General features: G+C 60.8%; 113 protein-coding genes, 1 tRNA gene and 4 pseudogenes (2 of these 118 cut by a window edge). 49 read left to right on the plus strand and 69 right to left on the minus strand.

Translation table 11 applies throughout. The features are described from left to right. The 4 genes from O3W47_RS13535 to O3W47_RS13550 all read left to right on the plus strand — a co-directional run. A protein-coding gene (locus O3W47_RS13535; protein WP_003520534.1) for a transglutaminase family protein crosses the window boundary here: on the plus strand, window positions 1-216 show its 3' portion. Its footprint begins 606 nt before the window's first position; only the last 216 of its 822 coding nucleotides appear in the window; the start codon falls outside the window, past its left edge; its stop codon occupies window positions 214-216. 4 nt (window positions 217-220) lie between these two features. Then, window positions 221-817, plus strand: a complete 597-nt coding sequence (locus tag O3W47_RS13540) for a class I SAM-dependent methyltransferase (RefSeq protein WP_262533647.1) — start codon at window positions 221-223, stop codon at window positions 815-817. Between the two features lie 117 nt (window positions 818-934). Beyond that, entirely contained in the window at window positions 935-1,399 is a 465-nt protein-coding gene (locus O3W47_RS13545; RefSeq protein WP_269313952.1) for a GNAT family N-acetyltransferase, read from the plus strand. 50 nt (window positions 1,400-1,449) lie between these two features. Further along, the gene (locus O3W47_RS13550; protein ID WP_080816042.1) at window positions 1,450-1,860 is read left to right on the plus strand and encodes a VOC family protein; all 411 of its coding nucleotides are present in this window, start codon (window positions 1,450-1,452) and stop codon (window positions 1,858-1,860) included. A gap of 201 nt (window positions 1,861-2,061) precedes the next feature. Here the strand turns inward: O3W47_RS13550 and araD1 are convergent, their stop codons facing one another. The 4 genes from araD1 to chvE all read right to left on the minus strand — a co-directional run bounded on the left by araD1 (window position 2,062) and on the right by chvE (window position 7,063). Then, window positions 2,062-3,057 carry a 2-keto-3-deoxy-L-arabinonate dehydratase AraD1 gene (gene araD1, locus O3W47_RS13555; RefSeq protein WP_162724066.1) on the minus strand — a complete coding sequence of 332 codons (996 nt, stop codon included), beginning with the start codon at window positions 3,055-3,057 and terminating at the stop codon, window positions 2,062-2,064. A gap of 119 nt (window positions 3,058-3,176) precedes the next feature. Beyond that, on the minus strand, window positions 3,177-4,373 hold the full coding sequence (gene gguB / locus O3W47_RS13560; protein ID WP_020810904.1) for a sugar ABC transporter permease GguB: 1,197 nt from the start codon (window positions 4,371-4,373) through the stop codon (window positions 3,177-3,179). Next, window positions 4,370-5,908 (minus strand): sugar ABC transporter ATP-binding protein GguA, encoded by a 1,539-nt coding sequence (gene gguA / locus O3W47_RS13565; RefSeq protein ID WP_269313953.1) that lies wholly within the window; start codon window positions 5,906-5,908, stop codon window positions 4,370-4,372. Before gguA ends, gguB begins: the two co-directional genes overlap by 4 nt. 90 nt (window positions 5,909-5,998) lie before the next feature. After that, entirely contained in the window at window positions 5,999-7,063 is a 1,065-nt protein-coding gene (gene chvE, locus O3W47_RS13570; RefSeq protein ID WP_003520542.1) for a sugar ABC transporter substrate-binding protein ChvE, read from the minus strand. A 255-nt stretch (window positions 7,064-7,318) separates the two neighbouring features. On the opposite strand from chvE, the gene O3W47_RS13575 reads away from it, so the two are divergent. Together O3W47_RS13575 and O3W47_RS13580 are read left to right on the plus strand one after the other, a co-directional pair. Further along, window positions 7,319-8,323 carry a LysR family transcriptional regulator gene (locus O3W47_RS13575; RefSeq protein ID WP_269313954.1) on the plus strand — a complete coding sequence of 335 codons (1,005 nt, stop codon included), beginning with the start codon at window positions 7,319-7,321 and terminating at the stop codon, window positions 8,321-8,323. Between the two features lie 71 nt (window positions 8,324-8,394). Beyond that, window positions 8,395-8,877: a hypothetical protein gene (locus O3W47_RS13580; RefSeq protein WP_137003906.1), complete on the plus strand. Its 483-nt coding sequence runs from the start codon at window positions 8,395-8,397 to the stop codon at window positions 8,875-8,877. A gap of 55 nt (window positions 8,878-8,932) precedes the next feature. Here O3W47_RS13580 and O3W47_RS13585 read toward each other — a convergent pair whose 3' ends face one another. Next, entirely contained in the window at window positions 8,933-9,196 is a 264-nt protein-coding gene (locus O3W47_RS13585) for a hypothetical protein (protein ID WP_174025379.1), read from the minus strand. Between the two features lie 258 nt (window positions 9,197-9,454). Continuing rightward, on the minus strand, window positions 9,455-9,961 hold the full coding sequence (locus tag O3W47_RS13590) for a MarR family winged helix-turn-helix transcriptional regulator (RefSeq protein WP_003520548.1): 507 nt from the start codon (window positions 9,959-9,961) through the stop codon (window positions 9,455-9,457). Between the two features lie 520 nt (window positions 9,962-10,481). On the opposite strand from O3W47_RS13590, the gene O3W47_RS13595 reads away from it, so the two are divergent. Beyond that, window positions 10,482-10,558, plus strand: a tRNA-Arg gene (locus O3W47_RS13595). Window positions 10,559-10,581: 23 nt separating this feature from the next. Here the strand turns inward: O3W47_RS13595 and O3W47_RS13600 are convergent. From O3W47_RS13600 to uppW, 10 genes are all read right to left on the minus strand, one after another. Beyond that, window positions 10,582-11,151 carry a hypothetical protein gene (locus O3W47_RS13600; protein WP_269314887.1) on the minus strand — a complete coding sequence of 190 codons (570 nt, stop codon included), beginning with the start codon at window positions 11,149-11,151 and terminating at the stop codon, window positions 10,582-10,584. Window positions 11,152-11,158: 7 nt separating this feature from the next. Then, window positions 11,159-13,105: a methyl-accepting chemotaxis protein gene (locus O3W47_RS13605; RefSeq protein ID WP_269313955.1), complete on the minus strand. Its 1,947-nt coding sequence runs from the start codon at window positions 13,103-13,105 to the stop codon at window positions 11,159-11,161. A 384-nt stretch (window positions 13,106-13,489) separates the two neighbouring features. After that, a complete protein-coding gene (locus O3W47_RS13610; protein ID WP_269313956.1) occupies window positions 13,490-14,692 on the minus strand; it encodes an MFS transporter in 1,203 nt (400 codons plus the stop codon). A 1-nt stretch (window position 14,693) separates the two neighbouring features. Beyond that, window positions 14,694-15,266, minus strand: coding sequence for an NADPH-dependent FMN reductase (locus tag O3W47_RS13615; RefSeq protein WP_137452777.1), 573 nt, complete (start codon window positions 15,264-15,266; stop codon window positions 14,694-14,696). A gap of 130 nt (window positions 15,267-15,396) precedes the next feature. After that, entirely contained in the window at window positions 15,397-16,308 is a 912-nt protein-coding gene (locus tag O3W47_RS13620) for a homocysteine S-methyltransferase family protein (protein WP_269313957.1), read from the minus strand. A gap of 19 nt (window positions 16,309-16,327) precedes the next feature. Further along, window positions 16,328-17,017: an ABC transporter permease gene (locus O3W47_RS13625; protein WP_269313958.1), complete on the minus strand. Its 690-nt coding sequence runs from the start codon at window positions 17,015-17,017 to the stop codon at window positions 16,328-16,330. A 12-nt stretch (window positions 17,018-17,029) separates the two neighbouring features. Further along, entirely contained in the window at window positions 17,030-17,752 is a 723-nt protein-coding gene (locus O3W47_RS13630; protein WP_035262440.1) for an ABC transporter permease, read from the minus strand. A 22-nt stretch (window positions 17,753-17,774) separates the two neighbouring features. Then, window positions 17,775-18,545 carry a transporter substrate-binding domain-containing protein gene (locus tag O3W47_RS13635; protein WP_080815993.1) on the minus strand — a complete coding sequence of 257 codons (771 nt, stop codon included), beginning with the start codon at window positions 18,543-18,545 and terminating at the stop codon, window positions 17,775-17,777. A 40-nt stretch (window positions 18,546-18,585) separates the two neighbouring features. After that, window positions 18,586-19,365: an ABC transporter ATP-binding protein gene (locus O3W47_RS13640; protein ID WP_137003913.1), complete on the minus strand. Its 780-nt coding sequence runs from the start codon at window positions 19,363-19,365 to the stop codon at window positions 18,586-18,588. A 174-nt stretch (window positions 19,366-19,539) separates the two neighbouring features. After that, on the minus strand, window positions 19,540-20,910 hold the full coding sequence (gene uppW / locus O3W47_RS13645) for a Wzy-type polysaccharide biosynthesis protein UppW (RefSeq protein ID WP_080815989.1): 1,371 nt from the start codon (window positions 20,908-20,910) through the stop codon (window positions 19,540-19,542). Window positions 20,911-21,454: 544 nt separating this feature from the next. Between uppW and O3W47_RS13650 the strand changes: the two genes are divergently transcribed. Continuing rightward, complete coding sequence (locus tag O3W47_RS13650; RefSeq protein ID WP_269314840.1) at window positions 21,455-22,525, plus strand: GNAT family N-acetyltransferase; 1,071 nt, start codon at window positions 21,455-21,457, stop codon at window positions 22,523-22,525. A 41-nt stretch (window positions 22,526-22,566) separates the two neighbouring features. Here the strand turns inward: O3W47_RS13650 and uppG are convergent, their stop codons facing one another. Continuing rightward, window positions 22,567-23,646 (minus strand): polysaccharide biosynthesis glycosyltransferase UppG, encoded by a 1,080-nt coding sequence (gene uppG / locus O3W47_RS13655; RefSeq protein ID WP_269314841.1) that lies wholly within the window; start codon window positions 23,644-23,646, stop codon window positions 22,567-22,569. 2 nt (window positions 23,647-23,648) lie between these two features. Next, window positions 23,649-24,719 (minus strand): polysaccharide biosynthesis UDP-hexose transferase UppI, encoded by a 1,071-nt coding sequence (uppI, locus tag O3W47_RS13660; RefSeq protein WP_269313959.1) that lies wholly within the window; start codon window positions 24,717-24,719, stop codon window positions 23,649-23,651. A 177-nt stretch (window positions 24,720-24,896) separates the two neighbouring features. On the opposite strand from uppI, the gene uppH reads away from it, so the two are divergent. Both uppH and uppJ read left to right on the plus strand, forming a co-directional pair. Beyond that, window positions 24,897-25,808 (plus strand): polysaccharide biosynthesis endo-1,4-beta-xylanase UppH, encoded by a 912-nt coding sequence (gene uppH / locus O3W47_RS13665; protein WP_233283546.1) that lies wholly within the window; start codon window positions 24,897-24,899, stop codon window positions 25,806-25,808. An 8-nt stretch (window positions 25,809-25,816) separates the two neighbouring features. Beyond that, window positions 25,817-26,761 carry a polysaccharide biosynthesis UDP-hexose transferase UppJ gene (uppJ, locus tag O3W47_RS13670; RefSeq protein ID WP_269313960.1) on the plus strand — a complete coding sequence of 315 codons (945 nt, stop codon included), beginning with the start codon at window positions 25,817-25,819 and terminating at the stop codon, window positions 26,759-26,761. A 17-nt stretch (window positions 26,762-26,778) separates the two neighbouring features. Here uppJ and O3W47_RS13675 read toward each other — a convergent pair whose 3' ends face one another. Together O3W47_RS13675 and uppL are read right to left on the minus strand one after the other, a co-directional pair. Next, on the minus strand, window positions 26,779-27,027 hold the full coding sequence (locus O3W47_RS13675; protein WP_161987844.1) for a hypothetical protein: 249 nt from the start codon (window positions 27,025-27,027) through the stop codon (window positions 26,779-26,781). 190 nt (window positions 27,028-27,217) lie between these two features. Next, complete coding sequence (uppL, locus tag O3W47_RS13680; RefSeq protein WP_125145532.1) at window positions 27,218-28,018, minus strand: polysaccharide biosynthesis UDP-hexose transferase UppL; 801 nt, start codon at window positions 28,016-28,018, stop codon at window positions 27,218-27,220. A 245-nt stretch (window positions 28,019-28,263) separates the two neighbouring features. On the opposite strand from uppL, the gene O3W47_RS13685 reads away from it, so the two are divergent. Next, entirely contained in the window at window positions 28,264-28,473 is a 210-nt protein-coding gene (locus O3W47_RS13685) for a hypothetical protein (protein ID WP_003509414.1), read from the plus strand. A gap of 22 nt (window positions 28,474-28,495) precedes the next feature. Here O3W47_RS13685 and uppM read toward each other — a convergent pair whose 3' ends face one another. After that, window positions 28,496-30,118, minus strand: coding sequence for a polysaccharide biosynthesis protein UppM (gene uppM / locus O3W47_RS13690; RefSeq protein WP_269313961.1), 1,623 nt, complete (start codon window positions 30,116-30,118; stop codon window positions 28,496-28,498). A gap of 257 nt (window positions 30,119-30,375) precedes the next feature. Between uppM and uppO the strand changes: the two genes are divergently transcribed. From uppO to O3W47_RS13710, 4 genes are all read left to right on the plus strand, one after another. After that, the gene (gene uppO / locus O3W47_RS13695; RefSeq protein WP_196380281.1) at window positions 30,376-31,791 is read left to right on the plus strand and encodes a polysaccharide biosynthesis phosphomannomutase UppO; all 1,416 of its coding nucleotides are present in this window, start codon (window positions 30,376-30,378) and stop codon (window positions 31,789-31,791) included. Between the two features lie 38 nt (window positions 31,792-31,829). Continuing rightward, window positions 31,830-32,126, plus strand: coding sequence for a nucleotidyltransferase family protein (locus tag O3W47_RS13700; protein ID WP_003520575.1), 297 nt, complete (start codon window positions 31,830-31,832; stop codon window positions 32,124-32,126). 274 nt (window positions 32,127-32,400) lie between these two features. After that, complete coding sequence (locus tag O3W47_RS13705; protein WP_035220023.1) at window positions 32,401-32,802, plus strand: group II truncated hemoglobin; 402 nt, start codon at window positions 32,401-32,403, stop codon at window positions 32,800-32,802. Then, entirely contained in the window at window positions 32,799-33,194 is a 396-nt protein-coding gene (locus O3W47_RS13710; RefSeq protein WP_269313962.1) for a DUF423 domain-containing protein, read from the plus strand. Before O3W47_RS13705 ends, O3W47_RS13710 begins: the two co-directional genes overlap by 4 nt. A 9-nt stretch (window positions 33,195-33,203) precedes the next feature. On the opposite strand, the gene O3W47_RS13715 is transcribed toward O3W47_RS13710, so the two are convergent. The 3 genes and pseudogenes from O3W47_RS13715 to rutR all read right to left on the minus strand — a co-directional run bounded on the left by O3W47_RS13715 (window position 33,204) and on the right by rutR (window position 34,691). Further along, window positions 33,204-33,491 carry a hypothetical protein gene (locus O3W47_RS13715; RefSeq protein ID WP_137004377.1) on the minus strand — a complete coding sequence of 96 codons (288 nt, stop codon included), beginning with the start codon at window positions 33,489-33,491 and terminating at the stop codon, window positions 33,204-33,206. Further along, window positions 33,472-33,795: pseudogene (locus O3W47_RS13720) on the minus strand (DUF2325 domain-containing protein); the annotation flags it as partial. The pseudogene O3W47_RS13720 and the gene O3W47_RS13715, both read right to left, overlap by 20 nt. A 254-nt stretch (window positions 33,796-34,049) precedes the next feature. Continuing rightward, window positions 34,050-34,691 carry an HTH-type transcriptional regulator RutR gene (gene rutR, locus O3W47_RS13725; protein ID WP_003520582.1) on the minus strand — a complete coding sequence of 214 codons (642 nt, stop codon included), beginning with the start codon at window positions 34,689-34,691 and terminating at the stop codon, window positions 34,050-34,052. Window positions 34,692-34,951: 260 nt separating this feature from the next. Between rutR and O3W47_RS13730 the strand changes: the two genes are divergently transcribed. The 10 genes from O3W47_RS13730 to O3W47_RS13775 all read left to right on the plus strand — a co-directional run bounded on the left by O3W47_RS13730 (window position 34,952) and on the right by O3W47_RS13775 (window position 47,921). Continuing rightward, window positions 34,952-36,199 (plus strand): Zn-dependent hydrolase, encoded by a 1,248-nt coding sequence (locus O3W47_RS13730; protein ID WP_269313963.1) that lies wholly within the window; start codon window positions 34,952-34,954, stop codon window positions 36,197-36,199. Then, window positions 36,196-37,653 carry a dihydropyrimidinase gene (gene hydA / locus O3W47_RS13735; RefSeq protein WP_269313964.1) on the plus strand — a complete coding sequence of 486 codons (1,458 nt, stop codon included), beginning with the start codon at window positions 36,196-36,198 and terminating at the stop codon, window positions 37,651-37,653. The genes O3W47_RS13730 and hydA overlap by 4 nt, the downstream gene beginning before the upstream one ends. Continuing rightward, complete coding sequence (locus tag O3W47_RS13740; protein ID WP_269313965.1) at window positions 37,650-38,093, plus strand: NUDIX hydrolase; 444 nt, start codon at window positions 37,650-37,652, stop codon at window positions 38,091-38,093. Before hydA ends, O3W47_RS13740 begins: the two co-directional genes overlap by 4 nt. Continuing rightward, complete coding sequence (locus O3W47_RS13745; RefSeq protein WP_269313966.1) at window positions 38,090-38,884, plus strand: ABC transporter ATP-binding protein; 795 nt, start codon at window positions 38,090-38,092, stop codon at window positions 38,882-38,884. Before O3W47_RS13740 ends, O3W47_RS13745 begins: the two co-directional genes overlap by 4 nt. Before the next feature lie 234 nt (window positions 38,885-39,118). Continuing rightward, window positions 39,119-39,994: an ABC transporter permease gene (locus tag O3W47_RS13750; protein ID WP_269313967.1), complete on the plus strand. Its 876-nt coding sequence runs from the start codon at window positions 39,119-39,121 to the stop codon at window positions 39,992-39,994. Then, on the plus strand, window positions 39,991-40,863 hold the full coding sequence (locus O3W47_RS13755) for an ABC transporter permease (protein ID WP_137003920.1): 873 nt from the start codon (window positions 39,991-39,993) through the stop codon (window positions 40,861-40,863). Before O3W47_RS13750 ends, O3W47_RS13755 begins: the two co-directional genes overlap by 4 nt. A 20-nt stretch (window positions 40,864-40,883) precedes the next feature. Further along, window positions 40,884-41,876, plus strand: a complete 993-nt coding sequence (locus O3W47_RS13760; protein ID WP_020813653.1) for an ABC transporter substrate-binding protein — start codon at window positions 40,884-40,886, stop codon at window positions 41,874-41,876. Window positions 41,877-42,237: 361 nt separating this feature from the next. Then, entirely contained in the window at window positions 42,238-43,431 is a 1,194-nt protein-coding gene (locus O3W47_RS13765) for an efflux RND transporter periplasmic adaptor subunit (RefSeq protein WP_003520590.1), read from the plus strand. A 13-nt stretch (window positions 43,432-43,444) separates the two neighbouring features. After that, complete coding sequence (locus O3W47_RS13770) at window positions 43,445-46,765, plus strand: efflux RND transporter permease subunit (RefSeq protein WP_080815973.1); 3,321 nt, start codon at window positions 43,445-43,447, stop codon at window positions 46,763-46,765. 466 nt (window positions 46,766-47,231) lie between these two features. Next, the gene (locus O3W47_RS13775; RefSeq protein ID WP_078051694.1) at window positions 47,232-47,921 is read left to right on the plus strand and encodes a Crp/Fnr family transcriptional regulator; all 690 of its coding nucleotides are present in this window, start codon (window positions 47,232-47,234) and stop codon (window positions 47,919-47,921) included. Window positions 47,922-47,993: 72 nt separating this feature from the next. On the opposite strand, the gene aidB is transcribed toward O3W47_RS13775, so the two are convergent. The 5 genes from aidB to O3W47_RS13800 form a co-directional block, all read right to left on the minus strand. After that, window positions 47,994-48,818, minus strand: a complete 825-nt coding sequence (gene aidB, locus O3W47_RS13780) for an AidB family quorum-quenching N-acyl homoserine lactonase (RefSeq protein WP_269313968.1) — start codon at window positions 48,816-48,818, stop codon at window positions 47,994-47,996. Between the two features lie 3 nt (window positions 48,819-48,821). Continuing rightward, complete coding sequence (ureG, locus tag O3W47_RS13785) at window positions 48,822-49,433, minus strand: urease accessory protein UreG (RefSeq protein WP_269314842.1); 612 nt, start codon at window positions 49,431-49,433, stop codon at window positions 48,822-48,824. Window positions 49,434-49,694: 261 nt separating this feature from the next. Beyond that, on the minus strand, window positions 49,695-50,366 hold the full coding sequence (locus tag O3W47_RS13790) for an urease accessory protein UreF (RefSeq protein ID WP_170985833.1): 672 nt from the start codon (window positions 50,364-50,366) through the stop codon (window positions 49,695-49,697). Between the two features lie 3 nt (window positions 50,367-50,369). Then, the gene (gene ureE, locus O3W47_RS13795) at window positions 50,370-50,855 is read right to left on the minus strand and encodes an urease accessory protein UreE (RefSeq protein ID WP_003520598.1); all 486 of its coding nucleotides are present in this window, start codon (window positions 50,853-50,855) and stop codon (window positions 50,370-50,372) included. A 354-nt stretch (window positions 50,856-51,209) separates the two neighbouring features. After that, a complete protein-coding gene (locus O3W47_RS13800; protein WP_003520599.1) occupies window positions 51,210-51,746 on the minus strand; it encodes a peroxiredoxin in 537 nt (178 codons plus the stop codon). A gap of 223 nt (window positions 51,747-51,969) precedes the next feature. Here O3W47_RS13800 and O3W47_RS13805 point away from each other — a divergent pair, with 223 nt between their 5' ends. Then, on the plus strand, window positions 51,970-52,473 hold the full coding sequence (locus O3W47_RS13805; protein WP_137003925.1) for a hypothetical protein: 504 nt from the start codon (window positions 51,970-51,972) through the stop codon (window positions 52,471-52,473). Then, window positions 52,470-52,796: a hypothetical protein gene (locus tag O3W47_RS13810; protein WP_137003926.1), complete on the plus strand. Its 327-nt coding sequence runs from the start codon at window positions 52,470-52,472 to the stop codon at window positions 52,794-52,796. The genes O3W47_RS13805 and O3W47_RS13810 overlap by 4 nt, the downstream gene beginning before the upstream one ends. 18 nt (window positions 52,797-52,814) lie before the next feature. On the opposite strand, the gene ureC is transcribed toward O3W47_RS13810, so the two are convergent. The 15 genes from ureC to O3W47_RS13885 all read right to left on the minus strand — a co-directional run bounded on the left by ureC (window position 52,815) and on the right by O3W47_RS13885 (window position 65,997). Then, window positions 52,815-54,524 carry an urease subunit alpha gene (ureC, locus tag O3W47_RS13815; RefSeq protein ID WP_137452762.1) on the minus strand — a complete coding sequence of 570 codons (1,710 nt, stop codon included), beginning with the start codon at window positions 54,522-54,524 and terminating at the stop codon, window positions 52,815-52,817. Window positions 54,525-54,571: 47 nt separating this feature from the next. Next, window positions 54,572-55,354: a hypothetical protein gene (locus O3W47_RS13820; RefSeq protein ID WP_127757941.1), complete on the minus strand. Its 783-nt coding sequence runs from the start codon at window positions 55,352-55,354 to the stop codon at window positions 54,572-54,574. A 15-nt stretch (window positions 55,355-55,369) separates the two neighbouring features. Continuing rightward, window positions 55,370-55,792 (minus strand): lysozyme inhibitor LprI family protein, encoded by a 423-nt coding sequence (locus O3W47_RS13825; protein ID WP_269313969.1) that lies wholly within the window; start codon window positions 55,790-55,792, stop codon window positions 55,370-55,372. Between the two features lie 3 nt (window positions 55,793-55,795). After that, window positions 55,796-56,152, minus strand: a complete 357-nt coding sequence (locus O3W47_RS13830) for a GFA family protein (protein WP_269313970.1) — start codon at window positions 56,150-56,152, stop codon at window positions 55,796-55,798. Window position 56,153: 1 nt separating this feature from the next. Continuing rightward, window positions 56,154-56,459, minus strand: a complete 306-nt coding sequence (locus tag O3W47_RS13835; protein WP_003520607.1) for an urease subunit beta — start codon at window positions 56,457-56,459, stop codon at window positions 56,154-56,156. Window positions 56,460-56,477: 18 nt separating this feature from the next. Next, window positions 56,478-56,735 (minus strand): DUF1272 domain-containing protein, encoded by a 258-nt coding sequence (locus tag O3W47_RS13840; protein WP_142779660.1) that lies wholly within the window; start codon window positions 56,733-56,735, stop codon window positions 56,478-56,480. Between the two features lie 10 nt (window positions 56,736-56,745). Continuing rightward, complete coding sequence (locus tag O3W47_RS13845; protein WP_035219978.1) at window positions 56,746-57,048, minus strand: urease subunit gamma; 303 nt, start codon at window positions 57,046-57,048, stop codon at window positions 56,746-56,748. A gap of 105 nt (window positions 57,049-57,153) precedes the next feature. Next, on the minus strand, window positions 57,154-58,005 hold the full coding sequence (locus O3W47_RS13850) for an urease accessory protein UreD (protein ID WP_269313971.1): 852 nt from the start codon (window positions 58,003-58,005) through the stop codon (window positions 57,154-57,156). Next, window positions 57,912-59,165: an alpha/beta hydrolase family esterase gene (locus tag O3W47_RS13855; protein ID WP_269313972.1), complete on the minus strand. Its 1,254-nt coding sequence runs from the start codon at window positions 59,163-59,165 to the stop codon at window positions 57,912-57,914. The genes O3W47_RS13850 and O3W47_RS13855 overlap by 94 nt, the downstream gene beginning before the upstream one ends. Window positions 59,166-59,420: 255 nt before the next feature. Beyond that, window positions 59,421-60,116: an urea ABC transporter ATP-binding subunit UrtE gene (urtE, locus tag O3W47_RS13860; RefSeq protein ID WP_269313973.1), complete on the minus strand. Its 696-nt coding sequence runs from the start codon at window positions 60,114-60,116 to the stop codon at window positions 59,421-59,423. Window positions 60,117-60,324: 208 nt separating this feature from the next. Then, window positions 60,325-61,086, minus strand: coding sequence for an urea ABC transporter ATP-binding protein UrtD (urtD, locus tag O3W47_RS13865; protein ID WP_269313974.1), 762 nt, complete (start codon window positions 61,084-61,086; stop codon window positions 60,325-60,327). 7 nt (window positions 61,087-61,093) lie between these two features. Next, window positions 61,094-62,269: an urea ABC transporter permease subunit UrtC gene (urtC, locus tag O3W47_RS13870; protein WP_080850987.1), complete on the minus strand. Its 1,176-nt coding sequence runs from the start codon at window positions 62,267-62,269 to the stop codon at window positions 61,094-61,096. Continuing rightward, on the minus strand, window positions 62,266-63,879 hold the full coding sequence (gene urtB, locus O3W47_RS13875; RefSeq protein WP_269313975.1) for an urea ABC transporter permease subunit UrtB: 1,614 nt from the start codon (window positions 63,877-63,879) through the stop codon (window positions 62,266-62,268). Before urtB ends, urtC begins: the two co-directional genes overlap by 4 nt. A gap of 278 nt (window positions 63,880-64,157) precedes the next feature. After that, window positions 64,158-65,447 carry an urea ABC transporter substrate-binding protein gene (gene urtA / locus O3W47_RS13880; RefSeq protein WP_035219970.1) on the minus strand — a complete coding sequence of 430 codons (1,290 nt, stop codon included), beginning with the start codon at window positions 65,445-65,447 and terminating at the stop codon, window positions 64,158-64,160. A gap of 343 nt (window positions 65,448-65,790) precedes the next feature. Further along, entirely contained in the window at window positions 65,791-65,997 is a 207-nt protein-coding gene (locus O3W47_RS13885) for a DUF2735 domain-containing protein (protein ID WP_269313976.1), read from the minus strand. Between the two features lie 481 nt (window positions 65,998-66,478). Between O3W47_RS13885 and O3W47_RS13890 the strand changes: the two genes are divergently transcribed. The 5 genes from O3W47_RS13890 to O3W47_RS13910 all read left to right on the plus strand — a co-directional run bounded on the left by O3W47_RS13890 (window position 66,479) and on the right by O3W47_RS13910 (window position 73,612). Then, complete coding sequence (locus O3W47_RS13890; protein WP_035260390.1) at window positions 66,479-67,513, plus strand: glutamine synthetase beta-grasp domain-containing protein; 1,035 nt, start codon at window positions 66,479-66,481, stop codon at window positions 67,511-67,513. Between the two features lie 223 nt (window positions 67,514-67,736). Further along, window positions 67,737-68,507 carry an SDR family oxidoreductase gene (locus O3W47_RS13895; protein ID WP_127757948.1) on the plus strand — a complete coding sequence of 257 codons (771 nt, stop codon included), beginning with the start codon at window positions 67,737-67,739 and terminating at the stop codon, window positions 68,505-68,507. 31 nt (window positions 68,508-68,538) lie between these two features. Next, window positions 68,539-71,934, plus strand: a complete 3,396-nt coding sequence (locus O3W47_RS13900) for a hybrid sensor histidine kinase/response regulator (protein ID WP_269313977.1) — start codon at window positions 68,539-68,541, stop codon at window positions 71,932-71,934. Continuing rightward, window positions 71,931-72,860 carry a response regulator gene (locus tag O3W47_RS13905; protein ID WP_035260385.1) on the plus strand — a complete coding sequence of 310 codons (930 nt, stop codon included), beginning with the start codon at window positions 71,931-71,933 and terminating at the stop codon, window positions 72,858-72,860. The genes O3W47_RS13900 and O3W47_RS13905 overlap by 4 nt, the downstream gene beginning before the upstream one ends. A 227-nt stretch (window positions 72,861-73,087) precedes the next feature. After that, on the plus strand, window positions 73,088-73,612 hold the full coding sequence (locus tag O3W47_RS13910) for an AAA family ATPase (RefSeq protein WP_137452752.1): 525 nt from the start codon (window positions 73,088-73,090) through the stop codon (window positions 73,610-73,612). Between the two features lie 24 nt (window positions 73,613-73,636). On the opposite strand, the gene O3W47_RS13915 is transcribed toward O3W47_RS13910, so the two are convergent. From O3W47_RS13915 to O3W47_RS13945, 7 genes are all read right to left on the minus strand, one after another. Next, window positions 73,637-74,353 carry a polysaccharide deacetylase family protein gene (locus O3W47_RS13915; protein ID WP_127757952.1) on the minus strand — a complete coding sequence of 239 codons (717 nt, stop codon included), beginning with the start codon at window positions 74,351-74,353 and terminating at the stop codon, window positions 73,637-73,639. A 125-nt stretch (window positions 74,354-74,478) separates the two neighbouring features. Beyond that, the gene (locus tag O3W47_RS13920) at window positions 74,479-75,597 is read right to left on the minus strand and encodes a branched-chain amino acid ABC transporter substrate-binding protein (protein WP_004430064.1); all 1,119 of its coding nucleotides are present in this window, start codon (window positions 75,595-75,597) and stop codon (window positions 74,479-74,481) included. 119 nt (window positions 75,598-75,716) lie between these two features. Next, window positions 75,717-76,070: a DUF6867 family protein gene (locus O3W47_RS13925; protein ID WP_003522917.1), complete on the minus strand. Its 354-nt coding sequence runs from the start codon at window positions 76,068-76,070 to the stop codon at window positions 75,717-75,719. 182 nt (window positions 76,071-76,252) lie between these two features. Then, window positions 76,253-76,981 (minus strand): ABC transporter ATP-binding protein, encoded by a 729-nt coding sequence (locus O3W47_RS13930; RefSeq protein ID WP_003522918.1) that lies wholly within the window; start codon window positions 76,979-76,981, stop codon window positions 76,253-76,255. After that, complete coding sequence (locus O3W47_RS13935) at window positions 76,981-77,859, minus strand: ABC transporter ATP-binding protein (RefSeq protein ID WP_003522919.1); 879 nt, start codon at window positions 77,857-77,859, stop codon at window positions 76,981-76,983. The genes O3W47_RS13930 and O3W47_RS13935 overlap by 1 nt, the downstream gene beginning before the upstream one ends. Beyond that, window positions 77,859-79,211 (minus strand): high-affinity branched-chain amino acid ABC transporter permease LivM, encoded by a 1,353-nt coding sequence (gene livM, locus O3W47_RS13940; RefSeq protein WP_371733942.1) that lies wholly within the window; start codon window positions 79,209-79,211, stop codon window positions 77,859-77,861. Before livM ends, O3W47_RS13935 begins: the two co-directional genes overlap by 1 nt. A 49-nt stretch (window positions 79,212-79,260) precedes the next feature. Further along, window positions 79,261-80,163 carry a branched-chain amino acid ABC transporter permease gene (locus tag O3W47_RS13945; protein ID WP_004430050.1) on the minus strand — a complete coding sequence of 301 codons (903 nt, stop codon included), beginning with the start codon at window positions 80,161-80,163 and terminating at the stop codon, window positions 79,261-79,263. A gap of 334 nt (window positions 80,164-80,497) precedes the next feature. Between O3W47_RS13945 and cysQ the strand changes: the two genes are divergently transcribed. The 4 genes from cysQ to O3W47_RS13965 all read left to right on the plus strand — a co-directional run bounded on the left by cysQ (window position 80,498) and on the right by O3W47_RS13965 (window position 83,669). Then, on the plus strand, window positions 80,498-81,286 hold the full coding sequence (gene cysQ / locus O3W47_RS13950; RefSeq protein WP_174025058.1) for a 3'(2'),5'-bisphosphate nucleotidase CysQ: 789 nt from the start codon (window positions 80,498-80,500) through the stop codon (window positions 81,284-81,286). A 369-nt stretch (window positions 81,287-81,655) separates the two neighbouring features. Then, window positions 81,656-82,696: a DUF2793 domain-containing protein gene (locus tag O3W47_RS13955; RefSeq protein WP_269313978.1), complete on the plus strand. Its 1,041-nt coding sequence runs from the start codon at window positions 81,656-81,658 to the stop codon at window positions 82,694-82,696. A 191-nt stretch (window positions 82,697-82,887) separates the two neighbouring features. Continuing rightward, window positions 82,888-83,163: a CtrA inhibitor SciP gene (gene sciP / locus O3W47_RS13960; protein WP_003491799.1), complete on the plus strand. Its 276-nt coding sequence runs from the start codon at window positions 82,888-82,890 to the stop codon at window positions 83,161-83,163. A gap of 224 nt (window positions 83,164-83,387) precedes the next feature. Further along, the gene (locus tag O3W47_RS13965; RefSeq protein WP_269313979.1) at window positions 83,388-83,669 is read left to right on the plus strand and encodes a GNAT family N-acetyltransferase; all 282 of its coding nucleotides are present in this window, start codon (window positions 83,388-83,390) and stop codon (window positions 83,667-83,669) included. A gap of 254 nt (window positions 83,670-83,923) precedes the next feature. On the opposite strand, the gene O3W47_RS13970 is transcribed toward O3W47_RS13965, so the two are convergent. Both O3W47_RS13970 and O3W47_RS13975 read right to left on the minus strand, forming a co-directional pair. Then, window positions 83,924-84,127 (minus strand): DUF1059 domain-containing protein, encoded by a 204-nt coding sequence (locus O3W47_RS13970; RefSeq protein ID WP_269313980.1) that lies wholly within the window; start codon window positions 84,125-84,127, stop codon window positions 83,924-83,926. Between the two features lie 287 nt (window positions 84,128-84,414). Then, complete coding sequence (locus O3W47_RS13975; RefSeq protein WP_003491821.1) at window positions 84,415-84,765, minus strand: flagellar export protein FliJ; 351 nt, start codon at window positions 84,763-84,765, stop codon at window positions 84,415-84,417. Between the two features lie 480 nt (window positions 84,766-85,245). Here O3W47_RS13975 and ctrA point away from each other — a divergent pair, with 480 nt between their 5' ends. Then, entirely contained in the window at window positions 85,246-85,950 is a 705-nt protein-coding gene (gene ctrA, locus O3W47_RS13980; protein WP_003522926.1) for a response regulator transcription factor CtrA, read from the plus strand. Between the two features lie 142 nt (window positions 85,951-86,092). Continuing rightward, a complete protein-coding gene (locus O3W47_RS13985) occupies window positions 86,093-86,608 on the plus strand; it encodes a GNAT family N-acetyltransferase (RefSeq protein ID WP_269313981.1) in 516 nt (171 codons plus the stop codon). Between the two features lie 51 nt (window positions 86,609-86,659). On the opposite strand, the gene O3W47_RS13990 is transcribed toward O3W47_RS13985, so the two are convergent. The 3 genes from O3W47_RS13990 to chpT form a co-directional block, all read right to left on the minus strand. Then, window positions 86,660-87,706, minus strand: coding sequence for an alpha/beta hydrolase family protein (locus O3W47_RS13990; RefSeq protein ID WP_269313982.1), 1,047 nt, complete (start codon window positions 87,704-87,706; stop codon window positions 86,660-86,662). A gap of 150 nt (window positions 87,707-87,856) precedes the next feature. Further along, complete coding sequence (locus tag O3W47_RS13995) at window positions 87,857-88,384, minus strand: GNAT family N-acetyltransferase (protein WP_080815931.1); 528 nt, start codon at window positions 88,382-88,384, stop codon at window positions 87,857-87,859. Window positions 88,385-88,469: 85 nt separating this feature from the next. Further along, complete coding sequence (chpT, locus tag O3W47_RS14000) at window positions 88,470-89,117, minus strand: histidine phosphotransferase ChpT (RefSeq protein ID WP_003522930.1); 648 nt, start codon at window positions 89,115-89,117, stop codon at window positions 88,470-88,472. 251 nt (window positions 89,118-89,368) lie between these two features. On the opposite strand from chpT, the gene O3W47_RS14005 reads away from it, so the two are divergent. Continuing rightward, window positions 89,369-89,965 (plus strand): DUF1134 domain-containing protein, encoded by a 597-nt coding sequence (locus O3W47_RS14005; protein ID WP_003522931.1) that lies wholly within the window; start codon window positions 89,369-89,371, stop codon window positions 89,963-89,965. 143 nt (window positions 89,966-90,108) lie between these two features. Then, entirely contained in the window at window positions 90,109-91,338 is a 1,230-nt protein-coding gene (locus tag O3W47_RS14010; protein ID WP_269313983.1) for a hypothetical protein, read from the plus strand. Window positions 91,339-91,559: 221 nt separating this feature from the next. Here the strand turns inward: O3W47_RS14010 and O3W47_RS14015 are convergent, their stop codons facing one another. Together O3W47_RS14015 and O3W47_RS14020 are read right to left on the minus strand one after the other, a co-directional pair. After that, window positions 91,560-92,414 (minus strand): TrmH family RNA methyltransferase, encoded by an 855-nt coding sequence (locus O3W47_RS14015; RefSeq protein ID WP_269313984.1) that lies wholly within the window; start codon window positions 92,412-92,414, stop codon window positions 91,560-91,562. Then, window positions 92,404-92,796 (minus strand): hypothetical protein, encoded by a 393-nt coding sequence (locus O3W47_RS14020; protein WP_137003945.1) that lies wholly within the window; start codon window positions 92,794-92,796, stop codon window positions 92,404-92,406. Before O3W47_RS14020 ends, O3W47_RS14015 begins: the two co-directional genes overlap by 11 nt. Window positions 92,797-92,834: 38 nt before the next feature. On the opposite strand from O3W47_RS14020, the gene O3W47_RS14025 reads away from it, so the two are divergent. From O3W47_RS14025 to rpoH, 3 genes and pseudogenes are all read left to right on the plus strand, one after another. Continuing rightward, a complete protein-coding gene (locus tag O3W47_RS14025) occupies window positions 92,835-93,857 on the plus strand; it encodes an RluA family pseudouridine synthase (RefSeq protein ID WP_065655536.1) in 1,023 nt (340 codons plus the stop codon). A 274-nt stretch (window positions 93,858-94,131) separates the two neighbouring features. Beyond that, window positions 94,132-94,955 (plus strand): annotated as a pseudogene (locus tag O3W47_RS14030) (class I SAM-dependent methyltransferase). 166 nt (window positions 94,956-95,121) lie between these two features. Beyond that, window positions 95,122-96,024: an RNA polymerase sigma factor RpoH gene (gene rpoH, locus O3W47_RS14035; protein ID WP_003522581.1), complete on the plus strand. Its 903-nt coding sequence runs from the start codon at window positions 95,122-95,124 to the stop codon at window positions 96,022-96,024. A gap of 440 nt (window positions 96,025-96,464) precedes the next feature. On the opposite strand, the pseudogene O3W47_RS14040 reads toward rpoH, so the two are convergent. After that, window positions 96,465-98,764, minus strand: a pseudogene (locus O3W47_RS14040) (hypothetical protein). Between the two features lie 70 nt (window positions 98,765-98,834). Beyond that, window positions 98,835-100,133: an adenylosuccinate synthase gene (locus O3W47_RS14045; protein ID WP_269313985.1), complete on the minus strand. Its 1,299-nt coding sequence runs from the start codon at window positions 100,131-100,133 to the stop codon at window positions 98,835-98,837. A gap of 241 nt (window positions 100,134-100,374) precedes the next feature. Between O3W47_RS14045 and O3W47_RS14050 the strand changes: the two genes are divergently transcribed. Next, a complete protein-coding gene (locus tag O3W47_RS14050) occupies window positions 100,375-101,262 on the plus strand; it encodes a DMT family transporter (RefSeq protein ID WP_164865490.1) in 888 nt (295 codons plus the stop codon). Between the two features lie 52 nt (window positions 101,263-101,314). Here the strand turns inward: O3W47_RS14050 and O3W47_RS14055 are convergent, their stop codons facing one another. Continuing rightward, complete coding sequence (locus O3W47_RS14055; RefSeq protein ID WP_080850964.1) at window positions 101,315-101,848, minus strand: transglutaminase-like cysteine peptidase; 534 nt, start codon at window positions 101,846-101,848, stop codon at window positions 101,315-101,317. Between the two features lie 663 nt (window positions 101,849-102,511). Here O3W47_RS14055 and O3W47_RS14060 point away from each other — a divergent pair. Continuing rightward, window positions 102,512-103,096 carry a transglycosylase SLT domain-containing protein gene (locus O3W47_RS14060; RefSeq protein WP_003522586.1) on the plus strand — a complete coding sequence of 195 codons (585 nt, stop codon included), beginning with the start codon at window positions 102,512-102,514 and terminating at the stop codon, window positions 103,094-103,096. 221 nt (window positions 103,097-103,317) lie between these two features. Here O3W47_RS14060 and O3W47_RS14065 read toward each other — a convergent pair whose 3' ends face one another. The 5 genes and pseudogenes from O3W47_RS14065 to O3W47_RS14085 all read right to left on the minus strand — a co-directional run bounded on the left by O3W47_RS14065 (window position 103,318) and on the right by O3W47_RS14085 (window position 107,556). Next, a complete protein-coding gene (locus O3W47_RS14065; RefSeq protein ID WP_269313986.1) occupies window positions 103,318-103,932 on the minus strand; it encodes an alpha/beta hydrolase in 615 nt (204 codons plus the stop codon). Window positions 103,933-104,173: 241 nt separating this feature from the next. Continuing rightward, entirely contained in the window at window positions 104,174-105,118 is a 945-nt protein-coding gene (locus O3W47_RS14070) for a VOC family protein (protein ID WP_269313987.1), read from the minus strand. Between the two features lie 163 nt (window positions 105,119-105,281). Beyond that, window positions 105,282-106,358 carry a siderophore-interacting protein gene (locus O3W47_RS14075; protein WP_127757663.1) on the minus strand — a complete coding sequence of 359 codons (1,077 nt, stop codon included), beginning with the start codon at window positions 106,356-106,358 and terminating at the stop codon, window positions 105,282-105,284. 71 nt (window positions 106,359-106,429) lie between these two features. Continuing rightward, a complete protein-coding gene (gene ung / locus O3W47_RS14080; protein ID WP_127757664.1) occupies window positions 106,430-107,143 on the minus strand; it encodes a uracil-DNA glycosylase in 714 nt (237 codons plus the stop codon). An 18-nt stretch (window positions 107,144-107,161) separates the two neighbouring features. Continuing rightward, window positions 107,162-107,556 (minus strand): annotated as a pseudogene (locus O3W47_RS14085) (VOC family protein). A gap of 257 nt (window positions 107,557-107,813) precedes the next feature. Between O3W47_RS14085 and O3W47_RS14090 the strand changes: the two are divergent. Then, entirely contained in the window at window positions 107,814-108,170 is a 357-nt protein-coding gene (locus O3W47_RS14090; RefSeq protein WP_174022809.1) for a YbaN family protein, read from the plus strand. Window positions 108,171-108,186: 16 nt separating this feature from the next. Here O3W47_RS14090 and O3W47_RS14095 read toward each other — a convergent pair whose 3' ends face one another. From O3W47_RS14095 to O3W47_RS14105, 3 genes are read right to left on the minus strand one after another with little or no spacing between them, the layout of a single operon-like run. Further along, window positions 108,187-108,969 (minus strand): heme ABC transporter ATP-binding protein, encoded by a 783-nt coding sequence (locus tag O3W47_RS14095; RefSeq protein WP_080815912.1) that lies wholly within the window; start codon window positions 108,967-108,969, stop codon window positions 108,187-108,189. Next, window positions 108,966-110,054, minus strand: coding sequence for a FecCD family ABC transporter permease (locus O3W47_RS14100; RefSeq protein ID WP_269313988.1), 1,089 nt, complete (start codon window positions 110,052-110,054; stop codon window positions 108,966-108,968). The genes O3W47_RS14095 and O3W47_RS14100 overlap by 4 nt, the downstream gene beginning before the upstream one ends. Further along, window positions 110,051-110,944: a heme/hemin ABC transporter substrate-binding protein gene (locus O3W47_RS14105; RefSeq protein WP_269313989.1), complete on the minus strand. Its 894-nt coding sequence runs from the start codon at window positions 110,942-110,944 to the stop codon at window positions 110,051-110,053. Before O3W47_RS14105 ends, O3W47_RS14100 begins: the two co-directional genes overlap by 4 nt. Window positions 110,945-111,131: 187 nt before the next feature. Here O3W47_RS14105 and O3W47_RS14110 point away from each other — a divergent pair, with 187 nt between their 5' ends. The 3 genes from O3W47_RS14110 to O3W47_RS14120 form a co-directional block, all read left to right on the plus strand. Further along, window positions 111,132-111,479, plus strand: a complete 348-nt coding sequence (locus O3W47_RS14110) for an antibiotic biosynthesis monooxygenase family protein (RefSeq protein WP_003522597.1) — start codon at window positions 111,132-111,134, stop codon at window positions 111,477-111,479. Window positions 111,480-111,488: 9 nt separating this feature from the next. Further along, a complete protein-coding gene (hutX, locus tag O3W47_RS14115) occupies window positions 111,489-112,013 on the plus strand; it encodes a heme utilization cystosolic carrier protein HutX (protein ID WP_020809737.1) in 525 nt (174 codons plus the stop codon). 176 nt (window positions 112,014-112,189) lie between these two features. Further along, window positions 112,190-112,401 carry the 5' portion of a YbaY family lipoprotein gene (locus O3W47_RS14120; RefSeq protein ID WP_080815906.1) on the plus strand. The gene runs 565 nt beyond the window's last position, so only the first 212 of its 777 coding nucleotides appear in the window; its start codon is at window positions 112,190-112,192; its stop codon lies beyond the right edge, outside the window.

Here is a 112,401-nt window from a genome sequence, read left to right on the forward strand (position 1 = left end):
GCCTGGGCCGAAGTGCATCTTCAGGGGCTCGGCTGGGTGGGCTTCGACGCCGCCAACAATATCTGCCCCGACGACCGCTATGTGCGCATCGCATCGGGCCTCTGCTACCGCGATTGCGCGCCGATATCGGGCATGCGCATCGGCCCGGCGGGCGAGACGCTGAATGTGTCGGTCACCGTGCAGCAATCGCAGGGCCAGAGCCAGTCGCAGAGTTGAGACGATGACCGGCAGGGACGACGACACAATCGGCTTTTATACGGGTAACGCCGCGGCCTACACCTCGCGTGGACAGGCGGCGGATCGCCCGCATCTGGAAACATTCCTGGCGCGGCTGCAAGAGGGTGCAAGCATTCTCGAACTGGGTTGCGGCGGCGGGCAGGACAGCGAATTCATGCTGGCCGCCGGTTACGATGTCCACCCCACCGACGGAACGCCTGAAATCGCCAAAGCGGCGCAAGCCCGGCTCGGCATTCCCGTCCGGACATTGCTGTTCGAGAATATCGATGAGAGTGCGCGATATGACGGCGTCTGGGCCAATGCCTGCCTGCTGCATGTGCCCCGCCCTGCCCTGCCAGGTATTATCGGCCGCATCCACACCGCGCTGAAGCGGGGCGGCGTTTTTTATGCCAGCTTCAAGGCGGGAGAAGCGGAAGGCCGCGACATGTTCGGCCGTTATTATAATTACCCTTCGAAGCCTTGGCTGGAAGACGTTTACGGACAGTTTGACTGGGCGGCGGTGGAGATCGAGGCGCGGCAGGGCAGCGGTTACGACCAGCTCCCGACCGCATGGCTGCATGTGACGGCAACGAAACCCTGATCCGGCGCGACAACTTGGCGGTTGCGAAACCCCGTCCCACCCGGTTTAATCCCCGCATCGATTTGAAAGCATGATCCGGCTTCAGCCTGCGGGAGAAAAGCCGGCCGGGAGACGGCTTTGTACAGCATTTCCGACTATCGCGACTGCCAGTCGCATGGCCCCGTCATCGCCCAACGGGTCTGGACGGCATGGTGGCAGGATAGCGGCCTTCAGGTGGGCGACGTCGCCGAGCACCTGAAGGACATGACCAACCCCCATACGCTGCCCACCGGCTTCGTCGCCCATGACGGCGGCGCTTATGTCGGCTCCGCCTTCCTCATCCATTGCGATCTGGAAGAACGGCCGCAATATCTGCCCTGGGTCGCGGCCCTGTGGGTTGAAGAAGAGTACCGGCGCTCGGGCGTGGCGCGAGCCTTGATGCAGGCCGCGACGCAAAGGGCGGCCGAACTTGGCCACGAGACCAGCTATCTCTGCTGCCAGCGGGGTCTCGAAGCCTATTATGTCAACTGCGGCTGGGCCGTTCTGGAACGTGGCGTCGGCAAACACGACCTGACGGTGCTGACCTACACAACAGGCAAATAGGTTTCCGCCGCGATCCGCCGCCGGAAACCCCTGAAACACCGGGAGGAAACATGCGACCGCCAGCCGCCATTATGGAAACCGCGCTCTACGCCGACGATCTCGACGCCGCCGAAGCCTTTTACCGGGATGTCTTCGGGCTGGAAGTGGTGCGCAGGCTGCCGGGGCAATTCATCTTCTTCCGATGCGGGCAGCAGATGCTGCTGATCTTCGACCCCGAGCAATCCCGCCGGGCCGACCCCGACAATCCGATCCCCCGTCACGGCGCGGTGGGGCAAGGCCATTTCTGCTTTTACGCCAGGGACAAGTCGGAGGTGGACGGCTGGAAGGCCCACTTCGAAGCGCTCGGAATTCCCATCGAACATTATCACCGCTGGCCGAATGACAGCTATTCCGTCTATATCCGCGATCCAGCGGGTAATTCGGTGGAGGTTGGGGAAGGCAAACTGTGGGGGATTGAGTAAGGCGAGCGCCTGAAAGCTGCCTGACGCACAGAGGGGCAATGGGATGAAAGAGCTATCATCTGGCGTCATCCTCGGGCTTGTCCCGAGGATCTATCCACGTCGCGTAAAATCAATCGGTCGCAGATCCTCGGGACAAACCCGAGGATGACGTCGAGGGAGGGATGACCCACCCCCGACCATTTTTTACGCGCAGTCCGCAGATCAGATCTGGCGAACGGTGATTTCTTCTTCCGCATCCACGGCCAGCGGGTTCTTCAGCGGCAGGCCGAAGCCGGCGGCTTCGATCTCGAAGACGTCGCCCGCTTCCGGCTTGATGCCTTCTGCGAAGGAGAGCGTCGCGGTGCCGAACATGTGCACATGCACGTCGCCGGGTGCGCGGAACAGGCCGTATTTGAAGTGGTGATATTCGAGGTTCGCAAAGGTGTGGGACATGTTGTCCTCACCCGAAACGAACGGCTTTTCGAAGATGACCTTGTCGCCACGACGGATGCGCGAGGTGCCGCGAATATCGGACGGCGGGGCGCCGACGCGGATTTCCGGACCGAAGCTTGCCGGGCGCAGCTTGGAATGGGCGAGATAGAGATAGTTGATCCGCTCGGTGACGTGATCGGAAAACTCGTTGGAGACGGCAAAGCCGATCCGCACCGCCTCACCCTTGTCGGAGATCACGTAGATGCCGGCCATTTCCGGCTCTTCGCCGCCATCGAGCGCGAAGGAGGGAGAGGTGAGAGCAGCACCCGGTGCCGCCGCCACATGGCCGTTGCCCTTGTAGAACCATTCGGGCTGAACGCCCTTTTCACCGGCCTTGGGCTTGCCGTTTTCGAGACCCATGCGGAACATCTTCATGGAGTCCGTCAGGCTTTCTTCCGCCGCTTCCGTGGTCTTCTTGTGCATGCTGTCGCGGGTTGCGGCCGAACCCAGATGGGTAAGGCCCGTGCCGGTCAGATGCAGATGCGCCGGATCGGGATGGGTGATCGGCGGCAGGAAACGGCCTTCGGCATAGGCCTTTTCGAGATCGACGGCATCGCCGAGACCATGGGCGGAAATGACATCGGCAAGGCTCTTGCCGCCATTGGCGGCTTCCATGGCGAGCGCGTAGACCGACTCGGCACCCTTGACGGCCTGCGCCTGCCCGCCTTCTTCGCGAACGGCTACGGTGATCTTGCCACTGGCATCCTTGATCTGTGAAATAAGCACGGGATTTCCTTCCTCCGGCGCAACGCGCCTTGTCTCTTCTAAGCGGCGCATAACGCCTGCACCTTATGAAAGTGGCCGGAAACCGGCCACTTTTTTGACTTGCTATGTGGGTTGGGCAATCAGCCCTTGTTCTTGTTGTAAACGTCGAAGAACACGGCGGCGAGCAGCACGAGGCCCTTGACCATCTGCTGGAAGTCGATGCCGAGGCCGACGATCGACATGCCGTTGTTCATGACGCCCATGATGAAGGCGCCGATGACCGCACCGGTGATCTTGCCAACGCCGCCGGATGCCGAAGCGCCGCCGATGAAGCAGGCCGCGATAACGTCAAGCTCGAAGCCCACGCCCGCCTTCGGCGTCGCCGAATTGAGGCGTGTCGCGATGATCATGCCGGCAAGGCCGGCCAGCACACCCATGTTGACGAAGGTGAGGAAGCTCAGGCGTTCGGTATTGATACCGGAAAGCTTGGTCGCCTTTTCATTGCCGCCCATCGCGTAGATGCGACGGCCGATGGTGGTGCGGCGCGTCACGAAGCTGTAGAGCGCAACGAGGACAAGCATCACGATCAGCACGTTCGGCAGGCCGCGATAAGTCGAAAGCTGGTAGCCGAGGAACAGGATCGCGGCCGAGATCAGCAGGTTCTGGGCGATGAAGAAACCGAAAGGCTCGACATCGATACCGTGCTTCACGTTCACGACGCGACGGCGCCATGCGAGATAGAACAGCACGACCGTAATCAGTACCGTCAGGATCATCGAGGTGGTGTTAAGACCTTCAATGCCGCCGATATCGGGCAGGAAGCCGGTGCTGATGATCTGGAAATCGGTCGGGAACGGACCGATGTTCTTGCCACCGAGCACGAACAGCGTCAGGCCGCGGAACACCAGCATGCCCGCCAGCGTCACGATGAACGACGGGATGCGGTGGTAAGCGATCCAGTAACCCTGTGCAGCACCGATGATGCCGCCGATGACGAGACAAATCAGCGCCGCAAGGAACGGGTTCATGCCCCATTGCACGGTCAATATGGCCGCTATCGCACCGACAAAGGCGACGATGGAGCCGACCGACAGGTCGATATGCCCGGCCACGATGACGAGCAGCATGCCCAGCGCCATGATGACGATGAACGAGTTCTGCAGGATGAGGTTGGTCAGGTTCACAGGACGGAACAGGATGCCGCCGGTGTAGAACTGGAAGAAAACCATGATGGCGACGAGCGCGATCAGCATGCCGTATTCGCGGATATTGGCGCGAATATACGACCCGACCGAGACGACGTTACTTTCTTCGTTTGTGGTGTTTGCCGAACTCATGAGTTCTTCTCCCCTGAGCGCATGATAGCGCGCATGATGCTTTCCTGGCTCGCCTCTCCCTTCGGCAATTCAGCGACGATGCGGCCTTCGTTCATGACGTAGATGCGGTCGCAATTGCCGAGCAGTTCGGGCATTTCCGATGAGATCATCAGAACGCCTTTGCCGTCGGCAGCGAGCTGGTTGATGATGGTGTAGATTTCGTATTTCGCGCCGACATCGATACCGCGGGTCGGTTCATCGAGGATCAGCACGTCGGGATTGGAGAACAGCCACTTGGAGAGCATGACCTTCTGCTGGTTGCCGCCCGAAAGATTGACCGTTTCCTGAAAAATCCCCGACGAGCGGATGCGCAGGCGCGTGCGAAAATCGCTCGCCACCTTCATTTCCTTGATGTCGTCGATGATGCTGGCACTCGACACGCCGGCCAGATTGGCAAGCGTGGTATTGTGCAGAATGTTGTCGTTGAGCACGAGACCGAGATGCTTGCGGTCTTCCGTGACATAGGCGAGACCCGCATCGATGGCCTTGCGCACGGTGCTGACATCGACCGGCTTGCCGTCGATCAGCACTTCGCCGCTGATCTTGTGGCCATAGGACTTGCCGAACACGCTCATGGCGAATTCGGTGCGCCCGGCACCCATCAGGCCGGCAATGCCGACGACTTCGCCCTTGCGCACGGTAACGTTGATATCGTGCAGAACCTGGCGGTCGCGGTGCTGCTGATGATAGGCGTTCCAGTTCTTCACTTCGAGAATGGTCTCGCCGATCGGCACGTCGCGCGGCGGATAACGATCCTCGAGATCGCGCCCCACCATGTTGCGGATGATGACATCCTCGCTGATTTCTTCCTGATGACAGTCGAGCGTCTTCACCGTCATGCCGTCGCGCAAAACGGTGATCTGGTCGGCCACCTTGCGCACTTCGTTCAGCTTGTGGGTGATGATGATCGAGGTCATGCCCTGCTTGCGGAATTCCATCAACAGGTTCAAGAGCGCCTCGGAATCGCTTTCGTTGAGCGAAGCCGTCGGCTCATCGAGGATGAGCAGCTTCACGCTCTTCGACAGCGCCTTGGCGATTTCGACCAGCTGCTGCTTGCCCACACCGATATCGGTGATCAGCGTCTCCGGCGATTCCTTCAGGCCCACCTTCTTTAAAAGTTCGCGGGTACGGTTGAAGGTCTGCTGCCAGCTGATGACGCCGCTCGAAGCGACCTCGTTGCCAAGGAAGATGTTTTCCGCAATCGACAGGAGCGGCACGAGCGCCAGCTCCTGGTGAATGATGATGATACCAATATCTTCACTGTCGTTGATGGCGCGAAAATTCCGCACTGCGCCTTCATAGTGGATTTCGCCCTCATAGGTGCCGGCGGGGTAAACACCGGAAAGGACCTTCATCAAGGTCGACTTCCCCGCGCCGTTCTCACCGACGAGTGCGTGGATCTCACCCTCTTTAACCTTGAGGTTGACGTTCTCAAGCGCTTTTACGCCCGGAAACGTCTTGGTGATGTTCCGCATTTCGAGAATGGTATTGGCCATATCGCAATCCAGCGCCCGATTAATTCCGGCGTTTTTATTTTTATGGAAAAACGGGGATGACGCCAAGCCATCCCCGCATGTGTGTCGAGCTTATTTCAGCTGGTCTTCCTTGTAGTAACCGCCATCGACGAGAACCTGCTTGTAGTTCTCCTTGGTTACTGCAACCGGCTTCAGCAGGTAGGACGGAACGACCTTGACGCCATTTTCATAGGTCTTGGTGTCGTTTACCTCAGGCTCCTTGCCCTGCAGAACGGCGTTGACCATGTTCACGGTCACCTTGGCGAGTTCGCGGGTGTCCTTGAAGATGGTGGAGTACTGTTCGCCGGCAATGATCGACTTGACGGAAGGAACTTCAGCGTCCTGACCGGAAACGACCGGCAGCGGCTGGTCCTTCGTGCCATAACCAACGCCCTTCAGCGAGGAGATGATGCCGATGGAGAGACCGTCGTAAGGCGACAGAACGGCGTCAACCTTGGCGTCGGTGTAATAAGCGGACAGCAGGTTGTCCATGCGGGCCTGGGCCGTTGCCGGGTCCCAACGCAGCGTACCGACCTTGTCCATGCCGGTCTGGCCGGACTTCACGACGAGCTTGCCGCTGTCGATGTAAGGCTGGAGGACCGACATCGCGCCGTCATAGAAGAAGAAGGCGTTGTTGTCGTCCGGGGAGCCGCCGAAGAGCTCGATGTTGAACGGGCCCTTGCCGTCCTTCAGGCCGAGCTTGTCGACGATCGAAGTCGCCTGCAGAACGCCAACCTGGAAGTTGTCGAAGGTGGCGTAGTAGCTGACGTCGCCGCTGTTGCGGATCAGGCGGTCATAAGCGATGACCTTGATGCCCTGCTCGCCGGCCTGCTTCAGGACGTCCGACAGCGTCGTGCCGTCGATCGATGCGATCACGAGGACCTTGACGCCCTTGGTGACCATGTTTTCGATCTGGGAAAGCTGGTTCGGAATATCGTCATCGGCATATTGCAGGTCGGTCGTGTAACCGGCTTCCTGAAGCTGCTTCACGATGTTGTTGCCGTCGTCGATCCAGCGTGCGGACGACTTGGTCGGCATGGCGATACCAACGGAACCCTTGTCCTGTGCGAAAGCCGGCACTGCGAAAGAAGCAGCACCGATGGCACAAGCCGCCATCAGCGAAATAATGGACTTCATTAACTCTCTCCCTTGAGCCCTTCTCTGGAGCCCGCATGCTGCGGTGCACCATGAAATTCATGCCGTCAGAGGAAGAAGCCGCATTGCGCTCACCCCGATTTCGCAGTTGCGAAATGGAACAGCTGCCGCTCCTCCCCGGCATTCCGCAAATTGTTCTGAATCTATATAACTGTCAAATAGAATAAATCAGTTTCCATATATCAATTATGATATATTAAATCGATACAAAAACCGATGAGGGGTATAAAACCACGAATGAACAACCAAAAAGTGTATGAGCAGGCGCAAACAACGGATGCCCTTTTCGTCTTTGAGGACAACCCTTTGCTGCGGGCCGGATTGAAGATGAGCCACCTGCGCATGCTGGTCATGATCGAGGAGCACGGGCAGGTCAGCGCGGCGGCCGCCGCCATGAACATGACGCAGCCCGCAGCCTCGCGCATGCTCTCGGAAATGGAGGCGATCGTCAAATCACCCCTTTGTCAGCGGGCCTCGCGCGGCGTGGTGCTGACGAAATTCGGCGAGGCGCTGGCGCGGCGGGCACGCACCATATTGCTGGAACTGCGCGAGGCGAGCCGCGAGCTGAACCAGATGAAATCCGGCAGCGGCGGCTCGGTCTATATCGGCGCCGTCACAGCACCTGCGATCAGCCTCGTGGTTCCCGCCATAAGGCGCGCCATGGACACCTATCCCGGCATCGAAATCAACGTGCAGGTGGAAAGCAGCAACGTGCTGGCCCGCGAACTGCTGGCGGCGCGTCACGATTTCATCATTGGCCGCATTCCCGATGATTTCGATCCCGGCCTCTTTTCCATCCATGAAATCGGCATAGAGCGCGCCTGTCTTGTGGTGCGCGAAGGCCACCCGCTGCTTCGCGGCGAGCCGGTGACCCTGCAGGATCTCTCCGGTTACGACTGGGTCTTCCAGCCGCCCGGCGCGCTTTTGCGCAGAACCATGGAGGATGTGTTCCTCACCCACGGCGTCGCCATGCCGCGCAACGTCATCAACACGCCATCCGTGGTGCTCACCCTTGCGCTTGTCTGCAACACGGATGCCATCGCCCCGATCGCGCAGGACATGGCCGAATTCGTTGCCGGCCAGCAGGCCGATATCGGCCGAACCCGGATATTGCGGACGGATTTTGAGCTCGTCGTAAAGCCCTACAGCATCATCACCACCAAGGGCCGTGTTTTGCCGCCCAGCGCCCGCCTGCTCTACGATCTGGTTCTGGATGAAAGCCGCAAGCTGACCGGCCCGTGACGGCGGCAAGCCAGACACCACCTTCATGATCCATAAAGGCCGGATAGTCAGACCGGCGAGGGAAAAGCCGCATGCTCTTCGGACAATCCGTTTTCCAGTCGGTCGTCGACAGGCTGAAACACGAAAAAGAAACGGAAGAGGAAGGCGCCGAGCCGCCACCGCCCGCCGGTCACCGCATTGCCGGTTTCAGCTCGGGCTTCGTCATCGATACACATATTGAAACGCCGCCGCCCGCGAACGGCAATCTCGATGCCTATCTCGCTTTCCTGGCCGACCCCGCTCCACCACCGGAACCGGAGCCGGAGCCCGAACCGGAATCCATGCCGGCCCATCTCGAAAAGACGTCGCTTGCCGATGTTTCGGCGGAACTGGCGATCCACGACACCGACACGGCCGCAACGCTTGCGGAAAAGCGCCGCGCCTTTGCCCGCCTCAATCATCCCGACCGGGTGAAACCGCAGTTCCGGCAAAATGCGACGCTGCGCATGACGGCGGCAAATCTCCTGATCGACCAGGCGATCCGGATGCTGCGGGCGCGGGAGCATTTCCGGTAAAAGTGCCGGACGGCCTTATCTCGCAAAATACATGAAACGAAAGACAGGAGGCGCTTCAGCCCGCATCGTTCTTGTCGGTGGGCGCACTTTCGGCGACAGGTTCATCCGCACCATTTCCGCTTGTGGGAGCATCGCTTGCGGGTTTGAACTTCAGCAGCAATTCATAGGCCGCATAAGCCCCGATGCCGGCAACGATGGTTCCCCAGAAAAACTCGCGATTGACGAATTCGATGACGGCCCACGCGGCGCAAAAGCCGACGATGAGCAACCGGACCCACAGGGGACGATAAAGCGGATGACTCGTATCGATATTCAGCATGGCGTTCCCGTCCCGGGCCTTTCCAGTCGATCGCATGATTGCGGTTCCACACCCAAAGGCGTGAAGATGCTTATGCGTCTTGGCGGTTTCACAGGAAAATTGCAACGCAATTCAGCCCCGCTGCCGATCAGGCTGGCGTGAAAGACCAGCGCAGGAAGACCGTCGCCGATGCCACAGGCAATGGGAAGACGGGAACATCTGCGCACAGGCAGCACCCTGCGGCGGCCCGCGCCCGGATAGCCCCGCTCTCGTCGAAGCTCAGTCCCGCAGGCGTCCGAGCAGCGCCAGAAGCTGATCACGGGCCTTCTTGCCGCCGATCCTGTCGATCAGCTTTTCCTCCCGATCCCGCCAGGTATTGGAAAGCCGGTCGAGAAGGCTGCTGCCCTCCTCCGTCATGTCGAGGAAATGAACGCGCCGGTCCTCTTCCGATTTGCGGCGGACGAGCAGTCCCTTCTCTTCCATGCTGTCGACGATGGCGACGAAATTGGCGCGCTGTATGCCGAGCGCTTCGGCCACATCGCTCTGCTTGAGACCCGGATTGCCGCCGACGATGACGAGAACGGAAAAATCGGCCGGCCGCAATCCCTGCTCCGCCAGCACATCGGCAAAACCGTTTGCCACGGCAAGTTGCGAGTGTCGCAAATGATAGCTGATCGCAGTCGTCAGCAACCCATAGTCGATAGCCGTGATATGCGCCGCTTCCGCGCTGCCGCTTTCGGCCTTTTCCGTCCGCGGCCCGTTGCTGTGTGCCAATCGCAAAGCCATCCGATCCCCCGCCTGATTCGTTCCTTTACCTTGTCGAAATCATAACCGACAACGTCACGAAACTGTATCCCAAATAAATGTAGATGATACTAATATTGTATAATAATTTGACAGTTAATCGCCGGCAAAGCAAATCCGGACTCCGGATCGCCACCCGACGAACGAAAAAAGTATGACTATTTACCCGCCAAATTTGAGGGGATAAAATCGCCTCCCGCGCCGTATTTGAAAGGCGTTGCCCTCATCCGAGGGCCTCTTCGTGAAAGCGGCAAAACAGCGGTCCGGCCCGGCAATAACATACTACTTATAAGGGAAACCCTATTCCGGCAAAAAGACAATACGTCAAACGACGCATCGCCCTGCCACCGCACAAGGGCCCATGACCACCCCAAAACAGCCCCCACGCCGGGCTCCGCCCAAAAACCGGCAACCTTTCGCAAATCTCTGATTTTTAGACATTGATGCGAAAACAAAGCTGGGGTATGAACCAACCGCTGCACGCGATTCAAGCGTGACCGCTGCACCCGTAGCTCAGCTGGATAGAGTGTTGGATTCCGATTCCAAAGGTCACAGGTTCGAATCCTGTCGGGTGCGCCATATTTCTCAAAGCTTTCAGCGTTTCACGCTATCCCTGAAACAATCACGGGAAGCATGTCGAGAATGAGCTTCAAGAGCTCCGGATGAAGCAGAATCGGCGCAGGCTGCGTCAAAAAGACCCTGCCTGAGAGCATCAAATGACGTTGTTGAAGCAGCAGTTTTGCGATAGCGCTACCCCGGCAGAATGCGTCAGATAATAGACTGGAAATACTCCAATGATGGATTGGGATTGGGTAGATTTCTTCCCTATAGTCTTTCTTCCGTTCAAGATTATCGTGCTGGGTACGGGCATGTACTTCGCCATCAAGTGGCATCACGATCAGGCGAAGAAGGAAAAGGGCCCCAGCGGACCCTAAGTGCCCGCCGGTCGGGCAGCGAAAAGCTCGGATTTCATCAGATGGATGTTTTCGCGCGTGAACCGGTGGCGGGGAACCCCCATGGCGATGGTTGCCGATGGGATGATCTAACCGTCGCGAAGGCGTTGCGTTTCGCACGGTGGACATCGATTTTGCCAGAACGGCTTTCGCTTGCGCCACATCGTCGTTGAACGCCGGCGGGGATGTCTCCCCGCCGAAATGCATGTCGGCAGCCAATCGCGGCTCAGAACTCCTGCCAGTCGCCCTTTGTATCGACGGCGGCATTGCCCGAAAACGCCGAGGCGATCTTGCGGCCCAGCGCGCGGACGGAAGAGGCGACATATTTGTCGCTGCCACCGGCGCTGCGGACAGGCGCGGGCTGGCTTTTCGGCTGATGGGCGCCGTCGGCGAGCCGGAACTGGGAGAGCAGCTGGTTGAGCGACGCCACTTCCTTAGGAAGGCTATGGCTTGCGGCATTGGTTTCTTCCACCATGGCCGCATTTTTCTGCGTGTCCTGATCCATCTGGTTGACCGCCGTATTGATCTGCTGCAGGCCGGAAGACTGTTCCTGCGCGGCTTCCACGATGGAGACGACGTGCCGGTTGATCTCCTGCACTTCCGAAACGATGGTCGCAAGCGCCTTGCCGGTGTCGCCCACCAGCTGAACGCCCTGCTGCACCTGATCGTTCGAGGTGTTGATCAGCGCCTTGATCTCCTTGGCGGCATGGGCGGAGCGCTGGGCAAGCTCACGCACTTCCTGTGCGACGACGGCAAAACCCTTGCCGGCCTCACCCGCACGCGCCGCTTCCACACCGGCATTGAGCGCCAGAAGGTTGGTCTGGAAAGCGATCTCGTCGATGACGCCGATGATGTTGCTGATCTCATTGGCGGATTTCGCAATCTGCTCCATGGCGACCACGGCGCGGCGCACCACGTCGCCGGATTGTTCGGCGCCCGCCCTGGCACGGCTGACGATCAGGCCCGCCTCCTGTGCGCGCTTGGTGGAATCCCTGACCGTCGTGGTGATTTCTTCCAGAGCGGCGGCGGTTTCTTCGACAGCCGCGGCCTGCTGCTCGGTGCGCTTGGCCAGATCGTCGGCGGCAGATTTGATCTCGTCCGCACCCGCGCCGATGCCGCTGGCGTTCTGAGCCACCTTGGTCAGGGCCGCCTGCAGCTTTTCGGCGGACATGTTGAAATCGTTGCGAACGGTGTCGAGTGTGGCGGTGAACGGCTGGCCGATGCGATAGGAAACATCGCCTTCCGAAAGCTTGGAAAGACCGGCTGCGAGATTGTCGACGGCGAACTTGACGTCGGCCGCTTCCCTTGCCTTCTGCTGTTCGCGCTCCATCCGGTCTTTCTCCGATAGGCTGCGATTGGCTTCGGTTTCCTGTTCGAGACGAATGCGCTCGATGGCGTTTTCGCGGAAGACCTGCACGGCCTTCGCCATCTGGCCCACTTCGTCGCGGCGCGCCATGCCGTCGATTTCCGTGGCCGTCTCGCCGCCGGCAAGCGACACCATGCGCTCGCGCAGGCGGGCGATAGGCGTGGTGATGCCACGGGAGGCCACGAACAGCGCCAGAATGATGCCGGCCGCAAAAGCGATGCCGACAACCACCAGCGAAGTGAGGATGGTCGAATTGGTCTGGTCCGTCAGTTCGTCGCTTCCCTCGACAACGCCCTTGGCGAGCTTGTCCAGCAGCGCCGTCAGGGCAACCGAAGTCGCCTGAATGGAGGCGTCCGCCTTAAGCAGCTGGGCAGCGGATTCCTCATTACGGTTTGCCATGCCAAGTTCGACAGCCTTGTCCGTCATGGCGGTTATGGCCTGCGACTGCGCGATGAAGGCGTCCATCGCAGCGGACTCTTCGGGAAAAACAGTCTTCGCATTATTGAGGCGCTGCAGGAGCGCGCCCTTGCTGTCACTGTAGGCCTGCTTGGCGGCCTTTATCTCCGGCCCGTTCACGTCATAAGCCATGACCTGATAGGCACCATAGGCCAGGGCAACCAGATTTCGGTTGGCGCGCGCGAGCTCCACCAGCGCGGCATTGTCGTTGGCGATAAAGAGCGAGTAGGCCGTGTCCGCTTCCTTGTAGCGGGTGGACATGTAGGCGGCGGCACCAAGGCCGACGATGCAGAGCGGGAGAATGAGCGACAGGATTTTTGTGCGGATACTGGCGTTTTGAAGAAAAGACACGGAAAGCCTCACGTCATTGAAAAAAGCCGCTCCTTCCCCGTGCCGGAGGTGTTCGGCAACACTGACATTGCACGTCGAACGCCCCGATCATCGAGACTTCGCTAGCCGCATCATAGGCTCTGGCCGCATCTGCATCATGCATGCGCCGCAGAAAGCCGCCCGTCCCTTCAAATACGGGGAGGCCGCTCACCACGGTTGGCGCGGCGGCCCGCCAGCAGGCGGGAACGCCAGGCCGAATTCCCTGAAAAAACGGAAGCGAGCGAATTTTCAGCCGTCGCTCCCGGTTTATTTTCCAATAAAATGATTATGATCAAAAACTTTATAATTCCTTCACGCCACGGCGGGCAAAGCACGGGTGTTTTTTGCCCCCGGAGACAGGCAAAATCAGCCGCGCCCTGCAAAGGGCCGCGCTCTTCGCGTGGCCGCCCATCGCTGCAAGATGGCGGCCATGACGGCAAGTCCGGCCATGGCGGCGAATATCATGGCGATGTCGCGATAGGCGGCGGCAAAACCGAAACGGGCAATCCATGGCTGGCTTGCCAGCGGCGAGATGAAATGCCCGAGAAACATCGAAGCGGTGACGATGCCGGCGATACGCCCGCGCAGTCTGAGCGGCGCCAGCATGATGGTGGTGGACATGATGCCCGGCATCACCACGCCGAGGCCAAACCCCACCACCGCAAGCGATGACAGCATGGCGACCAGCCCTTCGGCCATGGCAAGCAGCGCAAAACCCGTCGCCATCGACACCAGCCCGGCGGCAATGATGGCGGTCACGCTGGCCCTTGCCCGCAATCGCCCGAAATTGAGCGCCGCCAGCGCCCCGGCCAGATTGAAAATGCCGATGGCATATCCGGCAATGCTGCCGGAAAACACTCCGAGCTCCCGCAGGAAGAACGGCAATTGCGAGGGAATGGTGTAAAACAGGGCATTGACGAGAAATACCGCCAGCGCCAGCACACCCACCAGCAGCCAGTTGACCGCAAAGTCCTGTTCGCCGCCGGCTTTTATACGGCTGTCGTTCCTCACCGGCTCCGTCAGAAAGAACAGGGCCGCCGGCAGAATGAGCAGGGCGACGGCATAGACCGCGAAGGGCGCGCGCCAGTGCAGATCCGCCAGCAAACCGCCGGCCACCACAAAAACCACGCCGCCGATCTGGGTAAAAGCCTGTTGCAGGCCGAGATAACGCTCCCGCGCCGAGCCTTCGAAATAATCGCCCACCAGCGCCGTGCCGATCGTCATGATGGCGCCGATCGCCAACCCCAGAAAAGCGCGCCCGACGAGCAGGCCGGCAAGTCTGTCGGCAAAAAGGCCGGACATGCCGGAAAGACTGTAAAGCAGGATCGCGCCGAGCAGGAGCCGCTTGCGGCCGAAGCGATCCGCCAGCACCCCGGCAATGGGGGCGCAGAAAGCCACGAAGACCGAGGGCAATGTCAGCACCATGCGGCTCATGATATCCACATGCGGCGTCGACAGGAAAGTCTGCTCAATGGCCGGCAGCGAAGGTGCAACCGTGGTTCCGGCCATGATGGTAAGCGTGGCGACGAACAGCAGCGTCACTTTCAAGGCGAGGGATTTTTCGGCCATCTCACGCCCCCTTGTAAGGCGTTGCGGACCGCGCCTGTTTCAGCGCACGCGCCCACCAGCCGAGCTTGTTCATCATCGTCTCCAGCGCGCCTGCCGCCGGCACGCCGGCGTCGAAGTGGCCAGCGGCATCCACACGATCCCAGGGATTGGCGAAGCTGACGACATCGCGGATCGTCACCGCATGCAGTTCCGCAAAGACGGGACGAAGCTGCTCGGCGGCGCGCAGGCCCCCGGAAATCCCGCCATAGGATACGAAAGCCACCGGTTTTGCGCCCCATTCGTCATAGGCGGAATCGATCAGCACCTTCAGCGCGCCGGGGTAACTGCGGTTATATTCCGGGGTGACGACGATGAAGGCATCTGCGCCATCGAGGCTTTGCCGAAGCTCCCGGACCGCGGCGCGCTCGGGCGCGTGGTCCTGCGGCAGATCGAGTTCGCGCGGGTCGATGACCGCAAGCTCCAGTCCCGGCAGTGCCTCCAGCCGCTCCAGCAGCCATTTGCCGATGACATCGCAGAAGCGCGGATTGCGAGCGCTGCCGAAGATGATGCGGATGGAAAGTGTATTGTCGCTCATGGAACGTCCTTCAAAAGTGTGTTCCATGCCCTGATAATTCCTCAACTATAGTTGAGGTCAATAGCCGCACATAAAAAAAGCGGCAGGTTCAAAACCTGCCGCATCGTCTCTTGCAGTGGCGTGGGGTGCTTCAGGCCGCCGCGCGCCGCAGCGCTGTCGCAACCTTGTGGATATGCGCCGCACCGATGCCGCAGCAGCCGCCGATCATGGTCGCGCCCGCATCCGCCCAGGAGCAGGCAAAACGGGAATAGACATCGCCGGTCAGATCCGCGCGCGTGCCATGCAGCCCCTCATTGGCGGCGGAATCGCCCTGTTCGCCTTCGAAGGCATTGGCGTAAACGCCGATTTCCAGCGACACAGCCTTTTCCGCGAAGACGGCGGCGGCCGTCTCGACGGCGGCCTTCATGACTTCCGGCTTGCTGCAATTGAACAGAAGGGCGGCGGCACCCGATTGCGCCGCCCATTCGGCAGCCGCCCTGACCGTTTCACCGGAGCGAAGCGCGGGCTCGCCGCCGGCCGCAGCCGCATCGTCGTTGAGCGTGAAGGAAATCCAGAACGGTTTGCCGGTCGCGGCAACGGCCTCGCGCACCGCTTCGCCCTCGGCGATCAGGCTGAGCGTCTCGCCGAGCCAGACATCGACATGAGGCGCAAGATTGTCGACCAGCACCTTCAGATAGGCCTGCACCCGCGTGGCATCGAAATTCTGCGGCTCATAGGAACCGAAGATCGGCGGCAGCGAACCCGCCACCAGCACCTTGCGACCGGAAGCATCCGCCGCTTCGCGCGCCAGCTTGCCCGAAAGGGCGATCAGCGATGCGCCATCCCTCTGGAAACGCTCTTCGCCGATGTGGAAGGGCACCAGCGCATAAGAATTGGTGGTGACGACATCGGCGCCGGCTTCGATAAATTCCGCATGCACCTGCCGCACGATATCGGGCGCGTCGATAAGCGCCAGCGCCGACCATTCCGGTTGTTTCAGCTCGGCGCCCAGCCGCTGCAATTCGCGGCTCATGCCGCCGTCGAGGATACGGATTGTGCTCATGGTCATACTCCCTGAATGTTTATCGCCTGACCGGCACCTGCTGTTCGACAAGGCCGAAACAGCGGGCGATGATGGCGGTGAGAATGAGATAAAAAACGGTGACGACGATCAGCGGCTCATAGACCAGCAGCGTATCCTGCCGCACCTTGTAGGCGACGGCGTAGAGGTCCATCACCGTCACGGTGAAAGCAAGCGGCGTGGCTTTAAGCTGCATCACCACCTCGCCGGCAATGGTCGGCAGCGCGATGCGGATGGCGCGCGGCAGCCAGATGCGGCGAATGAGGGTGAAACGGCCCATGCCGAACGCCCTGCCCGCCTCCAGCTCGCCTTTCGGCACCGCCAGCAGCGCGCCGCGCAGAACTTCCGCCTCATAGGCCGCATAATTCAGCGTGAAGCTGACGGCCGCGAAGAAGAACCCTTCGCGCAGCACCGGCCACATGAAGCTCTGGCGCAGGCCGGGGATCATCGGCAGAAGCGAGCCGACGCCGTAATAAAGCAGCCAGAGCTGGATGAGCAGCGGCGTGCCCCGGAAGAAGGTGCAATAGGCCCGCGCCAGGATTTTCGTCACCCGCCCGCCGCTCACCTGCGCAAACGCAAGCCCGATGGCCAGAAGAAACCCGATGCTGACGGAGATGACAAGCAGCGCCACCGTCTGCCATGCACCCGAAAGAAGCAGCGGCCAATATTTCGCGACCCATGAAAAATCCATGCCGTCCCCTCCTCAGGCCAGGGCCGGCTGGCCGCGCCGCACGCGGCGTTCGAGCAGCGAAAAAACGAGGTTGGAAACGAGCGTGATGGCGAGGTAAAGCAGGGCGGCGGCAAGGAAGAACAGGAAATATTGCTTGGTGCTGGCACCGGCGAGACGCGTCGCGAGCGCCAGTTCCTGATAACCGACGACCGCCACCAGGGCGCTGTCCTTGGTCACCGCAAGCCAGAGATTGCCGAGCCCCGGCAAGGCGTTCGGCAAAAGCGCCGGCAAAACCACCCGGCGGAACCGTAAGGCCGGCGACATGCCGAAGGCGCGCGCCGCCTCGATCTGCCCGCTCGGAATGGCAAGGATCGCCCCGCGCAGCACCTCGGTCATATAGGCCCCCTGCACGAAACCCAGAACCGCAACGGCGGCAACGAAACCGTTCACCTCCAGCGGCGGCATGCCGGCGAGCAGCAGCAGCCGGTTGAGGCCGTCAGTCCCGGCATAATAAAGCCCGACGATGAGGATCAGCTCGGGAACGGCGCGGATCGCGGTGGTATAGAGATTAAGCAGCAGGCCAAGAGGCCTGTTGCCCGAAAGCTTGCCGAGCGCCCCGGCCATGCCGATGGCAAGGCCGATCAGATAGGCGCCGGCGGAAATGGCAAGCGTCGACGCCGCACCCTTCAACAGGGTGCCGCCCCATCCCGGAGGATAGGGAGACAGAAGTTGCAACGTGGTTTCAAGGCTTGCCATATGCGTGACCGATCAGACCGAATTACTGCCCGTAAATATTGAAGCTGAAGTACTTCCTGGTGATCTCGTCATATTTGCCGCTGGCGCGGACGGCGGCGATTGCCGCATTCAGCTTGGCCTTGAGTTCGGTGTCTTCCTTGCGCAGGCCGCCCGAAACGCCGAGACCGAGGATTTCCTTGTCGTCGGCGACATCGCCCATGTCGGCGCAGCAATCCTTGCCGGCATCGCTCTTCACGAAAGCGTCGAGAACGATGGAATCGCCGAAGACGTAGTCGATGCGGCCGGCCGCGAGATCCTGAAATGCCTCGTCCAGCGTCTGGTAGGTCTTCTCATCGGCGACACCGGCGAAATATTTCTTGTAATATTCGGACTGGATGGTGGCCACCTGAATGCCGATGGTCTTGCCCTTGACGTCCTCGGCCGTCGCACCCGCCTTTTCGCCCTTGGCGCCGATCAGCTTGCTCGGCGTGTTGTAATATTTATCGGTGAAATCGATGATCTTCTGGCGCTCTTCGGTGTTCGACATGGACGACCAGATGACGTCGAATTTTTTCGTCTGCAGCGCCGGGATGAGACCATCCCAGGAGAGCTCCACGATCGAGCATTTTTCCTTCATTTCCGCGCAGACGGCGTCCATGAGATCGATTTCCCAACCCTGCCACTTGCCGCTGGCATCCTTGGCGAAGAAGGGCGGGTAGGCCTCGTTCATGATGCCGAAGCGCACGTCGGCGCTGGCGGTGAAGGCGGAAAACGCAAATGCCGTTCCGGCAAGCAGCGTGGCGAAGAATTTCATTCAAGTCTCTCCTGTTAAAACGGATTGTCAGGCAAAAGGGTCAATTGGCAAGCGCGCCGGTAAATTCCCGGCATCGGGCGCTCAAGGGGTTTCCGAACACCTGCGCCGGCGGCCCCGCCTCCTCCACCCGGCCCTGATGCAGAAACACGACCTGAGAGGAAACATCGCGCGCAAAGCGCATTTCATGGGTGACGAGCAGCATGGTGCGGCCTTCCTCGGCCAGATCGCGAATGACCTTCAGAACCTCGCCCACCAGTTCCGGATCGAGCGCCGAAGTGGGTTCATCGAACAGCATCACCGCCGGCTCCATGCAGAGCGCACGCGCAATCGCGGCGCGCTGCTGCTGCCCGCCGGACAGGAATGCCGGATAGGCGTTTTTCTTGTCATAAAGCCCGACCTTGTTCAGCAGGGCTTCGGCCTTTTCAACCGCCTCCTGCCGCCTGACGCCGAGAACATGAACGGGCGCCTCGATGACGTTTTCGATAACCGTGCGATGGGCCCAGAGATTGAAATTCTGGAACACCATGCCAAGGCCGGTGCGCAGTTTTTCCACCTGCCGCCAGCTTTTCGGCACGGCCTTGCCGTCGCGGCCGGTTTTCGTGGCGATTTCCTCGCCATTGACGATGACGCGGCCGCGATCCGGCGTTTCGAGAAAATTCATGCAGCGCAGAAAGGTGCTTTTGCCGGAACCGGAAGACCCGATGATCGAGATGACATCGCCCTTGTGGGCCTGCAAGGAAACGCCCTTCAAAACTTCATGCGTGCCGAAGCTCTTGTGGATGTCATCCGCCTCGAGCGCGCAGGCGCCTGTATCTGCCATCGATTGACCTTGCCGATCCGTTTTTTCAGTGCCGCCACGCCAATAGCCGGGGTTTCGCGGCGCGACGTGCACGATAACAAAGACTTGAGCCGCGCATGTTTAGCGAAAATAGCCGCAGACGCGCGCAACAATCGGCTCTTTTACATATTTGCAACGAAAAATCATTTCAAAATATCATCTGGAGCGAATGACAGGGGAGGCCTGTCCTTGCAGGGGCGCCGGGGCGACGCCCGCTCCACCGCCGGCTCTCTCCGGTTCTCCCTCCGCCTCGTCCTCCACGAGGCTGGCATTGGCCTGAAGATGCAGGCCCATCACGGCCACGATGAGGAAGAACCAGACGAACCCGGTGCTGAGGAAAAACAGCGTTTCCAGAAAGCCGTAGAGCAGCACATAAAGCCACACGCCGACATAAAGCCGCGTCAGCGGACTGTTGCGCGTGGCCTCGTTCATTTTGCCGAGATAGTGCAGCGGCAGGAGATAAATCCACACCATCACCAGCACCAGCCCCGGCACGCCGCCGGCCAGCAGAAGGTCGAAATAACCATTGTGCGAATCCGGCGCGGTCGTCGCCCAGGTATTGTTCTCGGTGAAACTCGACATCAGGGCGTCGCTGCGCCAGAAGGCCTGATAGCCGTATCCGAGGAGCGGGCTTTGACGGATGTAATCGATGGCGACGGTCCAGATATCCCGTCTGCCGGTAAAGCTGGCGTCGAGCCCGAGCTTTGTCAGCATCTGCGAAAAGACGGGATCGACCGTAGTGCCGACGGTCACCAGCGCAAAAACCGCCAGAAACAGGGTCACGACCGGGTAGCGCCAGCGCGGCCAGCGCAGGATGAACCAGCCTGTCGCAATGATGATCGGCATCAGCCCGAGCGCGGTCTTGCCGCCCGACTTGACCAGAAAGACCAGCGACAGCAACAGCACCGACAGCCCGCCGATGAAAGACCAGCGCTTGCAGAGATAAATGCCGACGATGATCAACACCGCCATGACCGAGGCGGCTTCGTTCTTATGACGGAAAACCCCGCGCCAGTCCCCCGCCAGCAGCGGCTCCAGCGCGTCGCTTGCCTGATGGATCGAGCGCGAGGGCAGCACGGTGATTCCGAAATAGCACAGGAACAATATGATCAGGGCGCATGTGGCAAGCAGCGTCGTGAAATGCCGCTCGGTGCGCGGCAGTTGCAGGAAGCCGCCGGCAAGCACGCAGATAATGGCGCACATGACCAGCCGCCTCAGCGAAAACAGCGGCGCTTCGCCCGCAAGCGAGGTCAGGACAAACCAGCCGAAAATCGCCGCCATCAGCAGGCGCGGCATGAAGAGGATGGAAAACGACCTTTCCTTCGCCATGAAGGCCAGGAAACTGAAAAACAGGATGATCGCGGTCAACTGGTTGAGCAGGTTGGACCCGGCCGCCATGGCGGAGCCCTGATAGGTCGATGAGAGCGAGATATAGGGCGAAAAGCCGACCGTGAAAAACAGGAACGTCACGTAAAACAACGCGTCCCGCCAATAGCCACGCCCCTGTTCGCCATGCGCTGCATCCATAAGGGGTTTTCTCTCCCTCTTTCCTGAAGCCACCCGCATCGAGACTCGTGCTTCGCATATTCGATAATACGAATATCCCCCGCAAATCCTATTTTTTAGTTATCCTTCATGCACGGGAAAATAGCACCGCGATTGTGCGCTTTTCCTCGGGGAATCGGAGCCGGGAGACAGGGGACAAAGCCGCTGCTTCTAGAGGCTATACTTCAAAACCCCAAAAAAACATCCACAAAAAATGCTCCATATTTCATCCATCGGTTGCTTACTTAAGTATATTTTGTTAACCTCAAATAATGCAGCGACATTAAATTAATGCGTTGATATAAAACAATTTTATATCTTATTGGACATTTCACATCCCACCGGATTTCGGGTTTTATATCTATATTAAGACATTCAAATATACGCTGCCTATGGTTGATTTCGTCAATGCGTAAAAAGGTGGGGGCCGACGGTGGACGTTCCGATACACACCCATATGGACGATGGCGACAGCGGTCACTTGACACAACGCCCGGTTCAAATCGGTGTGTCCGGCATCCGCCCCATGCGCAGGGAAGACGTTCCGGCTGTCGAAGCCGTGCTCAACAGCGCTTTCAGGAAGACCGGGCAGGAGCGGAACTTCGATTTCGGCTCCTATATCGAAAAACTGTTTTTCGGCAGTCCCGCCTTCAGTCGGGAAAATGGCAGCGTTGTCTACGATGCCGGGGAGAACGGGGTCACCAGCGTCATCCTCGCCGTGCCCATGCGCTTCGTTGCGAATGGAAAAACCATTACCGCAAGGCTGCTCTGCGCCTTCGCATCGGACGGCAAACGCGGCGCACTCGGCGCGGCGCGCCTGTCCCGCGGCATGCGGGCCTCCAAACATGACATGTTGTTCTCGGATACGGCTTCACCCGTCAGCGCCGATCACTGGGTGGCGACCGGCGGCAACATGCTGCCGATTGAAAGCCTGCAATGGCACAAGGCGCTCAAGCCCTTCTGCACCATCGCGCTGCGCATGCCGCGCCGTTCGAAACTGGCAAAGACCACGCTGGCGCTCGCCGCGCTCGGATTTGTGGATGGAATCCTGCGCCGGTGGAAAAAGGGTCTGAGACCGCAGGAGGCTGCCGGCGCTACGGTGAGAACCGTGGATTACGAAACCTTCCGCCGCAGGGCGCTCGCGATGATCGAGCGTTTTTCCATTCGCCCGGAATGGTCTCACGAGGAATTCCACTGGCTGATAGAGATGAGCAGGGCCAATGAAAGCCTCGGTGAGCTGAAGGGCGTGCTGATCGAGAACGCCGAAGGCCATGCCATGGGCGCTGCGCTGTTTTTCGGCCAGCGGGGGAGAACGGCCTATGTGCTCAATCTCGTCTGCGATGCCGGTTGCGAAAACGATGTGCTCAACACCCTGTTCCGCCATTTCGATGACGAGAACTATGCCCATGTCACCGGCATGGCGCAGCCTTTCCTCATCAACGCGCTTTACCGCCAGAACCACATGAGCTTCCGGCATGACGGCTATTTCTGCATGGCGACGCGCGATGACGCCCTGCGGGAAAGGGCGCTGGCCGGCGATATCTATATTGGCGGACTGTGCTCGGAGAGCTGGAGCAAGCTCATCACCGACTATTGAGCCCTCCGCCCCGCCTCGAGACGGAAGACGGATCGAAACCCTCAAGCCTTGCTGAACCGCCCGACATTGGCCGAGATGAGATGCCGCAGCGCTTTCGCATAACGTTTGGAGCGCGTCTTGGCCGCCAGCGCGCTGGTCCAGTCCACCATCGATCCGTTGATGTCGAAATCGCCGAGCTGGCCTTCCGGAATATCGCCCTTTTCGATGCGCTCGACGATGGAGGCGAGCGCCGCATAAAATTCCGGCGAGCGATAGGGCGGATGCAGTGAATACATGCCCTTGCCCGTGCCGAGAAAATCGAGGCGATAAACACCCGTGCGCATCATGTTCGTGCTCAGCACCTCCTCGGCGGGCATCGAGACAGGCTGCTGGTTATAGGCATAGGAGCGGATGCGCCGTTTGACATCGGGCCTGAGCAGTTCCAGCGAGCCGATGCGTTTCGCAAAACGTTCCATGTCGATCATGAAAAGCCGGGTGGACACGGTGGCGAAACGCCAGGTGGGAATGCGCGACGGCAGCTTGCGCGGCGCAGGTATGTTCTTCACGCCGGGCATGCCGACATGGCGGGAAATATCCAGATCGCCGCGCACCGTCGGCGGCCCGGAAAAGGGCGTGATGCACAGCGCATCCGGATTGGCCTTCTGGAGCGCGATGGCCTCGCCGAACCAGCTCTGGCTGCCGCCACCGAACATCATATCGCTGTCCATATGCAGCACATAACGGGCATTGGCGCGTTTCAGCCCGTAGAAATAGACATGGAAAGGCCCGCCATCGAAAGCCTTGGCGGGATAGGGGATCGGCGAGCGGGGAAAGAAGGTTTCCGCCACGGCGCTGCGCGCCGCATCGCTGTAATCGACGATATCCACGGAGAGATGCGGATAATTGGTCTGCATTTCCTCCAGCATGTCGAAGAGACGCTGGCGCGCCGCATCGAAACCATTGCCCTTGTAGCGGCCGGCCCCCACCTGGCCCGTATCGACCGTGAGCAGAATGCGGTCCACCTGTCCGCCCCAGACCCTGAGCTGATGCGGCAGGGTCAGGGCCGCATGCGGGGCGTCGAAGGGGTGCAGGTTGATTTGCAGCGCCTTTTGCACGGGAGGAAGCGGCATTTCAGCATTCATAGTCATGCACCACGGTTCCGGAATTCATTGATGATGGCCATCATGGGTTTTTCGTTGAAACTCCAGTCCAGCGGCAGCGGCCGGTTGGCGGTGCCGTCCCGGCGCGGATAGGCCCAGCGGATCCAGCTATATTGATCCGAGATGCCCCATGTGGTGATGGAGGAAAGCGCGCCGCCCGCGGAAGCCGCCTCCAGAAACTCGCGGACCTGGCCGTTGATCAGCATATCGCGTTCGGTCTCCGGCGCGGGCAGCGTCTGGTCCATCACATCCAGCTCCGTCACCAGAACGGCAAGACCGTAACTGCGCATTTCCGCCGTGAAGGCGGCAAGCTCGTCCTTGGCGATCGGCCAGCCGCCGCGCAAATGCCCCTGCAGGCCGACGGCGTTGATCGGCGCGCCCTTCTCCAGCAGTTCGAGAATGAGATTACGGAAGGCGGCGCGTTTGGCCGGCGATTTCTCGGCGGCAAATTCCACATCATATTCGTTGAGCACGAGCTGCGCTTTCGGATCGACCGCATGGGCGATCTCGAAAGCTTTCTTGATGGCATCCGGCCCGGCGCCGTAATACCAGGCATCGCGCCGCGCGCGCACATTGCCCGGCACGTCGGGTATCGGCTCGTTGACCACGTCCCAGCTGTGGATCACGTCCTTATAACGCTCCATCACCGTGACGATATGGGTCTCCATCAGCTTCTCGACCTTCACGCCGCCGCCGATGCTCGCAAGCCAGGGCGCGTTGGAGGCATACCAGATCAGCGGATGGCCGTGCATGGAAAGCTTGTGCTGACGGGCAAAATTGGCGATTGCATCGGCGGCGGCGAAATCGAACACCTCCGCCGAAGGCCGCAGGACCTCCCATTTCATTTCGGTAACGGGGGTGATGCGCGAGCAATATTTCACCACCGCCTCGCCGATGCGGCTATCGGCGGTGAGATCCGGCAGGTAAACGGCCGCGCCGTAAGGGGCGGTTTTACTCGCCGCTTTCTTCTGCGCGGCAAAGGCCGGGCCGGCCACGGCATGCAGCAGGCCAGCGCTTGCCGCACCGCCCATAAAATTCCGCCGCCCAATCCGCATGCACCCGCCTCCGCAACCTTTATTCCCAAAACATAACATTCCGATCATAGGAAAAGGATATTAAAGATTTGCAAGGTTAACCGACGTTATACCACGTCATAATTGGCCAGACCCGCTTAATGCGGTAGTAACTTCGCTGTGCGAATTCTTGGCCCACGCCGCATGGAGTTTGAAGTCTTGGTTTCCGTTTCGATTGTCATTCCCGTTCGCAATGGCGAGCGTTACATCGTGGAAGCGATCGAAAGCGTGTTGCTGCAGGGCGAGACCATCGGCGAAGTGCTGGTGGTCGATGACGGCTCCACCGACACCACCGCACAAAAGGTGGAAGGTTTTTCCGACCCCCGCGTCAAATTGCTGGCCCGGCCGCAGGGAAGGCAGGGCGTTTCCGCCGTGCGCAATTTCGGCCTGTCGCAGGCGCGCGGCGAATGGACGATGTTTCTCGATGCCGACGATCGCCTTAAACCGGGCGCCATCGCGGCCCTTTGCGCCGGCATTTCCGGGCCGGATGTCGTCGCCGTCTATGGCGATTACGAGCGCATCGATGAAAACGGCGTCAAGATCGGCCGGCGCAATCTCATTCGCCGCCGGGAAAAACCCGATGGTTTCATCCTCCAGCCGCTGCTCGGCGGCAACTTCATCGTCAATGGCGGCATCATGCTGGTCAGGACCCGCATCTTTCAGGAATTCGGCGGTTTCGACGAGACTTTGCGTTATGCCGAAGACTGGTATGGCTGGTGCAGGCTGGCCGCCGCCGGCCGTTTCGTTTACCTGCCCGGCTGCCATGTGCTGGATTACCGCGTGCACAGAACGAGCGTGATGATGAACCGGCTTTTGACCTTCCGGGATTGCGAACCGGCAATCGAGGCCGTGTTTTCCGACCCGGCCATCGTCGCTGCCGTTTCGCCGCCGGAGTTGCGACGGCTTCGCCGCCGATCCGAAAACCACATGAACGCCTATACCGTGGCGCAGGCCTTCCGCGCCCGGCGCTACCGCGAGGCCTTTTCGGCGCTGGCCGATACCTTCCTCAACCGCCCGCGCCAGAGCCTCAGGGCCGTCGTTTTTTCCGCCGCAGCGCTTGCCGGAATTTAGGAGTTTCCATGTCCGAGATCATGCCGGAAGCGGTGGTGTGCATTCCGAGTTTCCGCCGGCCGGAAGGCCTGAAAAAGACGCTTCGGTCACTCGCAGCCCAGAAGGTCGATTTTCCCTTCGCCATCGTCGTGGTCGATAATGACGGCGCGGGCCAGGCGGGTCTTGCTGTCGCCCGCGCCTTTTTCGCCGAAAGCGGCATGGCCGGCGAGGCATTGGTCGAACCGACGCAGGGCAATTGTTACGCCATCAACACGGCCTTCCGCACCGCCCGGCAAAACTATGCTTCGGCTGAGTGGTTCCTGATGATCGATGACGACGAGGCCGCCTCCCCCGTCTGGCTTGCCGAAATGGTTGCGGCGGCGAAATCCTTCGGCGTCGATATCGTCGGCGGACCGGTCAACCGGGAATTCGACGCACCCGCTTCGAAGGCGGTTCTCTCACATCCGCTGTTCGGCTCCATCGAAGCCCCGACCGGCCCCGTCGAGCAAATCCACGGATCGGGCAACTGCCTGATCTCACGGCGGGTTTTCGAGACGCTGGCGAAACCGGAATTCGACGTGCGCTTCAACTTCCTCGGCGGCGGCGACATGGATTTCTTCACCCGCTGCCGCAAGGCCGATTTCAAATTCGCCTGGAATGCGCAAGCGCTCATCATCGAATATGTGCCGGAAAACCGCATGGCGCCGCGCTGGATCATGGAGCGCTCGCTCCGAACCGGCATCATCAATTACAGCATCGACCGCGCCCGACGCCCCGGCCTGAAGGGTGGGCTGCTGCTTGCCGCCAAAAACGCCGTCAGCCTGTGCCTGTCTCTTGTCCGCGCCGTTTCCGCCTTTGTGAAAACCGGAACCCTGCTGCCAGCCACGCATCCGCCGCTGATGTCCATCGGCCGCGTGATGGCAAGCCTCGGCATTACGCTCACGCCCTACAAGGCGCCGGCGAAGAAGAGCTGAAGCGGGATAGCTTCGGCTCAGCCAAGGGTTTTTTGCCTGCCGAGCGAGATCGTATTCGTGAGCCGTTTCTGGAAACCGAACGACGACAAGGCCGTCGCGAGGACGAGGAGCGGCACGAGCACCGGCCAGAAGAAACAAAGGACGATGCCGGTCACGCGATAAAAATCCCAGTCCTTGCCGCGGCGGGCACCTTCGATATAGGTCATGGCGAGAGAGGTAACGGTGCCAATTCCATATATGAAAAGAGAAATGGACGTAATCACCATTGGTGGCCTCAATAAATCTATGATTCGAATAAATTTGTAATATTGATGCACTGTAGCGCAGATGTTCGCAGTTGCAACGGATTTCGGCGACGCAGCGCATCCTTTCAATAAGTTAGAACAATCTTATATTGTCGGGCGGGAGGCGAACGCGCGCTTTATTCTTCGCGTAGCGGCAGCTTGTCGCGATGATCTAGCGGCCTTGTCCCGAAGCTCCGAAGCGATACTTCAGCAGCGAATATATGGCGATAGGATTGGTCAGCAGGTAACGTTTTCCAAGCCGCTTCGGCTCGAGCATGGCCCGGTAGAGCCATTCCAGCCCCATATCCTGCATCCATTGCGGCGCCCGGCTGTTCTTGCCGGCGAGGAAATCGAAAAGGCCGCCGCAGGTCTTGATTACGGCGATGCCGGAAAGCCTGTCCAGATTGCGCGAGACGAAACGCTGCTCCAGCGGTATGCCGAAGCCAACCCAGAGAATATCCGTCCCGGATGCCGCGATATCGGCGAGGATCGCCTCTTCCTCGGCCCGGCTGAAATAACCGTTGCGCCGCCCCGCAAATACAAGGCGCGGATAAAGCCTCTGCATTTCCTCGACCGCCGCGCGGTTCACCTCTTCGGAACCGCCGAGGAAATAGAAACGGCTACCGGTCTCTTCGGCGCGCTTCGCAACCGCATGAACGAGATCCGTGGTCGCAACCCGCTCTCTCAATGCCTTCGGGCAGAATTTGCGGGAGAAGATCACCAGCGACATGCCGTCCGCATGGATCTGGTCCGCCTGCCGAAGCATGGCGTCGAATTCCCGGTCGTGATGGCAGAGCGCGATGACCTGACCGTTTGCCGATGTCGAATAAAACGGTTTTGCACCGGCCGCACGCGCCGTCGTCGCGCGCAGGATGAAATCCCGCGCGGTTTCGTCGATGGTCGCGTCGGTAATGGGCAACGCCGCAAGCGGAATAACCGGCCAGACCTGGCCAGTCCCCTCCGCATCCGGCATCTCTCTCCCTGTCATAATCTGTCCGGTGTCCAAGATAGGCATCGTTTCATTGTTATATTCACGCTTATGCTTAGGGTATAAGGCTTCAAACACTACGAAGAACTATCATTAATATTTTTATAAATCCCCGTATGCGGCAGCCATTTTACACGCCTGAAGGTTGTGCGCCACATTTTCCGCCTATTCCGGTTTTCCAGCCGATGGGTTAAGGGACGCGGAAATCAAACCACGGAAGGGCTCCGGCCATGGAAACAATCTCGATCGACAATCGCGGCGATTTCGGCCTCTGGGCGATAGAACGGGCGAAAGAAATCGTCGCCAACGAGGCGTCCGATCTTGCCATTTCGGTTCGCGACGGTGACGAGGCCGGCATTCGCGATGCCGGCAATGCACTGGGCGCGGCCATCGCCGCCGCGCTGCTCGAGGTTTATGACGGTCTGATTTCGGAAGAATAAGGCGACGCGCAGCCGCCTTGTCTTACCGCGCCGCGACATCCGCGTGGTCGTCCCGGCGAAGATAACCCCAGAGACCGAGCGCCACGGCAATTGCCAGACCAAGGAACAGGCCGCCCATGCCGCCGGCGATCAGGAACGTCAGCTTGCCCGGCGGCCAGCTTCTGGAATCGGGCGCAACCGGCTGAGAAATCACCCGTACATTGGTGGAATCGATCGACTGCTGCTCGGCAAGCTGGCGGGAGCGGGTGAGATAAGTCTCATAGATCGCCGCCGCCGAGCGGGCGTCGCGATCGAGATCGCGCAGCCGCACCTGCGCCTCATTGTCGGTAAAGACATTGGCGCGTTCCGCCACCGCTTTCAGCCGCAGGGCATCGAGTGAGGAGCGCGCCTCCGCGACGTTGATCTTTGCCGCTTGAAGGATACGCCGCGCCTCATCCGCCATTCCCTGTTCCAGCATCGCCCGCTCCGCACCCGCGGTTGCAAGACGCGGATGGCGCGCGCCATAGGTCAGCGTCATCGCACCGATCTGCTGTTGCAGCGTGCTGTATTGCGCACGGATCGTATTCATCGTTTGGCTGTCGAATATGGCGTCGCTCTGGGTGCGGTTCTGCGCAATCGCCGCCTCCATCTGCTTGAGGCGCGATTCTTCCTGAATGAGGCGCTGCTGGGTCGCAAGCACCTGAGCGTTCAGCTCACCGGAAGCCAGATTGCTGACGAGCTGGCCGTTATTTTCCTGCAGGCCGTTCTCGCGGCGGAAATTGGCCACGCGCTTTTCGGCGGCGGTCACATTCTCGCGCATTTCCTCGAGCCGCTTCCTGAGATCGTCAACGACGCGTTGACTGCTGTCGGAGTTTGTCTGGAATAGCTCGCTTTCGAAAGCCTTCACGATGGCCTTGGAGACAGTCACCGATTTTTCCGCGTCATTGGTCCAGACCGAAAGCGTCACGACAAAGGAGCGCGGGTCGCGTTCCGCCGCCACCCGATCGCCGAGCGAACGAAGCGCACCGACCCGGTTGTCGTCATCTTCCGGTTTCGATGAGAACATCGCCTTCAGCCGGGCGAGCGGCGGTGGACTGATGAATTCAGGGTCCTGATCGAGCTTCAGCTCGTCCACCACCCGTGCCAGCACGTTGCGCGAGGTGATGGTGCGCAGCTTGCTTTCCACCTCGAGGATTTGCGTGTCGCGCTGCTGGTTGGGCGAAAACACGCCGTCATTGACGACATTCAGGTTGGAGGGATTAACGACGATATCCGTATAGGCCTTGTAGCGCGGCGGCGTCATGGAGGCATAGGTCAGAGCGCCGGCAACGCAGAGAACGATTGCCAGCACGATCCAGACAATGCCTTTGCGAAGCCAGAGGATGACGTCATCCACACCGATCCTGTCGATATGTTTCAGGCCCGGCAGCGCAGTCGCCAGACTGCCGCTCGGCGAAGCCGTCTTCACCGGCGTCTCGGCCGCAGCCGGCTCGGCGACGGTTTTCGCCGGTTTCGGCTCCAGATGCTCCTTTAGCACCGTACGCTCGAAAACCTCGTCCTCATCCACCAGATCGTCCAGCAGGGAACCATGGGTTCTCGCGGCAGGCGCCGTTTTTTCATCGAGCGGACGTGCCTGCTTATGTCCCGCCTTTTGAAGCCTGTACATCAGCCAATCCAACTCGAACGAACCACAAAAAGGCCGGCAACAGAGGGTTCCCATCGTCGCCAGAGCCGCTATCGACGGACAAGTTTAAATATGACGGGTGAATTTTAGGTTACCCGCATCAGTCCCGCCATCATCGCCTATTCGCGTCCGCGTTGAAAGGGATGATTGACTTGAATGGATCGATACGGTTCTTTCAACCGTTATATTTTTGCATTATCCATTTGACCCTCAAAGATTTTATCGAAACGGAGTTTGGAATGAGCCTGAAATTTGGAACGAGCGGCCTTCGCGGCCTCTCTGTCGATCTGAAAGGAAAAGCTTCTGCCGTCTATGCCACGGCATTTGCGAGGCACCTTCTCACATCGGGCCAGGCAAAGGCGGGCGATCCCATTCTCGTCGGCCGCGATTTCCGCGATTCGAGCCCGGATGTTTCCGCCACCTGCATCGCCGCGCTCAAAAAAGCCGGCCTGACCCCGTTCGATTGCGGCACGGTGCCGACACCCGCGCTGGCGCTTTACGGCCTGTCGCTGAAGGCCGGCGCGCTGATGATCACCGGCTCGCATATTCCGGCCGACCGCAACGGCATCAAGTTCTACCGCCCGGACGGCGAAATCGACAAGCAGGACGAGACGGCGATTGCCGCTCTTGCCGCCGAAATCGAAGCGGAAGGCATCAGCGACGAGGCGGCGACTGCCGAAGACCATTCCGCCACCGCAGCCGAACTTTTCTATGAGCGCAACATCGCGCTGCTGCCGGAAAAGGCGCTCTCCGGCCTCAAGATCGGCGTTTACCAGCACAGCACGGTGGCGCGCGATCTCTTTGTCGACGTGCTTGCCCATTATGGTGCGGATGTCGTTCCGCTCGGCCGCTCCGAAACCTTCATTCCTGTCGATACCGAAGCGGTCTCGCCGGAAACGCTGGCCCTTCTCAAGAAATGGTCGCCGGAGCACGGTCTCGACGCCATCGTTTCCGCCGATGGCGACGGCGACCGTCCCCTGCTGACCGATGAAAACGGCGTGCCGCTGCGCGGCGACCTCATCGGCCTGATCACCGCCAATTTCCTCGGCGCCGGCGTGGTCGTCACCCCCGTCACCTCCAATTCCGGCATCGAGGCGAGCGGTTCGTTCGATGTCGTCCGCACCAAAGTCGGCTCCCCCTTCGTGATCGCGGGCATGGCTGAGGCGCTCGCCGCCGGCAAGAACGGCGTCATGGGCTTCGAGGCCAATGGCGGCCTGCTGACGGCGTCTGCCTTCACACTTAACGGCCGGGCGCTTTCGCCGCTGCCGACGCGTGACAGCTTCCTGCCGGTTCTCGCCGTGCTGCTTCTCTCGGCAGAACAGAAAAAGCCGCTGTCGCAGATCGCCGCCGCCTATAACCTGCCGGTCGCCGCCGCCGACCGCCTGGAAAATTTCGCGCAGGAAAAGAGCGCCGCCCTGATGACGCATCTGCGCGCCTCGCGCAGCAATCTCGAAGCCTTCCTCGCACCGGTCGGCACCGTGAAGGCGCTCAGCGACATCGACGGCCTGCGCGTCGCGCTTACCGATGGCAGCACCATCCATTTCCGCCCATCCGGCAACGCTCCCGAAATGCGCTGCTATGTCGAAGCCGCCAATCAGGACGAGGCCGAAACGCTTCTGAACAAGGGACTCGATCTCATTCGCAATTTTGGTTGAGAGTGGATGCCGCATACGCGATGGTGTAAGCTGCGCGCATGAAAAGAACGGACGCAATCAGGAAACTCAAGCGCCACGCCCATGCAGTGAAAAGCATGGGCGCGACTTCGCTCTATCTTTTCGGATCGACGGCCCGCGATGAGGCCCTTGCCTCCAGCGATCTGGACATCTTCATCGACTATGATCCGGGCCGCCGTTTCTCGTTGATCGATCTCGTCGGTATCAAGCAGTTTCTGGAAGAAGAATTGGCCGTGGAAGTCGACGTGACGACACGCAACAGCCTCCACCCGCTGCTCCGGAATGACATCGAACAATCCGCCGTACGGATATTTTGATGACCAGACGCAGGGTCGGGCCGGTTCTCGCTGAAATTCTTGAGGCCATAAACGGCATTGAGACCCACATCGCAGGCGGATGACGTCGTTTGGGCCGTGGTCACCGAACATGTGGCGCCGCTCAAAATCGCTGTTGCGGCCATTCAACGATCCGTCGAAGGTGAAAGCTGAGGACTTATCAGCGCCGTGTCCCAAATGTCGCACCCCGCCCGTGCCCTGTTGCTCTTCCGGCTCCATGGAGCGATAAGGACCGGAGGGCCACGAGAGGCGGATTATGAGCGGCGAGACCATTACCCTTTATGAAGCGATAGGTGGCGATGCGACCGTCAGGGCGCTGACCCGGCGCTTCTACGAATTGATGGATACCCTGCCGGAAGCGGCGCGCTGCCGCGCCATCCATCCCGCCGATCTTTCCGGCAGCGAGGCGAAGTTTTACGATTATCTGACGGGATATCTTGGCGGACCGCCCGTTTATGTCGAGAAACACGGCCATCCGATGTTGCGGCGGCGTCATTTCGTCGCCCCCATCGGCCCCGCCGAGCGGGATGAATGGCTGCTCTGCTTCCGCCGCGCCATGGACGAGACCATCGAAAATCCGAAGCTTCGCGAGATCATCTGGACGCCGGTCGAGCGACTGGCCTTTCACATGCAGAACCAGGAGGCGGACAGCCAATGACAACGCAGAGCGCGACCATCGCAAGCCTGCCCCGCGACAGATTGCGGGCCTTCATTCTGTTGCTGGGTGGCCTTCTGGGTGCTGCGGGCGTCATGCTAGCTGCCGCCGCCACCCACACCGGCGAAACCTATATGCTCGGCAATGCCTCAGCCATGGCGCTGGCGCATGCGCCGGTGCTGGTGGCGCTCCATATCGGCGCGGATCGCGTCAGAACCGCAATTCCGGCAGGCCTGATCCTCGGCCTCGGCACCGCGATCTTTGTCGGCGATCTCGTCACCCGGCATTTTTCCGGCCACAGCCTGTTTCCCTACGCCGCACCCACGGGCGGCCTCGGCATGATCGCCGGATGGCTGGTACTGTGCGCGGGAGCGTTTCTGAAGCCGAAGGGTTAGGCTTTAGCCCTAACGCCGCTTCCAGCGAAACGAGAGGATATTGCGGCCCTCTTCGGCCGCCGCGCCGATTTCGAAGGACGGCGTTTCACCGGGCTGGCGGGTGCGCAGATGGGGAAAGGTCACCACATTGCCGCCGCTTCTGGCAAGGCGGTTGCGCCTTTCGCGTTCACCGATGATTTCATAAATATCCGTCAGGGCCGGATCGGCAGCCTGCTCGGCCATCTTGTGCAGTTCCACGCGGCAGGCTTCTGCTACCGCGGGCTCTTCATCGTGGAAATTACTGCGCTCGTCGCTCATCGCTGGAGGTCCGTTCATTCATGGTCTGCAGCGCCCGCTCCAGACTGGATTTGCTGCCGTTGCGCAGCGGAATGAACGTCTTGCCGAATTTCTTGCAACCGGACTTCACCCGCAGACACGCATCGTGGCTGATACAGTCGATCGGGCAAAAAACGCAGTCGACGGAGGGAAGCACGGTATCGATGCGCGAGACGGCTTCACGCAGGCCGCCATCGTGATGAATGAGCTCCGCCCCGAAATTGCTGGCGATCTGGCGAAGATGCGCAACCTGACAGTCACGGCCGCCGACATAAAGAAAGCTTTTCGGACCGGAAAGCTGCTGTTCGGCCACGTCCTTTTCGGTCTGTGGCGCGCCCTTGCCCTGCTTGCCGCCGCGTTCGGCCTTCTTCTTTTCCTTACGTGCCATTCCCTCACCTGCCGGTTGATTTTTCAATGCCCCGGACGTTCGGGATGCCGGCACCATAATAAAGATGAGTTTTGGAGTAAAGTATAAAGGTGATAATTTTCCTCATGTTTTGACATAAAGAATCGATCACATATTCGAGAGAATGGTTCCGTTCAGCCGTTTATCCGCAATCCGCCCATGAAAAGCTGCTCCAGATGCCGGGCCGCATCCTCAAAACGGCCCTCGCCGCCATTCTTCTCGCCCAGCACCGCCCGCACCTGCACATCGAAATCCGCATAATGCTGGGTGGTCGACCAGATGGAAAAAATGAGATGATAGGGATCGCATTTGGCCATCCGCCCGGCCTTCACCCAGGCGCGGATCACCTCGGCCTTTTCATCCACCAGTTGTTTCAGCGGCCCCTTCAGCTCATCTTCGATATGCGGCGCGCCCTGCAGGATCTCATTGGCGAACAGGCGGCTTTCACGCGGGAAATCGCGTGACATTTCCAGCTTGCGACGAATATAGGAGCGAATCTCGCTTTCAGGATTGCCCTCGGCATCGAAAGCGCGCAGCGGGTCGAGCCATGTGTCCAGCACCCGCTCTATCAGCGCGCGATGCATCGCCTCCTTGGTGCGGAAATAATAAAGCACGTTCGGTTTCGACATGCCGGCCGCCTCGGCGATCTGATCGATGGTGGAGCCGCGAAACCCGTTTGTGGAAAAAACACTGAGCGCGGCTTCAAGAATCGCTTCCTGCTTTTCTTCCTGAATGCGGGTCCGCTTCTGTGTTTTCGCTGCGCGCGGTATGGCCATTCTCAGCTCTCTGTTTCTTTTCCATGCAATTGCCGTTACAGTATGCTTAAAAAATAATCTACGCGTACAGTTTAGGCAAAATTACTGCGATTCGTCACGAAAATCCCTTGCTGACGCCACCGCGAATTTGCAATGTTTACCAGCCGGTCAATTTATCCCCCATCGCCATCACAAGGCAATGGCTGTTATCTTAACCGGCAAAAAAGGGAACGGCACAAGCTTTGCTTCGATAAAAACAAAACAGGTGAGGACGACACTTCATGGCGGCGGGTAAGAACTTGACGGTCAATGGCGACCGTCTGTGGGACAGTCTGATGGATATGGCGAAGATCGGCCCCGGCATTGCCGGCGGCAATAATCGCCGCACGCTGACGGATGAGGATGCGGAAGGCCGCCGCCTGTTCCAGCGCTGGTGCGAGGCGGCGGGCCTGACAATGGGCGTCGACCGCATGGGCACCATGTTCGCCACCCGCCCCGGCGAGGATCCGGACGCGCTTCCCGTTTATATCGGCAGCCACCTCGACACCCAGCCGACCGGCGGCAAGTTCGATGGCGTGCTCGGCGTGCTGGCCGGGCTGGAGGTGGTGCGCAGCCTGAATGACCTCAACATCAAGACCAAACACCCGATCACCGTCACAAACTGGTCAAACGAGGAAGGCGCACGCTTTGCCCCGGCCATGCTGGCCTCCGGCGTCTTCGCCGGCATTCACGATCTCGATTATGCCTATGGCCGCACCGATACCGACGGCAAGACCTATGGCGACGAGCTGAAGCGCATCGGCTGGCTGGGCGAGGAAGAGGTGGGCGCGCGCAAGATGCACGCCTATTTCGAATATCACATCGAGCAGGGGCCGATCCTGGAAGCCGAAAGCAAACAGATCGGCGTCGTCACCCATGGCCAGGGCCTGTGGTGGCTGGAAGTGACGCTGACCGGCAAGGAAGCCCATACCGGCTCCACCCCGATGGCCATGCGCGTCAATGCCGGCTTAGCTGCCGCCCGCATTCTCGAAAAGGTGCAGGAAGTGGCCATGGCCCACCAGCCGGGCGCCGTGGCCGGCGTCGGCCAGATGATCTTCACACCCAATTCCCGCAACGTGCTGCCCGGCAAGGTGGTCTTCACCATCGACCTCAGAACCCCCTCACAGGCGAAACTCGACAGCATGCGCGCCATCTTCGAACGCGAGGTGCCGCAGATCGCCGAAGAACTCGGCGTCGGCTGCTCGATCGAAGCCATCGGCCATTTCGATCCGGTTACCTTCGACCCCGTTCTGGTCGGCCGCGTGCGCTCTGCCGCCGAAAAACTCGGCTACAGCCACATGGACATCATCTCCGGCGCCGGCCACGATGCCTGCTGGACGGCACGGGTCGCCCCCTCCACCATGATCTTCTGCCCCTGCGTGGACGGGCTTTCCCACAACGAGGCCGAGGAAATTTCGCCGGAATGGGCCGCCGCCGGCTGCGACGTGCTGCTGCATGCGGTGCTTGAGACTGCGGAGATCGTGGAATGACCGCCACCATCATCAAGAACGGCACCATCGTCACCGCCGACCTCACCTACAAGGCCGATGTGAAGATCGAAGGCGGCAGGATCACCGAGATCGGACCCGATCTGACCGGCGGCACGGTACTCGATGCCACCGGATGTTACGTCATGCCCGGCGGCATCGATCCGCATGTGCATCTGGAAATGCCCTTCATGGGCACCTATTCCGCCGATGACTTCGAGAGCGGCACGCGCGCGGCGCTTGCCGGCGGCACCACCATGGTGGTGGATTTCTGCCTGCCGGAGCCCGGCCAGTCGCTTCTTGATGCCCTGCAGCGATGGGACAACAAGGCGACGCGCGCCAATTGCGATTATTCCTTCCACATGGCCGTCACCTGGTGGGGCGAGCAGGTCTTCGATGAGATGAAGACTGTGGTTCGGGAAAAAGGCATCAACTCCTTCAAGCACTTCATGGCCTATAAGGGCGCTTTGATGGTGAATGACGACGAGATGTTCGCCTCCTTCTCGCGCTGCGCCGAACTGGGCGCCATCCCCTTCGTGCATGCGGAAAACGGCGATATCGTTGCGCAGATGCAGGAAAAACTGATGGCGGAAGGCAATGTCGGGCCGGAGGCGCATGCCTATTCCCGCCCGCCCTCGGTGGAAGGCGAGGCCACCAACCGCGCCATCATCATCGCCGACATGGCCGGCGCCCCGCTTTATGTCGTCCACACCTCCTGCGAACAGGCGCATGAAGCGATCCGCCGCGCCCGCCAGAACGGCATGCGGGTCTATGGCGAACCGCTGATCCAGCACCTGATCCTCGACGAAAGCGAATATGCCAATGCCGACTGGGATCACGCCGCCCGCCGGGTGATGTCGCCGCCCTTCCGCAACCGGCAGCATCAGGACAGCCTCTGGGCCGGCCTCGCCTCCGGCTCGCTGCAATGCGTGGCGACCGACCATTGCGCCTTCACCACGCAGCAGAAACGCTTCGGCCTTGGCGATTTCCGCAGGATACCGAACGGCACCGGCGGGCTGGAAGATCGCATGCCGCTGCTCTGGACCCATGGCGTGGCGACCGGCCGCCTGACGATGAACGAATTCGTCGCCGTCACCTCCACCAACATCGCCAAAATCCTCAACATCTATCCCAGAAAGGGCGCGATCCTCGTCGGCAGCGACGCCGATATCGTCGTCTGGGATCCAGCGCTGGAAAAGACCATCAGCGCGGCGAGCCAGCAATCGGCCATCGATTACAACGTGTTCGAAGGCCAGAAGGTCAAAGGCCTGCCGCGTTACACCCTGTCGCGCGGTCTCATCAGCATCGAGGAGGCCACCATCGAAACGCAGCCGGGCCACGGCCAGTTCATCGCCCGCGATGCTTATCCGGCCGTCAGCCGGGCGCTTTCCACCTGGAAGGAACTCGTCGCGCCGCGCAAGGTGGAGCGCAGCGGCATCCCTGCATCGGGTGTATGACCGTGAGCGCCGGGCCGAAACGCGAAATCGTCATCGCCGCAGCCGTTCTGCTCAACGAGCGGCGGCAGATGCTTGTCGTGCGCAAGCGCGGCACCACGCAATTCATGCAGCCGGGCGGCAAGATCGATCCCGGCGAAACGCCGGAACAGGCGCTTCACCGCGAACTAGCCGAGGAAATCGGCCTGACGCTGCCCGAAAATGCCGCCCGTTATGAAGGCGTCTTTCGCGAGGAGGCCGCCAATGAGACGGGGGCCGACGTCGTCGCCCATACATTCATCGCCAGACTTCAGACAGAGGTCGCCCCGCAGGCGGAAATAGAGGAAGTGCGCTGGCTCGATCTCGACCGCCACACCGGCATAACGATCGCCAAGCTCACGGAAACCCAAATGCTGCCGCTGGCGCGCGCGGCCCTGACGGAAAGCGAAACCAAGCCCAGATGAACCAGGCCTCACCCTATTCCGTCGTTTCCGCCAGAAATCTCGGCCTCACCTTTGAAACGGGCGATGGCCCGGTGCACGCACTCTCCAATGTCGACCTGGAGGTCGGCAAGGGCGATTTCGTCTCCTTCATCGGCCCTTCCGGCTGCGGCAAGACCACCTTTCTGCGGGTCATCGCCGATCTGGAAAAACACACATCCGGCGGCATCACCGTCAACGGCACGACGCCGGAAACCGCCCGCCGGGACCGCTCCTACGGTTATGTCTTCCAGGCCGCCGCCCTTTATCCATGGCGCAGCATCGAAAAGAACATCGCCCTGCCGCTCGAAATCATGGGCTATACCAAGGCCGAGCAGCGCGAGCGCATCGAGCGCACGCTCGATCTCGTCAACCTCAACGGTTTCGGCAAGAAATATCCCTGGCAGCTTTCCGGCGGCATGCAGCAGCGCGCCTCGATTGCCCGCGCGCTCGCCTTCGATGCCGACCTGCTGTTGATGGACGAACCCTTTGGCGCACTGGATGAGATCGTGCGCGATCACCTCAACGAACAGCTTCTGAAACTCTGGGATACGACCGGCAAGACCATCTGCTTCGTCACCCATTCCATTCCGGAAGCGGTGTATCTCTCGACCAAGATCGTCGTCATGTCGCCACGGCCGGGCCGGGTGACGGATGTGATTACATCGACGCTGCCACGGGAAAGGCCGCTCGAGATTCGCGAGACGCCGGAATTTCTGGCGATTGCGCATCGGGTGCGTGAGGGGTTGAAGGCGGGGCATAGCTATGAGGGGTGAGGTCATCGCCAGCTTTACCCCCCTCTGCCCTGCCGGGCATCTCCCCCTCAAGGGGGGAGATCAGCAAGAGGCGCGACCACCGCTTCATTCGCAAACGTTAAGACGGCCGAGACCTCACCACGAGTCGATCTCCCCCCTTGAGGGGGAGATGCCCGGCAGGGCAGAGGGGGGTAAGCCACACCCACAAGGCACCGCTAAGCCCCACCCGCGGCAAAAGCGGCGGAGCGAAAACCCATGACCCTCCTCCGCCACCGCATCCTCCCCATCCTCACCGTCCTCCTCGCCATCCTCATCCTCTGGCACCTCGCCGTCATCTACCTCAACATGCCCTTCGCCCGCGACCAGGCCACCCGCGCCGGTCAAATGCCGGGCTTCTTCGAACTCCTGCCGCAAACCTTCGCGCAGGAGCGCCCGGTTCTCCCCGCCCCGCACCAGATTGCCGCCGAACTGTGGGACACCACGGTCAACAAGGCCGTCACCTCCAAGCGCAGCCTCATCTATCACGCCGGCGTCACGCTCTCGGCGACGCTGCTGGGTTTCGCCATCGGTGCTGCGCTCGGCATCCTGCTTGCCGTCGCCATCGTGCATAACCGCGCCATGGACCGCTCCGTCATGCCGTGGATCATCGCCAGCCAGACGATCCCGATCCTCGCCGTCGCGCCGATGATCATCGTCGTCCTGAACTCCATCGGCATTTCCGGGCTGCTGCCGAAGGCGCTGATCTCCACCTATCTTTCCTTCTTCCCCATCGTCGTCGGCATGGTGAAGGGCCTCAGAAGTCCGGAGACGATCCAGCTTGACCTGATGCACACCTATAATGCCTCGCCCGGCCAGATTTTCTGGAAGCTGCGCTGGCCCTCGGCGCTGCCCTATCTCTTCACCTCGCTGAAGATCGCCGTCGCCATTGCGCTGGTCGGCGCCATCGTCGGTGAATTGCCGACAGGCGCCGTTGCCGGGCTCGGCGCGCGCCTGCTTTCCGGTTCCTATTACGGCCAGACGGTGCAGATATGGGCGGCTCTGTTCATGGCCGCCGGTGTGGCTGCGCTGCTGGTATCCATCATCGGCATCGCCCATGCCGCCGTCCTCAAGAGAATGGGAGCCCGGCCATGACCCATCCCGGCTGGTTTTTCGGCGCGATCCTGTTCTGGCTTGCCGCCTGGGCCTTCAACGAATGGCTGGTGCGCCGCCACGTCTCCACGCCAGCGGCAAAACGCATCGGCCGCATCGCCGTGCCGCTCCTCTTCGGGCTGGCCATCCTCGCACTCTGGGAAGGCGTTGTGCGCGGTTTTTCCGTGCCGCCCATCCTGCTGCCGGCCCCAAGCGCCATCCTTGCACGGCTCGCCGGCTCCCTGCCGATCCTCTGGGCCGATTTCCGCCAGACCTTCATCAAATCGGTGCTGACGGGTTATGTGCTCGGCTGCGGCCTCGGCTTTGCCGTCGCCATCCTCATCGACCGGTCGCCCTTCCTCCAGCGCGGGCTGCTGCCCATCGGCAATTTCGTCTCGGCTCTGCCGGTCGTCGGCGTAGCACCCATCATGGTCATGTGGTTCGGCTTCGACTGGCAGTCGAAAGTCGCCGTCGTCGTCATCATGACCTTCTTTCCCATGCTGGTGAACACGGTGCAGGGGCTTGCCGCTTCCAGCCACATGGAACGCGACCTGATGCGCACCTACGCCGCCGGCTGGTGGCAGACATTGGTGAAACTGCGCCTGCCCGCCGCCTGGCCCTTCATCTTCAACGCGCTGAAGATCAATTCCACGCTGGCGCTGATCGGCGCCATCGTCGCGGAGTTTTTCGGCACGCCCATCGTCGGCATGGGTTTCCGCATCTCGGCGGAAATGGGCCGCAGCAATGTCGATATGGTCTGGGCCGAAATCGCGGTCGCCGCGCTCGCCGGCTCCGGCTTTTATGGTCTCGTGGCGCTCGCGGAGCGGGCCGTCACCTTCTGGCATCCGTCCGTCCGTGGGGGACGAACGTAATAACGAAAAAGGGAACAGCGATGAAAATGAAACTTGCATCCATGCTTCTTGCCGGCGCGTCACTCCTGACCGCATTCGGAGCGCAGGCCGCCGACAAGATTACCCTGCAGCTGAAATGGGTCACCCAGGCGCAGTTCGCCGGATATTACGTCGCCAAGGACAAGGGTTTCTATGAAGCCGAAGGACTCGATGTCGACATCAAGCCCGGCGGCCCGGACATTGCGCCCGCCCAGGTTCTGGCCGGCGGCGGTGCGGATGTCATCGTCGACTGGATGCCATCCGCACTTGCCACCCGCGAAAAGGGCGTGCCGCTGGTCAATATCGCCCAGCCGTTCAAATCGTCAGGCATGATGCTGACCTGCCTGAAAGAAACCGGCATCACCAAGCCGGAGGATTTCAAGGGCAAGACGCTGGGCGTCTGGTTCTTCGGCAATGAATATCCGTTCCTGTCGTGGATGGCGCACCTGAAAATCCCGACCACCGGCGGGGCGGACGGCGTGACCGTTCTCAAACAGGGCTTCAATGTCGATCCGCTGCTGCAGAAACAGGCCGCCTGCATTTCCACCATGACCTATAATGAATATTGGCAGGTCATCGATGCCGGCATCAAGCCGGAGGAACTCGTCACCTTCAAATACGAGGCGGAAGGCGTGGCGACGCTGGAAGACGGGCTTTACGTTCTGGAAGACAAGCTGAAGGACGCCAAGTTCAAGGAAGACATGGTCAAATTCGTCCGCGCTTCCATGAAGGGCTGGAAATGGGCGGAAGAAAACCCTGACGACGCCGCCGATATCGTTCTCGAAAACGACGCCTCCGGCGCCCAGACCGAAAAACACCAGAAGCGCATGATGGGCGAAGTGGCAAAACTTACCGCCGGCTCGAAGGGCGCGCTCGACAAGGCGGACTATGACCGTACCGTCAAGACGCTGCTGGGCGGCGGTTCCGACCCGGTCATCACCAAGGAACCGACAGGCGCCTACACCACCGAAATCACCGATGCGGCGCTGAAATAGTCGAATTTAACCCGGATGCAGGGAACGCGCGGCACCGTCCGCGCGTTTTTTGCGGTGGTAACCCATTTGACGAATTACAATATCCCGACCTATACAAAAATGTATATCAACCATCGCGGCTATGCGGATTGATTTGTACGACAACAAGAATTACAGTCCCGCCCACAAGACTGCCAAATTTGATCTTGTAAAATAAGCACTGGGCAAAGGTGCTTAAGATTCGCGTTGAGGGGCGTTTGAATCGGGAGGATCGAAAAGGAAGTATTGTGATCCCTTGTTTCACATTCGCTATCGCATGACCTTTTAAAACGAGCCTTGGGGCTGCAGGACATGCGATCGGATATTGCGCGAGCCAAGACACATGCAGCATAAAGTCACGTTTAACCGCTTTGTATTCCTTCTTCTTTCCGCAACGGCGCTTCCCCTCTCCGCAGCAGCCGAGGGAGAGGCGCAGGCGCCGGTCAAACAGCAGAACCTGCCTTCCATCATCGTCGCCCATGCGGCAAAACGCGATCTCGTGGACCGCATCATCGCCACCGGCACGATCCGTCCCGTGGACGAAATTTACGTCCAGCCGCTGGTCGACGGCCTGTCCATCGACACGCTGAACGCCGATATCGGCGACCGGGTGGAAGCGAATGCGGTTCTGGCCGTGCTGTCCTCCGACAGCCTCGTGCTGCAAAAGAGCCAGCTTGAGGCCAACAAGGCCAAGGCCGAAGCCTCCGTCACCCAGTCGAAGGCGCAGGTGCTGGAAGCGCAGGCCAATCTCAATGACGCCCTTCGCCAGCGCGACCGCGCCGCCAAGCTCGGCCAGAGCGGCTCCGGCTCCGTCTCCGAGACGGAAAAGACCGAAGCGGCCGCTCAGGTGGCGCAGGCCCGCCTCGATGCGGCCAAACAGGCGGTTTCCGCCGGCGAAGCCGACATCAAGGTCGTCGACGCGCAGATCGACGACATCGATCTGAAGCTGACGCGCACCGGCGTGAAAACCCCGGTCGCCGGCATCGTCTCCGCCAAGAACGCCAAGGTCGGCGCAATCGCCAGCGGTGCGGGCAATCCGCTGTTCACCGTCATCAAGGACGGTGCGATAGAACTCGTCGCCGATCTCTCCGAGACCGATATCCAGAAGGTCAAGGCAGGCCAGAAAGCCTATTTGACGGTTGCCGGCGGAGCTGAGAAAATAGAAGGCAAGGTGCGCCTCGTTTCACCCACCGTCGACCCGACGACGCGCCTCGGCTCCGTGCATGTGGTTCTGCCGACCGACAGCCCGGCGCGTTCCGGCATGTATGCCAGCGCGGCGATCATCGTCGAGGAGACGAATGCGCTCGCTTTGCCACTGTCGGCCGTCACCTCCGGGCGTGAAGGCTCGACCACCCGCAAGGTGGAAGGCGACGTCGTCAAGCAGGTAAAGATCGAGACCGGCATCGAAGACGGCGGTTTTATCGAGATCGTCAGCGGTCTTGCCGCTGGAGACAAGGTTGTCGAGAAAGCTGGAGCATTCGTGCGTGATGGTGACCGGATAAGACCGGTGGAAGCCCAGACGGCTGCGTCCAACTGACTGAGGGAATGAGATGAACTTTTCCGCATGGTCAATCCGTAACCCGATTGCGCCGCTGCTCGGCTTCGCGCTTTTGATGATCCTCGGCATGCAGGCGTTCAACACCCTGCCCATCACCCGTTTTCCGAACATCGACGTTCCCGTCGTGGCCGTCACGGTCACCCAGAGCGGCGCTTCGCCCTCCGAGCTGGAAATGCAGGTGACGAAGGAGATCGAGGACGCCGTCGCCGCCATCAGCGGCGTCGACGAAATCCAGTCCACCGTGGTCGACGGCCAGTCGACGACAACGGTTGTCTTCCGCATCGAAAAGCCGACGGAAGAGGCCGTTCAGGACACCAAGGACGCCATCGACAAGATCCGCAGCGATCTGCCGGCCGATATCGAAGTGCCCGTCGTCAGCAAGATCGACGTCGAGGGACAGGCGATCCAGACCTTTGCCGTCTCTTCGCCCAACATGACGCTGGAAGAACTGTCCTGGTTCGTGGATGACACGATCAAGCGTTCGCTGCAGGGCCAGTCCGGCATCGGCAAGGTCGACCGCTACGGCGGCGCCGACCGCGAAGTGCGCGTGTCTCTGAGCCCCGAAAAGCTCGACGCCTATGGCATCACCGCAACTGAGGTGAACAGCCAGCTGCGCGGCACCAATATCGATCTCGGCTCCGGCCGCGGCCAGGTCGGCGGCAACGAGCAGACCATCCGCACGCTCGGCGACACGCGCGATGTGAGCCAGCTCGCCAACACCACGATTGCGCTTTCCAACGGCCGTTTCGTCAAGCTTTCCGAGCTCGGCACGGTCACCGACACCTACCAGGAACAGAAGTCCTTCTCGCGCTTCAACGGCAACCCCGCCGTCACCTTCGCGGTGTTCCGCTCCAAGGGCGCGAGCGAAGTCTCGGTCGCCGAAACCGTGGCGGCAAGCCTCGATGAGGTGCGCAAGAATCATCCGGACGTGTCGATCGAAATGGTCGATGACGCCGTTTATTTCACCTATGGCAACTACAAGGCCGCGCTCGACACGCTGATCGAAGGCGCGATCCTCGCCGTCATCGTCGTCCTGCTCTTCCTGCGCAACTGGCGCGCAACCCTGATTGCCGCCGTGGCGCTGCCGCTTTCCGCGATCCCGACCTTCTGGATCATGGACATCATGGGCTTCTCGCTCAACCTCGTCAGCTTCCTGGCGCTCACGCTCGCCACGGGTATTCTCGTGGACGACGCCATCGTGGAAATCGAGAACATCGCCCGCCATATCAAGATGGGCAAGACGCCCTATCGGGCGGCACTCGAAGCGGCGGATGAAATCGGCCTCGCCGTCATCGCCACCAGCTTCACCATCATCGCCGTCTTCGTGCCGGTGTCGTTCATGCCCGGCATTCCCGGCCAGTACTTCATCCAGTTCGGCCTCACCGTCGCCTTCTCGGTGTTCTTCTCGCTGGCCGTGGCCCGCCTCATCACACCGTTGATGGCGGCCTATCTGATGCGCGCCGAAGATGCGATGGACGATCACCACGACAATGACAGCCGGTTGATGAAGGCCTATACGCGCATGGTAACCGCCACCACCCGCAAATGGTGGGCGCGTTATCTGACGCTGCTCGGCGCCATCGGCTTCCTCGTCGCTTCCGTCATTCTTCTCGCCGGCGTTCCGGGCAGCTTCCTGCCGCCGGACGACGCCTCGCGCGTGACGCTTTCGGTGGAACTGCCGCCCAATGCGACGCTCGACGAAACCGACCGCACGACGACGCAGATCTATCATGCCCTGCGTGACATCAACGGCGTGGAAAGCGTCTTCATCCTCGGCGGCGCTTCGCCCAAGGGCGATCTGGAGCTTCGCCGCGCCACCGTCAACGTCATCCTGCAGCACATCGACCATTCGCTGCTCAAGCTGGTGGTCAACAAGGGGCTGGGCTCCATTCCGCTCATCGGCCAATATCTGCCGAAGGTGGAGGAAAAGGGTCGCACACGTCCGCAATGGGATGTGGAGCGGGATATTTTCGCGCAGGTGCGCGGTATTCCGGATGTCCGCATCATCAAGCTGAACGACCGTGCGGAACGCGAGCTCTCCTTCAACTTCCTTTCCACCAATGAGAAGGATTTGAACGACGCCGTCGGTATTCTCGAAAGCCGCCTGCGCGCTTCGCCCATCCTCGCCAATGTCAGCTCGGAAGGTGCATTGCCCCGCCCCGAACTGCAGATCCGCCCGCGCAAGGATGAGATCGCCCGCCTCGGCATCACGCCGCAGCAGATTTCGCAGACCGTGCGTGTCGCCACCATCGGCGATATCGATGCGCAGCTGACGAAGATTTCGCTGGATGACCGGCAGATTCCGATCCGTGTGCAGGCGTCGCTCGATACCCGCCGCGATCTCGCCACCATCCGCGCGCTGAAGATCAAGACCGCCTCCGGTTCGCTGGTGCCGCTCTATAGCGTTGCCGATATCGACTATTCGGAGGGTCCAAGCTCGATCAAGCGCAACGACCGCAACCGCGTCGTCTCCATCGGCTCCGACGTTCCCTTCGGCACGGCGCTCGATACATCGACGGCCGAGTTCAAGCGCATCGTGTCGGAAACCGACCTGCCGGCGAGCGTGCGCCTTGCCGAAAGCGGCGACGCCAAGGTGCAGGGCGAAATGCAGCAGGGCTTCGTCAACGCCATGCTGCTCGGCCTGATGCTGGTGCTGGTGGTGCTCATCCTGCTGTTCAAGGATGTCATCCAGCCCTTCACCATCCTGTTCTCGCTGCCGCTTGCCATCGGCGGCGTGGCGGTCGCGCTCATCATCACGCAGAACGCGCTGTCCATGCCCGTTCTCATCGGCATCCTGATGCTGATGGGCATCGTGACGAAGAACGCCATCCTGCTGGTGGATTTCGCCATCGAAATGCGCCGCCACGGCATGGAACGGGTGCATGCCATGGTCGAGGCCGGCCGCAAGCGCGCCCGCCCGATCATCATGACCTCCATCGCCATGTCGGCGGGCATGTTGCCCTCCGCGCTCGGCGTCGGCGAAGGCGGCTCGTTCCGCGCGCCGATGGCGATTGCGGTGATCGGCGGCATCATCGTCTCGACGGTGCTGTCCCTCATCGTGGTGCCGGCCTTCTTCCTGATCATGGACGACCTGTCGCGCCTGCTCGCCCACCTCTTCGGCCGCTTCGTCGGCAAAAAGGAAGAGGAGGAAGAGGCCCTCTCCAACGAGAAACTCTCGGAGATCGCCCGCGAAAACAGCCTGGCGCTCTCCTCGCTGGAGGCGCGCGTCGCCAGCATGGAAAAGGGCACCGGCGACAAGGCCGCAGACAAGGGCAGCAACATATTGCGGCTGCCGCCGCTTGCTGCGGAGTGAAGCTTGCAGAATAACGATTGAGACGCCGGGCCCTGTGCCCGGCGTTTCTTTGGGCGTGTAAAAGGGCAAAACGTCGCCGCCTGTTTCTTCTCCCCGAGGGGGAGAAGGTGGCCCGAAGGGTCGGATGAGGGGGCTAGCGCTCGATCTATCTCTGGCCTTGCCCCCTCATCCCGCTGCCGCGACCTTCTCCCCCTCGGGGAGAAGAAATATGCGGCGCTCGCCCGCTCCATATTCCCCCTGTGCTTCTCAGCACGAATGGACGAACCATTTCCTCCCGTAACGATTGCAATCCTGTTTGATCGAAATCAATTCGCTTTCCAGGTGAACTGCTAATCTCCCTCGCATCGGGAATTGCCGGTCGAAGGATAATGCGATGAGCTCTTTTCAGATAGGCGTGCGGGAACACGAACATCCCCGGTTTCGTCTCGCTTCGGACAGCCCGGCAAAAGGTATGAGCGGGAGCCGGATGGACGTGAACAAGACCGTGAAGCTGAGCAACAGGGACAGGAACATTCTGCTGCGTGCACCCTTGATCGGGATAGCGGATGATGCGGCGGCATTGAAGCTGATGGAGGCGGCGACCATCACCAATGTGAACGCCCGCCATGTGCTCTTCAAGGAAGGCGAAGCGGCGCAGCATTTTTACTGCGTGCTCTCGGGTTACGTCAGGCTTTACCGGCTGGACCGGCATGGCCGCGAGGCGGATGTGCGCGTCAGCGGCCCCGGCGATACCTTCAACGAATGCCTGATTTTCGGCAGCGATACCTATCGCTACAGCGCGCAGGCGGCGGAAAGCTGCACCGTGGCGCGGTTCGAACTTGCGAGAATCCGCAGTCTGATCGATCAGGAGCCGGCCATCGCCAAGGCCGTCATGCGCTGCCTGTCCAACAGCCTGCTGGCCACGATGGATTGCATCGCGAACGACCGGCTGCAGACGGCGCCGCAACGTGTCGCCCATTACCTCATCAATCAGGGCCCGCGCGACGCGACATCCTTTTCGCTGCGGCTGCCATTCCAGAAAAGCCTGCTCGCCGGCAAGCTCGGCCTCGCGCCGGAAGCACTGTCGCGCGCCTTTTCGGCACTGAAAAAGGCTGGCGTCACCGTGCGCGGACGCATCGTGCAGGTCAATGACGTCGCCGCGCTGAAGCAGATCTGAAAATACCGGGAGAGGACGAAGGGCGGGATGCCATCAGGCATTCCGCCCTTCTGCATGTCCGAAATCGGAAAATCAGCCCGGCTGCGGCACGAAGCGGAAGCTGTCGCCCTGCCGCTCGACACGGAAAAATCCACCGAGATGACCGCCGGAAACCAGCCAGCCGTGATCGGCGGCCTCGGCCAGCGCCTTGAGGCGTGTTTCGTAAGCAAGCGCGGAATCGATATCGTAGACGAAACCGACGCCGGGATCTTTCACCTGCAACGCGCTCACATGCAGCACGTCGCCCCATAATAACAGCCGCTCATCGCAATTGCCGATCAGATAACCGGTGTGCCCCGGTGTATGGCCAGGCATGGCGACTGCCTCGATACCCTCGGCGACCGCGCCCATGGGGATCGGCCGCAACATCGGGCCGCAAATGTCTAGCAGCCGCGCGGCAAGGTCGAACCCGCCCTGCCGGGCCGGCGGCAGGCTCTTGCGCGCCTCCGCGCTGCTGAAAAAGCCAAGATCGGCCTCGGGAACCCATATGTCGGCATTGGGAAAATAAGGCCGGTCGCCGTCGATGAGGCCAAGCGCATGGTCGCCATGAATATGGGTGAGGATGACACGCGTCACATCGGCCGGCTGAATCCCGGCGGCGATCATCGCCGCGCGGGCATGGCCATAGGCCGCACCCCAGGCCGTGCCGCAACCGGCATCGATCAGCCAGATGCCGTCAGGCCCGGACAGCGCAAAGCAGTTGACGTCCATATCCACCGTTTCGCCCCAATGGCCGGCAAGGGCCGCAGCCAGCGCTTCGGCGCCCTGACGATGGATGAGATGGCCGACCGGCGCCTTGTAGACACCGTCGACAAAACGGGAAACCTCGTAAGCACCGAACCGGCGGGCGATAGCCATATTTCAGAGACCGCCCTGCTCTTTCAGAAAACCGACGATGCGATCCACACCGTCGCCGCGTTTCATATCGGTGAAGACGAAGGGCATGGCGTTGCGCATGCGGGTCGCATCGCTATCCATGACGGAGAGGTCAGCGCCGACATAGGGTGCAAGGTCCTTCTTGTTGATGACCAGCAGGTCCGAGCGGGTGATGCCCGGCCCGCCCTTGCGCGGAATTTCCTCACCCTGACAGACGGAGATGACATAGATGGTGATATCGGCCAGATCGGGCGAAAAGGTCGCGGCAAGATTGTCACCGCCGGATTCGATGAAGACCACATCGAGATCGGGAAACCGCGCATTGAGCCCGGCAATCGCCTGCAGATTGATCGTCGCATCCTCACGAATGGCGGTATGCGGGCAACCGCCCGTCTCGACGCCGACGATACGCTCGGACGGCAGCGCCTGCATGCGCACCAGCGCCTCGGCATCTTCCTTGGTGTAGATATCGTTGGTGACGACCGCGACGGAATAATCCGCGCTCATTGCCTTGCAGAGCTTTTCCGTCAGCGCCGTCTTGCCAGAACCGACCGGCCCGCCAATGCCGACGCGCAGCGGCCCATTACCCGATTTCATGCCCGATTTCACGACTGTGTTTCCTTCACTATGCTTTGGTATTTTCTACCTTAATGCCTTGGACCAACACTTCAAAAGAAAGCAAGAACCGTGCCGCCTGTTTCTTCTCCCCGAGGGGGAGAAGGTGGCCCGAAGGGTCGGATGAGGGGGCAACGCCAGCGATAAACTGAGAACTCGCCCCCTCATCCCGCTGCCGCGACCTCTCCCCCTCCGGGGAGAAGAAACAAGTGGCATGCGCGCGCTCAATCGATGCCGTAGCTCTCAGGAACGGAAAAGCCGGGTGCCCTGCGTTTCATGGCGCATGGCTGCCGTATCGGCGATGATCGTCGCGCTGCCGAGATCGTCGAGCGTGGATTGCATCGCCCACGCCGCCATCTCCGCGATGATCGCCTCGCTTGCGGCCAGAATGGCAACGCCATCCCTCTGTCCCGCGACCCCGAGGCGGATGCCCGCTGAAACGATCTGCGAGGCGCCGGCATGCAAAAAGGCGGCAATCGTTTCCCTGAGCGGCACCGCATGACCGGCGGCGACCGCCCCGACGGCGACGGGATAGGGAACGTCCTTCGGCAGCAGGTCCAGAACCGCATGCGGCCATGCGCCGGCGGCGGCAACGAAGGCATCGCCCAGAAGCACCGTCTCGCGGTATCGCTCCGCCGAACCGGCCAGCGCCCGCGCCAGATTGGCCGTTTCGCTCAACACGGCCGCATCCCCGGCGCTGCGCCAGGCATGCGCCAGAAACACCGCATCGTTCCAAAGGCTGCCGTGGCGCAACAGCGTTTCGAGCCAGTCGCGCAGGGCCGCCGCATCGCCGACACGCCGATCCTCCACCGCCTTTTCAAGCCCGCCGGAATAAGAAAAACCACCGACGGGAAAGGCCGGCGACATCCAGGCCATCAACCGCAGCAACGCGGCGACGCCGCGATCTTCACTCACGGCTCAGCCGTGATCGTGATGGTGATGCCCGTGGTCATGACCATGGGAATGGCCGCCATGGGCGTGGTAAGCGCCGCGCGCCGGCTGGAATGGCTCTTCCACCTCACGCACGGTGGCGCCCAGACCTTCCAGCATGGCGCGAATGACATGGTCGCGCAGGATGAGAATACGCTCTTCCTCGATCTGCGCGGAAAGATGCCGGTTGCCCAGATGCCAGGCAAGCTCGATCAGGTGAAGACGATCCTTCGCCTTGATTTCGAACAGCTTTTCATCCGCCGCACGGACCTCGATCAGATCACCGTTCTCCACCACCAGAAGGTCGCCATGGGCAAACAGCACGGCTTCCTTCAGATCCAGCATCACCATCTCGTCATTTTGCAGATGCAGCAGCTTGCGGCGCAGATGCCGCTGGTCATGCGCCAGGGTGACATAACCGGAAGCTTCGTCGGCAGGGGTTCCGGCCGGATGATAGGAGGTGACGCGCAGCATGGGATGATCCGTTTCAGAAACAGTCTTGGGGGTCTGATTTTTGCCGGATAGGCGGGGTGATTTCAAGGTGGATACAATGCAAGGCGTGAAAAAGGTCGGCATTGCCGGCAGAAAGACTTGAGGCGCCCGGCAACTACTCCCCCGTCATGCCGGACTGGATCCGGCATCCAGCCACGGCGCGTCTGCGCCGTGAGAGGAGTCTTTCGCGATCAAGGACTTGATCGCGAAAGACTCCGGATCTGGTCCGGGGTGACGGTGTGCGGATGAGGCGGCACCGCGAAAGACAATCACGTCCCAGAAAACGAAAAAAGCCCGGCATTGCGGCCGGGCTTTCGCAAAATCGTAAAACCGAAATCAGGCCGCAGCGCGTGCCTTCAGGTTTTCCAGAATGTTCTGCGGCGCGGAAACGCCATAGGGGTCGGATTCGCAATTGTCCGAATAGCCCTCTTCCTCGAACCACTGCTCGACGACGCCATCGTTGACGACGGCGGCGTAACGCCAGGAGCGCATGCCGAAACCGAGATTGTCCTTGGCGACCAGCATGCCCATCTTGCGGGTGAACTCACCCGAACCATCCGGAATGACCTTGACGTTTTCGAGGTTCTGGCCCTTTGCCCAGGCATTCATGACGAAGGCGTCATTGACCGACAGGCAATAGATGTCATCGACGCCGAGCGCACGGAACTCGCCCGCCAGCTTTTCGAAATCGGGAAGCTGGTAGGTCGAGCAGGTCGGCGTGAAGGCGCCGGGCAGCGAAAACAGAACGACCTTCTTGCCCTTGAAATAATCGTCGGAGGTCATGTCCTGCCAACGGAACGGGTTGGGGCCACCGACGGCCTCATCGCGAACGCGCGTGCGGAAGGTTACGGCGGGCACTTTTTTGCCGAGCATGTCTTGTCTCCTGTTCTGGCGTTTTGCGAGGATCGCTTGGGATCGATCCGCGCGGAATTCTTTTGCCGTTTCCATAGCGCAAGACGCGCTGCGGTGCAGCATAAAAATCCCGATTTCAAAGGAGATTCAAACAGGCCACGTACCACTTGATGCAACTATAAAGTATTGTTTACAGAAATACACTTTTAAGTAATATTCCGCCACCCAACGGGAGACACTGAAATTGATTTTGAAAGATCGCGTACTCAATCATCTCGACAGTACCCTCAGAGCCTATTTCGACTATAGCGACGGCCCACAATGCTCCAATCTGCGTGGCTTCGTCGCAGGGCTGGTCACGGATGTCTGCGAAAAGATGGATGGAGACTTGCTGCGGAAGGTCGCGGAAAAGGTAGACGGCAAGAGTTTCGCCGAATGGCGGTCATGGTACATCGATGAAGTCGTGACTTTGCAGGCCAGTGCAGTGGGAGCATTCGCCCATCGCATCATTGATGTGGAAACGCTCAGCCCCTCGGCGCTCAGCCGAAAAGTGCCCTGCGAGCTTGGCTACAGACATGCGGATGAATTCATCGCCTGCTGGGAAGAGACCTATGCAAAGCGGCAAGCGGAGAAGGAAAAGCTGCCTTCATCGAAAAAATTTCAGGACAAGCGCAACAGCCACACGGAGCCGCCTTACCTGATGAAAGATATCTTGGGGCTCTCCTGGTGGCGCAAGCGGTCAAAATGAAGGACGGCAACAAGGAATCGACCAAGGAAATGCTGGCGGTTTTCCGCATCATCGCCAGCGCCGGGCTTTCGCTGATCCTCCTTCTGGCCACTTTCAAGAACAGGACGCCGGACCTTTCCAATTGGCTGGTTTACCCAGCTGCCCTGTTTTTCAGCGTCTCTTTGCTGTTCTGCCTCTACCTGTTTCTGCAAGCCATAACCCTGCTTGCGGGCGAGGCGGACGCCATCATCGATCAGCCGAGGATCAAAATCCCCGCAATGGCGGCCATGGGGCTGTTCATGGCCGGCGTTGCAAGCCTGCTGACCGCACTCATGTGCATCTGAGCGCGGAGCAGCCGTTTCTCAGAACAGGAAATAACGCTGCGCCATCGGCAGCACCGTTGCCGGCTCGCAGGTCAAAAGCTCGCCATCCGCCCGCACTTCGTAGGTTTCCGGATCGACCTCGATATGTGGGGTGAGCGAATTGTGGATCATCGACGCCTTGGAGATGCCGCCGCGGACATTCTTCACCGGCAGCAGCTTCTTGGCGACGCCGAGGCGCTGGGCAAGACCCGCATCCAGCGACGCCTGCGACACGAAAGTGACCGAGGAATTGGTGCGCAGCTTGCCATAGGCGGCGAACATCGGCCGGTAATGCATCGGCTGCGGCGTGGGAATGGAGGCATTCGGATCGCCCATCGGGGCGGCGGCAATCGAGCCGCCGAGCAGCACCATCTCCGGTTTCACGCCGAAAAAGGCAGGATTCCACAACACCAGATCGGCGCGCTTGCCGACTTCGATGGAGCCGATCTCGTGGCTGACACCCTGGGCGATGGCCGGGTTGATCGTATATTTGGCGATATAGCGGCGGACACGGAAATTGTCGTTTTCGCCCGTTTCTTCCTTCAGGCGGCCGCGCTGGCGCTTCATCTTGTCGGCCGTCTGCCAGGTGCGGATCGCCACTTCGCCGACGCGGCCCATGGCCTGGCTGTCGGAAGAGATGATCGAAAACGCGCCGATATCGTGGAGAATATCCTCCGCCGCGATGGTTTCCTTGCGGATACGGCTTTCGGCAAAGGCGATATCTTCAGGGATGGACGGCGACAGGTGGTGGCACACCATCAGCATGTCCAGATGTTCGGCGAGCGTGTTGACGGTGTAGGGCCGCGTCGGGTTGGTGGAAGACGGAATGACGTTGGGATTGCCGCAGACCTTGATGATATCGGGCGCGTGCCCGCCGCCCGCCCCTTCGGTGTGAAAGGCATGGATGGTGCGGCCCCTGATGGCGGCGACCGTATCTTCCACGAAGCCGCTTTCGTTCAGCGTATCGGTGTGGATCATCACCTGCACATCGTATTGATCGGCCACCGTCAGGCAATTGTCGATGGCGGCCGGCGTCGTGCCCCAGTCCTCATGCAGCTTCAGCGACGACGCGCCGGCAAGGATCATCTCTTCCAGCGGTGCGGGCAGCGATGCATTGCCCTTGCCCGCCAGCGCCAGATTCATCGGGAAGGCATCGAAGCTTTCGATCATCCGCTCAATGTGCCATGCGCCGGTGCATGTGGTGGCAAGCGTGCCATGCGCCGGCCCGGAGCCGCCGCCCAGCATGCAGGTGATGCCGCTCATCAGCGCTTCTTCGATCTGCTGCGGGCAGATGTAATGGATATGCGCGTCCATGCCGCCGGCCGTCAGTATCCTGCCTTCGCCGGCAATCGCCTCCGTCGATGGGCCGACGATGATCGTCACGCCCGGCTGCGTGTCGGGATTGCCAGCCTTGCCGATGGCGTGGATGCGGCCGTTCTTCAGGCCCACATCCGCCTTGTAGATGCCGCTATGGTCGACGATCACCACATTGGTGATGACGGTATCGACCGCGCCTTCGGCCCGCGTCGCCTGGCTCTGGCCCATGCCGTCGCGAATGACCTTGCCGCCGCCGAATTTCACTTCCTCGCCATAGATCGTGTGGTCCTTCTCGATCTCGATGAAGAGTTCGGTATCGGCAAGACGCACCTTGTCGCCAACGGTCGGGCCGAACATGCCGGCATAGGCGGCGCGGGAAATCTTGTAGGGCATGGGCTCAGGCTCCTTGGAAACACAACGAACGGCGCGGACGTATCTTCTTAGGCAACTTCCGGCGTTTCAGCGAAATCGCCGGTCAGTGGCAAATCTATAACTCGTTCGGGCAGTGCCCTGATGAGAGCACGTGTCATGCTGGCAAAATCATTCGCGAGGAAAAGACGTTCGCTGGCATTGACCAAAAAATCGTCCGACAGGTCTTTAAACAATCTTAGCTGAACAGAGACGTTCCGATGGGCGCTGTCATGGACATCCTCATATTTGTAAGTATAGCCGGCCGCCTCTGCAGCCCGGACGACATATTCCAGCCTATGTCTCGTATCGGCTCCCTCCACCGGATCGGCATCGAGAAAATATGAGACCACCAGCCGCTTAACATTCACCTGAACATATATTTTCTGATCAACACCATAAGCGAGCACCCGGTACTGGCAATAGTGGTTGCCCTGATCGTAATTCACCAATATTCGGGTTTTCGTCACCAGCGGGTTTGGCCGGTAAGACGGGGTCAATTCTCCGAAATGACCTTCCTGATATTCGACGATACGCAGAGCATCCGGTATTTCCCGAATGAGAAAATCCTCGGTCCGTTTCTTCAGAAACGAGACATTCACGTTAAAGCGAGTATAAAAAACCACGGCAATAACGCCCAGCCCGGCGGCGCATGTCTGCGCGAGCGTCAGCCCCGTGGTTACCACGCCCGCATCGACCTTTTCATTCAGCAAGAACAGAACGACTGCTATGGAGAGCAGGAAGAAAAATATCGCAAGGACGGTAATCGCGATTTTTGCACGGCGCGGAATATATAATATATGTTCATTGCTCATTGTGTCAGGCCGCACTCAAAATTGGTCGATCATCGTTTTTAGTTCTTCCGCCCGCTTGCCGCTCATCTCAGCGCGGCAGGAAGCGATCAACATCGGTTCCATCGAGCCGCCGCGCGCCTGAAAGCCTGAAAGCGCGCAATTGGCGTCACGAAACGCGACCCACGCGCGCTGGGCAGTCACCAGCGCGTCGGTCGCACCCTTGCCGTCCGCATCCGCCGTCCTGTCGCGCTCGGCGAGCAGCTTGCGCAGCTTCTGATATTCGGCGTTGAGTTTCTTGTCGGCCTTTTCGTAATCCTTGCCGGCGCAGATGGTCATGTCCGCCTGCGTCTGCGGAGCCTTGCAATCCGGCTCGCCCTGCGCGGCGGCCGGCATGGACAGGCCGGCGGTCGCACAAAGAAGCACGGCCGCCAGAAGGGCGTTTTTTCGGCTCATCTCCATCGCTCAGGCCGCCGCGCCATCGAAAGCCCGCGGCTTCAACGCCCGGGGATCGACACCATCGAGACAATTGGCATTGACCGCCACCATCGGCGTTCCATCCGGCCCGTCGGCATAAGCAAAGCTCTCGATGCCGCAGGTGGAGCAGAAAAGATGATGGATCTTGTGTTTGTTGAAGAGATATTCCGCCAGCTTGTCCTCGCCGGAAAGCAGCGTGAATTTCTCACGCGGCGCAAAGGCGAGCGTGGAACCGAGACGCTTGCAGCGCGAACAATTGCAGACGATGGTGTGATCGAGATCGGCATCGACCTCGAAGCTCACATCGCCGCACTGGCAGCTTCCGTGATAATGCGCCGTCGCCATTTCATAACCTCCCCATGACCTGTTGACGGAAACCGTAAACCTCTCGCTTGCCGGAAAGCGGCACCAGCGTCACTTCCCGCTTCTGGCCGGGTTCGAAACGAACCGCCGTACCGGCCGGAATATCGAGGCGCATGCCGCGCGCCTTGTCGCGGTCGAACAGGAGACCCGCATTGGTCTCATAGAAATGATAGTGGCTGCCCACCTGCACCGGCCGGTCGCCCGAATTGGCGACTTCGATGGTCACGGTCGGTTGGCCGGCATTGAGTTCGATGCTGCCCTCTGCGGCAATGATTTCGCCGGGTTTCATGGTATTTCCCCTTTTGTCTCAGGCAGCGTTGGCCGCCGTGCAGCCTTCGGCCTTCAGGACGCGCCGTGTCGACGCGGGATTATTGACGAGTTTCGCCGCCGGGCGAACGGGCCTGCGAACCAGCTCACCGCCGCAATTGGGGCAGGCGCCGTGCAGCACATCCGTCACGCAATCGACGCAGAAGGTGCATTCGAACGAGCAGATCATCGCATCCCGGCTGTCGGGAGCAAGATCGCGGTCGCAGCATTCGCAATTGGGCCGAAGCTCCAGCGCCATATTCGCCCCCTTACCGGATCGGTTCGTGAACGGTCACCAGCTTGGTGCCATCGGGAAACGTCGCTTCCACCTGCACATCATGGATCATTTCGGCGATGCCTTCCATCACCTGGTCGCGGGAAATGACATGCGCGCCGGCTTCCATCAGCTCCGCCACGGCGCGGCCGTCGCGTGCGCCCTCGACCACGAAATCGGTAATCAGCGCAATCGCTTCGGGATAATTCAGCTTCACGCCGCGTTCCAGCCGGCGGCGCGCCACCATGGCGGCCATGGAAATCAGCAGCTTGTCTTTTTCTCTTGGGCTAAGGTTCATCGTGGTCCCGCAGCTTGGAACCTGTTCCGCAAGCATGGTTGCGGCAAGCAGATCCGACATGTTGACAGACCCCGAAGGCCGCCGGTTGCCGACGATCCGAAGGGTTTACAGATTCCAGACTTTCGGCACTGGCGCGCCGTTTCGCAAGAGCGAAATGATCGGAAAAAGCAATTTTCTCAAGGAGAAACCATCGGCGGCAGAGACGCGAACGACAAGCTTGCCCTGCCATTCGCTGGCACCGCCGCTTTCCCCGGCAATAGCCCGGATTTTAGGCAGAAACGCCTCGGCCATAGGCCCGATATAAAGCAGCGTCGCAAAGGCGACCTGACCGGCCAGAACCGCCGGTTTCGCGGTCAGCGCCGCCACCTCGCCTTCCAGCAGAAGCTCTTCGGCATGCACCAGCTTACCCCCGTGGCGAATGCGCCAGCGGTCGCGGAAAAGACCGTGCGTCATCGCCTCGCCCATGGCCTTCCGGCCGAGCAGCACGGCTTCGACAGCGATGAATTCGGAAGATTGGTCGAGATCGGCTTCCAGCCGGCGGGTCAGCGACGCCCGGTCGAAAAGGATTGTTTCCTGCGGCAGCCAGTGCAATCTGGCGCCCGGCCCGGCGGAAACGCGGGCGGTAACGGTGGCTGTGCCGGAGGATGCCTTGTAGACCTTCTCGCAGGCCTGCGTGGTTACCACCAGCGAGGTGCCGGCGCCGGCAACCGCCTGCCATTCCATCTCGTCTCCGCCGGTCAGGCCGCCGGAGGAATTGATGAGAATGGCTTCGGCTTCGTTCGAAAAGGTTTCCGGCAGACGGATTTTGGCGCAGCCTTCCTGGAACAGTTCCTGCAGCCGGCTGCGCCCTTCAACCGCTTTGGTTACAATGCGTCCTCTGCCACGGGCGCGCTGCTGCCGGACAGGTTGAGCGTCTTGGCGACCGGAAGGGCCGATGGCTTGCTGTTCTGGCTGCACGCGGTCTCCGAAGCGGTTGCGGAAGCGGATGAGGCCTTTGCGCCGCAATCCTTCTTGACGACGGCATCCACGACGAGCTGCCCTTCCGTATTGCGGAAGAAATCCCACATTCTTTCCGCCGCATCAACCGTGCGCGTCACTTCGCCTGTGGGCATCTTGCGCTCCACGGCCGGTTCCGCCTTCGGCGTCTGTTCGCCGCCCGGCTTGCGGGTGACGACGGCGCTTGCGGCCAGCACTTCCGCCTTCATCGTCGCGCGCGGCCAGGCGTGGTCCCAGTCGTTGATGACATAGGACTGAATGCGTGCGCCGGCCTTGCAGACATCATAGGAATTGACGGTGAAACTTTCGCCCACCTTGCTTTTGGCAGCGCCCTTGCAGCCGTCCATTTCGGCCCAGCGCTTCAGCGCCGTCTCGCCGCCATATTGCCAATAGGACTTGCCGCCGCCCTGATAGGGGTTGGCGGGATCCTTCAACCCGGCAAAGGCGATGATCGACATCGGCCGCGCCGGCGTGCAGCTTGCCGCATCCGGTGCCCATTTGCCCTCGGTCTCCAGCGGATAACCCGCGCGCAGCGAGGCGACGAAACCGGCAGCGGTGAAATCCGCGCTGCCATTGCAGATGAATTGCGACAGCATGCGCCCGCCGCCGGAATAACCGGAACCGTAAAAACGCTCCTCATCCACGCAGAACTTGCCCTTCACCATGGTAATGGCATCGTGAATGAAACCGACCTCGTCCAGCCCGCCCGGACGCTTGGTAACACCGGGAACATTCCAGGCATGGGTGCCCGGCAATTCGCCATTCAGGCTGCCGGCCAGCGCCACAACCACCAGACCGTCACGCTCGGCCAGCTTGTCCCAGCCGCTGCGGTTCATCTGGCCATGCGGATTGCTGTTGGAGCCATGGAAATCGAACACCACGGGCAGCGGCTTTTTTCCATCATAGGCCGAGGGAACAAAATAGACGCCGTCGCGTTTTTCACCGTTGGAGAGAATGGAAAAATCATGCCTGCCCGGTTCCATGCCGGGTCCGGGCAACTGACCGCAGGTCGATGCCGACGCTGCGACACCGGCGCTCGCGCACATCGCAAGACCCAGAAAGAGAGTGCGGGCGGAGCGGAACAGCCGGGCGGCCCGGCCAATGGCAAAGTCTTGATGCATTGACACGCCTTTATTGGGCACGGTTTTCCCGACGATACGTCGGACGTGCGTGGAATGTAAGGGATCAACTGTCGCGGCGTGCGAATAGACTTTTCCTGTGTCTCGCATGCAGCATTTTCGCTGCCAATATCACAGGCAATTATTCAATGAAATGCTAAAATTACGCATGAAAGCCATGTCGAGACGCATAGGCTTTCAAAATATTAATCGGCCGTTTGCACGCCGTGATCGGCGCGCAGCATTTTTAGTCTCGGTTTATACTGTCAGATGACGCCGCGCTTCCGGCGTATCCAGCGTTTCGGCCAGGCCCTGATGCACGATTTCACCCCGGTCCATGATGTAGACGTAATCGGCTAGCTCGCGGCAGAAATCCAGATATTGCTCGACCAGCAGGATCGCCATGCCGGTGGAATCGCGCAGATATTTGATCGCCCGGCCGATATCCTTGATGATCGACGGCTGGATGCCCTCGGTCGGCTCGTCGAGAACGAGGATCTTCGGCCGTGTCACCAGCGCCCGGCCAATGGCGAGCTGCTGCTGCTGGCCGCCGGAGAGATCGCCGCCGCGCCTTCCCAGCATGGATTGCAGCACCGGAAACAGGCTGAAAATATCATCCGGAATGAACCGTTCCTTACGCGGCAGCGGCGCATAGCCGCTTTCGAGATTCTCCTGCACGCTGAGCAGCGGAAAAATCTCCCGCCCCTGCGGCACGTAGCCGACACCGCGCTTGGCCCGGTGGTAAGGCGCCAGCCCATCCAGCGCCGCCCCTTCAAAGCTGATCGTCCCGCCACTGATGGCGTGCTGGCCGGTAACGGCCCGCAGCAGCGAGCTTTTGCCCACCCCGTTGCGGCCGAGGACGCAGGTGATCTTGCCCATCTCCGCATTGAGCGAAACGCCGCGGAGCGCTTGGGCTGCGCCGTAATGGAGGTTGATGTTGTCGACGTTCAGCATGGTGAAACTCCATTGGCGGTATGGTGGGCGGCGTTACCCCCCTCTGCCCTGCCGGGCATCTCCCCCTCAAGGGGGAGATCGGCAAGCGGCGAAAACTCTGCCCCATGACCAGTAGGCGAGGGAACGGGCGGTTGCGGCATCTGATCTCCCCCTTGAGGGGGAGATGCCCGGCAGGGCAGAGGGGGTATCACGGGCGCAAACACCACCATCACCGCCCCAGATAATTCTCGATCACCTTCGGATCGCTGGACACAAAATCAATCGACCCCTCCGCCAGCACGGAACCTTCGGCAAGGCACGTCACCTTCACCCCCAGCTCGCGGATGAAACCCATGTCGTGCTCCACCACCACCACCGACCGGGTCTTGGCGATTTCCTTCAGCAACACAGCGGTTTCGGCCGTTTCCGCATCCGTCATGCCGGCCACCGGCTCATCCACCAAAAGCAGCTTCGGCTCCTGCGCCAGCAGCATGCCGATTTCCAGCCATTGTTTCTGGCCGTGCGAGAGGTTGGCGGCAAGATCGCCGCGGCGGTGGCTAAGGCGCACGGTGGCGAGGATTTCCTCGATGCGGGCCTTGTCTTCCTCCGTCAGCCGGTAAAACAGCGTCGCGAACACGCCGCGCTTGCGGTTGAGCGCCAGTTCCAGATTGTCCCAGACGGTATGGCTTTCAAACACCGTCGGTTTCTGGAACTTCCGCCCGATGCCGAGCTGGGCGATATCCGCCTCGTCCTTTTTGGTGAGGTCGATGCTGTCTTCGAACAGCACCGTGCCCGTATCCGGCCTTGTCTTGCCGGTGATGATGTCCATCATCGTCGTTTTGCCCGCACCGTTCGGGCCGATGATAGCGCGCAGCTCACCGGGTTCCACCACGAAGGAGAGGGAATTGAGCGCCCTGAAACCATCGAAGGACACCGAGACGCCGTCGAGATAAAGCAGGCTTTTCGTTCTGTTTTCGGAAACTGTGTTCATGTCCGCCTCACTCCGCCGCCTGTTGCGCCACTGTCGAGCCGCTGTCATTGCCCGGCTGGACGTCGCCTGCCGCAAGCGCGACCCGCTTTTCGCGCCGCCGGGCCAGATAGTGTTGCAGCGTGCCGACGATGCCCTTGGGGAAGAATAGCGTCACCGCGATGAACAGCCCGCCCAGCGCAAACAGCCAGAATTCGGGGAAAGCGCCGGTGAAATAGCTTTTTCCGCCGTTGACGAGCAGCGCACCGATAATCGGCCCGATCAGCGTGCCGCGCCCGCCCACGGCCGTCCACACCACCACTTCGATGGAGTTGGCGGGCGAAAATTCGCCGGGATTGATGATGCCTACCTGCGGCACGAACAGCGCACCGGCAATGCCCGCCATCATGGCCGAAACGACGAAGGTGAAGAGCTTGATGTTTTCCACCCGGAAGCCGAGGAAGCGCACTCGGCTTTCGGCATCGCGCACGCCCACCAGCACCTTGCCGAATTTGGAATTGACGATGCCGGATGCGATCAGCAGCGAGAGCGCCAGCATCACCGCCGTCATGGCAAACAGCACGGCGCGCGTGCCATCCGCCTGCACGGAAAAGCCGAGAATATCCTTGAAATCGGTCAGCCCATTATTGCCGCCGAAACCCATGTCGTTGCGGAAGAAGGCAAGCAGCAGGGCGTAGGTCATGGCCTGGGTGATGATGGAGAGATAAACGCCGTTGACGCGCGAGCGGAAGGCGAACCAGCCGAACACGAAGGCGAGCAGCCCCGGCACGACAAGCACCATCAGCGCCGCAAACCAGAACATGTCGAAACCCTGCCAGAACCACGGCAGTTCCTTCCAGTTGAGGAACACCATGAAATCAGGCAGCACCGGATGGCCATAAACCCCGCGCGTGCCGATCTGCCGCATCAGATACATGCCCATGGCATAACCGCCGAGCGCGAAGAAAGCGGCATGGCCGAGCGAGAGAATGCCGCAATAACCCCAGACGAGATCGAGCGCCAGCGCCAGCAGCGCATAGGCCAGATATTTGCCCAGCATCGACATGATATAGGTCGGAATGCGGAACGCGCTGTCGGCCGGCAAAAGCAGGTTGGAGGCCGGCACCAGCACGGCGATGGCCAGAATGATGCCGATGGCGATGGAGATGCGGCGGTCGAGCGCGCGCAGGAGGAAGCCGGTAATCATGCTTCGATCGCCCTTCCCTTGAGTGCGAAGAGACCGCGCGGCCGCTTCTGGATGAACAGGATGATGAGAACGAGCACGAGGATCTTGCCGAGCACGGCGCCGACCGTCGGCTCAAGGAACTTGTTGAGCACGCCGAGAGACAGGGCGCCAACCAGCGTTCCCCAGAGATTGCCGACGCCGCCGAACACCACCACCATGAAGCTGTCGATGATGTAGCTCTGGCCGAGATTGGGCGAGACATTGTCGATCTGCGACAGCGCCACGCCAGCGAGACCGGCGACGCCCGAACCGAGCGCGAAGGTGAAGGCATCCACCCACGGCGTGCGGATGCCCATGGAGGAAGCCATGCGGCGGTTCTGCGTCACGGCGCGCATCTGCAACCCGAAGGCCGAGCGCTTCAGGAGAACCAACAGCGCGAAGAAGACTGAAAGCGAGAAGCAGACGATCCACACCCGGTTCCAGGTGAAATTGAGATAACCGACGCTGAAGGAGCCGGACATCCAGCTCGGGCTGCCGACCTCACGATTGGTAGGCCCGAAGATGGAGCGCACGCCCTGTTGCAGGATGAGCGAGATGCCCCAGGTGGCGAGAAGCGTTTCGAGCGGCCGCCCGTAAAGAAAGCGAATGACGCCGCGCTCCATCACGAGGCCGACAAAGGCCGTCACCAGAAAGGCGGCGGGCAGAGCGATGGCGAGCGACCAGTCGAACAGGCCGGGGAAATGCGTGCGGATCACCTCCTGCACCATGAAGGTGGAATAGGCGCCGATCATCACCATCTCGCCATGCGCCATGTTGATGATGCCCATCACGCCGAAGGTGATGGCAAGGCCGATGGCGGCGAGCAAAAGCACGGAACCGAGCGACAGGCCGTACCAGACATTCTGCGCATAGTCCCAGAAGGCAAGGGAGCTTTCGATGCTCGATATGGCGCTGTCGATATCCGGTTTCAGGCTCTGATCCACCGACGAGGAAGCCGCCATCAGAATGCCGATCGCATCGCGCCCGCCAAGGCTCTTGATGGTGGCGATTGCCTCTTTCTTCTGTTCGAGCGACCGTTCGGAGGAGAGCAGCGAGACAGCCCGCGCCTCCTCCATCCGGGTCCGCACCTCAGTATCGGTCTCCTTGGCGATGGCCGCTTCCAGCAATTCGAGATTTTCCGCGCTCGGCGCTTTCAGAACGGCGTCTGCCGCCGAAAGCCGCACGGATTTTTCCGGGCTGAGCAGGGTCAAACCGCCGAGTGCGGCGCGGATGACGCGGCGCAGATTATTGTTGACCTTGATCTTGCTGACAGCCGCCTTCGGCGCTTCACCCGCACTTTCGCCCGTCAGCGGGTCGATCAGCGTAAAATTGGAACCTGCCGGTTTCGTCATGAAAACCAGATTGTCGGCCTTGCGCACATAAAGATCGCCCGCCGCAAAAGCCTCGAGCGCCGGCACGACACGCGCATCGCCCGCGGTTGCAATCTGCCCAATCAGCACTTCGGCCTGCTTGAAATCCGCCGTGCCGAGCTGGTCGATCAGCGCCTTCGGATCGCTTTGCGCGAAGGATTGGGCTGCGATCCCCAGGGTGAGCCAGAGGAAGATGGCTCCGAGAAAAGATCGGATCGTCATGTCGGGGTCCTTGGGCGGTTTGCGACGGGGCGTTTGTGTGGCGCGACCTGAATATGCGGCTTTACCCCCCTCTGCCCTGCCGGGCATCTCCCCCTCAAGGGGGAGATCGACCTGTGGCGAGGTCTCGCCCATCTCGATGTTTGAGAATGAAGCGGCGAGAAAGCATCTTGCCGATCTCCCCCTTGAGGGGGAGATGCCCGGCAGGGCAGAGGGGGTAATTCTTGCTGAGTTTTCAAATAGGCCCGCCCCCAGCAAGGGGGCGGCACCCACCCCGCTAATCAGCTACCCTTGCCGCCGCACTTCCCACTGGCCACATTGAAGTTGCCGCAAGACATCGGCTTCCGCCAATCCGAAATCAGATCCTTGCTATCAGGCAGATAATCCGACCACTCATCACCCACAACCTGCGGCGTCTGCTGCACGATCTCAAACTGCCCATCGGCCTGGATTTCGCCGATCAGCACCGGCTTGGTGATGTGGTGGTTCGGCATGACGGTGGAGTAGCCGCCCGAAAGGTTCGGCACGGAAACGCCGATGATGCTGTCCAGAACCTTGTCCGTATCCGTCGTTCCGGCGGATTCGACGGCCTTTACCCAGGCGTTGAAGCCGATATAGGCGGCTTCCATCGGGTCGTTGGTCACGCGCTTGTCGTTCTTGGTAAAGGCATGCCAGGTCTTGATGAATTCGGCATTGACCGGCGCATCGACGGACTGGAAGTAGTTCCAGGCGGCAAGGTGGCCGACCAGCGGTGCGGTATCGAGACCGGCAAGCTCTTCTTCACCGACCGAGAAGGCAACGACGGGAATGTCTTCAGCCTTGATGCCCTGGTTCGCCAGTTCCTTGTAGAAAGGCACGTTGGCGTCGCCGTTGATGGTGGAAACCACGGCGGTCTTCTTGCCGGCCGAGCCGAACTTCTTGATGTCGGACACGATCGTCTGCCAGTCGGAATGACCGAACGGCGTGTAGTTGATCATGATGTCCTCTTCCTTGACGCCCTTCGACATCAGATAGGCCTTCAGGATCTTGTTGGTGGTCTGCGGATAGACATAGTCCGTGCCTGCCAGAACCCAGCGCTCGACGCCTTCGGTATTGGCGAGGTAGTCTACGGCCGGAATGGCCTGCTGGTTCGGCGCAGCACCCGTGTAGAAGATGTTGCGCGAGGATTCTTCACCCTCGTACTGAACCGGATAGAACAGGATCGAGTTCAGTTCCTCGAAGACCGGCAGAACGGATTTGCGCGAGGAAGACGTCCAGCAGCCGAAAACGGCGGCGACCTTGTCCTGCGAAATCAGCTGGCGGGCCTTTTCGGCGAAAAGCGGCCAGTCGGAAGCCGGATCGACCACCACGGCTTCGAGTTTCTTGCCAAGCACGCCGCCCTTCTTGTTCTGCTCGTCGATGAGCATCAGCATGGCGTCCTTCAGCGTCGTCTCTGAAATCGCCATGGTGCCGGACAGCGAATGCAGCACGCCGACCTTGATGGTGTCGTCAGCGGCAAAAGCGCCATGGAAGGCGGTGGTGGACAGGATCGCGCCAAGCAGCGCGGCACTAAGCGTCTTGCGGAATATCATCGGAAGAACCCCTCTCCTTGTTTGGCCTCTCGTGGAGGCTCAGCGGCATCTGCGGCCGCTGCTGGGAGGGACTATCGATCTCGCAGACGCGAAACCGTATACGTCAATTGACGTAGGCGGGGTGGCGAAAGATGCATGGGAGGTTGAATAGAGCTAAACCGCCAAGGCGCTCATATGTGAAGCAGGAGGCTCCAACTTGTTTCTTCTCCCCGAGGGAGGGGGAAGTCCGCGGCAGCGGGATGAGGGGGCGAGCGTCGGGACATACGGAGGGGTTGCCCCTCATCCGACCCTTCGGGCCACCTTCTCCCCGGCGGGGAGAAGAAATGCGCGGCACGGTCTCACATTAGGAATGCGGCTTGTCGTTCCGCTCTTCGTCGCGGATCGCCTCGTCGTGGTACCACGAGCCGAAATCCACATGCGGCTCGCGCGCCTCGCGCTCAAGGTCACTCAGCCCGCTGTTGCGGAATTTGGACACGCCCGCGCGCCCGCCAATCGGGAATTGATAGATCGTTGCCGTCTCACGATGAAAGCCAGTCGCCATTTCGATCATCTCACTCTGTTTGCATCGAAGCACTTTGGTATCAGGAGCAAACCCGCAAAGCCCGGATTCGCTCCGTTTGATTAAAAAAAAATCACCTTGCGAAAAATATAGGCATTAATCGTCTCATCTACAAGAAAAACCATTCCGAAAGCGCCGGTTTTTGGGGCAAATGCCAATCCCTCGCGCGCAACCGAAATCATTGCGCCGCAGCAGGGCATTCCGTCGGGAGACGCCGGCTATCTATCAGGATTCAATGATGAAACATGAGGGGTGAATTTGCCTCCCGCAGTGCAGCAGAACCATGCCCGCGCGATATCCAGGCTCCTGCGCGACAGGGGGCCTGAAAGATTTTTCGAAAAAATCGCCTGATATCGCCAATCTGGCACGCGGCATGCATCTAAGGGGTCAGCCCTTGAACGCGAATGCGCTTCGGCGGCCAAAGCCACGGGAGGCCTCAAGGCTTCGCATTGTTACCTATGAGAGGTTCGTAATGACTAAGTTCAAACTCGAGTACATCTGGCTGGACGGATACAAGCCGGTCCCCAACCTGCGCGGCAAGACCCAGATCAAGGAATTCGACGAATTCCCCACACTCGAGCAGCTGCCGCTTTGGGGCTTTGATGGCTCGTCCACGCAGCAGGCCGAAGGCCACTCGTCGGATTGCGTGCTGAAGCCCGTCGCGATCTATCCCGACCCGGCCCGCTCCAACGGTGCGCTCGTCATGTGCGAAGTCATGATGCCCGATGGCGTCACCCCGCATGCTTCGAACAGCCGCGCAACCATCCTCGACGACGAAGACGCATGGTTTGGCTTCGAGCAGGAATATTTCTTCTACCAGGACGGCCGCCCGCTTGGCTTCCCGGAACAGGGTTACCCGGCTCCGCAGGGTCCTTATTACACCGGCGTCGGCTTCAAGAATGTCGGTTCGGTTGCCCGCGAAATCGTTGAAGAGCACCTCGACCTCTGCCTCGAAGCCGGCATCAACCACGAAGGCATCAACGCCGAAGTGGCCAAGGGCCAGTGGGAATTCCAGGTATTCGGCAAGGGCTCCAAGCGCGCCGCCGACCAGATCTGGATCGCCCGTTACCTGCTCCTTCGTCTTTGCGAACAATACGGCATCGACGTCGAATTCCATTGCAAGCCGCTCGGCGACACCGACTGGAACGGTTCGGGCATGCACTGCAACTTCTCCACCAAGTTCATGCGCGAAGTTGGCGGCAAGGAGTATTTCGAAGCCCTCATGGCCGCTTTCGCCAAGAACTGGAAAGAGCACATCGACGTTTACGGTCCGGACAACCACCTGCGCCTGACCGGCAAGCACGAAACCGCTCCGTGGAACAAGTTCTCCTACGGCGTGGCAGACCGTGGCGCGTCGATCCGCGTTCCGCATTCCTTCGTCAACAACGGTTACAAGGGTTACCTTGAAGACCGTCGTCCGAACTCGCAGGGCTGCCCTTACCAGATCGCTTCCGTCGTTCTGAAGACGATCGCAGAAGTGCCGCTCGCAAAGTCGGCTGCTGCCTGATATCGAACTGATGGCGTCGCCCGAACAGGGCGACGCCATTTTTCTGTCCACAGAACCGCCAGGCGGACAGGTGACCTTTCGCCCGTCGCCACATGCGGCATAGTCATCCCGGCGCAGGCATCTGCGTGGTTTTGAGCGATGGCATCGTCACTTCCTTGACCCGGACAGGGTTCGCCCCGGTGCCTCAAAGCAGGCCATGTGCTTTCGAGCAGAAAGGTGAACGATGGGCATTCTCGACAAATTCTCTCTCGAAAACCGCATCGCCATTATCACCGGCAGCGGCCGCGGTCTCGGTTTTGAAATCGCCAAGGCCTTTGCCGAAGCTGGCACCCATGTCTGGCTGACCGGCCGCAATGCCGAGACGTTGCAACAGGCGGTCGACACGTTGCGCGAAGCGGGTGGAAAGGCGGATTATGCCGCCTTTGATATTGCCGATACCAAAGCCGGGGCGGCGCTCGTCCACCGCATCATGAGCGAACTCGGCCACCTCGATATTCTCGTCAACAATGTCGGCGCGCGCGACCGCCGCCCGCTGTCCGAGTTCAGCGATGAGGACGTGCTGGAATTGATCCGCACCGACCTCACCTCCTCCATTTCCCTGTCGCGGGATGCGGCGGAAGCCATGGCGGCAAAGACCTATGGCCGCATCATCACCATCACCTCCATTCTTGGCCACATCGTGCGGCCGGGCGATGCGATCTATCCCGTCGCCAAACAGGGGCTGACGGGCCTGATGCGGGCCATCGCCGTGGAATATGGCGCACGCGGCATCACCAGCAACGCCATCGCGCCCGGCATGTTCGCGACAGAAACCAATGCCGCCCTTGCCGAAAATCCTGACATGGTGGCTTTCGCCAAGCTGCGCGTGCCGCTGGAGCGCTGGGGCCGGCCGGACGAGATTGCGGGTGCGGCGCTGTTTCTGGCCAGCGACGCGGCCTCCTTCGTCAACGGCCATGTGCTGACGGTGGATGGCGGCATGTCGGTGCGGCTGTGAGAGGGCATTTGCGGAAAGGCACGCGATAGGCATGGCCGCACGGCAACGCATCATCCCCGTCAGGCGCGAATATAACCGCTGGGTCGCCAACCAGACGCTGGAAGATTATGCGCTGCGCTTCACCGCCAAAAGCGCCCGGCAATTTTCCTCCAACCGCATTTCCCACACCGCCATCGGCGCAATATCGTTCCTCGCCCTTGAGGCCATCGGCGGGGCGATCACGCTCTCCTACGGCACCACCAATGCCTTTTACGCCATCCTCGTCGCCGCCATCGCCATGCTCGCCGTCGGCCTGCCGATCAGCCGTTATGCCATCCGCCACGGTGTCGATATCGATCTTCTGACGCGCGGCGCGAGCTTCGGTTATATCGGCTCCACCATCACCTCGCTGATCTATGCCGCCTTCACCTTCATGCTCTTCGCCATCGAGGCGTCGATCATGTCCGGCGCGCTGGAACTGGCGCTCGGCATACCCTTGTGGATCGGTTACATCATCTCGGCCGTCATGGTCATTCCGCTCGTCACCCATGGCGTGCGCCTCATCAGCCGCTTCCAGATCATCACCCAGCCCTTTTGGATCGTCCTCAACATCCTGCCCTTCGTCTTCATCGCCCTGATGGACTGGGAGAAATACGATCTGTGGCGGGCCTTTGCCGGCATCCACCACGCCTCGGGGCCATCAGGCACGGTGGCGGATTTCAATCTGGTGGAATTCGGCGCGGCCTCCGCCGTCATTCTGGCGCTGATGTCGCAGATCGGCGAGCAGGTGGATTTCCTGCGCTTTCTGCCGGCCGAGGGGCAAAGCCGCCTGCGCCATCGCATCGCCGTCTTTCTGGCCGGCGCCGGCTGGGTGGTCGTCGGCGTACCGAAGCTGCTCGCCGGCTCCTTCCTCGTGGTCTTGACCTTCAGCTCCGGCGTCTCGGTGGACCGTGCCGCCGATCCGGCGCAGATGTATCTCACCGCCTTCGGTTACATGATCCCCAACGAGACAGCGGCCATGCTTTTGATGGTCGCCTTCGTGGTCGTCTCGCAGCTGAAGATCAATGTGATGAATGCCTATGCGGGTTCGCTCGCATGGTCGAACTTCTTCTCGCGGCTTACCCACAGCCACCCGGGCCGTGTCGTCTGGCTGGTCTTCAACGTGGCGATCGCGCTGCTTCTGATGGAACTCGGCATCTACCGGCTGCTGGAAGAAACGCTCGGCATCTTCTCCATCATCGCCATGGCGTGGCTCTGCACCATCTCCGCCGATCTCTTCATCAACAAGCCGCTTGGCCTTGCCCCGCCAGGCATCGAATTCAAGCGCGCCCATCTTTACGACATCAATCCCGTTGGCGTCGGCTCCATGGCGCTTTCAGCCACCATTGCGCTGATGGCGCATTTCGGCGCCTTCGGGCCGCTCGCCGCATCGCTCGCGCCCTATCTGACGCTCATCGTCGCTTTCATCGCCTCGCCGCTCATCGCATGGGGCACGAAGGGCAAATTTTATCTCGCCCGCAAACCGCGCCAGAAGTGGCGCGAGGAGAGCAGCATCACCTGCTCCATCTGCGAACACCCTTTCGAACCGGAAGACATGGCCTGGTGTCCCGCCTATGCCGCACCGATCTGTTCGCTCTGCTGCTCGCTGGACAGCCGCTGCCATGATATGTGCAAGCCGAAGGCGAAGCTGAACTATCAGGTCGCCACCGTCGCGAAATCCTTCCTGCCGGATCAGCTGGTGGCCAAACTCGCCACCCGGCTCGGCCGTTACGGCATGGCGGCGGCGATTGCCGTCACCGCCATCGGCGGCATTCTCGCTCTGATCGCCCATCAGGTCGGCACCGCCTCGCCGGCAACGGCCGATGTGGTGAACCGCACAATCCTCATCGTGTTTTTCGTCTTCGCCGTCATTGCCGGCATCGTCTGCTGGTTCCTCGTGCTTGCCCATGACAGCCGGGTGGTGGCGGAAGAGGAATCCTCCCGCCAGAACACATTGCTGCTCAAGGAAATCGCCGCTCACAAGAAGACCGACGCCGCCCTTCAGGACGCCAAGGAAACGGCCGAGGCCGCCAACCGCGCCAAGAGCCGTTATGTGGTGGGCCTCAGCCACGAACTCCGCACCCCGCTCAATGCCGTTCTGGGGTATGCCCAGATTCTCGAGCGCGACGATACCATTCCCCCGCCCCGGCAATCGGCGATCAAGGTCATCCGCCGTTCGGCCGATCACCTGTCCGGCCTGATCGACGGGCTTCTCGATATTTCCAAGATCGAGGCGGGCCGGCTGCAGGTCTATTCCAACGAGATCAATATTCAGGATTTCCTCGACCAGATCGTCGACATGTTCCGCCCGCAGGCGCAGGCCAAGGGGCTGGAATTTCGCCATGACCGCTCCCGCGCCCTTCCGCAATATGTCCGCACCGATGAAAAGCGGCTGCGGCAAATCCTCGTCAACCTCATCTCCAACGCCATCAAATTCACCGATGAGGGCGCCGTCACCTTCGATGTCGGTTATCGCAGCCAGGTGGCGAGCTTCACCGTTTCCGATACCGGCCGCGGCATTGCACAAAAAGACCTCGCCCGCATCTACGAACCCTTCCAGCGCGGCGAGGCAGACAGCGTGCGACCGATGCCGGGCCTCGGCCTCGGCCTGACCATCACAAGGCTCCTCACCAACACGCTCGGCGGCGAAATTTCCGTTTCCAGCGCAAAGGATGAAGGCTCCACCTTCCGCGTGCGCCTCATGCTCTCTGCCGTGCACCGGCCAAGCACGGCGCCTGCGGCAGAAAAGACCATCCGTTCCTATTCCGGGCCGCGCCGCACCATCGTCGTGGTCGATGACAATGAGGATCATCGCGAGCTGATGCGGCAAGTGCTTTCGCCACTCGATTTCGTGGTGCTGACGGCGCAAAGCGGGCCGGAATGCCTGACGCTCATCGAAGGCGTGAAGCCCGACCTTTTCCTCATCGATATTTCCATGCCCGGCATGACCGGCTGGCAGCTTGTGACGAAACTGCGTGAAGCCGGCCAGACTGCCCCGCTCATCATGCTCTCGGCCAATATCGGCGACGGGACAGTGGCGGGTGCTGGAGAAGACAACCACAATGACGCCATCGCCAAGCCTGTCGATATCCGCCAGCTTTGCGACAGGCTTGCCGTGCATCTCGGCCTGAAATGGATTTACGAGGCGGATATGCCGCCCCCGCCATCGCCGCCGCCGGTGGCGCAGATCGTCCATCCCGGCGCAATTCACATTCAGGATTTGCAGCGGCTCGGCGAAATAGGCTACATACGCGGCATCGAGGCGAAACTTGCCGATCTTGCCCGCAACACGGAAAACCTGCCCTTCACGCAGGAGCTCGGCACCTATGTGCAGGCCTTCGATCTGGCCGGTTACGCGCATTTTCTCAAACGGTTTGCGGATAGAGACACGGGAGACGGCAAGGCATGAGCGGTCAGGCGGCGGCAGCCCCGAGAGACATCGTATTGCTGGTGGATGACAGCCCGGAAGCACTGGGGTTCCTCACCGATGCGCTGGAACAGTCAGGCTTTTCCGCCCTCATCGCCACCTCCGGCCAGGCCGCGCTCAACATTGCCGAACGCATCACGCCCGACATCATCCTGCTCGACGCCGTCATGCCGGCCATGGACGGTTTCGAGACCTGCCGCCGCCTGAAGGCCAATGCGGCGGTGGCGCAGGTGCCCGTCATCTTCATGACCGGGCTGACGGAGACCGAACATGTGGTGCGGGCGCTCGAATCCGGCGGTGTCGATTATCTGACCAAGCCGATCAATATAGACGAGCTGCGCGCCCGCATCCGCGTGCATCTCTCCAATGCTCGCTCGGCGCAAAGCGCTCGGGTCGCGCTCGACGCCGCCGGCCGCCACCTGCTCGCCGTGCGCGCCAATGGGGCGATCCACTGGTCGACGCCACAGGCGACGCGGCTCGTCAACGCCGCCACCGGCCGCGACGACGGCATGGAAATCGTCACCAGCCATATCGGCCGCTGGCTCGCAGAACGGGCGGCGGCGGAAACCGGCCGCGACGTGCCGCTGACGATCACCGAGGCCGGGCGGCCCGCCCTGCAACTGTCCTTCCTCGGCGCCATGGGGCCGGATGAATTCCTCTTCCGCCTCACCGCCGCCAATGAGAAATCCGGCGACCACCTACTGCGCGAACATTTTTCCCTCACAGCGCGGGAATCGGAAGTGCTGCTGTGGATCGCCAGGGGCAAGTCCAACCGCGATATCGGTGACATTCTCGGCCTTTCCGCGAGAACCGTGAACAAGCATCTGGAGCAGATCTATGTGAAGCTCGGGGTGGAAAACCGGGCATCCGCGGCCGTGAAAGCAGCACATATATTGCATCAGGGGTGACGACAGCCATTATTATGGTAGGTTGTCCGACATATTCCGCTTGAGTTCACGACGTTCGCTTATTGGGCGAGCGTCCGGCGCTTGTTTCTTCTCCCCGCCGGGGAGAAGTCCGCGGCAGCGGGATGAGGGGGCAAGCTCTCCGAAATCCGGCAAAGTGGCCCCCTCATCCGACCCTTCGGAAAATCACCACCCAAGCCCACCTGAACCCTGTCACAGGATAGAAATCCATGGACCGTTTCATCATCCTTTCCGGCTGCTCCGGCGGCGGAAAATCCACGCTTCTTGCCGAACTTGCCCGGCGCGGTTTCGCCACCGTGGAAGAGCCCGGCCGCCGCATCGTCATCGAAGAAACCCGCAATGGCGGCACGGCCCTGCCGTGGATCGACATCGAAGCCTTCGCCCGCCGCGCCATCGCCATGGCGCTCGAAGACCGGCAAAATGCAGCGCCGGAAGGCCCGGTCTTCTTCGACCGCGGCCTGATCGACGCCGCCTCGGCGCTTCGCCATGTGAGCGGCGATGCCTTCATCGAGACGCTGCGGGCTGCACACCGCTATAACCGTCTGGTCTTCCTCACCCCGCCATGGCCGGAAATCTACCGAGGCGACAGCGAGCGCAAGCATGGCTTCGATGCGGCAATCGAGGAATATGAGCGCTTGCTCCGCGACTACGACGAGCTTGGCTACGATATTTCCGTGCTTCCGAAATCCGGCATAGGGGAACGCGCGGACTTTATTCTGACGCGGATCGACTGAACCGCTCTGGCAAGAGAATGGGCTTCAGCGATTTTCGAGCAATTGCGAGACGGTGACAAACTCAAACCCGCGTTGACGCAGACCGTCGATGATCAAGGGCAAAGCCTGCCTGGATATCTCGCGGCTTCGATACATGACGTGCATGATGATTACGGAGCCGTTTCCGGTCCGCTCGATGACGTGTCTGGCGAAGGCGCCTGCATCCTCGGCGACATCGGGAAAGGATTCCGGCTCGACATCCCACATGATGGTTTTCCGGTCATGCCGGGAAAGATACCAGGGCAAGGTGAGCAGCTTCTTGCCATAGGGCGGACGGAACATGATCTCGCCTTCATAACCAGCAGCCCGAATGGCCGCATCGGTGCGCTCGATCTCTTGCCCAATCCGCGCCGGCCCCATCAGCATCATGTTGGAATGCGTGTAACTATGGTTGCCGATCTGATGCCCGTCGCTGACAATCATGCGCGCCTGCGGCAGATTTTCTTCGGTCTCCTGACCGGTCAAAAAGAAAGTCGCTTTTACCCCGCGCTCCCTCAGGATCGCCAGGACATCAGGGGTGAAACGCACCGACGGCCCGTCGTCGAAAGTCAGCGCCACCATCGGCCTTGTTGTTTCGACCCTTGCGATGATGCCGCCGAATAATTGCGTCGTCCGGGATTTGCTGAAGAAATGCAGGCCGACGAGCGCCGTCGCCAGCACGACGAGAACAAGGAAGAGCGACACGGCTCGCTTTGTCGTCATTGCCATCCCTCATTGCAGTTTCCCGAGAGGATTAGTTTCCTGCCTTGTTGTCCCTAGTGTGGCCGAGACCGCAAACAAAAAGCCCGGCATCGCTGCCGGGCTTCGATAGGGTGTCGCAGAAGGGCTTAGCTGCCCTGCTGGATGTAGGTGAACTTGCCGTCCGGACCCTTCTTCCATTCGTACATGACGTAGCCGGGAAGCTTCGGGTCGCCCTTCTCGTCGAAGGAGATGTCGCCGAGCGCGGTCGGGAAGGTGCCGGACTTCAGGGCCTCGGCAACCTTTTCCGGCTCCACGGAACCGGCGGCCTTCGCCGCACCGGCAATCGCCTGCATCGCGGCATAGGAGTAGAGCGTGTAGGCTTCCGGGTTGAAGCCGGCGGCCTTGAACTTCTCTACCAGTTCCTTGTTTTCCGGGCGCAGCGTCGGATCGGGGCCGAAGGTGTTGAGCGTGCCTTCGACGGCATCGCCGGCGATGGAAGCAAGTTCGTTCGAGACGATACCGTCGCCCGAAACGAGCTTGGCCTTCAGGCCCTGGTCAGCCGCCTGACGGATGATGAGGCCGGCTTCGGTGTGCAGGCCGCCCCAGTAGATGATGGAAACGCCGGCTTCCTTCATCTTGGAGATCAGCGCGGAGAAGTCCTTGTCGCCGACGTTGACGCCTTCATACATGACTTCCGTCACGCCAGCGGCATTGGCAGCCTTCTTGGTTTCATCGGCAAGGCCCTGACCGTAAGGCGTCTTGTCGTGAATGATGGCGACCTTGGCGTCCTTGAAATGATCGGCCAGGTACTTGCCGGCAATGCCGCCCTGCTGGTCGTCACGGCCGCAGGTACGGAACGTGTTCCACAGGCCGCGCTCGGTGAAGACCGGGTTGGTTGCGGCGGGTGTGATTTCGAGAATGCCGTTTTCGGCGTAAACTTCAGAAGCCGGAATGGAAACGCCGGAGTTGAAGTGACCGACAACGAATTTCACGCCGTCAGCGACGAATTTGTTGGCAACCGAAATACCCTGCTTGGGGTCGGATACGTCGTCGCCCAGCACGATCTTGATCTGCTCGCCATTGATACCGCCGGCGGCATTGATGTCTTTCGCGGCCTGTTCGGCACCCTTCTGGATCTGAGCGCCGAAAGCAGCGTTCGGGCCGGTCAGCGGTGCGCCGACAGCGATCACGACATCGGCCCAGGCCGAACCGCCAAACGCGACCATGGCGGTCAGCGCAACAGCGGAAAGAAGAGACTTCTTCATTACTTTACTCCCAGTTCCTTTGGATGGGTTGATTGCAAGGACCTGTTCAGTACCCACCTTCACTGAACAGGAAACTGTTCCACTCTGACGAGCATTGTGCAGCCGGAAAAATCCGCCTGTCAATCTTTCTTCTTGTAGGAAAATGCCGATGTCCGGTCGTAAAGCCAATAGTAGTTATTGACCATCTGGCTCGTCCGGCGCGTGCGGAAACCGACGCTGGAAAAAACCAGAAGAAGAACGACGTCAAACACGTAATAGAAGCCGTTGATGAACGGCCCGTTGAACAGCGCGTGATGCAGAAACCGCATCACCACACCCAGAGCGAGCGTATAGATCACCACCCGCGTATAACCGCCCCAGCCATCGGCCACGGACTTGCCCGTGCGCCATGCCGTCCAGAAACCCAGAAGAACAACCAGCGCGCGCAGAACATACCGCACGCCGTTATCCGTTTCGAAAAAAAGGCCCTGCATCTCTTTCCCCATCAGTGCCGGGCTGAAACGCCCTGACCCTGCCTTGTCTGTCGTCCCGTCGTTTTCCCGCCGGGCATTTTATTGTTTGCACCCCGCCATGGATCCTTAAGGTTTGGCCGAAAGGACGACAGGCCGCCGTTTGCAGTCTTGCGCCGCAAAATTTCCGGCGCAAGTAAAATCTTTCAGTGCCGTCCGCCTTCGAGATAGGCGGCGCGCACCTGCGGATCGGCGAGCAGTTCCCTGCCCGAACCGCTCATCGTCACCTTGCCGTTGACCATCACATAAGCGCGGTCGGAAAGCTTGAGCGCGGCAAAGGCGTTCTGCTCCACGAGGAAGACGGTCAGCCCCTCTTCCTGGTTGAGTTTCTTGATCGCCTCGAAAATGCCCTTGACGATCAGCGGCGCGAGACCCAGCGATGGTTCATCGAGCAACAGGAGCTTCGGCCGTGCCATCAGCGCGCGACCGATGGAGAGCATCTGCTGCTCGCCGCCAGAAAGCGTGCCGCCGCGCTGGCTCTGGCGCTCCTTCAGGCGCGGGAACATCACGAAGATTTTCTCGACGTCTTCCTTGAAATATTTCAGGTTATCGAGATTGGCTCCCATCTGCAGGTTTTCCAGCACCGTCATGCGCGGGAAAATCCGCCGGCCTTCCGGCGACTGGGCAATGCGCTTGCGGGCGATCAGATGGGTGGGCAGATGGGTAATGTCCTCGCCGTCGAAGATCACCTGGCCGGCGCGCGCCTGCGGGCTGCCGCAGATGGTCATCATCAGCGTCGACTTGCCGGCGCCGTTGGCGCCGATCAGACTGACGATTTCACCCTTTTTAACCTCGACATCGACACCGGCCAGAGCACGGATATTGCCGTAATAGGTTTCGACACCCTGGACTTTCAGAAGCGGTTCACCGGACATCAGGCCGCTCCTCCGTCGAGTTCTTCCGCAATCACGTCTTCCACTTCATCATCCTCGACACCCAGATAGGCGGCGATGACCTTCGGGTCGTTCTTCACATGGTCCGGCGTGCCGTCGGAAATCTTCTGGCCATATTCCAGAACCACCACATGGTCGGAAATCTGCATCACCACGGACATGTCGTGCTCGATGAGGAGCAGCGACGTGCCCTCGTCGCGAATGCCGCGCAGGAGCGCGTTGAGCGCCAGCGATTCCTTCGGGTTGAGGCCGGCGGCCGGCTCGTCGAGGCACAAAAGCTCCGGCCCCGTGCACATGGCGCGGGCGATTTCCAGACGGCGCTGCGCACCATAGGGAAGGTCGCCGGCCGGATCGTCGGCGCGGTCGATCAGATCGGCCTTTTCCAGCCAGTATTTGGCCTTTTCGATGGAGGCATCCACCGCCCGCCGGTAAGCAGGCAGGCCGAGAAGACCGAGGATCGTGTAACCCGAAGCCTTCATCAGCGCATTGTGCTGCGCCACCAGCAGGTTTTCCAGAACGGTGAGGCCCGAAAACAGGCGGATGTTCTGGAAGGTGCGCGCCACCTTGGCCTTCTTGGTGATTTCGAAATCCGGCAGGCGCTCGAGAAGATGCGCCTCGCCGCTTTGCTGGCGCATGGTGATCATGCCCATGGTCGGCTTGTAGAAGCCGGTGATGCAGTTGAAGACCGTGGTCTTGCCCGCACCGTTGGGGCCGATCAGCGCCGTGATTTCGCCGCGCTTCGCCTCGAAGGAGAAGTCGTTGATGGCCATCAGGCCGCCGAAGCGCATCGAGAGATGTTCGACCTTGAGGATCGTATCGCCAGTCGTATTGGGTGTCATTGTTGCCGTTCCGGAAGCCATCAACCGTGACCTTCCTTGGTAAAGCTGCCGGAGACGGCCTTGCGTTCCTTAAGGAAGGCCGTGGGTTCACGCGAGCCGACGAAGCCGCGCGGCTTGAACAGCATGACGATGACCATGGCAAGGCCGAAGAGCAGCATACGGTAAAGTTCAGGCGTGAAGTCGGGCCCGAAGACATGCTTTAGGAACTCCATTTCGCGCAGAAGCTCGGTGCCGCCGACCATGACCAGCGCCGCAATGGCGATACCGGTCAGCGAGCCCATGCCGCCGAGAACGACGATGGCGAGAATGACGGCGGATTCGAGGAAGACGAAGCTTTCCGGCGAAACGAAACCCTGACGCGCGGCGAAGAAGGAACCGGCGAAACCGCCGAACATCGCGCCCGTGGCAAAGGCGGTGAGCTTGGTGATGACGGTATCGATGCCGAGCGAACGGCAGGCGATCTCGTCCTCGCGCAGCGCTTCCCAGGCGCGGCCGATCGGCATGCGGCGAAGGCGGATGGTCACATACGCCGTCAGCATGCAAAGCAGCAGGATCACGTAGAACAGGAAGATCTTGTAATAGGCCGACGACATCGACAGGCCGAAGGCCTTGGCGAAATTGTTCGACGCGCCGACATCGAAGGACCAGATGCCGAAGACGGACGCCTTGGCGATGCCGGAAATGCCGAAGGTGCCCTTGGTCACATCCGTCCAGTTCAAAAGCACGAGGCGGATGATTTCACCGAAGGCGAGCGTCACGATCGCCAGATAGTCGCCGCGAAGACGAAGCACCGGGAAACCGAGAATGATGCCCCAGAAGCCCGCGAGAATGCCGGCGACCGGCAGGAGCACCCAGAAAGACAGGCCGAAATGGCTGGAGAGCAGCGCATAGGAATAGGCGCCGACCGCGTAGAAGGCCACGTAACCGAGATCGAGCAGGCCGGCCAGCCCGACGACGATGTTGAGGCCCCAGGCCAGCATCACATAGATCAGGATCTGGATGCCGAAATTGTCGACGAATTTCAGCGAACCCTGAAAGCCGAACAATTGCACGGCGATAACGGGATAAAGCAGCAGCAGGACCAGCGCCAGCTTCAGGAAGTGCTTGTGGAAAAAGCCCTTTTCCTCGGAAATCTCCAGCACGCCGCTCTTGGCCTTGGCCAGCTTGCGACGATCCAGCGACGGCTTGATGAAGCCGACAACGAGAAAGCGGCCGACAGCGGCAATGCCGACGAAAACCGCCAGAAGCCCCCAGCGGGTGCCCCAGATCAGCTGGTTGTTGATATCCTGATAGGTGACGATGCCGACATAAAGAATGAACATGCCGAACGAGATGAGGCCCGCGATCAGGCCCTCCTTCACAGCCGTCGCCATCAGGCTCGGGCTGGAAGCAGCGTTGTCGGAAGCGATATTGGTCATGGGATCACACCTTCTCGACTTCCGGACGACCGAGAATACCGGTCGGCTTGAAGATCAGCACGAAAGCCAGGATGCCGAATGCCGCGACGTCCTTGTAGGCGATGGAGAAATAGGCCGACCACAGCGATTCGATGAGGCCGATCAGCAGGCCGCCGAGAACAGCGCCCGGAAGCGAGCCGATGCCGCCGAGAACGGCCGCCGTAAACGCCTTGACGCCGGGAATGAAGCCATCGCTGAAGGAGGCAACGCCGTAATACATCAGATACATAGTGCCCGCGACAGCGGCGAGCGCCGCACCCATGATGAAGGTGATGGAGATCGTCTTGTCGACATCGACGCCAAGCAGCGCCGCCATCTTGCGGTCCTGTTCGGTGGCGCGCTGCGCCCGGCCGAGCGGGGTCTTGTTGACGATATACCAGAAGGCGAAGAGCAGCACCGAGGTGACCACCATGATGATGAGCTGCTTCAGCGACACGGTAATGGCGCCGAAATGATAGCTTTCCGTCACCATCGACGGGATCGGTTTGTTACGCGGACCCTGCGTCACCTGGATGAAGTTGGACAGCGCGATCGACATGCCGATGGCCGTGATCAGCGGCGCAAGACGGAAGGAGCCTCTGAGCGGGCGATAGGCGACGCGTTCGATCACCCAGTTCCACAGGCCGGTCATCAGCATGGCGACGACCATCATCAGAAGCAGAAGAAGCGCCACCGGAATGCCGGCGACAAAGGATGTCACGATCAGGAAAACGATCAGCGCGGCGAAGCCGCCGAGCATGAAAATATCGCCATGGGCGAAGTTGATCATGCCGATGATGCCGTAAACCATCGTATAGCCGATAGCGATGAGGCCGTAGATCGATCCAAGAGTCAGCCCGTTGATGAGCTGCTGGATAAAATACTCCATGTCTTTCCCCCGGGCACGACCTCGAATGGGCCACGCCTCGTTATGTTAATTATAGGAGCGCCCTTGCAGGCAGGCCCCCACCCCCAAAATGCATATCGTGTTCGTTAAAAATGTGAAGTCAAAAACGGGCGATCCTGCACAAAATTTGGAATTTCCACATGGACTGCCGCTTTCCCGGTCAAAAGAGCCATGATTTTGGCAGGAAGTGCTGAAAAAATGACGGCCGGATGCTTATTTCAGCATTGTCCGACGCCATTATTTGACGGGCAGCGGGCAAAGGAGTAGCGAAGATCGGAACGGCGATATCCCGCAGACGGGATCAATTGGCAAAGAGATGATCGACATATTGACGAAAGCGGCGCTGGACGCCGGGCAGGCCATCATGGCGGTCCACCGTGCCGGCCCGCATGTGTCGTATAAGGACGACTGTTCGCCGGTGACCGAGGCCGATCAGCGCGCCGAGACGATCATTCTTGCGGCGCTGGCCGCCCATTTTCCCGATATCCCCGTGGTTGCCGAAGAGGCGGTATCGAGCGGCATCCTGCCTAAAACCGGTGCGGAATTCTTCCTCGTCGACCCGCTGGATGGCACCAAGGAATTCATTTCCGGCAAGGACGATTTCACCGTCAACATCGCGCTCATCCGCAACGGCGTTCCGGTGGCCGGCGTGGTTTACGCCCCCTGTCGCGGGCAGGCATGGACGGGCAAGGACAATGCCGCCGAAAAGCTCGCCATTTCAGGCGAAGGCGTCATCCTTTCGCGCCACCCCATCCGGGCGCGCCAGCGCGGCGCCTCCCCCGTGGCGTTGATCAGCCGCTCGCATTGCACGGCGAAAACGGAAGCCTTCGTGGCCGAACACGGCCTGAAGGACTGCATCTCCGTCGGCTCCTCGCTAAAATTCTGCATGCTGGCGGAGGGTGCCGCCGATATTTACCCCCGCTTCAGCCGCACCATGATGTGGGACACGGCCGCCGGCGACGCCGTGCTGCGCGCTGCGGGCGGCAGGACACTCGATTGCGAGGGCAGGCCGCTTGCATATGCGGTGAGGGGGGACGGCGAGGATGCGCTGGCCAATCCGGATTTCATTGCCGAAGGGGCGATGGCGGTGGAACACGCGGGGTAACGGGCGCTTTCCGTCTTCTGCGGCTACTGCAACGGGTGGATCGGATTTCTGCCTTGGCGAGCTTCGGCGTATGCAGCTTACCCCCTCTGCCCTGCCGGGCATCTCCCCCTCAAGGCGGGAGATCGGCAGGGGGCGCTACCACCGCTTCATTTGCAACGTCGTGATAGGCGAGACCTATCCACGAGTCGATCTCCCCCTTGAGGGGGAGATGCCCGGCAGGGCAGAGGGGGGAAGCCGCATACGCCGAAGCCCCCAAAAAACATCCTCATACCGATCAACGCGGACAAATTTCTTCCCCACTCATCCCCACCCCACGCCACCGCCCCACAATGGCCCCGCAACGAAACCCCATAGCGCGGAAGGCACATCATGACGGAACAGACGGCGAGACTTCGGCTTCCCTATATCCTCCCCTCGCAGGCCCAGAAACACGTCACCCATAACGAAGCCCTGCAAAGGCTGGATGCGATCGTGCAACTGGTCATCAAGGCCATCGTCACCACACCGCCCGATAACGCAGCGGAAGGGGATTGTTTCCTCCTCTCCGCCGATGCCGCGGGTGACTGGGCCGGCAAGGGCGGCAGGCTCGCCTTCCGGCAGGATGGCGCCTGGCTCTCGATCGCGCCGCAGCCCGGCTGGACGGCGTGGTTTGCGGCCGAGAGCAGATATCGCATCCTGCACGATGGCAACTGGCGCGACATGCCGCTGCCGGCCGCCGGGCAGCTGGAGCGACTGGGCATCGGCACGGAGGCCGACGCCACCAACCGGCTGGCGCTCACCTCCCCCGCCAGCCTCTTCACCCATGCCGAAGAAGGCGGCAGCCACCGCATGACGATCAACAAGGCGGGCAAGGGCGATACCGCCTCGCTGCTGTTCCAGTCCGGCTGGAGCGGCCGGGCGGAAATGGGCCTTGCCGGCAATGACGGGTTTTCGATCAAGACCAGCAAGGATGGCGCCTCATGGCACACTGCACTTCTCTGCAGCGGCGACGGCCGGGTCTCGATGCCGAACCGCCCGCTCGCGGTCGCCGGCCTGCCGGCGGGCACGACGAAACCCGCCAATGGCTCGGCGGCGGGTTTTTCCGTGCTCTCAATCGCCGAGGGGGGCTTTGCGCTCGGCGATGCGGTGAGCGGCGGCGGACGTGAACTCGTGGTTCCGGCAAAGGGCCCTTATCTGGCGGCCATGACGCTCACCGTCGTCTCTTCCTCCGGCCACCGGGTGACGCTTTTCATCAACGGTGCGGCGGCCAGCTTCGGCATCGCCGGCAATGCATCGACGTCAGGCACATCGCAGTCGGCAACCTCCATCCTTTACCTCGACGCCGGCGACCGCCTGCGGCTGCAGCATGAGGGAACGGCGGAATTTACCCAGGGCAGCGGGAAAACGTGCCTTTCGCTTGCGGCACTCTGACGGAAACAACCGATGAGAGAGAAAAATTGCGATTTTTGGAAAAATTTTTTCCCGGCAAAATAAGGCGACTCGAACAAATCAGGCGAAACCGTTCAAATTCTTAATAAATTGTCACGAGCTGCTTAGGCAATTTTTAAAGGTACCGGGATAGAGTTCCCGTCATATGGTCTTGAGTTTGTATAGAGTGTCCAATGACCGAAATGATACGCCCACGAGTTAAATATGTCATCGGCCCCGATGGCAGCCCTCTGACGATCGCGGATCTTCCGCCTGCCAATACCCGTCGCTGGGTCATTCGCAGAAAGGCGGAGGTGGTTGCAGCGGTACGCGGTGGACTGTTGAGCCTCGAGGAAGCCTGCGAGCGTTATACGCTCACCGTTGAAGAATTCCTGTCCTGGCAGTCCTCGATTGCCGATCATGGCCTTGCCGGCCTGCGCACCACGCGCATTCAGCAATATCGCCACTAAAACAGTGCGCCGGCGCGAAAACGCGCCCAGACCGAGTTTCCAGAACGCCCCGCCGGATTATCGACGGGGCTTTCGGTTTGATTTCGGATTCCCCCTGAAAACTGCCCGACAAAGCCGGCGATTGTCGCCGGTTTGTGTCCGCTGCGTTCGCTATCCCGCTGTTTCAATTCAGGCTGAAGCCGGTACAGTGACGACAACGAACAGCAATGCGGAAGGCGCTCATCATGGACATCAAGACAACCGAAACCGGATCGCACGGCGAATATTCGGCGACCATCGACGGCCACAAGGCGGAGATGACCTATTCGCGCACCTCCCCTTCCCTCATCATCATCGACCATACCGGCGTGCCCGATGCGCTGCGCGGCAAAGGCGTCGGCCAGGCGCTTGCCGCCCATGCGATCGATGAAGCCCGCAAGGGCAGCTGGAAAATCATTCCGCTCTGCCCGTTCTTCAAGGCCCAGACATTGCGCCATGCCGAATGGGCGGATGTTATTCAGGGGTAAGGGCGCTTTATCCTCTGTCTGAGGGCAGAATAATCGCAAGCGTCGCGGCGTATTTCTTCTCCCCGCCGGGGAGAAGGTGGCCCGAAGGGTCGGATGAGGGGGGCGACGTCGGCGATAACTCGAGAACTTGCCCCCTCATCCCGCTGCCGCGGACTTCTCCCCGGCGGGGAGAAGAAACAAGCGGCTTACGCTTAATCCCTCACAACCGTTCCAAATATCGCGGTATCCATACAAAAGGGCGTCGATCCGCCGCGTCACGCCACCTTCAACGGCGGCGTCCCGGCATGCATGCTCCGGCGGACTTCTTCACGGAATTCAAGCGTATCCTTTGCCCCATGCACAGCCACGGCGTGTTGCACGGCCGCTTCCATAAGTTCCTCCGGAGAATCGGCGGAGATGGCGACGGTGCATCTGCTGTCACTGGGGAATTCGCGGCAATCGATATATTGGTGGGCCATTTTTTCCTCCCTGCAAGTGCCGCCCGCACCCGCACGGGGCGCGTGCGCGTAAAAGCCTCCGGCTCACGGTCGGAACCCCGGTAAAATACGCCTTTCCCCACCTCCGGACAATCGAAATCAGGCCCGACCGTCCCGGCGGAAAACACCGGCAACGCGGCAAAACAAAAGGCCGCCCTTAAGGAGCGGCCTTTCGAAAAAATGCATGGCGTCCCGTCATTGAAAGCCGCCTCCTGATCCACCGGCAGCCGTCAATGAGGACGATCTTCGTAAATTCCTGCGCCTGTAGGTCAGGCGCGGGCGCGGATGGCTCCGTCGCGGTTTTCGAGGGCAGCGGCCTTTTCATATTCGGCCTGCACCTCTTCCAGCGAAGCTTCGGCGGCTTCCTGCTGGGCCTTCAGCTCACGGATCGAGACCTGAAGATTATCCGCCCGCTGGCGCGCGGCCTTGGCGAAGGTCGGATAGGCGAAATGCGTCGGATCGGTAATGCCCGACTTGCTCTCTTCCAGAGATATCTGATGCACCAGTTCCTTTGCCATCCGCTCGAACTCGGACATCATCTGCTGCAGCTGGTTAAGCTGCCGGCGTTTTTCATTGACCTGAAATTCCTTCAGGCGAACCAGGCTGTCACGCGACTTCATACGCAATACTCCATGGATAGCGAGACCCGGATCAAAAAGGCACTATGCCACCCTGATCGGCCCGTTTAACCCGCCCGTTTTTCCGTGGGGGTTGACCCCTGTCCCGGAATGATTCCCAAAAGTTACCCGACGTTAATAAAAAACCGCCGTCGTTAACCTTTCGTTTACGGGCATCGTTAATGATAACGACGATCATTTAAGGGTCGGTAAATGCCAGGTCCAAAAAAATGGACCCGACGATGTAAGAGTCGATTGAATCACTTAACGGGATTTCCTCACGTTAAGCTTCAATTTTGGCGATGGTGGATTCACGTGCAAAAACAGCGAAATGCCTACTTTGCTTAATAAATTCGATACACCTTGCCAAAGGCAATTAGAATTTGTTAACCATTTGGTGGCAGCCTGCAAATCAGGCAACGTCTGGATCCGCATCGCGCGAGGCAATGATTTACCGGTTCGCGGGCGGCAAAGGGGATAATTATGCGGGTTCTACTTATTGAAGACGACAGCGCGACAGCGCAGAGCATTGAACTGATGCTCAAGTCGGAGAGCTTTAACGTCTACACGACCGACCTCGGTGAGGAAGGCGTGGACCTCGGCAAGCTCTATGATTACGACATTATTCTTCTCGACCTCAACCTGCCCGACATGTCGGGTTACGAGGTTCTGAGAACGCTTCGCCTCTCCAAGGTCAAGACGCCGATCCTCATCCTGTCCGGCATGGCCGGCATCGAGGACAAGGTTCGCGGCCTCGGCTTCGGCGCAGACGATTACATGACGAAGCCGTTCCACAAGGACGAGCTTGTTGCCCGCATTCACGCCATCGTCCGCCGTTCCAAGGGCCATGCACAGTCGGTCATCGCCACCGGCGAGCTGATCGTCAATCTCGATGCCAAGACGGTTGAAGTGGGCGGCCAGCGCGTTCACCTGACCGGCAAGGAATATCAGATGCTCGAGCTGCTTTCGCTGCGCAAGGGCACAACGCTGACCAAGGAAATGTTCCTCAACCACCTCTATGGCGGCATGGACGAGCCGGAACTGAAGATCATCGACGTCTTCATCTGCAAGCTGCGCAAGAAGCTCGCAAACGCCGCCGGCGGCGCAAACTACATCGAAACCGTCTGGGGACGCGGCTATGTTCTGCGCGAGCCGGATGGCGCGACGGAATTCCTCGAAACCGCCTGATCCATTCCGGAACAGGACAGTTTTTAAAAGACCCGCTGGAAACGGCGGGTTTTTTGTTGCGATTTTCTCTCCCTCATTCCTGTGCTTGTCACAGGAATGAGGGAGAAAGACCTAGCCACGCATCGCCAGAGGACGACGGCAGATGAACCACCCCATCCCTACCCTCAGGACCGAACGCCTGACGCTGCGCCCGCTCGCGATCACGGATTTTCCCGCCTATCGGGATTTCATGACGTCATTGCGCTCCATCGGTGTCGGCGGTCCTTACGACCTGCCCTCGACATGGGGCGTGTTCTGCCACGATCAGGCCAACTGGTACTTTTTCGGCCATGGCGCACTGATGATCGAGCTTGATGCAACGGGGCAATGTGTCGGCCAAGTCGGCATCAACCACGGTCCGCTGTTTCCGGAAAAGGAACTGGGCTGGCTGCTTTACGAAGGCCATGAAGGGCGCGGCTATGCGGCGGAAGCCGCCTCGGCGCTGCGCAACTGGGCCTTCAAGACCCTGAACCTGCCCACGCTTGTCAGCTATGTCTCGCCGCAGAACCGCAAATCCGCGGCCGTCGCCGAACGAATCGGCGGCAGGCTCGACCCGACAGCACCCCGTTCCGATCCCGAAGACCTCGTTTATCGGCACAATCCGGCAAATGCCGTTTGAAAAGGGACGCCTCAGGACCATCCCGGTCGCGAGGCGTCCGGAAAATCCGACCTAGCGCATTTCCGCTTTCAGAAAGCCGAGGATTGCCTCCGCGATCTGCGCATGGATGGCCGCGCGGTCCCTGCCGCCGCCATCCCGGCAGACGAAACCTTCGCCCGGTGAAAGCTCCTCCACGATCTTTTCGCCGTTCGGCCTGCAAATCTGCATGAAGCTGAAATGGCTGGCATCCGGTATTTCCCGATAAATGGTCGTCGCCTTTGGCAGATGCCGGGCGATATAGTCGGAATCGGCCTTGATGGCGGCGATCTCCGGTGTTTCCACACCCGCGGCCAGAACCAGAACCGGCACGCCTACGGCTTGCAGCGTCTCCGGCAGGAAACCGGCGGCCGGCCCGAGATCGAGCGCAATGGCGGCGCGGATGCGGGTATCCTTCAAATCCATCAAAAGCCGCGGATCGGCCCTGCCGTTACCGACAACCCCGACTTTGGCGAGCAGCCGCGGAGCCTTGCATTGCGGCGGGCGCTTCTCCCCGCGGCAATCCTTCAGGGCAAGATCGGCGCTGTATCGCGCGCCAACCAGCTCCATTGCGGTCCAGCCGCCGAGGGAATGGCCGATTACGGCGATGCGCGTCGCGTCGATGCTGCCGGCGAATCGGTCATCGCCGAGCAATGCGGTCAGCGTTCTGCTGATGTCGCGCGGCCGCTCCCACAATGGAACGATCTCGGTCGCATTTTCTTCGGTGAACGATTCGCCGCCGTGATCCGGGGCGGCCACGACATAACCTTCCCGCACAAGCTCACCGGCAATCCAGTTCAGATTGCGCCAGCTTCCGCCGAAACCGTGCGACAGCAATATGAGAGGACGTGAACCGTCAAGAAGGGAAGCGCCCGGTTGAACCTCAAGGCCGTAAAAGGCGGCATTTTCGCCGACGATCTCGCTTTTGCCCGACGGCGCGGCCGGGTACCACAATGAAACGGCTAGCGTTCTCGAACCGGCCTCATCCGGCAATTCGATCTGTTTAAAACCGATGCCGCTTTCCGCCGTTGCGGACTGGACAGTGGAAAAAATGACGATGACCGCCAGAAGAAGATAGCGCATGGGATGCTCCGGAGTTGATATGGACCAACTCCTGGTTCAATCCGCCGCCCGCCGAGACCTCAAACAGGTTTCAGGTCGTCCTGAAACGCGATTCGAGACAGCAACACCGGGCGCTGGAGAAACCCGCGTCACACTCTTACTGGAAATGCTCTAGATATCCGCGATCCGCTCGAAAAGCCGAACGGGGCTGTCGCGGAACGCCGTATCGCGAAATGGCCGGAAGCCGAATCGGGCGGCTATGGCCAGCGACGGACTGTTGAGCGGATTGATCATGCAGACGGTCCGCTGCGAAATCCCGCGACCGTCGAACCATCGCAGCGCCGCCTCCACCGCCTCAGTCGCGACACCCTTGCCCACCAGCGCCCCGTCGATTTTCCACATCGCCTCGGGCACGCCGTCGAAATCCTCACCGTTGCCACGGCGCATATGGGCAAAACCCACCTCGCCCACGATGCGCCCCGTGGCAAGCTCTTCCACCACAAAGGGGCCGAAGCCAAAAGCGGACCAATGGCCCAGAAAACGCAAAAGCCGGGCGAAGGCGAGTTCCGGGTCCAGCGGCGCAATCGATACGACCCCTTCGATCTGCGGAACATCCGCGCCCCAGAAGGCGCGATAAAGCGCTTCATCCGCGATGGCATGCGGCCGCAGGACAAGGCGAGCGGTTGTCAGACGGGTCATGAACATGCTCCTCAAACGGAAAAGGCCGGCGCGTCGGCAGACGCGGTCCCGGCCCTTTCACAAATTCAGATCGGCGATTGAACGGTCACTCGGCAACCGTCTTGGCGGTAAACACGATGCGGTCGTCATGCACCTTGTATTCCACCGCCATATTGGCCTCCTCGGCCAGAAGCAGCGTGTAATAGGGCTGAACGGAATGGGCGTCGACCGCCTCTTCCAGCCTGCCTTCGTAAATTTCCACGAACTTGGCCGGCACGCGCATCATCCGGCCCTTGACGGTGATTTCGAACCTGGCGTCGCCGTCGGGGCTTTCCAGCAGCACATCCACATTGCCGCCGCGCGGAATGGCGCCATAAGCCACGAGGAAAAGGTTGAGCAGAAGTTTGACACGATTCTTCGCAACGATGGCGCGCGGGCCGTTCCAGCTCACCTCCGCCTTCTTTTCAGCGGCGGCGAAATCCTGGGCGGCCTTTTCGGCCTCGCCGGTGTCGATGGACGCGCCGGCAGACCCGGAAGCGCCGAAAGCAAGGCGGGCGAACTTCAGCCGCACGGATGCGTTAAGGGCTGACGTGCGGATGAGATCGAGCGCATCGTCATCCGTGCCGCCCTCGTCCAAAAGTTCGAGGCCGTTATTGATGGCGCCGACAGGAGAAATAACATCATGGCACACACGGCTGCACAGAAGAGCCGCCAGATCGGGACCGGACAGCGTGATATTGAGTTTGCTCGTCATAAAATTCTCTCCTGCGCAAGGGAGGCGCGGACGGTGTGGAAATTGTTAAGCCATAATGACACCATATTTGGTAAACCGATTGTTAATAGGATGGTTTCAAAATGCCAAATGCCTTAACAGGCCACACTGGAGCCCCGTGTATCCGCAAGGATGCGCGAAACATGCTGTAGAACTTTGACTCTGCGCATCGGCCCTTTCGAAAACCGATTCGGATTTTCGAACCGATGCGCTAACGAAACAGACGGACGGACATGACGATGCGCCTTACGAAAACCCGCACCATTGCACGCCTCGGACTGGGAAAGATCGTCGCGCTCCTTGCGAGCCTCCTGATATGGGTCGCACCGGCCGCGGCCCAGAACAGCGATCAATATTCTTTCCAGGAAGTCGTGGATGCAGGCCACGGATTCTTCGGTGAAACCACCGGCGGCCTTGCCAAGGTGGTGGAGCGCGCCTTCCAGCAATACGGTCTTCCGAACGGTTACATTCTCGGCCAGGAAGGCTCCGGCGCCTTCGTCGCGGGCCTCACCTATGGCGAAGGCACGCTTTACACCAAGAATGCCGGCCAGCACCCCGTCTTCTGGCAGGGGCCCTCCCTCGGCCTCGATTATGGCGGCCAGGGCACCCGCGCCATGATGCTGGTCTACAACCTGCCCTCCGTCGATGCGCTTTACCGCCGTTACGGTGGTGTGAGCGGCTCCGCCTTCATCGTCGCCGGCGTGGGCATGACCTATCTGAAGAGCAGCGACGTGACGCTTGCCCCCATCCGCACCGGCATCGGCGCGCGCCTCGGCATCAATGTCGGTTACCTGAAGCTCACCCAGCAGCCGACCTGGAACCCCTTCTGATTCGCTAAAGCCGGGGCGGGAGGAAATAACGGGCCGGTTTTGACGGTGCGACACCCCTCCCCACGGTTGCAATAATAGCGTAACGTGCTTTCGCGCCCCTCTTTCCGAATGCGCGCGTATCTGAGTTTCGGAGACTGTCCCGCGTGATCGAATATGCCATTCTCTTCGGATTGGGTTTTCTCACCGCAACCCTGCTGGCCCTGCTGATCGCACCCGCGATCCACCGCCGCATCGTCGCCTATACGGAAAACCGCATACGCGCGACAATGCCCATCAGCCCGCAGGAAGTGCGCGCCCAGAAGGACATGGCGCGTGCGCTCTACGCCGCCGAAAACGCCAAGGTCCGCCAGGAACTGGATACGGAACGGGAAAAGAATACCTCGCTGCGTCTCGCCAACGAGGCCGCCTCCAGCGATGCCTATCGGCTGGGCGAACAGAACCGCAGCTTCTCCCTGAAAATCGAGGAGCTGACGCTGGAAATCGGCGAATTGCGCGCGGCCCTCGATGCCGCCGAAGAACACGCCGGCGTCGTACAGGCGAACCTCGCACAACAGGAGCAGGCCGCCAACGAGCGCGCCGGCCAGATGTCCGATCTCACCGCCCGCCTCACCAATCTGACGCGCGAGCTGGATGATTCGAAAATCCTTGCCGCCACCCGCGATCTGGAAGCCGAGCAGGCCAAGCAGAGCGCCACGCGTTTCCGCAAGGAAGGCGAGACCGCGACCCGCGAATTGCAGGATGTGGCGGCCCGCAACAAGGAGGCGATGACGGCGGTTGCGCGCGAAAGCCGCAAGGTCACCCGGCTCGAGGAACAGGTCGCGACCGTCATGGCGAAAAATGCCGATCTCGACACGATGCTGACGCTGCGCAACCAGGAAGTCGCCCGCCTCAAGGAACAGCTTGCCGCAACCGGCGGCCGCGCCAACGACATGATCATCCGCCTGCCGAACCCTGCCGTGCCGGTCGAGAAAACGGTTAGCCCATCGCAACCGGCGGCCCCCGCCCCATCCGCCGCGCTTGAAACCGCACCCGCCGCCGAAGAAGAGGCGGCACCGGCGATGGCCGCAGAGGAGCCGGCCCCTCCGGTCGTGACGGAGCCAGCGGCGTCGCAAGGTCTGGAGCAGGAAATCGAGGATATCCGCAATCAGGGCACCGCGCTCACCGAACGCCTGCTGAACGTGCGCGGCACCGGCAATGACGAACCCATCCGCCGCGAAATCGCAAGGATCGCCGCCGAGATGATCGCGCTCACGGCGGCGCAGGAGGGCGAGAAATCGCCGATTCCTGGGCTGCTTGCCAAGGCCTCCGGCTCATCGGCGCGGGAGAGCCTTGCGAAGCGGGCGAAGGTGGTGATGGAGAAGCGGGAACATTAGGCCCTCAACGGGTGTGGTTGTACCTCGCGTTGAGTGTGCGGCTTACCCCCTCTGCCCTGCCGGGCATCTCCCCCTCAAGGGGGAGATCGGCAGGAGGCACTTGCACCGCTCCATTCGCAAACATTGACATGGGCGAGACCTAACCACGAGTCGATCTCCCCCTTGAGGGGGAGATGTCCGGCAGGACAGAGGGGGGTGAGCCGCATATGCTGCGGAAACCCCTAAACCCGCCCCATAACCCCCGCCATCTGATAAAGCGCCAGCCCCGAAGCCGTGCCCGCATTCAGGCTATCCAGCTGCGGCGACTGCGCAATCAGCGCCGTATGGAACCGCGAGAGCACCGATTGCGGCAGCCCCTCGCCTTCCGTGCCAATCACCAGCGCCATGCGCTCGGACCGGGGAATATCGCGAATCTCGGTCTCGCCACCCGGCGAAAGGCTCCAGATAGCAAAACCGGCCTCGGAAAGCCGCTCCAGCATCGCCACCGCCCCGCCGCCGCGATGCCAGGGAACCGAAAGCACCGAGCCGACGGAAACGCGTAGCGCCTTGCGATAAAGCGGATCGCAGCACGTCTCGTCCAGCAACACCGCATCGGCATAAAACGCCGCCGCATTGCGAAACATCGCACCCAGATTATCGTGATTGGAAATGCCGCAGCCGACCAGCACCAGCGACGAGGCAGGAAGTGCCGCCGTCATCTCCTGCAGTCCGCGATCCTGAACCCGTCGCCCAAGCGCCAGAATGCCGCGATGCAGGTGGAACCCGACGATGCCATCCAGCACCGGCGCTTCCGCCACATAAACCGGCACATCCGGCGGGAAATCGGCAAGGATATCCGCGACGCCCGAAAGCCGGTTTCTGAGGATGAGAATGCTCTCGGCCGCAAAGGCGCCGCCCGCTTTATGGGCGGCGGCCAGCATGCGCAGCACCACCGTGCCTTCGGCAATGAAGCGGCCCTGCCGCCCGGTCAGGTCGCGCTCGCGAATATCGCGAAAGGCGGCGATGCGCGGATCGGCCGGGTCCTCGACCGGGATCAATGCCCGCCCGTCCAGCAGCTTATTGGCCTCACTGGCCATCGACCGTCACATCGGCAAGGAACCGGCCGGCCGCGACGTTGAAGACCAGCGCCTTGCGGGTGCCGTTGGCGAGCCGGCCGTAAAACAGCATGTCGCCGCCGGAATAGCTGACATTGTCGATCGTGAAGCCCTGCGGCAGGCTGGCGGTGACGGCCAGCGGCCCGTTGCCGGTGGGAACGGCCAGGTTCGGCGCTTCGCCCTGCGTCTGAACCGCCTTCGACGGCCCCATCGCCTTGTAGACAACCGCACCGAAGACGGCCATAAGGCTGATAAACATCACGGAGCCCGACACGATCTGCAAACGGATCATCTTGCGGCGAACTTTTTCCATGGCCGGATCAAGCGGCTTGTCTTCCTGTTCGTCTTGCTCGATCTGCGTCATCGGGTTCCCTGAAATGCTGATGGATCGGAAAAATAAGAATGAACGACCCCTTTAAACAAGGCGGAGACGCAAGGAAAGTCCTGATTGCCGGGGAAGATGCCGAAGGCCGTCTCGATTCCTGGCTGGCAGGCGAAGTGGGCGGCGACTTCTCCCGCAGCCGCTTGAAAGCGCTGATCGAGCAGGGCGCGGTCTCCATCAACGGCCAGCCGGTGACGGAGCCGAAAAAGAAGGTGCATCCGAAGGACCGCATCGAAATCGTCATGCCCGAGCCGGAAGACCCGGAACCCAAGGGCGAGGACATTCCGCTCGACGTGGAATATGAGGATGAAGACCTGATCGTGCTCATCAAGCCCGCCGGTCTCGTCGTGCATCCGGGCGCCGGCAACTGGACCGGCACGCTGGTCAACGCCCTCATCCACCATTGCGGCGACAGCCTCTCCGGCATTGGCGGCGTCAGGCGGCCGGGCATCGTGCACCGGCTGGACAAGGAAACCTCCGGCGTCATGGTCGTGGCGAAGAACGACAATGCCCACCGCCATCTCGCCGCGCAATTTGCCGATCATGGCCGCACCGGGCCGCTGGAGCGCGCCTACAAGGCCGTTGTCTGGGGCCGCCCGCGCACCCTGCGCGGCACCATCGACGCCGCACTCGGCCGCAGCGCCGACCGCACCAAACGCGCCGTCAAGCACGAGGATTCGGACGATGCCCGCGAGGCGATCACCCATTACGAGGTGATGGAGCGTTACCATGAACGGCCGGACGCCACCTGCCTCGCCTCCATGGTGGAATGCCGGCTGGAAACCGGCCGCACCCACCAGATCCGCGTTCACATGGCCCATATCGGCCATCCGCTGATCGGCGATCCCGAATATGGCGCGGCCTTCCGCACCAAGGCGAACCTTCTCGAAGAACCGGCCAAAAGCACCGTCAGAGGCTTTCCGCGCCAGGCCCTGCATGCCTATCTGCTCGCTTTCGAACATCCGCGCACCGGCGAGGTGATGGAATTCGAAACCGACCTGCCGGATGACATGGAAGCGCTGACCGCCGCATTGCGTGGCTGAAAACCTGCATGGCGCGGTCAAAAAAACTGCGCCATGTATTTCGCCGGAAGCCCCGGATAATAAAAAAAGATTAGCGGATAGCGATATTCCGCAGTCGGTCCTTTTTATAGACCGCCCCAATTTCGCTTCAATCGTCACACCTCCTCGGCCCCGCAAAGCCTGAAATCGCCGCCGTTAAACCGTGCCGATTTCAAGTCTGCCAAATAAAACCGCAGGGACGCCATCCGTTCGATCCGCCCCCGAACGGAACCGGCATGATGACGGGATCTATCGCATGAATATCGAAGACCGCCGGTTTATCTTTCAGGAGTTGCGCAGCGTCGAAGGCTATATCGACCCGCCCGATGCGCTCGTCTTCAAGGCGCTGTTGCAGGCCCAGACAAAAAGCGGCCTCCATGGCGGCATGGCGGAAATCGGCGTTTATTACGGCCGCTCCTATTTCCTGCTGCGCAAATTCGCCGGGAGGCAGGAAAGGTGCTGGGCGTCGATCTCTTCGATCTCGATCCGCCCGAAGATGGCAGCCTCGACCAATATGAACGCCTGATGGAAAACGGCCGCCGGCTGGGTTTCGCCATGGATGAAGAGCTGATCATCAGGGGCGACAGCACGCAGCTGGCGCCCGCCGATATCACCTCCCGCATCGGTCCCGCCCGCTTCTTCAGCATCGATGGCGGCCACAACCTGCACCACGTGCTGGCCGATGCGAAACTGGCGATGGAGGTGATCGCGCCGCATGGCGTCATCGTCTTCGACGACACCTTCAACCCCGCCTGGCCGGAGGTGACGGTCGGCGTCGCCGATTTCCTGCGCACCCACGGCCACAGCCTCGTCTGCTTCGGCATGACGAAATACAAAACCTATGTCTGCCGCCGGGAATTTCACGCGACCTATGCGGACGCGATTGCCGCCGATCCCGATCTGCAGGCGCTTGCCCATGTCGAGACGCAGTTCCTTGGCTCCAAGGTTGTGCGCCTGCACAATCCCATGCGCCGGCGGGTGATGTATGAGCTGATGGTGCGCTCCGGCCTCGGCGGTTTTTCGGAACGAATCTACCGTTCGAAAGTTAAACAGGTCAAAGAAGGTGTCACTGGAACATAACGCATGTGTGAACGCAGCGTTCGCTTGAAACGCGGCGGGCGCGTACATATCTGTCACATGGGTTCGTGCGGGGTCGGTAACGACCCGCAGCTTACGGTGTGCCTCCGGCGGGTCAGTCGCCGATCAAAGAGGGTGCCGTTCCAGACCATAGATAAGGGGGTGCTTTATGGCCCGCAATAGTTTGCCTACGATTACAGCCGGCGAAGCCGGTCTCAATAGATATCTCGACGAAATCCGTAAATTTCCGATGCTGGAGCCGCAGGAAGAATACATGCTTGGCAAGCGTTATGCCGAGCATGGCGACCGCGACGCCGCGCATAAGCTCGTCACCAGCCACCTGCGTCTCGTGGCCAAGATCGCCATGGGTTATCGCGGTTACGGCCTGCCCATCGGCGAAGTCGTCTCCGAAGGCAATGTCGGCCTGATGCAGGCGGTAAAGAAGTTCGATCCGGAACGCGGTTTCCGTCTCGCCACCTATGCCATGTGGTGGATCAAGGCCTCGATCCAGGAATATATCCTGCGCTCCTGGTCGCTGGTGAAGATGGGCACGACCGCCAACCAGAAGCGCCTGTTCTTCAACCTGCGCCGTCTGAAGGGCCGCATCCAGGCAATCGACGATGGCGATCTGAAGCCGGAGCACGTCAAGGAAATCGCGACGAAGCTTCAGGTGTCGGAAGAAGAAGTCATCTCGATGAACCGCCGCCTGCATGGCGACGCCTCGCTGAATGCGCCGATCAAGGCATCCGAAGGCGAGTCCGGCCAATGGCAGGACTGGCTGGTGGACGACCATGACAGCCAGGAAGACGTTCTGATCGAACAGGACGAGCTGGAAACCCGCCGCCGCATGCTGGCGAAAGCCATGGGCGTGCTGAACGACCGCGAACGCCGCATCTTCGAAGCCCGCCGGCTTGCCGAAGACCCGGTGACGCTGGAGGAACTTTCCTCCGAGTTCGACATCAGCCGCGAACGCGTGCGCCAGATCGAGGTTCGCGCCTTCGAGAAGGTGCAGGAAGCGGTGCAGAAGGAAGCGCTGGAAGCTGCGCGCGCCTTGCGCGTGGTGGATGCGTAAAGCATATCCAGCAAAAGTGCGGAGCAGTTTTGCGTCCGTGCCATGGATCATCCTCGGCCCTCGGCCGGGGATTTTTTGTTGGTAAAAGGCTGACGACTGGAAATGGCCTGCCGTCCGAGACCGGCGATTGCGCTGGAGGAAAACCGGCAGGAAAAATATCCATGCTTCGGGGATGCCGCTTACCCCCTCTCCCCCGCCGGGCATCTCCCCCACAAGGAGGGAGATCGGCAAGACGTTCTACCGCCGCTTCATCCTCGACCGTTGAGTTGGTCGAGACCTCGCGGCATATCGATCTCCCCCTTGTGGGGGAGATGCCCGGCAGGGCAGAGGGGGTGAGCCACACCCACCAGCACCAACTAACCCACCCATCACCCGACAAACGCAAAGACACCGCCGTAGCCATATAACGAAAAGGGCGACCCGAGCCGCCCTTTCAATCCTTATTGACCGCCGGCAGCAGGTGCCGCCGCCGCCCATTCGCTAAGCGCCTTGTCAAAGGCGGCGATGCCGTCATTGCCCTTTTGCAGGGTCAGCAGCGCACGGCGACCGTTACGATAGGACACCGGAATATCGATCCAGTTGCGGCTCTTCAGAAGCTCCAGATTGGTCTTCATCGCATCCGGGAAGTCGTTGAGCGCGATCATGTGGAAATCGTCGGTGATCTTGGCCGGAACCGCGATCAGCGCGTTGCCGCGATCCTGCTCGGTGCTCTTCATCGCGATGCGCTGGACGCTGTCGATAGCGCCGCCTTCGAAGCCGGGCGAAACCGAGAAGACGATCTCGATCAGATGGCTGGCCGGCAGCGACGGGTCGGTATTGCGCTTGAAGGTGATCAGCGCGCTGAGGCCACGGCCGGGAACGGTGATCTGGCCCTGCACGGTCGGAGAAGGCTTGCCCTCACCGTCATTTTCCTGCTGCAGCGACCAGGAAACACTGCCTTGAATGGCGGTCGGCACCGTCTGGCCCAGCACTTCCTCATAAAGGAACATGCGGTCGCCGGAAGCGGCGGCGGGCTGCTGCGCCGGCGGCGTGCCGGCAGGCGTTCCGGCGGGCGCACCGGCATTATTGGCCGGAGCCTCGCCAGCGGGCGGCGGCGCGACATTCTGCTCATAAACCGACTGGCCTTCGGCGGTGACCGGCTGGCCGTTCGCCCCGGCGGCAGGTCCTTCGTCACGCTCGGTGCCGTCGGCCAGAAGCCGCTGGGTGAACTTGGTGCCGGTGACGGAGCCGTCATCGCCATGGGTCGGGGTCTGATGGTTGGTCGGGGTTGTCGGCTGCTGCCCCGTGGCAGGCGGCTGCTGGGTCGCCGGCGGTGTCGAGGTCTGCGCCTCACCCGTGCCGTTCGAAGCCGTCTGGCTGGTGCCGCCGTTCTGTGCGGAGCTGACCAGCCCGCCGACCATATCGTTCAGCGCATCGCGGTTCATCCACACGGCATAACCGCCGCCGGCAAGCAGCGCCACGCCGACAAGGGCCAGAACCAGCGACGCATAATTGCGGCGCGGCTTCTTCTTGACCATATAGGCGGGCGTCGCGGCGGCAGCGCCGACGCCATTCGTTTCGCCCGAAGCCTGACGGGGGTGGAGGACGACGCGCCGTCATAACCGATCAGCTCGTCCAGATCGTCCCAGGGCGTGCGTTCCTTGTTATCCTTTGCCGCTGCCTGATCGCCGAAGAGATCGTTATCCGCGCGCGGCAGCGCCGGCGCGTCCTTGGCGGGAATGGCAATATCCGCATCCTGGAAATAGGACGAGAAATCCTCGACCACGGCCGCCTTTTTCGGAGCCTGCTCTTGCGGCTGGCGATGGTCGTCAAAATCGTGCCGACCGCCAAACGCCGGAGCATGCTCCACGGCGGCGGGGCCGAAATGGTCGTCCGCCTCGCGCCGCTCATCCTTTTCGTAAGGGGCGGGCTCGAAACTTACTTCCGGTTCCTGGTAATGCTGCGCGGCATAACCGGCAACGAGCGGACGTTCGTCGGTCTCGTTGTGAGCCTCTTCATATTCCTCGGCGGCCGGACGCACATCGTCGTCCTGCGCTTCATCGAGCTTGCGCCAGTCATCCTCATCCACCGGCTGCGCCCAATGGGAGGGAACGGAATCATCGGCGGCGCCGAGCGCCGTTTCAGGCTCCGGCTGGTGAGCCGGCTCTTCGTCCGTCCGTGTGAAATAGGTGCCGACGGCTTCGTCGGAAGCGTGTGCCGGGGCGGGAGCGGCATGAACCGTTTCCGGCGCATCATAAAGCTCTTCCGGCGCGCGGTCGCCGTGATGCGGCTCCTCATCGCCAGCGGCGTCAGCGTGCCGGGGCTCTTCCTCTTCGGCCGCGTCTTCGTAAGCCGGCTCCGATTGCGCGGGTTCAGCGGATGCCGGCTCTTCGTAGACTGGCTCGTGCCGCGCCTCTTCCCGGTCGGCATCCTCTGCCGGCTCGGCGGCGCGGGCCTCGTCTTCGTCGGCAGCATCCTGCTCGTAATAGGATGCCGCCGTCTCTTCCGCAGCGGGAGAGACAGCGTCATCATCCTCCAGCGCCGGAAGCGCCTCGGCATATTCACTGTCCACCTCGGCTATGGCGGCGTCCAGCTTGGCGATCTGCCGGCGCAACAATTCTTCCGGCGGACGTGGCTTCATATTCTCGAGCTGGCGCACAACCGCACTGCGCGCCTTGTCGTAAACCTTCGCCCGGTTTTCGGGAGTATTGTTCGCCAAGCCATCCACGGCCTTGCGAATGACTGCTACAAAATCCGCCATAAGCACTTTCTCGTCGTGACCGGCGACGTACCGGCCCGATATGGTTTATGAATCTAGATCGCCGAGGACATTAGTCCTCAAACGGATCAGTCACAAGTATGGTGTCGTCACGCTCCGGACTTGTCGACAGAAGTGCGACAGGCGCCCCGATCAATTCCTCGACCTGACGGACATATTTGATTGCCTGAGCAGGCAAATCCGCCCATTTTCGGGCACCGACGGTAGATTCCTTCCAGCCTTCCAGCGTGATGTAGATCGGCTCGACGCGCGCCTGCGCGCCCTGGCTGGCCGGAAGATGGTCCATTTCCTGCCCGTCAAGCTTGTAGCCGACGCAGATTTTCAGCTCATCGAGACCGTCAAGCACATCAAGCTTGGTGAGTGCAATGCCGGTAATACCGTTGGTGGCGACCGACTGGCGCACCAGTGCGGCGTCAAACCAGCCGCAGCGGCGCTTGCGGCCGGTGACGGTGCCGAATTCATGACCCTTTTCGCCGAGGAACTGGCCGATCTCGTCATTCAGCTCGGTCGGGAACGGACCTTCGCCGACGCGGGTGGTATAAGCCTTGGTGATGCCGAGAATGTAACCCAGCGAACCCGGACCCATGCCAGAGCCGGCGGCGGCCTGGCCGGCAACCGTGTTGGACGAGGTCACGTAAGGGTAGGTGCCGTGGTCGATATCGAGCAGCGAGCCCTGAGCGCCTTCAAACAGGATGCGCGCACCGGCGCGGCGCTTCTTGTCGAGCAGCAGCCAGACGGTTTCGCTGAACGGCAGGATGCGCTCGGCAATCGAACCCAGCTCCTCCATGATCGTCTCATGCGAAACTTCGGCCGCGCCGAAACCACGGCGAAGGGCATTATGATGCGTGAGGATACGGTCAACCTTGGCGGAAAGCGCCTCCATGTCGGCCAGATCCATGACGCGGATGGCGCGGCGGCCAACCTTGTCTTCGTAAGCCGGGCCGATGCCGCGACGGGTGGTGCCGATCTTGGTGCCGCTGTTGGAGGCGGCATCTTCGCGCATGCCGTCCAGCTCGCGGTGCAGCGAAAGAATGAGGGTGGCATTGTCGGCGATACGCAGGTTTTCCGGCGTGACCTTGACGCCCTGCGCTTCCAGACGGCCGATTTCGGCGATCAGCGCATGCGGATCGACCACGACGCCATTACCGATGACGGCAAGCTTGCCGGGACGCACGACGCCGGACGGCAGAAGCGAAAGCTTGTAGCTGATGCCATCGATGACAAGCGTATGGCCGGCATTATGGCCGCCCTGATACCGCACGACGACATCTGCCCGCTCGGACAGCCAGTCGACAATCTTGCCTTTGCCTTCGTCGCCCCATTGCGAGCCGACCACCACAACATTCGTCATTTCTTGCTTTCCTGCTCATGGCGCTTGCGCGCCCGATAACCCGATGGGAAACCCAAACCCGCGAATGTATACTGTGTTGTTTTACGGAAAGCGACCCTGTTTCTTATGGAGAATTTTGCTTTTTCCGTGACAAGGCGCGGATTTCCCGCATTATCTCGCCCCATGGGGGCCAGGCGCGGGCGCAAGACCGCCATTCACCCCTTAGCCGTTTTCCCGCCCCGTGAAGAAGCGAAACATCAGCGTGTCCTCCAAAGCCTATATCGCCCTCATCATCGCCACGCTCTGCTGGGGCGGCAACACCGTTGCCGGCAAGCTCGCCGTCGGCCACATCAGCCCCATGGCCTTCACCTTCCTGCGCTGGGTCTTCGCCGTCGCCATCATCTTCGCCATTTCCGTGCCGCAGCTGATCAAGGACTGGCCGGTGGTGAAAAAGCGCCTGCCCTATTTCTTCGTGCTCGGCAGCGTCGGTTACACCGCCTTCAACGTGTTTCTCTACACGGCCCTGCAGCACACCTCGGCCATCAATGCCGCCGTCATTCAGGCCGGCATTCCCATGGTCATCTTCGTCCTGAACTTCATCCTGTTCCGCACCCGCGTGCTGTTCGGCCAGATCGTCGGCTTCTGTCTCACCATATCAGGCGTGGCGCTGCTCGCCTCGCACGGCGACCCGGTCTCGCTGCTGCAGCTGGAAATGAATGTCGGCGACGCCGTCATGCTGCTCGCCGTGCTGGTCTATGCCATCTACACCGTCATCCTGCGCTGGAAACCGGCCGTCGACTGGCGCACGCTGATGGCCATCCCCGCTTTCTTCGCCCTCATCACCTCGGTGCCGCTGGTCTTCTGGGAAGTGTCGCGCGACAGCGTCGTCTGGCCGGATCAGAAGGGCTGGGTGCTGGTGGTCTATGCCGCCATTTTTGCGTCGCTCATCGCGCAGATCCTCTACATCAAGGGCGTGGAGCAGATCGGCGCCAACCGCGCCGGCCTCTTCATCAACCTCGTGCCCGTCTTCGGCACCCTGCTATCGGTTATCGTGCTCAGCGAGACGCTGCATACCTATCAGATCGTCGCTCTCATCATGGCGCTGGCGGGCATTGCCGTCGCGGAACGAAAAAAATCGCCGGCTTCCTGAACCAACAGGATCAGGAAAACCGGCGCAGTCTGGCAGGCATGAAAAGATGGGCTTAAAGCGCGGTTTCGCGCTCAGCCGGAGAAAAGACGGCATTGCCGAGGACGATATCGCCCTTGTCGGTGGTGACGATCAGCACTTTTTCGAGCGATCCATCATTGTTCAGCGAAAAGGCAAGGCGCAGCGCGCTGGAAGACCAGCCGGCGCCGGCAAGGGCCGTGCGCTTGATGGCGGCGCAGTCACCGCAATCGCCAAGGCTCAACGACGGCGTTGCCGGAACATCAGTTGCAAAACCGGAAAAATAATCGTCGAGCGCGCCCATGGTGGCGTTCACATCGCGGTTGACGCGCAGCAGTTCCTCGCGGCGCTCACCGGTCAGCGGCGCGGCGATGGTGGAGACGCATTGGCCGGCGGAAAGAACGCAGCCATCGAAACCGCCCGGCGCGGAAACACCGATCTGCGTCACCGCAGACTTCTCGACGGCGGCAAAACCGCGGGCAAAACCGGCAGCGCCAGCCGCGTCGGCATGATTGGACATGGAAGCAACGGCAATTCCGCAGATGGCGGCAGCAATAATCTTCTTCAGCATTTCATACCCCGTTTGCGATCCGCCGGCTTGTGCCGGTCTCGATTTCTGTTGTGTGGAGCGCCTCTTTGAAGGGCCGCTCCCCGTCTGTGATCCCACAATGGCACAGCACTGTTTTCAGCCGCTTTAAGCCGATTGCTACAATTTTATCGGTTTTCATTTTTGTACAGCGGACGCTTTTTTTCGAATATGCGCCGATACCGTCACCGCGAATTCCGCGGCAACGTTGGGAAGCGATATAGGGGCCGCATCGCTGCGGGGGTATCAAAGGGTATTGCAGGGTTTGCAGACGATGCGGCCCCGGCTTGAAACATATGACCCGCCCGCCAAACCGGTTCCTGTTTGGAGGATGGGCACATGCCGGCCGCCTCAACCGTGACATCGGGAAACTCCCCGGTTTCGGCCGCCTGCCCCGCCCACCTTGCGCCGTGCGCACGCCTGATGACCGGGATTTGCCAAGTATAGCCGGGCCGGCGGGACCGTGGACGCGCGGGGATGAACGCCTCTTGAAAAAAGGCGCCCGGGAGGCGGTTTCGCCCCATCCCGGCCACAGGAATTTTCAGCGGGTTAACGGAGGGCCGATCGGCGGCATTTGAATTAACCTTGTCTTAAAACCCGACGTTAATGGTTAGCAATTTAAGAATAGCGGAACGAAAGGGTTCCGTTATGCGTGGCGTATTTGCCGTTGTTTTTCTGATGCTCGTTCTGGCCGGCTGCGCCACCGCACCGTCGCAGGTGACCAATGCCTGTGCGATTTTCGAACAGCGGAACGGCATCTTCAACAACTGGCGGCGCGATGCGAAAGCAGCCGAGCGCGAATTCGGCGTGCCCGTGCCTGTCATGATGGCGACGATCTATACCGAATCCGCCTTCCGCCCCTATGCGCGCCCGCCGCGCACCAAGCTTCTCGGTTTCATTCCCTGGACACGCCAGTCGAGCGCTTATGGTTATGCACAGGCGCTGGACGGCACATGGAGCGTTTACCAGCGTGAAACCGGCCGCTGGTCGGCAAGCCGCACCGATTTCACCGATGCCATCCACTTCGTCGGCTGGTATCACGCCAAGAGCCGGCGCGAAAACGGCATTTCGCTGAACGACCCCTATAATCTCTACCTCGCTTATTATTCCGGCCATGCCGGTTATGCCAAGGGCAGCTGGCGCAACAATTCCGCGGTCCAGAAGGCCGCCCGCCGCTCCGCCAACATGGCGCTGCGTTACGAGGCGCAGTTGCAGCAATGCGGATATCGCTGAGGCTGGGCGGGACGAGGCTGATCTAGGAACGTGACGGAACTGCGAAACACCTCCTCCGTCATCCTCGGGCTTGTCCCGAGGATCTGCAACGTGTCGATGTTGTTGACGTGTTTAGATCCTTGGGACAAGCCCAAGGATGACGCCGAGTTTGTTCAAGGCTTTGCCATGCGAAGCCGTAGCCTGACCTATCGGACGTAGAACGCCGATAACGGCAACGCGCATTACTCCCCGTAAACCGAGAGAAATTCCCGCACGGCATCGATCTCGCTGGAGCGAATTTCATGCCCGCCCGGATGCCATACCGTCTCCACGGTTCCACCCTGCGCCTGAAGGTTCTTTTCCAGCGCCTGCGTCAACGGCACCGGGCAGATTGGATCCCGCTCTCCCGCCGTGATCAACACCCGGCGTGTGGGTTTTGCCGGGGAAATCTTCGGCTCGAACGGGATAAGCGGATGCATCAGCACTGCGGCATCGAAAAGCTCGGGTTGTTCGACCAGCACATTGGCGAGAATATTCGCGCCATTTGAAAAGCCGAGACCGATGATTGGTCCGGACTGGTAATGCTCGCGGTTTGCCTTGACGAAATCCGCCAGCTTCGCGGTTGCCCGGGCAAGATCGACCATGTCGTAAACGCCCTCGCCCGTGCGCCGGAAGAAACGCGCCGCGCCATGTTCGGAAACATCGCCGACGGGTGAGAGGACGGTGGCCTGCGGCAAAAGACGGGAGCCAAAGTCGAAGAACTGGTTCTCATCGCCACCCGTGCCATGCAGCACCAGGAAAAGCGGCGCACCGGCGGCACCGGCGCGGGATTTGTGGAAATAGGTGTCCTTGTTCATCGGATAATCCTTTCTGGAAGGAGAGGTTTAACGGCTTCCGCACGGCTTCTTCAGCCATGTGGAGCGAGCGGGTGCCGCCTGCTTCTTCTCCCCGCCGGGGAGAAGGTCGCGGCAGCGGGATGAGGGGGCAAGGGTAGAGATATACGGCAACGTTGCCCCCTCATCCGACCCTTCGGGCCACCTTCTCCCCAAACGGGGAGAAGAAAGACGCGGCAATGTCCTGCCAAACGCTATCGAGAGGTTAAGCCGCCTTTTCGTCCCCCAGCGGCTCCAGATGCTCTTCCAGCACGGAGCGCAGATGCGCGTGCTGGCTCGGCAGCTTCAGCGCCTCGCCGAGATGGGCGGTGTCCTCGTCGCGGTCGAAACCGGGTTCGTTGGTGGCCACTTCGAACAGCACGCCGCCCGGCGTGCGGAAATAGATCGCCCAGAAATAATCGCGGTCGATCACCGGTGTCACCTGATAGCCGGTATCCATCAGCGCCTTGCGCACCTCCAGCTGCTTTTCACGGTTTTCGACCGCAAAGGCGATGTGGTGCACGGACCCCGCGCCCAGCCGCGCGCCAGAAATATTCGGCATGGTTTCGATGTCGATGAAGTCGGCACCGTTGCCGCCGGGAATGCCGAGGCGCAGAACGCCGTCCTGACGATCCACTTCCTGATAGCCCATGAATTTCAAAAGCTCGGCCGTCGCACCTTCATCGCGAAGACGCAGCGAAGCACCCTGAAAACCATGGATCGCCTGATCCGCGCCGACGCCATTGCCGATCCATTGCGCACGGTTGTCGTCCCTGACCTCGACCAGCGCGAAACCGTCGCCATCGGGACCCGCGAAATGCAGGCGCTTGTTGCCGAAGGCTTCATCGGCCTTCAACCCGTCCACGTCGGCCTTGGAAAGGCGGTCCTGCCAGTAGCCGAGCGATCCTTCCGGAACGGAAAACAGCGTCGTGCCCACTTCGCCGGTGCCGGGACGGCCGCGGGCGATATGCGGGAACGGAAAATAGGTCATGACGGAGCCGGGCGTGCCGACTTCATCGCCATAATAGAGATGATAGACGTCAGGCGCGTCGAAATTGACCGTCTTCTTCACCCGGCGCAGGCCGAGCGTATCGGTGAAAAAACTGTTGTTCTGGCGCGCGCTCGCCGCCATGGACGTGACGTGGTGCAGGCCCTTGATCTGGTTGAGCATGATAAACCCCTTTTGCCTGGCAGGCCTCACGGTTGGGGCCTGCCCTGTTCATGGCGTAAAGATGGGGTAACAGCGCTCTCAGGCATAGAGTGGACAACGGGAACGGATTGTTCCCGAATGATGAACGATAAAACCGACTGTTCAACGAGCCCGATAAGGCAGTTTAATGATCGTCGGCGACGCCCAAAGTCCAGTAGCCGACGGCGCGCAGCGATGCTTTCGGGAAAGCAATCTCGTCGGTGAGGAAGGATTTTGCCGCCCTCGCCTCGGATTTTTCGCAGGCGACAAAGACATGCAGGCCGTCATGATCCGCGCTCCAGGCGTGGTCACGCAACGCCTTCTCGATGAGACCGGATGTGCCGGCGGGCTTGCCGCGGCGATAAAGCCATGTCCACTCGACATTTGCCGCGCAGACGATCTCCTGCCGCTCGGCTTCATCGTCGATCTCGGCATAGACGCTGAGCTTTTTCCGGGCCGGCATTTCGGCTGCCATGCGCAGCATCACCGGCAGCGCCGTCTCGTCACCGGCAAAGACATAACGCTCGGCTTCCGGGCAGACGCCGCTCGGGCCGATGATGCCGAGAACATCGCCGGGCTTCGCCGTCGCGCCGAAGGTCGCGCCCGGCATGTGGTCGCCCTCATGCATGACGAAGTCGATATCGACTTCACCGCGCGCGATATCGCCGGACCGGATGGTGTAGACACGCCGTGTGAGAAGATCGTCGCCCGCCGGCCAGACGATGGCGCCGGTGGGCGCAAGATAAGGCCAGACCGGCGCGCGGGCCTGATCCGGCACCAGAAGCAGGCGCACATGCATGCCGCCGGAGAGCAGCCTTTCGATGCCGCTTTCGACGGAAACCACCAGCCGGCGCATATGCGGCGTCAGATTATAGGCGCGGGCAACCTTGCCGACGAAGAGATTGGGCAGCTCACGCTGCTGCGCGCCATGGCCGCTCCAGCGAAAATCCAGCCCCGTCTCGCCGGAGAATTCGACGATATGCTCGGCCACCATGGCCTTTACCGACATCAATATATGTTCGGAAATGCAGCTCACCCTTGCGGCGAAACGGCCGCCCTCGGCGCTGAAGCTGCCATGGCCGTATTCCGTCTTGAACCGCACGGTAGCACCTTCGCGTTCCATCTCCATATGCTCGGAAAAATGATCCTCGAAAGCATCGACGATCGACAGCGGATCGGGCAGCGAGACGGAGGTTTCGGCAGACAGGAGAGACACGGGCATAATCCTTCACTTCATAGTCCGGTTATCTTTAATCCCGACAACCGCAAAGCGTAAAGATATTTTATGAGTGTCTAGAGAAGGTTTTTGTCGCTTCCCACCGTTTCCGGCAATTGCCAGTCGATCGGATCGCGGCCATGGGAGACGAGAAAGGCGTTTGCCTTGGAAAAATGGCCATTGCCAAAAAAGCCGTTATGGGCCGAAAGCGGGGACGGATGCGGCGAGCGCAGCACGAGGTGCTTGCGCTGATCCACGAAGGCCGCCTTCTTCTGGGCATAGGAACCCCAGAGCAGGAAGACGACATGGTCGCATTCGTTGTTGACGGCGCGGATGACGGCGTCGGTGAACTTTTCCCAGCCCTGCCCCTGATGCGAGGCGGCGCGGGATTCTTCCACCGTCAGCACGCTGTTGAGCAGAAGCACGCCCTGTTTCGCCCAGCTTTCCAGAAAACCGTGACCCACCGGGCGAATGCCGAGATCGCTCTGCAATTCCTTGTAGATATTGACGAGCGAAGGCGGAATGCGCACGCCGGGCTGGACGGAAAAGCACAGCCCATGCGCCTGACCGAGCCCGTGATAGGGGTCCTGGCCTAAAATGACGACCTTGACCTCATCGAGAGGCGTGAGATCCAGCGCCCGGAAATATTCCGCACCCCTGGGGAAGATGCGCTTGCCGGCGGTCTTTTCGGCAAGCAGGAACTCTTTCAGCTTGATCATGTAGGGGCTGGCGAACTCACCGGAAAGAACGCGTTTCCAGCTGTCTTCGAGTTTGACGCCTGCCTCTGCCATGCCCGCCTCCATCAGAGCTTATTTGAACCGGTTGCCGCGTTGCAGCACTTCGATCTTGTAACCGTCCGGATCGCAGATGAAAAAGTATTTCGCGAAAGGCTGGCCCTTATAATCGGCTTCGATGATTTTTCCGGGGAAAGGCCGATCTCGGTGAAGCGCTGGTGCTCGCCATCCACATCGGCCACGCTGACCGCAAGGTGACCATAGCCGTCGCCCAGCGCATAGGGCACTTCGCGACCCCGGTTGACGGTCAGTTCCAGCTCGAAATCGCCCTCGGCATTGCTGAGATAGATCAGCGTGAAGTTTTCGAACTCGGCGCGTTCCGCAACCTCAAGCCCGAAAGCCTGCCTGTAAAATTCCACCGAACGCTTTTCGTCCAGCACCCGGACCATCGAGTGGATCAGCTTGGCCATGGTGTTTTCCTTCTTCTTCTTAAGCTTTGACGGCCCGGTTATGCTCCGGGCATCGCGGCCCAAGGGGATAAAGACTGCGTGCTTCGCTTTCAACCCTAAAGGCACTCTGCGACAGGACGTAACGGCCCGATCACGGCAAATGTGATGGCAAAAACCCCTTAGTTTTTCCGGTGCGGTTGGGACCTGCGGCAACGAGACCGCAGGGTTTTGGCTCTGCCGCTCTATCCTGAGTGGTGAACTCATGATACCGGCTAGGCATGCGCCTTTTATACCTCTGTCTTGGCTGGCTTATGGTCGCGACCGGCATTGTCGGCGCGTTTCTTCCCGTTTTGCCCACCACGCCGTTCCTGCTTCTGGCGCTCTGGTGTTTTTCCCGCTCCTCGCCAAAACTCGAGGCATGGCTGCTGGCCCACCCCAGATTCGGCCCTTCGCTGCGGCGATGGCGCGAACGCGGCGCAATCGCCCGCAACGCCAAGGTCGCAGCGCTTTCTGCCATGTCCGTCAGTTACGCCGCTTTCTGGTTTCTGAGCGAGCCGCCGCCGCTGCGCGCGGCCATCGTCGCCGCCGTCATGCTCGGCTCGGCGCTCTTTATCGCCACCCGTCCGGACAGCTGAAGCGAAGGACAGGTCCTTAACGGTGGCGCGACTGCGGCAACACGTAAGGGATATGCCGCGCCGGCAGCCGGCCGACGACACCGCCGATGCCATAGACCCTTGCAATCGTCTCGTCGCTGATCGTTTCCAGCGAGGGGCCGCTCGCCGTCACCCGGCCGCCATGCATGACGATAAGTTGATCGGCAAATTCGGCCGCAAGGTTGAGGTCGTGCAGGATGGCGAGCACCAGCCCGCCGCCGCTTGCAAAGTCGCGCGCCGTTTCCAGCACGGCGATCTGGTGGCCGATATCGAGACTTGCGGTGGGCTCGTCGAGGAAGAGCGCCCGCGCCTCGCCATTTTCCATCGGGTTCGGCACCTGCGCCAGCGCCCGGGCAAACTGCACCCGCTGCTGTTCGCCGCCGGAGAGCATGTTGTAGGACCGCTGCTCGAAACCGCGCAGCCCGGCCCTGGCGAGCGCGCGGCGGGCCTGCTCTTCCGGCGCGCGGGAGCCCTGTGCGACAGCCCCCATCCGCACGATTTCGAGCGCGGTGAAGGGGAAAGCAAGCTGGGTGCTCTGCGGCAGCACGGCCCTGAGACGGGCGAGCTGGACCGGCGTGAAGGCCGGCAGGTCAATGTCGTTATAGGTCACCGAACCGCCCTCGGCGCGCATTTCGCCCGAGAGAACCTTCATCAACGTGGATTTGCCCGCACCGTTGGGGCCAATGATGACATTGACCTTGCCGGGTTTCAGATCGACGCTGACCGCATCGAGAAGCCGGCGGCCGGAGCGGATGAGGGTGAGGTTTTCGGCCCGGATCATGACATGTTCCGCATGGAAAAGCCGCCGCGTCCCAATAGCAGGAACAGGAAGACCGGCGCACCGATGAGCGCCGTGACGACGCCGATGGGCAGTTCCGCCGGTGACGCGACGGTGCGGGCGAAACTATCGGCCAGAAGCAGAAGTGCTGCCCCGCCAAGTGCGGAGGCCGGCAACAGGAAGCGGTGCGACGGGCCGATGGCGAGCCGCAGAAGATGCGGCACGACGATGCCGACAAAACCGATGGAGCCGGCCGCCGCCACGCTTGCCCCGCAGGCGGCGGCAACGGCCAGAATGACGATCCGCTTCAGCCGCTGCACCGGAATGCCCATGTGAAAGGCGGCGGCATCGCCGAGAATGAGCGCATCCAGCCCGCGCGCAACGAAAGGAATGATGGCAAGCACGATGACGATGAAGGGCAAGGTGGCGAGCACCTTGGCGGGCGTGGCCCCGCCGAGTGACCCGAGCGACCAGAAGGTAATGTCGCGCAGCGCCCGGTCATCGGCCATGAAAATCATCAGCCCCGTCAAAGCACCGCTGATCGCCGCCACCGCGATGCCGGCCAGAATGAGCGTGGTGGTGGAGGTGGCGCCGTCCTTCGTCGCGATCAGGTAAAGCACCCAGGTGTTCAGCAACCCGCCGAAAAACGCCATCAGCGGCAGAAAATGCGGGCCGAAAAACACGGCGACGGTGGCAAGCGCGCCTTCCCCGAGAGAAATGGCCGCGACCGCGAACAGCGCCGCACCCGAGGTGACGCCGACAATGCCGGGATCGGCCAGCGGATTGCGGAACAGGCCCTGCATCATCGCCCCCGAAACGGCAAGCCCCGCGCCGATCAACATGCCAAGCGCCGTGCGCGGCAGGCGAACCGCCTCGAGAATGACCCTGTCGCGCGCATCGAGCTGATCCGCGCCGCCGGTGAAATAGGCCCAGAGTTCGGACATGCCGACGCCCGTGGGTCCGCTGACCAGCGACACACCACAGGCAAAAAGCAGGATGCCGACGAGCACGGCGAGGGTGACGACCCCCTGGCGGGATCTGTCGCCCGCAACCCTGCCTTCAGCGGAACCCAAGGCGGCAAGGCTCACGGCTTCACCACCTCAGGATAGAGCTTGACTGCCAGCTCGCGGCCCGCAGCGGGCGTGCGCGGGCCAAAACCGATGAGATAAAGCCCATCCATGCTGATGAGCGCCTTGCTGGCGGCGGCCGGCGTGGACTGGAAGGCGGGAAGCGCGAAAGTCTCTTCCGCCTTTGCGGCATGGTCGCCGCGCGCCATGGTCAGCACCACGTCGGGTGCTGCGGCAATGACCGCCTCATCCGTCAGCGGCTTGTAACCCGTGATCTCCTGAGCTGCATTGATGCCACCCGCCATTTCGATGATCGCGGCGGCTTCTGTATCCTTGCCCGCCGCCATGATGCGGCCGCCGGCGGTGGAAAGCACGAAGAGAACCCGCTTTCTGCCCTTTTCCGGGACGGCCGAAACATCCTTGGCGAGCGCATCGAGCCCGGCCTTGGTCTCGGCAGCCAGCGCCTTCGCCTTGTCCGAAAGACCCACCGCCGCGCCGACATCCTCGATCTTTTTGGGGATGGCATCGCCGCTCGGCGGCGTATCGACGGTGACGAAAGGCACGGCGCTTGCCTTCAGGATGGCGATAACATCGGCCGGGCCGGACCCGTCTTCTGAGAGGATGAGATCGGGCTTCTGTGACAGGATGCCTTCGGACGAGAGCGCCCGCATGTAACCGATATCCGGCTTGGCAAATGCATCGGCCGGATAGCTGCTGGTGCTGTCACGCGCAACGACGCGGTCTCCTGCGCCCAGCGCATAAAGGATTTCGGTGACCGTGCCGCCCACCGCGACAATGCGTTTCGCTTCCGGATTACCCTTGTCCGAAGCCATGGCGGCAGGTGCGGCAAAGGCGATTGCGGCAGGCACGAGGGCGGCGAAAACGAAGGAACGAAGGCGGGAATTCAACATGGCGCTATCCTGAAACACGACCCGGCGCGGCTTTGCCCGCGCCAATTAATCTTGAGTTCTTTACACATGTTTATGGGCGGCGCAATCGATAAGTGGAGTAAATTTGTTCGCTTTGTCGTGAACCCCTTTCCAACCTCCCTGCGGCTGGATATCCTGACTCAAACTGGAAACTTAAAGGGAGAATTTCATGTTTATCGCAATGAACCGCTTTCGCGTCGTGCCGGGTTATGAGGAAACCTTCGAATCCATCTGGCGCGAGCGCAAATCGCATCTGAGCGAATTGCCGGGCTACATCGAATTTCACATGCTGAAAGGCCCGAAGGCAGATGACCACACGCTTTATGCCTCGCACACCGTCTGGGCCACCAAGGACGATTTCCTCGCCTGGACGAAATCCGAACAGTTCCGCGCCGCCCACGCCAAGGCCGGCGAAAACCGCGGCAAGGTGGAATATCTCTCCGGCCCGCATTTCGAAGGCTTCGACGTCATCATCCATGAAGACAAGAATGGCGAACGCCGTTCGATTGCCGCCTGAGGTCGCCCGATGAGCATTGCAGCCCAAAAGACCGACGACGACAGGCAGGCCCGCGCCGCCGCTGCGCTCGCCGAAAAGCCCGATGGCATCGTGGAGGCCATCGCCGCCAAGGCCGAGGTGACGCCGGCCGAAATTCTGGCGATCCTGCCCGAAGGTGCCGCCGTTTCCGCTGCCGCCGACCGCTTCGACGCCATCTGGAACGAGATGCGCGGCTGGGGCGAAGTCCTGATGATCGTGCAGACCGGCGATATCGTGTTCGAAGTGCCGGGCCACCTGCCGGAAGGCAGCGAAAGCCACGGCTGGTTCAACATCCACGGCGACAGCCCCATCGGCGGTCACATCAAGAAGGACAATTGCGCCGGCATCACCTTCGTCGATCGCGGCTTCCACGGCCGGCGCTCCTGTTCCGTCTGGTTCATGAACGCCGCCGGCAGCGCCATGTTCAAGATTTTCGTCCGCCGCGACGAGAACAAGGAACTGCTGGCCGGGCAGCTGGCGAAGTTCGAAGCGCTGCGGGACGGTTTCCGCGGCTGAGACCCGTGGGGAGGCTGCCAGCTGCCTCCCCACTGCTTTCATAATCGCATGCGTCATCATTCGCCCGGGACCTCACCGGCTCACGCGTGAGAAAACAACCACCGGTTCATCGCCCGTTCAGTGCCGTTTTTTATCATCCGCTGAAATTTGATCGGCACCAGCACGGAGCAAGCACCATGACCGACCGCCAACCTCTTCTTTCGCGCCGCAGTTTCGCCGGGCTTGTTGCGCTTGCGCCGCTTTTTGCAGCGGGCGGCGCGGCTGCCGCACCGGCAAGCCTGCGCGGCAGCGTTTCCTATCGCGAGCGCATCGCCCTGCCGCCGGGCGCGACCGTCACCGTGCGCCTGATCGACGTTTCGCTGGCGGATGCGCCGTCGCAGACGATTGC

It is taken from the genome of Agrobacterium sp. LMR679, assembly GCF_027157905.1.
In the GTDB taxonomy this organism is placed as follows: domain Bacteria; phylum Pseudomonadota; class Alphaproteobacteria; order Rhizobiales; family Rhizobiaceae; genus Agrobacterium; species Agrobacterium leguminum.

Coding starts and splice junctions, on each gene's coding strand:
- aidB (WP_269313968.1), bottom strand. CDS start 48,818: ATGGCTATCGCCCGCCGGTTCGGTGCTTACGAGGTTTCCCGTTTTGTC.
- O3W47_RS13765 (WP_003520590.1), top strand. CDS start 42,238: ATGCAGCATAAAGTCACGTTTAACCGCTTTGTATTCCTTCTTCTTTCC.
- O3W47_RS14060 (WP_003522586.1), top strand. CDS start 102,512: ATGCGTGGCGTATTTGCCGTTGTTTTTCTGATGCTCGTTCTGGCCGGC.
- O3W47_RS13825 (WP_269313969.1), bottom strand. CDS start 55,792: ATGGAGATGAGCCGAAAAAACGCCCTTCTGGCGGCCGTGCTTCTTTGT.
- O3W47_RS13820 (WP_127757941.1), bottom strand. CDS start 55,354: ATGAGCAATGAACATATATTATATATTCCGCGCCGTGCAAAAATCGCG.
- O3W47_RS14045 (WP_269313985.1), bottom strand. CDS start 100,133: ATGACGAATGTTGTGGTGGTCGGCTCGCAATGGGGCGACGAAGGCAAA.
- O3W47_RS13580 (WP_137003906.1), top strand. CDS start 8,395: ATGCTCTTCGGACAATCCGTTTTCCAGTCGGTCGTCGACAGGCTGAAA.
- O3W47_RS13715 (WP_137004377.1), bottom strand. CDS start 33,491: ATGAGCGACGAGCGCAGTAATTTCCACGATGAAGAGCCCGCGGTAGCA.
- ung (WP_127757664.1), bottom strand. CDS start 107,143: ATGGCAGAGGCAGGCGTCAAACTCGAAGACAGCTGGAAACGCGTTCTT.
- O3W47_RS13610 (WP_269313956.1), bottom strand. CDS start 14,692: ATGGCCGAAAAATCCCTCGCCTTGAAAGTGACGCTGCTGTTCGTCGCC.
- O3W47_RS13945 (WP_004430050.1), bottom strand. CDS start 80,163: ATGGAGTATTTTATCCAGCAGCTCATCAACGGGCTGACTCTTGGATCG.
- O3W47_RS13635 (WP_080815993.1), bottom strand. CDS start 18,545: ATGAAATTCTTCGCCACGCTGCTTGCCGGAACGGCATTTGCGTTTTCC.
- O3W47_RS14020 (WP_137003945.1), bottom strand. CDS start 92,796: ATGACGCAGATCGAGCAAGACGAACAGGAAGACAAGCCGCTTGATCCG.
- O3W47_RS14025 (WP_065655536.1), top strand. CDS start 92,835: ATGAACGACCCCTTTAAACAAGGCGGAGACGCAAGGAAAGTCCTGATT.
- urtA (WP_035219970.1), bottom strand. CDS start 65,447: ATGATATTCCGCAAGACGCTTAGTGCCGCGCTGCTTGGCGCGATCCTG.
- O3W47_RS13910 (WP_137452752.1), top strand. CDS start 73,088: ATGGACCGTTTCATCATCCTTTCCGGCTGCTCCGGCGGCGGAAAATCC.
- livM (WP_371733942.1), bottom strand. CDS start 79,211: ATGGCGACGGCTGTGAAGGAGGGCCTGATCGCGGGCCTCATCTCGTTC.
- O3W47_RS13965 (WP_269313979.1), top strand. CDS start 83,388: ATGGACATCAAGACAACCGAAACCGGATCGCACGGCGAATATTCGGCG.
- gguA (WP_269313953.1), bottom strand. CDS start 5,908: ATGGCCAATACCATTCTCGAAATGCGGAACATCACCAAGACGTTTCCG.
- O3W47_RS13895 (WP_127757948.1), top strand. CDS start 67,737: ATGGGCATTCTCGACAAATTCTCTCTCGAAAACCGCATCGCCATTATC.
- chvE (WP_003520542.1), bottom strand. CDS start 7,063: ATGAAGTCCATTATTTCGCTGATGGCGGCTTGTGCCATCGGTGCTGCT.
- O3W47_RS13835 (WP_003520607.1), bottom strand. CDS start 56,459: ATGAAACCCGGCGAAATCATTGCCGCAGAGGGCAGCATCGAACTCAAT.
- O3W47_RS13630 (WP_035262440.1), bottom strand. CDS start 17,752: ATGGCAAGCCTTGAAACCACGTTGCAACTTCTGTCTCCCTATCCTCCG.
- uppL (WP_125145532.1), bottom strand. CDS start 28,018: ATGCCGGATGCGGAGGGGACTGGCCAGGTCTGGCCGGTTATTCCGCTT.
- O3W47_RS13890 (WP_035260390.1), top strand. CDS start 66,479: ATGACTAAGTTCAAACTCGAGTACATCTGGCTGGACGGATACAAGCCG.
- O3W47_RS13585 (WP_174025379.1), bottom strand. CDS start 9,196: ATGCTGAATATCGATACGAGTCATCCGCTTTATCGTCCCCTGTGGGTC.
- O3W47_RS13905 (WP_035260385.1), top strand. CDS start 71,931: ATGAGCGGTCAGGCGGCGGCAGCCCCGAGAGACATCGTATTGCTGGTG.
- O3W47_RS13685 (WP_003509414.1), top strand. CDS start 28,264: ATGGAAACAATCTCGATCGACAATCGCGGCGATTTCGGCCTCTGGGCG.
- uppI (WP_269313959.1), bottom strand. CDS start 24,719: ATGCGGATTGGGCGGCGGAATTTTATGGGCGGTGCGGCAAGCGCTGGC.
- O3W47_RS13775 (WP_078051694.1), top strand. CDS start 47,232: ATGGACGTGAACAAGACCGTGAAGCTGAGCAACAGGGACAGGAACATT.
- hydA (WP_269313964.1), top strand. CDS start 36,196: ATGACCGCCACCATCATCAAGAACGGCACCATCGTCACCGCCGACCTC.
- O3W47_RS13675 (WP_161987844.1), bottom strand. CDS start 27,027: ATGGTGATTACGTCCATTTCTCTTTTCATATATGGAATTGGCACCGTT.
- O3W47_RS13650 (WP_269314840.1), top strand. CDS start 21,455: ATGCGCAGGGAAGACGTTCCGGCTGTCGAAGCCGTGCTCAACAGCGCT.
- O3W47_RS13900 (WP_269313977.1), top strand. CDS start 68,539: ATGGCCGCACGGCAACGCATCATCCCCGTCAGGCGCGAATATAACCGC.
- uppJ (WP_269313960.1), top strand. CDS start 25,817: ATGTCCGAGATCATGCCGGAAGCGGTGGTGTGCATTCCGAGTTTCCGC.
- gguB (WP_020810904.1), bottom strand. CDS start 4,373: ATGAGTTCGGCAAACACCACAAACGAAGAAAGTAACGTCGTCTCGGTC.
- chpT (WP_003522930.1), bottom strand. CDS start 89,117: ATGACGAGCAAACTCAATATCACGCTGTCCGGTCCCGATCTGGCGGCT.
- O3W47_RS13840 (WP_142779660.1), bottom strand. CDS start 56,735: ATGGCGCTGGAGCTTCGGCCCAATTGCGAATGCTGCGACCGCGATCTT.
- O3W47_RS13985 (WP_269313981.1), top strand. CDS start 86,093: ATGAACCACCCCATCCCTACCCTCAGGACCGAACGCCTGACGCTGCGC.
- O3W47_RS14105 (WP_269313989.1), bottom strand. CDS start 110,944: ATGTTGAATTCCCGCCTTCGTTCCTTCGTTTTCGCCGCCCTCGTGCCT.
- O3W47_RS13755 (WP_137003920.1), top strand. CDS start 39,991: ATGACCCATCCCGGCTGGTTTTTCGGCGCGATCCTGTTCTGGCTTGCC.
- O3W47_RS13590 (WP_003520548.1), bottom strand. CDS start 9,961: ATGGCTTTGCGATTGGCACACAGCAACGGGCCGCGGACGGAAAAGGCC.
- O3W47_RS14070 (WP_269313987.1), bottom strand. CDS start 105,118: ATGCTCAACCAGATCAAGGGCCTGCACCACGTCACGTCCATGGCGGCG.
- ureE (WP_003520598.1), bottom strand. CDS start 50,855: ATGCTGCGCGTCACCTCCTATCATCCGGCCGGAACCCCTGCCGACGAA.
- ctrA (WP_003522926.1), top strand. CDS start 85,246: ATGCGGGTTCTACTTATTGAAGACGACAGCGCGACAGCGCAGAGCATT.
- O3W47_RS13995 (WP_080815931.1), bottom strand. CDS start 88,384: ATGACCCGTCTGACAACCGCTCGCCTTGTCCTGCGGCCGCATGCCATC.
- O3W47_RS13730 (WP_269313963.1), top strand. CDS start 34,952: ATGGCGGCGGGTAAGAACTTGACGGTCAATGGCGACCGTCTGTGGGAC.
- O3W47_RS13705 (WP_035220023.1), top strand. CDS start 32,401: ATGAGCGGCGAGACCATTACCCTTTATGAAGCGATAGGTGGCGATGCG.
- hutX (WP_020809737.1), top strand. CDS start 111,489: ATGAGCATTGCAGCCCAAAAGACCGACGACGACAGGCAGGCCCGCGCC.
- sciP (WP_003491799.1), top strand. CDS start 82,888: ATGACCGAAATGATACGCCCACGAGTTAAATATGTCATCGGCCCCGAT.
- O3W47_RS13615 (WP_137452777.1), bottom strand. CDS start 15,266: ATGAGCGACAATACACTTTCCATCCGCATCATCTTCGGCAGCGCTCGC.
- O3W47_RS13830 (WP_269313970.1), bottom strand. CDS start 56,152: ATGGCGACGGCGCATTATCACGGAAGCTGCCAGTGCGGCGATGTGAGC.
- urtE (WP_269313973.1), bottom strand. CDS start 60,116: ATGCTGAACGTCGACAACATCAACCTCCATTACGGCGCAGCCCAAGCG.
- ureC (WP_137452762.1), bottom strand. CDS start 54,524: ATGCCCTACAAGATTTCCCGCGCCGCCTATGCCGGCATGTTCGGCCCG.
- O3W47_RS13970 (WP_269313980.1), bottom strand. CDS start 84,127: ATGGCCCACCAATATATCGATTGCCGCGAATTCCCCAGTGACAGCAGA.
- O3W47_RS13975 (WP_003491821.1), bottom strand. CDS start 84,765: ATGAAGTCGCGTGACAGCCTGGTTCGCCTGAAGGAATTTCAGGTCAAT.
- O3W47_RS14090 (WP_174022809.1), top strand. CDS start 107,814: ATGCGCCTTTTATACCTCTGTCTTGGCTGGCTTATGGTCGCGACCGGC.
- O3W47_RS14055 (WP_080850964.1), bottom strand. CDS start 101,848: ATGCTGAAGAAGATTATTGCTGCCGCCATCTGCGGAATTGCCGTTGCT.
- O3W47_RS13770 (WP_080815973.1), top strand. CDS start 43,445: ATGAACTTTTCCGCATGGTCAATCCGTAACCCGATTGCGCCGCTGCTC.
- O3W47_RS13855 (WP_269313972.1), bottom strand. CDS start 59,165: ATGCATCAAGACTTTGCCATTGGCCGGGCCGCCCGGCTGTTCCGCTCC.
- O3W47_RS13740 (WP_269313965.1), top strand. CDS start 37,650: ATGACCGTGAGCGCCGGGCCGAAACGCGAAATCGTCATCGCCGCAGCC.
- O3W47_RS13925 (WP_003522917.1), bottom strand. CDS start 76,070: ATGCAGGGCCTTTTTTTCGAAACGGATAACGGCGTGCGGTATGTTCTG.
- O3W47_RS13745 (WP_269313966.1), top strand. CDS start 38,090: ATGAACCAGGCCTCACCCTATTCCGTCGTTTCCGCCAGAAATCTCGGC.
- rutR (WP_003520582.1), bottom strand. CDS start 34,691: ATGGCCATACCGCGCGCAGCGAAAACACAGAAGCGGACCCGCATTCAG.
- O3W47_RS13710 (WP_269313962.1), top strand. CDS start 32,799: ATGACAACGCAGAGCGCGACCATCGCAAGCCTGCCCCGCGACAGATTG.
- O3W47_RS13935 (WP_003522919.1), bottom strand. CDS start 77,859: ATGGCTTCCGGAACGGCAACAATGACACCCAATACGACTGGCGATACG.
- O3W47_RS13625 (WP_269313958.1), bottom strand. CDS start 17,017: ATGGATTTTTCATGGGTCGCGAAATATTGGCCGCTGCTTCTTTCGGGT.
- O3W47_RS13540 (WP_262533647.1), top strand. CDS start 221: ATGACCGGCAGGGACGACGACACAATCGGCTTTTATACGGGTAACGCC.
- O3W47_RS13930 (WP_003522918.1), bottom strand. CDS start 76,981: ATGTCCGGTGAACCGCTTCTGAAAGTCCAGGGTGTCGAAACCTATTAC.
- O3W47_RS13845 (WP_035219978.1), bottom strand. CDS start 57,048: ATGAACCTTAGCCCAAGAGAAAAAGACAAGCTGCTGATTTCCATGGCC.
- cysQ (WP_174025058.1), top strand. CDS start 80,498: ATGATCGACATATTGACGAAAGCGGCGCTGGACGCCGGGCAGGCCATC.
- O3W47_RS13915 (WP_127757952.1), bottom strand. CDS start 74,353: ATGACGACAAAGCGAGCCGTGTCGCTCTTCCTTGTTCTCGTCGTGCTG.
- O3W47_RS14005 (WP_003522931.1), top strand. CDS start 89,369: ATGACGATGCGCCTTACGAAAACCCGCACCATTGCACGCCTCGGACTG.
- O3W47_RS14110 (WP_003522597.1), top strand. CDS start 111,132: ATGTTTATCGCAATGAACCGCTTTCGCGTCGTGCCGGGTTATGAGGAA.
- O3W47_RS13620 (WP_269313957.1), bottom strand. CDS start 16,308: ATGAGCACAATCCGTATCCTCGACGGCGGCATGAGCCGCGAATTGCAG.
- rpoH (WP_003522581.1), top strand. CDS start 95,122: ATGGCCCGCAATAGTTTGCCTACGATTACAGCCGGCGAAGCCGGTCTC.
- urtB (WP_269313975.1), bottom strand. CDS start 63,879: ATGACGATCCGATCTTTTCTCGGAGCCATCTTCCTCTGGCTCACCCTG.
- O3W47_RS13760 (WP_020813653.1), top strand. CDS start 40,884: ATGAAAATGAAACTTGCATCCATGCTTCTTGCCGGCGCGTCACTCCTG.
- ureG (WP_269314842.1), bottom strand. CDS start 49,433: ATGAAATCGGGTAATGGGCCGCTGCGCGTCGGCATTGGCGGGCCGGTC.
- urtD (WP_269313974.1), bottom strand. CDS start 61,086: ATGAACACAGTTTCCGAAAACAGAACGAAAAGCCTGCTTTATCTCGAC.
- O3W47_RS14015 (WP_269313984.1), bottom strand. CDS start 92,414: ATGGCCAGTGAGGCCAATAAGCTGCTGGACGGGCGGGCATTGATCCCG.
- uppO (WP_196380281.1), top strand. CDS start 30,376: ATGAGCCTGAAATTTGGAACGAGCGGCCTTCGCGGCCTCTCTGTCGAT.
- O3W47_RS14095 (WP_080815912.1), bottom strand. CDS start 108,969: ATGATCCGGGCCGAAAACCTCACCCTCATCCGCTCCGGCCGCCGGCTT.
- O3W47_RS13955 (WP_269313978.1), top strand. CDS start 81,656: ATGACGGAACAGACGGCGAGACTTCGGCTTCCCTATATCCTCCCCTCG.
- uppW (WP_080815989.1), bottom strand. CDS start 20,910: ATGGATGCAGCGCATGGCGAACAGGGGCGTGGCTATTGGCGGGACGCG.
- uppG (WP_269314841.1), bottom strand. CDS start 23,646: ATGAATGCTGAAATGCCGCTTCCTCCCGTGCAAAAGGCGCTGCAAATC.
- O3W47_RS13575 (WP_269313954.1), top strand. CDS start 7,319: ATGAACAACCAAAAAGTGTATGAGCAGGCGCAAACAACGGATGCCCTT.
- O3W47_RS14065 (WP_269313986.1), bottom strand. CDS start 103,932: ATGAACAAGGACACCTATTTCCACAAATCCCGCGCCGGTGCCGCCGGT.
- O3W47_RS13920 (WP_004430064.1), bottom strand. CDS start 75,597: ATGAAGAAGTCTCTTCTTTCCGCTGTTGCGCTGACCGCCATGGTCGCG.
- O3W47_RS13750 (WP_269313967.1), top strand. CDS start 39,119: ATGACCCTCCTCCGCCACCGCATCCTCCCCATCCTCACCGTCCTCCTC.
- O3W47_RS13990 (WP_269313982.1), bottom strand. CDS start 87,706: ATGCGCTATCTTCTTCTGGCGGTCATCGTCATTTTTTCCACTGTCCAG.
- O3W47_RS13550 (WP_080816042.1), top strand. CDS start 1,450: ATGCGACCGCCAGCCGCCATTATGGAAACCGCGCTCTACGCCGACGAT.
- O3W47_RS13810 (WP_137003926.1), top strand. CDS start 52,470: ATGAAGGACGGCAACAAGGAATCGACCAAGGAAATGCTGGCGGTTTTC.
- urtC (WP_080850987.1), bottom strand. CDS start 62,269: ATGATTACCGGCTTCCTCCTGCGCGCGCTCGACCGCCGCATCTCCATC.
- O3W47_RS13640 (WP_137003913.1), bottom strand. CDS start 19,365: ATGGCAGATACAGGCGCCTGCGCGCTCGAGGCGGATGACATCCACAAG.
- O3W47_RS14075 (WP_127757663.1), bottom strand. CDS start 106,358: ATGCCCGTGTCTCTCCTGTCTGCCGAAACCTCCGTCTCGCTGCCCGAT.
- O3W47_RS13700 (WP_003520575.1), top strand. CDS start 31,830: ATGAAAAGAACGGACGCAATCAGGAAACTCAAGCGCCACGCCCATGCA.
- O3W47_RS13885 (WP_269313976.1), bottom strand. CDS start 65,997: ATGATCGAAATGGCGACTGGCTTTCATCGTGAGACGGCAACGATCTAT.
- uppM (WP_269313961.1), bottom strand. CDS start 30,118: ATGTACAGGCTTCAAAAGGCGGGACATAAGCAGGCACGTCCGCTCGAT.
- O3W47_RS13800 (WP_003520599.1), bottom strand. CDS start 51,746: ATGCTCGGCAAAAAAGTGCCCGCCGTAACCTTCCGCACGCGCGTTCGC.